Raw genomic sequence first — 112,755 nt, forward strand, 5'->3', positions numbered from 1 at the left:
TTGAGACCTAGACACCTCTCTCAACGGCACGGGAGCCCTGTCCGTTGCCTACGGTCCCGCTGTCACCCGTCCGGGGGCCACTCTGAAAACCCTCAATGACAGGGCCGACGCGATACGCCGCAAGGCTCAGCAAGAGGCGAGCGCACTCAGGCAACGCGCCATCGAGAACGCCAGAGAACACCGTGAAAAGGCGGCCACCACAACGGACCGCATGCTCAAGGAAGTTGATCTGTTGCGTGCCGAGGCCGAACAGGCGGTCCAGCTCGCTCAAGCGCAGCGGCTGAACATGGAGAGGCGGGCGAAGATCGAGATCGAGCGGCTCGTTCGGACGGTTCAGAAACGACTTGAGGGCGTGGGAGCCGGTCAGGAAACGGAACTGCTCGAACTGCTGCTGCTCGACTTCAACATCAACGAAAGCCACGCCGGGGTAACAGGGCGCCACGCACGTAAGCCTCTCGAATCCGGTCCGTCTCCTTCTCCCTCCCCCTCCGCAGATACCGGCACGGTCATCCCCGGGCAGGCGCGAGGGATTGTGGAGGAGGACGACGAACAGCCTTGGCGGCCATGGGGATTCCCGCAGTCAGCTCCGCCGAGCACCGCGTCCAGCGAAGTTGATCTGCCCCATCCGCCCAATCCACCTGATCCGTCCAATCCGTCCGATCCGCCTGATCACCACGGTCGCGGCGAACGCCCCCACCGGCGGCGCGAGCAGATACGCCGGCAGGAGTGAGAGGTCACCGACGAACACCGCCGGCCCGAACTCCCGCCCCGGGTTGGCGACTCCACCGGACAGCGTGCCGAAGGCGATGATCTGCGCGGCGATCATCGTGCCGACCGCCCAGGGCGTGAACGGGCCAAGTCGGCGGCTGGAGATGCCGATTCCAGCGACGACGACGATGACGAACATCGTCGTCGCCTCGATCTCGGCGACGGCGGTCCAGGACCAGCCCGCGGCCGGGCGGATGACGGCGTAATCCACCGCCGGGGAGGCCAAGGCCCGGCCCCAGACCAGTCGTCCGGCCGCGATGCCGACGAGTGACCCGAGGAGTTGGCCGGCGACGAAGGGGGCGACGGCGCGGCCGGGCGTGCGGCCGTAACGCCACATCGCGACGGTGATCGCCGGGTTGACGTGGCCGCCGGTCACCCTGCCCCAGGGCGAGAGCATGACGGCGGTGACGGTGCAGCCGGACAGGGGCGCCACGGCGATCAGCCTGCCCTCGGGGGTGTTCCACCAGCCGCCGGCCGCCGGGTCGAGGGTGCCCATCAGCCAGCGGACCGTGGTGGCCACGGCGAACATCATCAGTGCGGTGAGGGCGAGTTCGAGGAGGGCGGAGTGGAGGGTGCGTCGCCATCCAGGGTGGGCGGGCCGTCCTGCGAGGCCCGCGGAGGCGGGAGCAGACTCTGTCTCCGCCGGCCTCACCGTCGTACCGCGCACGGGGTTCTTCCTCACAACAGCTTCTTCACAGCGGCTTCGTCCACGAGGCATCGGAACGCGTCAGCGTGAACGCCGCGATCGTGGTCGCCACCAGGAGCACCGCGGCGAACAACAACGGCAGGGCCGTACCGCCGTGTTCGACGGCGACGGCACCCGCGAGGCCTCCGGCGAACATCGCTCCCGCCGAGAGCATCCGGCGGCCGACCTTGCTGCCCTTGCCGCCCGCGAGGCGGCTGTCCGCGGCGACTCCGGTGATGGTGAGGGTCAGGACGGTGGTGGTCAGGTCGGGGACGGCGAGGGTGCGGGCGGTGGCGTTCTGGATGCCCAGGGCCAGGCCGAGGAGGGCGATCAGGGTGTATTGGACGGCGCCCGTGTGGGGGGTGGCGGTGGTCTGCGCGATGACGTACGCCGCCAGGACCAGGGTGGTCTCCAGCAGCAGTGCCAGGTGCAGTACCCGGCCCCGGTGGGCCCCGACCCGGTGGGCGAGGCGGCCACCGGCCAGGGCGCCCGCGGCGAACGCGGCGAGTGCCGCGAGCGAGGCGGCCAGGGAGAAACCGGCCGCGCCGGCGATCGCGAAGCCGGAGAAGACGACGTTGCCCGTCATGTTGGCGACGAAGACGTGGCCGAGGACGAGATAGCTGAAGGCGTCCACGAGGCCGGTGACCACCGTCAGCGCGAGCATCAGGGGCGGGAGTGGGCCGTGCCGGTCGTCCATGTCGGGGACGACCGTGGTCCACGCGTCGCGCAGTACGGCGGACATGGCGATACTCCGATTCGCGAGGCGAGGAACTGCGGGCCGGGGCAGGTTTCCCGGGCTCCGTCCCAGCCTCGCGCCGAGGCAGCATTCCGTCCAACATATGGATACGGACGCAGCAATCTCTCATGCCGATCGATCGCAGCCGCCAGGACCCGCGCCACCTATGCAGCCGCCAAGGCCCGTGCCGCCTACCCCCTGATGGCGTGCCGCTCCACCACTTCCAGGAACGCGGCGCCGGCCGGTGCCAGCCGCTTGCTGTCGTGGACCACGCAGATGGTGTGCACCGCCGCCTCGTCCGCGATACGGAGCGCGCGGGCGCCGTAGGGCAGTCCGTCCTGGGGGTTCGTGCCCGGCAGGGCGTCGCCGCCGAAGACCGACGACCGCGGTACGACCGTCACGCCGATCCCCCGCGCCGCCAGCCGGACCATGTCCTGGATCTGGCCCACCTGGAAGTGCTGGCCCGGTTCCACTCCCGCGCGGGCGAACGCGGCCTCGACCTGGCGGCGCAGTCCGCTGCCCCGGGTGAACTGGATGAGCTGGTGGCTGTCCGGCAGGTCCGCGAGATCGACGACGTCACCGCCGTCCGCCAGTGCGTGGTCGGCGGGCACGACGAGGACGAGCGGGTCGCCGTCCAGGACGAAGTGGTCGAGCCCTTCCGGGACTTGGCGCGGGCCGAGGCCGACGACGGCGATGTCGAGGTCGCCGCCCAGGACCGCGGCGGCCATCTCCGCGCTGGGCGCGTTGGTCACGTGGAAGTCGATGCCCGGGTAACGGGCGTGGTAGTCGGCCATCACCTCGACCAGGTCGACCGAGGAGGCACGCGTCTGCAGGAGCCCCAGGCGCAGGCGCCCGCGCCGCAGACCGGACAGGGCGTCGAGGGCGGCCTGGGCGTTGTCGACGTCGGCGAGGATGCGGCGGGCCAGCGGTTCGAGGAGCTCTCCGGCGGCCGTCAGCCGTACGGAACGGCTGGTGCGGCTGAACAGCTGGGCGCCCACGTCCTTCTCCAGGCGGGCGATCTGCTCGCTGAGCGCGGACTGGGCGACGTAGCAACTGGCCGCGGCCTGCGTGAAGTTGCGGGTCTCGGCGACGGCGAGGAAGTACTTCAGGTGCCTCAGGTCCATCCCGCGCTCATCCCTCTTCGGTCTCCGCCTGTCGCCCGACACTCATCGCCCTGAGCGATCGATACGAGCAGAACCATGTGTTGGACCGATTCATTGTCGCAGACCTAGCGTCGAGGTGTCGCCGGACGACCGCAGCCCTCCGCCCCGCCTCCCCCGCTCCGAGGAGCCTCCATGTCCACGTCCAGCAGCACCATGCCCGTGGGCGGCATACGCCCCCACGACGGCGTCCGGCACCCCGCCCATCCGCGCGATGCGTGACACCGGCCTCCTCGTGGCCGCCGGCACCGACGCCACCCGCGTCTCCAGCTACAACCCCTGGCTGTCCCTGTCCTGGCTGGTCACCGGCCGCACCATCGGCGACACCCTCCTCTACCCGGCCACCAACCGCGTCGACCGCGTCACGGCCCTGGAGATGTACACCACCGCGGGCGCCGCCCTCACCGGCGAGTCCGAGCTCAAGGGCACGATCACCGAGGGCAAGTACGGCGACCTGGCCGTCCTCTCCGCCGACTACTTCTCCGTGCCCGACGAGGACATCGACCGCATCGAGTCCCTCGTGACGGTGGCCGGCGGCAAGGTCGTCCACGCGGCCGGAGACTACGAGAACATCGCCGCCCCCCCCTCCCGGAGATCAGCCCCGCCTGGAGCCCGGTCGCCCGCTTCGGGGGCTTCCAGGCCAAGACGGGAGCAGGCCAGGCCCGCGCCCTCACCGAGGCGGCCGCCGACTCCGAGGAACAGCGCGCGTGGCGCGACCGGCGCGGGGACCTCGACCGCATACCGCGGCAGCTCGGCGGGGCGCTCGATCCGTTGGACGGTTGCTTCTGAAGCAAGGGCCTGACGGAACTCCCCCTCCCTTCCCTCCAGTTCTACCGGTGGCCGCCCAGGCGGGCGCGCAGCAGGTTGGGGTCGGTGGCCGTGGTGTAGGCGGCGCTGAGCACGTACACGTCCTTGCCGCGCAGTGCGACGGAGGTCGGGTTCTGCAGTCCGTCGGTGGCGTCCAGAACGGTGGTGCTGGTGCCGTCGGGGCGGATGCGTACGACCGTGTTGGGGCCGTTGAGCGCGGCGAGCACGTCGCCGCTGTCGCCGCGGTCGACGAAGGCGAAGTCGTCGATGCCGACCAGGCCCGATGCCTTCACCTGCGGTGCTCCCGCGCGGTTGCCTGCGCGGATCGGGATGCGCAGGAGGGTGCCGCGGTCGAGGTTGGTCACCCACAGCGCCCCGCCGTGCGCCTTCACGCCGTTGGCTCCGAGGAAGCCCGTCGAGGCGAGTTCGGGGGCGGTGGACCATGCGGTGGGTGTGCCACCGGTGACGGGGACGGTCCATACGGTGCCGAGCACCGAGTCGGTGACGTAGAACCGTCCGCTGCGCCCGTCCAGCGCCAGCCCGTTGGGCAGGCCCCCCGCGGGGAGGGCCGCGATGCGCCGCGGCGCCTGTCCGGGGCGCAGCCGCCACAGTCCCGTCAGGTCGGCCGTGCCGGTCGCGTAGAGCACGTACACGGTGCCGTCCGAGGTGTGAACGATGCCGGTGGCCAGGGGGAAGCCGAGGACCGGCGTGTTGACTCCGCCGTCGGCGGGTGCGGGCAGCGTCGCCAGGATTCGGGTCGTGCCTCGGGGGCTGATCTGAGCCACCTGCCGACTGGCGGCGAAGGTGACGTCCGCCGTGCCGTCGGGGAGCAGAGCGATGTTCTCGGGCATCTGGCCGGCGGAGAGGTCGAAATGGGTGGCGATCCGTATGTCTGTCAGTGGCCGGTCGGCGGTCAGGGCGTTGGCCGGGGCGGTCGCTGTGAGGGCGGACGCGGCTATGGCCGCGGCCACGGATGCGGCGGAGATGACGGTCTTGATGCTGTTGCTTCGCTTGGACATGGTTCCTTCACTGTTTTGAGGCATGCGGCGGCTGGGGGCGGCGCCCTGGCTGGGAGGGGGCCGCCTCTCCTGGAGGGAACAACTCGGTTCAGGTGGTGGGGTTTTCGGCGACGTCGTGGCGTGACGCGGTCGCCTCCCGCGGCGCGGTGGCGTGGGCGAGCAGGGTCAGGGCCGCCGCAGAGGCGGATCCGGGATCGGCGGTGGCCACCACCAGGGCCGGGCCGTCCCTCTGCGGGGTCTGCAGGCTCTGCGGGCTCTGCAAGGTCTGCTGGGTGACGGTCACAGTCCCGACGAGGGGGTGGCGCATCTCGTAGTCGGCGACATCACAGGCCAGAACCCGGTGATCGGCCCACATCGCGGCGAACTCCCGGCTGCGCATGGTCAGTTCACCGATCAGTGAGGCGAGCAGCGGATCGTCCGGATGCCGGCCGGCTGTCAGACGCAGGTTGCCCACCACGGCCCGGGCCTTGGCGGGCCAGTCGGCGTACAGGTCGCGGGTGTGCGCGTCGAGGAACACCAGCTTGGCCATGTTCGGCCGTCGGAACGGGTCGTTGGGGCTGTCCGGATCGAGGTGGCCGGCGAACAGCCCATGCCCGGGCCGGTTCCAGGCCAGGACGTCGGTGCGGCGGCCGACGACGATCGCGGGGGTGCCCTCGATGGCCGCCAGCAACGCGCTGATCGCCGGGGTGATCCGCTCCGTGGGCGGCCGGCCCGCGGGCCTTCCCCGCCCCGACGCACGGGCCAGGGCGTGCAGATGGGCCCGCTCGGACTCGTCCAGCCGCAGGGCGTTGGCGAGGGCGTCGAGCACCTCGCGCGAGGCGTTGCGCGACTGCCCCTGCTCCAGGCGGGTGTAGTACGGCGCGCTGATCCCCGCGAGCATCGCCAACTCCTCGCGCCGCAGCCCCGGCACCCGGCGCCGCTCACCGTACGTCCGCAGCCCGACGTCCTCGGGCCGCAACCGGCCCCGACGTGCCTGGAGGAAGTCGGCGAGTTGCCCCTGCTTGTTCATGAAGTCGAGTATGGGCGGCGGGGGCGATCCGCGCGTGACCCTGTCGGGGTGGGGATCGGCGGGGTCAGGCTCTCACCGGGGCTCGGGTGCTGTTCTGCGGAAATTTTCTCGCTGTCCCGTCACTCCTGGGCGAGGCCGTACCGGTCAGCTGTCAGCCGCCGCTCGTCCACTCGTCCGGGCTCGGCGCCAGTACCTCGGAGACCACCCCACCCCCCGTTGTCATGACGTCGGCCACGAAGCGGAGGCGTCCGACGTGGAGTTGGCGTAGGGCTGGGCCGTGGTCGGCGGCTACCACCAGGGTGACCGCCAGGAGGAGGAGTCGCCAGAGGGACAGGACCGGGCGGCGGGTGAGGCGGGGGAGTTCCGCCAGGGACGCGTGGATGCGGTCGCAGTGGAAGGGGACGTGGCGTTGTTCGTCGGCGAGGATGCGGGACGCCACCGACGAGGTGAGCGGGTCGTCGGTGCCGTCGCGCAGGGCGCGGTAATAGCGCAGCGCCACCACCTCCGCGATCATCAGGACCAGGAGTTCCAGGCGCAGGCCCATGAGGCGGCGTAGGCGGACGAAGACCGTGTCGGTCCAGTGGCCGGTCAGGGTCGGTTTGCCGCCGGCGTGGAGGAGGCGGGCCAGGAGGCGGGCGTGGTTCTGTTCCTCGGCGACGAAGAGGCGGACCGCCCGGGTGTAGTCGGCGTCGCCCGCCTGGTCCGCCTTGGCGACGAGGTTGGCGCCGTCGCCGTCCTCGCCGACCTGGAAGCGTTGGACGCTGGACCATATCGCCGGGTGCAGGGTCGCGCCCTGTTCCCAGTCCGGGTCGCCCTGGGCCTGTCTGCGCTCCCGTTCGTCCTCGAACCGCTGCGTCCACTTGGCGAATCCGTCGGTACGCACGTGGGGTCCCCTCTCCGGGACACGGCCACCGTGTCCTGGAGAGCAACGACGCCCGGCGGGCACCGAACCGTTCCCGCCGCCGGCCTGTTCCACGTCAGCGACCCCGTCGGCGTCAGCGTTTGCGGGCGAAGGTGATGCCGTCGGCCATGGGGAGCATGGAGAGATCGACGCGCTCGTCGTCGCGGAGGGTGGCGTTGACGGAGCGGACGCCCAGCGTGTCCGGGTCCTGCTGGGTCGGATCGGCGACCCGGCCGGACCAGAGGGTGTTGTCCAGGACGATCAGGCCGCCGGGCCGGGTGAGGGCGAGGGACTGCTCGTAGTACTGGGGGTAGTTGGCCTTGTTGGCGTCGATGAAGACCAGGTCGAAGCAGGCGGGGCCGCGTTCGAGGAGCACGGCGTCCAGGGTCTCCACGGCGTCGCCGATGCGCAGCTCGATACGGTCCTCCAGGCCCGCCTGCTGCCATGCGCGGCGCGCCATCGCGGTCCACTCCTCGCTGACGTCGCAGGTGAGCAGCGTTCCGTCGGCGGGGAGGGCGCGGGCCATGCACAGCGAGCTGTAGCCGGTGAAGGTGCCGATCTCCAGGACGTCACGGGCGCCGGTGAGTTGGATCAGCAGCGCCAGGAACTGGGCCTCCTCCGGCAGGATCTGCATGATCCGGTCGGGCAACGCGGCGGTGTCCTCCCGCAGTTGGCGCAGGGCGGGCTCCTCACGGAGGGAGAAGTCGCGGACGTAGTCGAGGAGGTCTGGGGTCATGTCGATCTGGTCACGCATGTCGGCTCCCGGTCAGTGCGTCCGCCCCGGTGTCGCGGCGGCGGTCCTGGTAGACGTGGTTGTCGTGGGCGTTCTCGTCGGTGTCGTGGGTGCCCTGGGTCGTGTTCGCCGCCCAGTCGCAGGCCGGCGCCGGACCGTAGCGGCGAGCCCCCGTATCCCGCTGGTACGGCAAGTCCCGTACCGCCTGCACGAGTTCCATCTGCATCCCCCACGGCGTGCGGAAGTACAGCCAGTGGTTTCCGGCGATGGGCCCGTGCGGGATCGTGCGGGGGCTGCCGAGGAGTTCGACGCCGGGGTGTTCGCCCAGGTAGCGCGCCGCCTGTTCGATGTCGGTCACGTGGATGGCGAGATGGTGACCGCCCCAGTCGCTGTTGGCCGGCAGTTCGCGCCGCTGGTCGGGGGCGTCGTAGGCGAAGAGTTCGAGGTTGGTCACGGGGCCGAGGCGGAGCATCGCGATGTGGGCGCTGGCCCGTGGGTGCACGCCCAGGTGGCGGCGCATGGTGTCGCCGTCGGGGTCGTGGATCGGGCCCTCGCGGTAGATGAGTTCGGCGCCGATGACCTCGGTGAAGAAGGCCACCGCCTGGTCGAGGTCGGGGACCGTGTACGCGATGTGGTCGACGTTCGTGGCACCCGGGATGCCCCGCGGCCTCGCCGTCATGAGGCGACGGGAAGCCGGGGAGGCATGTTCGCGGTCAGGTGGCGAGGCGCTACGGCGACCAGGACCAGCCGCATACCGCCGGTTCCGGCCCGCAGCCGTACCCCGCTGTTGAGCGGACAGGCGGCGAGGCTGCCGGCCGACAGGGCGCCGACTCTCCCGCCGGGCTCCAGCAGTTGACCGTCTCCGTCCACGACGTACCAGATCTCCTCCGTGCCCCGGCGTCCACGCGGGCCGATCTCGGCTCCGGGGGCCAGGTGGAGGTGGTCGACCGCCTCGGTCTCGGAGAAGAAGAAGCCGCGCCGGGCCAGTGAACGGGCCTCCAGCTGCGGGCGGTTGTCCCGCACCGTGCTGGTCGTCTGCTCGACGGTGGTGACGATCACTGGGAGCCCGCTTCCCGGTCGGCCGCGGGCACCGCCAGGCTGGCGTGGAAGTAGCGCAGCGGCTCGGGGCCGGCGGTGAGGGTGAGTTCGCCGCCCTGCGGGATGGTCACGGCGGTGCCGGCGGCCAGCGGTACGACCGTGCTGCCCGACTGCGCGGTTCCGGTGCCCTGCAGGACGAAGACCGTGTGCTCCAGCTCGGCCGCCGACAGGGTCTCCGACCGGGTGCCGTCCAGGGCGACGACCCGGGCCTGACGCAGCGGTCCCGTCAGCAACGTCGACAGGTCCACCTCTCCCACCGCAGCGAGGTCGATGATCGTCGCCGTGCTCGCGTCCGTGTCCGTCTCCGCGTCAACGGCCGCACTGGTAGTCGTGGTTGTGGTCACGAGGTCTCTCCTGAAGTAGTGGTCGCGCCGACCAGCGCGTGGGCGGTGTCCGGGCCGAAGACCTCGATGACCAGCCAATTGAGGTCCTGGTCGCCGAGGTTGCGGAACTGGTGCCGGGTGCCGAGGCCGTTGACGACCAGGTGGCCGGGGCGGATCCGGTGCGGGATGTCGTTCAGGAGGATCTCGCCCTCGCCCGAGATGACGAAGTAGAGCTCCTCGGTACGGGTGTGGTGGTGCTCCCCGCACACCGCGCCCGGCGGCAGGGAGGCCCACTCGACGGCCTCCCAGGTGCCGGCCAGCCCCATCCGGCGGGCCAGGCACTTCCAGCGGGCCGTGTCCGCGCCGCCGTGCATCGCGTGCACGACGGAGGCGCTGCTGGTGTCGGCCACCATGAGTTCGCCGCGGAGTTCAAGCGTGGGCTGGTCTGGCAGCAATGGCATGACTGGCATCAGCGGTTCCTTGAGTCGTGGAAATGGGCGGCGGCCCCCCGCACTTCGTCCACCGTCACGTCGTCGACGAAGTGCGCGGAGCCGATGTCGGTGGCCAGCGGCATGCGTTGGCGGCCGTCCCGGTGGCGGACGGTGTCCGCGAGGGCGTCCGTCAGCAGGTCGGCGCGGCAGACGGCGTGGCTGGTCGGGAGGCCGAGGCTGGTCATGACGGCCAGGACACGGTCGAGTTGGGCGGTGCCGAGCAGCCCGCGCCGCCAGGAGATGACGGTGGTGAGGGCCATGTCGACGGCGACGGCCTCGCCGTGCAGGAGGGCCGGCAGGGCGTGCATCTCCACGGCGGGGCTGAAGGTGTGGCCGTAGTCGACGGCGCGCTCCAACTCGTGTTCCCACAGGTTGGGTTCCAGCTCGGCGAGCATCCCGCCGATCGCGCGGCGCAGCACCTCGTCGGCGGCTCGCTCGCCGTCCGCGGTGTGTCCTTGGAATCGTTCGGCGCGCAGGAGCGGTCCGAACTCCTCCAGGAGGTCGAAGAGGTGGGCGTCCAGGACCAGGGCGATCTTGAGGATCTCGGCGAGTCCGTTGGAGATCTGGCGGTCGGGGAGGGTGTCCAGGAAGGCGGGGTCGAGCAGGGTGGCACGCGGCGGGTGGTAGCAGCCGATGCGGTTCTTGCCGCCGGCGTGGTTGACGCCGGCCTTGGCGCCGATGCCCGCGTCGACCAGGCCCATCAGCGTGGTGGGCACCTTCACATGGGGCAGCCCGCGCCGGAACATCCCGCAGGCGAAGCCGACGATGTCGGTCAGGACCCCGCCGCCGACCGCGATCACTGGCTCCTGCCGGCGCAGGATCCCGAAGGCGTCGAAGGCGGCCACCGCCCGCAGTACCGCCTCCATGCCCTTGTTCTGCTCGCCGGAGTCCAGCACCAGCCAGTGGACGTCGATGCCGTGCGCCTCGAAGTAGGCGCGCAGGCGGTCGCCGTAGAGGTCGTCGATGGTCTGCTCGGTGACGACGCAGCGCCGGGTCGGGGTCGGCGTACCGGCGGGGATCCCGGCGCGGGCCAGGGAGTCGTGGGCGGGGTCCAGGAGGTCGCCGGTCAGGACCACCTCGTACGCGACCGTCTGTCGGGCGCGGACGTCCCAGACGGCGTCCCGGCGCAGCGGGGACAACCGGGACGTGGATGGGTGCGGCATGAGGGCGGCGGTGTCCTTCGCTGAGGGACGGGCGGTTCGGCCGCACGCCGGCTGACGTGCCGGACGCCGACTGAAGTATCGTTACGCTTCGCACTCACATGCAATCAGAGCGTAACGGATCTTGGCCAATCGCCTTTCATCCGTTTGCGTGGGAACTCACCACAGGGATAAGCGTGTTGACCGAGGTCCACAGCAGTGCGGACGCCCGCGAGGGGCCCGACGTCCACCAGCGCGCGGACGCCCGCGAGTACGACGTCGTGATCGTCGGCGGGGGCAGCGCAGGCGCCGTGCTCGCGGCCCGGCTGAGCGAGGCCCCCGACCGTCACGTGCTGCTCATCGAGGCCGGGCCCGCCTACGCGCCCGCCGACTTTCCCCGGCAGGTCCTCAACGGAGCGGTCTACGAAGGTGATCCGGCCCTGTTGTGGGAGGCCCCGCCCCTCGACTCCCAGCGCACCGGCCACGCCTCGACGTTGGTGCGCGCGAAGGTGCTGGGCGGCGGGTCGGCCGTCAACGCCGGGGTGGCGATGCGTACGCCCGCCGCCGATCTGCTCCGCTGGCAGCGCGGGGGGTTGCGGGGCTGGGGTCCCGGGGATGTGCTGCCGTACTTCCGGCGGCTGGAGGGTGCCGACTTCGGCGATCCGGCCCTGCGCGGGCGGCACGGACCGGTGAAGGTGCGCCGGGTGCCCGAGGGGGCGACTTCGCCGGCGCACCGGGCCTTCGCCGAGGCGTGCGGGCTGCTGGGCTTCGACTCGCTCGACGACCTCGACGCCGCCCACGCGGGCGGGGTCGGCAGGTACCCCCTCAACATCGCCGCCGGAGTCCGCCAGAGCACCGGCCTGGTCTACCTGGACGCGGCCACCCGCAGTCGACCGAACCTGCACATCCTGGACCGGACGACGGTCGACAGGGTCGCCTTCGCGACGAACGGGAAGAGCGGGCGGAACGGGAGGACTGGGCAGACCGGGCGGACCGGGCAGGCGATCGGCGTCCGCACCCTCGACGGCACCCTCGTGCGGGCCCGCGAGACCGTGCTGTCGGCGGGGGCCGCCGCGAGCCCGGCCATCCTCCTGCGCTCCGGCATCGGGCCCGCCGACGAGCTCAGGGCGCTGGGCCTCGCGGTCGTCGCCGATCTGCCGGTGGGGCGCCGTCTGCGCGAACACCCCTGCGCCTACCTCCTGTTCAGCGCCCCGCCCGACCTGCTCGGCGCGGCCCTCCCCGCCGTATCGACCCTGCTGTGGACCCGCAGTTCCCTCGCCCGGAACGGCGAACTGGACCTGCATGTCGCCCCCAGCCACCTGGTGCGCCCCGAGGCGTATCCGCAGGGCAGCGGGCTCGCCTTCCTGCTCTCGGTGACCCGCCCCGAACCCGAGGCGTACGGCCGGTTGCGGCTGGCCGGGCTCGATCCGACCACCGCGCCCCGGCTGGACCTCGCGCTGCTGGCGCACCCGCTCGACGTGCGGAAGATGACGGAGGCCGTCGCCCTCGGCCGGCAGCTCGCCGCCACCGCGCCGCTGCGCGCCCTGGGCCTGCGCGAGATCGTGCCGGGACCGGGGCCCGCCTCCGAGCCGGAGCTGGCCGCCTACCTCAAGGCCCACGTCAAGCCGTACCCGCACCTCTGCGGCACGGCGCCGATGGGTACCGCGGGCGACCCGGCGGCCGTCGTCGACGCGTCGGGCCGGGTGCACGGAGTGGCCGGGCTGCGGGTGGTCGACGCGTCGATCCTCCCGGACGCCCCGTCGGTGGCCACCAACGTGACCGTCATGATGGCGGCGGAACTGATCGCGGACCGTTTCGCCGACGGCTGGGAGTCCCTGGCCGGTGGCTAAGGGACCTTGGCCGGTGGCTAAGGGACCCTGGCCGGATCGACCGGCGCCGCCGGCTCCCCCTCGGCCTCCACGATCGCCCGGTTGCGGCGGACCGAGGACCAGAAGGACCAGCCGATGAGGACCACACCGACGAGACCGGTGATGACCTCGTTGATCTGGTACTGGATGGTCACCATGAGGATCACGGCCAGCGCGCCGATCGCGTAGTGCGCGCCGTGCTCCAGGTAGACGTAGTCGTCCAGCGTGCCCTGCCGGACCAGGTACACGGTCAGCGACCGCACGTACATCGCGCCGATACCGAGACCCAGCGCCATCAGCACGATGTCGTTGGTGATGGCGAACGCGCCGATCACGCCGTCGAAGGAGAAGGACGCGTCCAGGACTTCGAGGTAGAGGAACATGAAGAACGCGGCCTGCCCGGCCAGCACGACCGGTGCGCGCTTCTTGCCGCTGCGCTCGGCCGCCTCCTGCTCCTCCTGCTCGCGTTCCTCCTCCGCCTCCAGGCGGTCCTCGAAGAAGCCGGAGAGACCGCCGACGACCATGTACGTGATCAGACCGGCGATGCCGGAGATCAGCACCGTCTGTGCCTTGTCGGCGTGCGCGCCGCCGTGCTGGTGGGCGTGGGCCGCGAAGGTGAACGCGGTGATCAGCAGGACGATCAGGGCGATGCAGACCGACAGCATGTCGACCTTGCCCAGCTTGGCCAGCGGGCGCTCCAGCCAGCCCAGCCACTTGATGTCCCGCTCCTCGAAGATGAAGTCGAGGAAGATCATCAGCAGGAACATGCCACCGAACGCGGCGATCGCCGGGTGCGCGTCGGTGACGAGCTGCTGGTACTGGTCCTTGTCGGTCAGCGCCAGGTTGACCGCGTCGTACGGGTTCTTCTTGGCGGTGATCGCGACGATGGCGACCGGGAAGAGCAGCCGCATGCCGAAGACGGCGATGAGGACGCCGACCGTGAGGAAGATCGTCTGCCAGAAGGGCGACATCTTCTTCAGGATCCCGGCGTTGACCACCGCGTTGTCGAACGACAGCGAGATCTCCAGGACGGTCAGGATCGCGATGACGCCGAACGCCGTCCACCCGCCGTACAGCACCCCTACGGCCAGTCCGAGCGCGGTGGCCACGAACGACCAGCGGAAGGTCTTCAGAAGCACCGGTTGCCCCTTCCCGTTTTCCCGTTGTCGTGCGGTTACCCGCAGGCCGGGCCTCGAACAGCCCTGACCGTCACCGGCGTTGTCTATCATGGGCGCCTGTCGCTCAGGTGTCGCGGCGAGTCCCGGCACGGACGCGCGTCGTCCGCCGGGACAAGGGGTGTGGGTGGTCGCGATACGGCTGCGCCGGAGCGTACGGCGCTGGGAGTACTGGCTCATCGGATGCGCCGTCGGCGTCGCCGCCCTGCTGGCCCTGCACTCCCTCGTACCCAACCACCTCGGGCGGCTCGGCAGCGCCCTGGAGACGTTCCTCCCGTGGCTTGGCGTGGCCGTACCGCTGCTCGCCTGCCTCGCGCTGATCAGGCGGTCGGTGTGGGGGCTGCTCGCCTGTCTGCTGCCGACGGTCGCCTGGCTGTGGCTGTTCGCCGGACTGTGGGTCCCGTCGGGCTCGTACGACCTGAGCGTCGTCCAGCACAACGTGGCCGACGACAACTCCGACCCCGCCGGCACCGCACGGGCGCTGCTCGCCACGCGCGCCGAGCTGGTGGCCGTGGAGGAGCTGACGCCCGCGGCGCGGCCCTCGTACGAGGGTGTCCTGAGCGCCTCCCACCCCTACCGGGCGGTCCACGGCACGGTCGGGCTCTGGTCCGCGTACCCCCTCTCGGACGTGCGGGCCGTCGACATCCGGCCCGCGAGCTTCCCGGACGGCTGGCAGCGCGGTCTGCGGGCCACGGTCGCCGCGCCCGACGGCGAGATCGCGGTGTACGTCGTCCATCTGCCGTCGATCCGGCTCGGCGCGGGCGGGTTCGCGTCGGCGGCGCGGGACGAGAGCGCGGGGTTGCTCGGGGCCCGGATCGCGGACGAACCGGCGGACCGGCTCCTGGTCGTCGGCGACTTCAACGGCACCGTGCAGGACCGCGGGCTGGACCCGGTCACCTCCCAACTCACCGCCCCCGGCTCGGGATTCGCGTTCAGCTGGCCGGCCGCCCTGCCGGTGGCGCGGATCGACCAGGTGCTCGGCAGGGGGGTCGAGGTGACGGAGGTGTCGGCGCTGGACGCGACCGGGAGTGATCATCTTCCGGTGGTGGGTCGCGTACGTCTCGGCTAGGGCCGGTCCGGCGGCAACGCTCGTCGTCGGCTCACCACGGCACCGGTGTCCCGTCCCAGGAGAAGAACCCCCCGGTGGGGCCGTCGTCCGGCAGCAGGGCCAGTCGTACGGCTCCCCGCGCGGCCTCGGCCGGGTCGCCGGCGGCGGCTGCGGCGCGGGCGTTGAGGTCGGTGGCGCGCAGGCCGGGGGCGAGGGCGTTGACCTTGACGCCGGTGTCGGCGAGCGTCAGGGCGTACAGGACGGTGAGGGCGTTCAGGGCGGCCTTGGAGGAGCGGTAGGCGGCGGCGCCACCGCTGCCGTGCGGGAACTGCGGGTTGGGGCCGGTGCTCCAGGCGAGCGAGCCGGTGCCGCTGGAGACGTTGACGACACGGGGGTGCGGGGAGCGGCGCAGGGCGGGCAGGAAGGCGTTGGTGACCGCGAGGACGCCGAACACGTTCGTCTCGTACGTGCGCCGGAACTCCTCGACGCCGGCCTCCGTCGGCACGGTGGACGTCGGGGAGATGCCGGCGTTGTTGACCAGGACGTCGAGGCGGTCCACCTGGGCCGCGGCCCCGGCGATGCTGTCGGCGTCGGTCACGTCGAGGACCAGGAGGCGGGCGTCGCCGTCGATCTCCTCGACGGCCCGGCGCCCGAGGTCGGCGTCGCGGGAACCGACGTGGACCGTGAAGCCCTCGGCGGCCAGCAGGCGGGCGATGTGCTTGCCGATGCCTTTGTTGGCACCGGTCACGAGTGCTGTGCGATCGTTCATGACACCACGGTCCGCCGACCGCGGCCGCCCTGCCAGGGACGAGGTGTACCAGGCAGCCGAAGGGGTCGGGAGAATCGGCGGGGCCGGGAGCAGCAGAGGAGGCGGCGGAATGGCGCGTCAGGAACTGGCCCGCTTCCTGCGGGAACGCCGTGCGGGACTCCGCCCGGACGTTGTCGGTCTGCCGACGAGCGCCCCTCGCCGGACCCCGGGTCTGCGGCGCGAGGAGGTGGCGGAGCTGGCCCATATGTCGGTCGACTACGTCGTACGACTCGAACAGGGCCGCGGTCCTCGCCCTTCGCCCCGGATCCTGGACGGGCTGGCCAGGGCCCTGCGGCTCACGCCGGCCGAGCGCAGTCACCTGTTCCGGCTGGCGGGATCGACCGCGCCTCCGCCCGGCGCCGACGCCGTGCGGCGGGTGAGCCCGCGCGTGGCCCGCATGCTGGAACGGCTGCCGGAGACCGGCGCGATCGTCACCGACGCGGCCTACGGGGTCGTCGCCTGGAACCCCCTCGCGCGGGCGCTGCTCGGCGACGACCTGGGGCGCGGCACGACGAACCTGGCCCGGCGCCGCTTCCTGGGCGCGGGGCGCATGTACGAGACGTCCAGCGCGGAGGAGTTCGGGCACATCGTGGTGGCACGGCTGCGCCGGGCGGCGGACCGCTACCCGCACGACCGCCGCCTCGCCGCCCTGCTGGCCGAACTCCGCACCGGCAGCGAGGAGTTCGGGCAGGTGTGGGAGACCCGCCCGGTCCACGCCCCCGGCCACCGCACCAAGACCCTCGTCCATCCGGTCGTGGGCCAACTGCGCCTGAACTGCGATGTCCTGCTCGTCCCGGAGGACGACCAGGAGGTCGTGCTGATGACGGCGGACCCGGGGTCACCGTCGGCGCGGACCCTGCGGGAGCTGGCGGCGGGGTCGAGCTGAGCCCGGAAGGCACCGACGCCGAGCCTCTACGGCCCCTCGCCGCCCCGCCTGACGACCGGGGGGCGTCCTAGTGACTTCGGCCCCTGGCTCACTCACCACGCGGACCCTACGGGGGGTTCGCGGCGAGGGCGTTCTGACCGCGGGAGAGCGCCGGCGCCGAGCTCTCTGCGGTCTACAGCCCGACGTCCCTGCTGCGGATGTCGTCCAGGGACTCCCGTCGTACCAGGAGGCGGGCGTGGCCGTCGCGGACCGCGGCCACCGGGGGGCGGCCCACGAGGTTGTAGGTGGAGGCCATGGAGAGGTGGTAGGCGCCGGCGACGGGGACGGCGAGGAGGTCTCCGGGGCGTACGTCCGCGGGGAGTTCGACGTCGGTGGCGAGGGTGTCGCCGGCCTCGCAGTGGCGGCCCACGACGGTGACCGGGGTCCGCTCGGTGGTGGTGCGGCGGCCGATCGGGCGAGGGGCGTAGCGGACGCCGTACAGGGCCGGGCGCGGGTTGTCGCTCATGCCGCCGTCCACCGCCACGAAAGTGCGCGCGCCGGTGCGCTTGACGGCGAGCACGTGGTAGAGCGCGATGCCCGCGGGTCCTGCGATGGCCCGGCCCGGTTCGATGGTCAGGCGGGGTACGGGCAGACCGGCCGCGGCGCAGGCCTCGTGCAGTTCGGCGCGGACCCGGCGGGAGAGTTCGGTGAGGTCGAGGGCCGGCTCGCCGGGGCGGTAGGCGATGCCGTGGCCGCCGCCGAGGTCGAGTTCGGGCAGGACCAGACCGTGCTGCCCGTGCAGGCGGGCCATGAGGCCGACGACACGGCGCACGGCGGCCAGGTACGGCTTGACCGTGGTGATCTGCGAGCCCAAGTGGCAGTGCAGGCCGGTCAGTTCGAGCTGCGGCTGGTCGAGGATGCGGGCGATGGCGTGCTGCGCGTGACCGTCGGCGATGGACAGACCGAACTTCTGGTCGTCCGTGCCGGTGCGGATCTTCTCGTGGGCGCCCGCGCTGACCCCCGGCACCACCCTCACCATGACCTTCTGGTGGCCGCCGTGTCCGACGGCCGCGGCCAGCCGAGCGATCTCGGAGGGGCTGTCGATGACGATCCGGCCGACGCCCAGACGCAGGGCGGTCTCCAGGTCGCGCGGCGACTTGGCGTTGCCGTGCCGCACCATCCGCTCGGGCGGGAAGCCGGTGGTGACCGCCAGCTCCAGCTCGCCGGCCGAGCAGACGTCGAGGCCGAGGCCCTCCTCCTCGATCCAGTGGACCATCGCGCGGCACAGGAACGCCTTGGCCGCGTACAGGACTTCGGCGTCCGGGAAGGCGTGCAGATAGGTACGGCAGCGGTCGCGGACCTCGGCCTCGTCGAGGACGTAGACGGGCGTGCCGAAGCGGTCGGCGAGCTCCGCGAGCGGTACGCCGCCTACGGCCAGTTCGCCGGGGTGGGGCTCGGTGGTGGAGGCGGGCCAGACCGACAGGTCGGCGGCGATGCCGGCGACCGAGGGGTCGTGAACGGTGGTCATCGGGACAGCCCTCTCTCAACCGACGCGCAGCGCGAGTGCGGCGGGGACGACGGGGTTCGCCGGCCGCGCGGACCGGGTCGTGGACGCCGGGGCGGGGGCCGTGAACTGGGGATCCACCGTGACGGTGGTGACGCCGAGGGGCGTGGTGAGCGCGCGCAGCGCGGGTTCGGCGAGCCTGATCCACGCCTGGCCCGCGCCGAGGGTCGCGGTCAGTCGCCGCGCCGAGGTGAAACCGACCGCGGTGCGGTCGCCGAGCGGGGTGCGGAAGATGCGTGTCACGCACCCCGACGGTCCCGGCCGGACCGGGACGTACAGGGGTCCGGCCGGGAACCGATCGGAGGGTTCGGGGTCCTCGCCGTAGACGGTCTCCGTCATGGAATGCCTCCAGAGCATGCGGGTCACTTGACGACGGCCCCGACGCGGGGAGGCGAACGGGACCTGCGAATGACGCTACGCCCGCCCTCCCTCGCCCTGTCCCGTCCGCCGACGGCTCATTACGCGATGCTGACGGAGATCGCGCGGACGCTGACGTGCTGCTTACGCGGCCGGGCGGGAGGTGGCGCGGACGGCGTCAGGAGGGCGCCAAAGTGCGGCGTACGGGGTGGTCGTGCCGCGCGGGCGGGGGTGTGATGGAGGCAGTGCCCGCGAGGTGCGCGGGTACGAGGAGCGGTGAGGCCATGTCTGGTTCCGGTGCCTGTGAAGGCCTGCCGGGAGCGGTTCGTGTGGTGGCCGGTGTGAGCGGTTCGCCGGGCAGTCTGACGGCCCTGCGCCGGGCGGCCCGGGAGGCCGCGCGCCGGGGCGGCGAGCTGTGGCCGGTGATCGCGTGGGAGCTGCCCGGCGGCGAGTTCCACGCGGCGCGCTCGTCCGTCCCGCCGCCGCTGCGGGAGCGCTGCGAGCAGCTCGCCCGGGAGGAACTCCTCGACGTCCTCGACACGATGTTCGGCGCGGCCGGCCCGGGTGTCCCCCTGCACGCGCTGATCGCCCGCGGCCGCCCCGGCCAGGCCCTGGTCCAGATCGCCGACCGCGACACCGACGTCCTGGTCCTCGGCGCCGGCCACCGCGGCCGCCTGCACCGGCTCCTCTCCCCCTCGGTGAGCCACTACTGCCTCACCCACGCCACCTGCCCGGTCCTCGCGGTCCCCCCGTCCCCGCTGGAGGCCCACCTCGCGACCGTGTGCCGCCGCAACAGCTGGCATCTGCGCTTGGACGCGGGGCAGTTGACCGAGCGGGAAAAACCGCGGGGGCGAGTGCGGGACGCGTGAGGGCGGGGTCAGTCGGTCGTCTCGCCCTGAGCGATCTCGATGTTCTCGTGCACCTGCAGGGCGACCGTCGCCGCCGTGGCGGAGGAGAGCAGCGCGCAGGTCGTGAGGAGGGCGGCGATCCAGGTCCGGGGGCGGAGGGGTACGGGGCTGAGGAGCGCCGTGACGCGGTGCGGGACCGGGCCCGTCGCGACGCCGGGCGTGACCGACGAGTGGGGTGGGGGCGCGGTGGAGGCCAGGGCCGCGCGGGCGATGGCCCGGGCCGTGAGCCGGCGGTCGCCCACCGTGCGGGCGGCGACCTCGTCGGCGGCCCGTTCCGCGGCCAGGCGGATGGCCGCGCGGACCGGGCGCAGGGCGGGGTGGCAGTGGGCGGTCAGCTCGGCCGCGGCCAGGAAGTAGTGGTGGCGGCCCGCGTTGTGGGCCCGCTCGTGCGCGAACAGCGCCTCGCGCTCCGCCGCGTCCAGGCTGCGGAGCATGCCGGTCGTGACGACGATGCGCTGCGGACGGCCGGGCAGGGCGTACGCGTCCGGGTGCGGTGAGTCGACGACGCACAGGTCACCCGCCGCGGGCCTGCGGTCGGCCTCGGAACGGGCCGCACGGAAGCCGGTGACCTGCCGCAGCACCGAACGCCCCAGCGTGAGGGCCCCGAGGGTGAGCAGGCCGGCGGCCAGGGCCGCCAACGGAAGGATCAGGCGTGCGGACGGAGTGCGCAGGGGGTGGGTCAGCTCACCGAGCGCCGCGAACGCCGGGATCTTCAGCAGACCGGTGAGCGCGAGCGTGCCGAGCGCGGCGACCGTGCCGCCGGCCAGCAGCAGCGCGGAGGCGGTCAGGGACCACAGGGCCGCGACCGGTGGGCAACGGTCCAGGATCCGGCGGGCCAGCGGGGGCGCGGCGAAGGGCAGGAGCAGCGGGACCAGGAGCAACAGGACCTGGAGCAGGGGTACTTGGAGCAACGGGATCAGCAGCGGCGCGGGCGTCACTCGCCGTCCTCCAGCAGCCTGCGCAGCACCTGCTCGTCGTCCGGGTTGAGCTGCGCGACGAAGCGGGCCAGGACCGTCTCGCGGTCGCTGTCGCGGTCCAGTTCGCCGTGCATACGAAGGGCGGTGAGGCCCTGCGGGTCCTGGAGCGGCCGGTACGCGTACCCACGGCCCTGGCGCTCCCGCTCCAGCGTCCCCTTCTCGTGCAGCCGGGACAGGATCGTCGTCACCGTCGTACGCGCCAGCCCGGACGCGAGTTCCGTCTGGACCTGCGACGGGGTGAGCGGCGCACCGGCGGCCCACAGCGCGGCCAGCACCGCGGCCTCCAGCTCGCCCGAGGGCCGCCGCTCGTCCTTTTCGTCGGACATCTCGCCGGGCTTCTCATCGGTCATGGGGGAACGATCCTCACCCTCAGATCGTCTACACTGTCGTAGACCGTCTACAGAATTGTAGTCGACGTGGGGGCAAGAGCGAAGGAGGTCCCCGGATGACAACGATCCCGACGATCCCGCTGCTCCAGGCACCCCCGCCCCTCCCACCCCTCCCGGTGCCCTCATGAACCGCCGGGACGCCGCCGAACTCGCCGGCAGCGTGGGCGTGGGCGCGTGGACCGGGTTCGGCGTGCTGGCGATGGTCGTGGTGGGCGGCGACGGGGCTCCGCTGTGGCTTGACGACAGCTCGCTGAAATGGGCCGTCGGACACCGCCCGGACGTCCTGGTGGCGCTCGCCCGAGGGGTGACCGCGACGGGCACCGGCGTCGTCCCGTACCTGCTCGCCGTGCTGGCCGGCGTGGTCGCGGGCCGGACCGCGCGCAGCCGGCTGACGGCCGCCGCCCTCGCCCTGGCCTGTCTCACCACGGGCCAGGCCCTGCGGTACGGAGTGATGGAGCTGGTCCACCGCGCCCGTCCACCGCAGGCCGACTGGGCGACGACATACGCCACCCACTGGGCGTTCCCCTCCGGCCACACCACCACGTCCGCGCTCACCGCCGGGCTCCTGATGGTCGCCCTGTCCCTGCGCGCCCCGCGCGGCGGCCGGTCCCTCGCGGTGACGGTCGGCTGCTGGGCCGTGCTGGTCGGGGCGAGCCGCGTCTACCTCGGGGTGCACTGGTTCACGGACGTCATCGGGGGCTGGCTGTTCGCCACGGGCTGGCTGGGGATCTGCCTGTGCGTGATGGCCCATCGGCTGCCGGGCTGGTTCATATCGAGTACGACCACGGGGCCGCCCGGCGACGGGACCGCGCGCACGACCGACGGGACGGCCGCACGCACGGCGGGATGAGGTCGCGGCCTCCGTTCCCGAGCTGAGGCCGACACCCCGCCCCACGTGAGTGCGCGCGCCGTCTCGGGATGAGTACGCGTGCTCAGGACCGGCACCGGCGGCCCGGTCACCATGGCCGTATGAGCACACGGGGAGCACTTCTGACCGCCGCCGCCGTCCTGACCGCCGGTGTGCCGGTGGCCGCATGGGGGCTGATGGGCCAGCAGGACGCCGACGGGTTTTCGGCGTCCGAACTGGACTACACGTACGGGCCGTCGCCCGTCACGGACGGTATCGCCGCACTGATCGGCGCGTTCGCGCTGGTGCTGGTGGCGGCGGCCGGGGCGCTGCTCGTGCGGGCCGCCGACCGCGGGGCGCTGGACCGGCGTTGGTGGGGGGTGCTGGCGCCGTTGGTGGTCGCCGGGCTGATCGTCGGGGTGGGGCTGCGGATCCTGACCGCGGGGGTGATCGGGGCGAACATCGGCGCCGGTCTGACGATCGTGCTCGGCGGCCCGGTCGTGGCCGCGCTGGTGCTGTGGGCTCTGGGCCGGGGCTGGTGGCTGGCGACGCGTCACCCGGACGGGGACAACAGGGGCGACGGAGGTGGGCGAAGCATCCGAATCGCCTCCCACGGAGCGTGACTTCCGGGATCCTGATCCCAACGCACAGCTTCTGAAGGCACGATCCCGAGACGCACGGTCTCCATACCGACGACCTCGATACGCACGATCTCGAAACGCAGGAGCACCACCCGCCCGACCACCACGCACCGCCCCACCGTCCCGAAAGGACCCACCCATGGCCACACCTCTCTCCGCCGCGAAGACCCTGTCCGCCTTAAAGACCGAAGGGCTCACCGTCCACGAACACGCCGGCTGGAAGACGCACAACCGTGACTCGGCGACCGGCAAGTCCTTCGGGCCGGTGATCGGCGTGCTGATCCACCACACCGCCGGACACGGTGACAAGGAGCTCTGCTACAAGGGCAGATCGGATCTCCCGGGCCCGCTGTGCCACTCCTGGCTCGGCAAGACCGACGGGCTGTGGATGATCGGCCACGGCCGCGCCAACCACGCCGGTCTCGTCGACCTCGACGTACTGAACGCGCTGCGTGAGGAGAAGCCGCTCCCGCACGACGACCAGGCCAACGCCGACGGCAACGACTGCCTGTACGGCCTGGAGATCGAGAACCTGGGCGACGGCAAGGACCCCTACCCGGACGCGCAGTACCGGAACGCCGTGCTGTGGGCCGCCGCGCTGTGCCGGGCGCACGGCTGGACGGAGAAGTCCGTCGCCGGGCACAAGGAGGTCCAGCCCGGCAAGATCGACCCCAGCTTCGACATGGACGACTTCCGGGCCGACGTGAAGAAGCAACTCGCCACCACGGTCGGCAAGTCCACGCCCGGCAAGCCGCTCCCCGGCACGGCCACCAAGCCCCGCGTCGACCTCTCCCGTCTGGTCAAGGCGGCGAAGACCGACCCCGGCGCCAAGCAGGGTCACGTCAGTTACATGGCGGGCACGAACCTCGCCGAGGCGGCGCTGGTCAAGCTGGGCTACCTGTCCAAGACCTACGCCGGCGACGGCTCCTTCGGCACCACCACGGTCGCCGCCTACGCCAAGTGGCAGCACCACCTCGGCTACTCGGGCGCCGACGCGAACGGCATCCCGGGCAAGATCTCCCTCGGCAAACTCGGCGACAAGACCGGCCTGTTCAGCGTCGTCGCCTGACACCGGCGGCCACCACCGGTATCAGCCGCCTCGCTCGGCCCACGCGTCGCTCACGACCTCTCCCTACCGCCTACATCTTCCGGCTGTATCTTCCGGCTGTATCTTCCGGGCGGTCTCGGGGTCTTGTCCGAAAAGGACCTCCCCGGGACCGCCTCGACGGCTCTGTGGAGTGAGTACAACCCGGAGGAGGCATCTCCATGGCCAAGCATCTGGTCGTCTGCTGCGACGGGACCTGGAACATCGCCGACCAGCAGTGCAAGACCAACGTCACCAAGGTGGCTCTGGCCGTACGGCGACATTCGGCCGTGGGCACCGAGCAACGGGTGTACTACGGCAAGGGAGTCGGCACCCTCCGCGGGGAGCGGCTGCGGGGCGGCGCCTTCGGTGCCGGGCTGTCGCGCAACGTCCTCGACGCGTACCGCTTCCTCGCCCACACCTACGAACCCGGCGACCAGCTGTACCTGTTCGGGTTCAGCCGGGGCGCGTTCACGGCCCGCAGTCTGGCGGGGCTGATCCGGAACTGCGGCATACCGCGCCCGGAGCACGCCGACCGGATCGGAGAGGCGTGGGCGCTGTACCGCAGCCGCGCCAAGGGCCCGACCAGCGTGGCCGCGACGCTCTTCCGCCGGGCGTACGCGTACGAGACCGAGATCCGCTTCATAGGCGTGTGGGACACGGTCGGCGCCCTCGGCATCCCGGCGCTGCCCGGCCCACGCCCCTTCCGGCGGCTGGTCGACCGGTTCAACCGCCGCTGGTCCTTCCACGACACCGAGTTGAGCAGCTGGGTGAACGGCGCTTTCCACGCCCTCGCCATCGACGAGCAGCGCTCGGCGTTCGCGCCGACGCTGTGGCACCAGCAGCCCGGTGCGTTCGCGAAGGGCCAGGAGCTGAAGCAGGTGTGGTTCACCGGGGTGCACACCGACGTCGGCGGCGGCTATCCGGAGTCGGGCCTGTCCGACATCACCCTGCGGTGGATGGTCGACCATGCCCGCGCCTACGGCCTGGAGTTCGAGGCCGATGCCTTCACCCCCGGCGATCCCGACCGGGCGCAGCCGGGCGAGCCGGGGCCGGAGACGATGGATCAGGATCCGGACCCGACGGACGAGGACGACAGCATCGAATTCACCGTGCGCCCCTACCCGTTGGGCCCGGTACACGTGTCCCGAACAGGCCTGTACCGCCTGTTCCCGCCCCTCCACCGTCCCATCGGCCGGGCGACCTACAAGAAGACCAGCCTCCTCGACGGCCGCGAGTACCTGGCCGACACCGCGCTGCGGCGCCACCAGGAGGACAAGGACGCCTACGACCCCCCGGCGCTCGACGCCTACCTCAAGGACCACGGCGAACAGCACATCGAGCGGATTCCTCTTCCACCCGACTGACCGGCCGACGGCGTTCCTCGCGCCTGCCCGCCGCCGAGAGGGCCACGGTCACCGAGATCGACGCGGTGGCCATCACCGCCATCGCCGTGGCGGGCGAGGTGAGTTGGGCCACCGAACCCGCCAGGACCGCCGCCACGCCCTGCATCGTCAGCATCCCCGCGCCGCGCAACCCGAGGGCGTGGCCCGCGAGTTCGTCGGGGGTGAGGGCCATCAGGCGTTCCTGTTGGATGAGGGTCGCGCCGAAGCCGACGGAGGCGACGCAGGCGGCGATGGCCACCCAGGGCATGCCCGGTCGCAGGGCGAAGAGCAGGTACGGGGTGGCCAGGAGGATGCGGAGGGGGACGTCCATGCGGGCGCGCAGGGCGGGCGGGAGGAAGCGGCCGACGGTCAGGTCGCCGACGAACATGCCCAGCGCCGCACAGGAGAACAACGCGCCGGCGGATCCGGAGTCGTAGGAGACGAAGAGGGATTCGCAGCCGACGACCAGGCCGTTGGGGAGCCACATGCCCAGGTAGGTGAGGCGGCGGGGGCGGGAGGACCACAGGAGGGCGTTCGTCTGCCAGGTCGCTCTGACGGACGGGCGGCCCGAGGCGCGCGGCGGCCGGGCGGTCAGGCCCAGGCGGATGCCGAGGGCCGCGATGGCGTACAGCGCCGCCGCCAGCAGCAGACAGACCCGCGGGGACAGGAGTACCAGCAGGGCACCGCCCGTCGCGAAACCGACGACCTGCATCAGCCCGGAGACCATGTTGAACACCGAACGGCCCAGCAGATAGCCGGACTTGGGCAGGATCTCGTTCAGCAGACCACCGCTCACTCCCCCGCCCAGCGAGGCGATCAGGCCCTGGAGAAATACGACGCCGAAGGCCGCGCCGATCGGCAGGCCGGGCAGTGCCAGCAGTGCCGTACAGACGGCGAAGGCGAGGTTGATGCCGGTCAGCGTCACGCGTGGGGGCAGTCGGTCGGCGCCCGAGAGGAAGAAGGTCGCGCCGAGCATCTGCGCGAGCTGCGGCCCGAACATGCTCACCGCCGACAGCAGCGGGGAGTCGGTCGCCCGGTAGACCAGCGTGGCGAGCGAGAGCCCGCCGATCGTCAGGGCCGCGTTCTGGGCGGCGAAGGAGAAGAAGAACGGGGTGTACTCGGGGGTGCGGAAGAGCTCGCGGTAGCTGCGCATGGGCGGAGTCTGCGGGGGTGCGCGCGGGGGTCGTATTCTTTCGCGCGGACGCGAAACACCGGGGGGTGCACATGGGGTGGTGGCAGCTCAACGCGGACACGCTGGCCCGCAGCCGCTTCGTCATCTCCCCGTTCGCCGAGACCTTCGCGGCCCTGAAGCTGCTGCACGCGGGCACCGCCGCGCACCCCGGTGAGCAGGCCTGGCTCCGCGACCACACGCCCGGCTACCGCGCCCGCCTCGCCGCCGACCCCGTGGCCGCGCACCTCGTACGGGCGGGCCTGGGCCGGTCCTGGATCGCCGACTTCCTCTGCCCCACCCAGAAGGACGGCGAGACCTTCGAGGACCTCGTCGCCCGGGTGCGGACGGTCGACCCGGCCGCCGCCCGCGCCCACCTCACCGTCTCCCTCGCCGGCCCGCTGCCCCCCGTACTGGACCGCGACGACCTCCCCGACCGGGCCGCCGCGCTCCTGGAGTACGTGTGGACGGAGACGGTACGGCCGGACTGGCACCGGCGTCGGCGGGTTCTGGAGGCGGACGTGGTCGCCCGGACCGCGCAGGTCGGCCAGGGCGGCTGGGCGGCCGTACTGGACTCCCTGCATCCCGGGCGGATGCGCTGGCTCGGTGAGAACCGGCTCCAGGTGAACCGGCACGAGTACCCGCCCCGCGAGATCTCCGGCGCCGAGCTCGTCTTCATGCCGGTCACCCCGAAGACCGGGTGGGTGTCCTGGGAGGAGCCCGAGATCTACGCGCTCGTCTACGCCTGCACGGGCGCCCTGGCCGACCCCGGCAACCGGCCCGTGCCCACCAGCCTGGCCACGCTGCTCGGCCCCGCCCGCGCCGGCGTCCTCGTCCTCCTCGACTCCCCGATGAGCACGAGCCAGCTGGTCGCGGTGACCGGACAGGGCCTGGGCTCGGTGGGCCGGCATCTGAAGGTGCTGCTGGACGCGGGGCTGGTGGAGCGGCGGCGGGCCGGGCGGTCGGTGCTGTACTCGCGGGCGGCGGCCGGAGAGGTGCTCGTGGAGGCCCAGCACCGGGCCGACACCGAGCGGAGTTAGCATCCGCTTATGACGACTACAGATGGCTCTTCCCCCCTCGACGTCGAGATCGATGCCCTCAAGGGCGGCTCCGCGGACCTCTCCCAGTACGCCGGCCAGGCGGTTCTCATCGTCAACGTGGCCTCCAAGTGCGGCCTGACCCCGCAGTACACGGGCCTGGAGAAGCTCCAGGAGCAGTACGCCGACCAGGGCTTCACCGTCCTCGGCGTGCCCTGCAACCAGTTCATGGGCCAGGAGCCCGGCAGCGCCGAGGAGATCGCCGAGTTCTGCTCGGCGACGTACGGCGTGACCTTCCCGCTGACCGAGAAGGTCGAGGTGAACGGCGAGGGCCGGCACCCGCTCTACCAGCGCCTCACCGGCTTCGCCGACGCCGAGGGCCACACCGGCGACATCCGCTGGAACTTCGAGAAGTTCCTCATCGGCCGCGACGGCGAGGTCGTCGCCCGCTTCTCCCCGAAGACCGAGCCGGACTCGGCGGAGGTCGTGGCGGCGGTGGAGGCGCAGCTCGGCTGACCTGACCCCTCAGTGGGCGGTCACTTCAGCTCGTCCGGACACGGAGTGCCCCGTGGCAGTTGGTACGGGGCACCCAACCGGTACGTCCCCGCCTTCGGCGCGACCAGGATCGTCCACTTGTCGCCCTTGTCGTCCTCTTCCGTCTGCATCAGACAGCCGTTGACGTTGTCGAACGACTTCGGCGTGCCGTCGTCCCGATGCTTGGACGCCTGCGTCTCCTGCGGCGGCTTCACGCCCTTGCCCTTGGCGTCGACCAGGCCGAGCCACGGCGAGTAGGGGACCCGGATGAGGACCCGGCCGGGCGTCTTGACCTCGATGGTCAACTCGCCCTGGTCCGCGCGGTCGACGGTGGCGGGCGCGTCCGCGAGCGGGGTCGGGTCGGTGACCTGGAACAGCTGCCAGTTCGCGTCGCCCCAGATCTGCTTCAGATACGGCATCCCCCGCTGCACCAGCTCCCGCTCGCGCGCGCCGCCGTCCCCGTCGGGCTGGTCCTTGGGCAGCACGACGAAGTGGACGGCCCAGCGCTGCAGCCACTCGTGGTAGTTGGCCGAGTTGAGGGTGTCGTCGTAGAAGAGCGGGTTGCGCTCCATGTCGGCCTGACGGTTCCAGCCGCGGGCGAGGTTGACGTAGGGGGCGAGCGCGGAGGCCTCGCGGTGGGAGGCGGCGGGGACGACCTCGACCCGGCCCTTCTCGGCGCCGACCTCCTGGAGCTCGTTCACCAGGGGCGCCAGCTCGCGCGCCCAGGACGCGGTCGGGGTCGTGATGACAACGTCGTCGACCGACTTGAAGCCGATCCAGAAGGTGAAGCCGACGATGGCCAGCACGGTCACGTACCAGGTGCGCGAGCGCGGCACCATGAACGGCAGCGCCGCGACCAGCGCCACGCCCGCGAAGAGCATCGCGAGGCGGGTGATGTTGGAGCCGATCTGCGAACTGACCAGCCACACACCGAGGATGGAGAGGCCGTAGACCGCGGACGTCAGGCGGACCGTCTTCCACTCCTTGGGGACCAGCGCGAAGACGAGGACGGCCGAGGTGAAGGGCAGGATCACCGAGGCGAACTTCATCGGCTGGGTGCCCGAGAACGGGAACAGCCAGGCCGAGACCGCCACCACCACGGCGGGCGCGATGCCCAGGGCCCAGGCGCCCGGCCGGCGCTTCTGCAGGAACAGGGCCACCGCCACCAGCCCCACGAACAGACCCGCCACCGGCGACGCCATGGTCGCGAGCGCGGCCAGCGGGGCCGCGCACAGGGCCTTCGCCCACCGTTTGTAGCGCCAGCGGTGGGGCCAGCAGAAGACGACGGCGACCGCGCCGAGCGCGAAGACGGTGCCGAGACCGAAGGTCACCCGGCCCGAGGCCGCGTTGCACAGAAAGGCGAAGACGCCGGCGAGCGAGGCCCACAGCGGGTTCTTCACCGACCGGCTGCGCAGCAGGATCAGCGTCAGCAGCCCGGCCGAGACGGTGCCGGCGATCATCATCGTCGTACGGACGCCGAGGACCGACATCAGATACGGCGACACCATGCTGTACGACACCGGGTGCATACCGCCGTACCAGGCGAGGTTGTACGCCGAGTCGGGGTGCCGGCCGACGAACTCGGCCCAGGCGTCCTGAGCGGCGAGGTCGCCGCCACTGTTCGCGAACGTGAAGAACCAGGCGATGTGCAGGACCCCGGACAGGGCCGTGAAGGACAGCACCGGATGCCGCAGGAACCGCTCCCGCAGGGCCTGCACCGCCGCAGCGGCCCTACCCGTCGGCCGAACCGTCGATGGGTCGTCGCCCTCGCGACCTGTATTGCTCGGTGCGGGCTGCGCTACGGGCACGCGTATTCGCGGGCCGGTTACCGGGCCCGGATCGGCGTCGTCGGCGCGTGTCGGCTCCGCAGTGGCCACCTGAAGGCACTCCCCGTGGTGTCCCGTCTTCTGTTCTGGACGCGTCCCGTTGGCCGTCCGTTGCCGGCCACGTCCCGGTGGGTTACCCGCCGCGTCCCGAGCGCGCCGGCCTGCCCCGTTTCGTGACGCTAGCACGCACCCCGCCGGCGAGCGCCCGGGTGGGCCCACCGGCGGGGGGCGTGATGTCCGAGTGGCCCCGGATCAGCCGAGACGCGTCAGCTTGGCGGAAAAGCCGGGCTCCGCGAGGTCCGACTGCAGGGCTACGGGGACCTTGACCGCGCCGTCGGAGCTCTCGCCCACGGTGAGGGTGCCCACCTTGGTGCCGGCCTTCGCGGTGTGCGGTACGTCGTCGGCCGCGAAGGACAGCTTCACCTTGAGGCCGGCCCAGCCGACCGCGGCGACGTCCTTGGTGAGCACGACCGGGGTGTGGCCGCCGAGACCGTCGTCCACGTAGCCGACGACGGTGCCCTTCTTCAGGATCTTCGTCGAGGTCAGCGCGTCCTGGGCGGCCAGCATCGCGGTCTTGCTGACGGCGTTGACCGTGTCGATGATCGGCGCCGTGTGCTGGCCGAGGATCGCGCCGACCACGGTGACCGTCTCGCCGCCGACCTCCTTGGTGGCGGCGAAGAGCAGGTTGCCGCCGGCCTTGGTGGTGGTGCCGGTCTTGATGCCGAGGGCGCCGTTGTACGGGACGAGCCGGTTGTAGTTGTTCCAGGTCTTGCCCGACGGGTCCTTCCAGCTGGGCAGCTTGGTGATCTCCATCAGGGCCGGGATCTTCACCAGTTCGTTGCCGAGCTTCACCTGGTCCGCGGCGGTGGAGACGGTGGTCTCCTTCAGGCCGGAGGCGTCGGTGTACTCGGTGCCCGTCATGCCGAGTTCCTTGGCGGTGTCGTTCATCTTCTTGATGAACGCGGTCTCGGAACCGGCGTCCCAACGGGCGAGCAGGCGCGCGATGTTGTTCGCGGACGGGATCATGATCGCCGACAGGGCCTGCTGCTCGGTGAGTATGTCGCCCTGCTTGACGGTGTTGAGGGTGGACTCCCCGTCCTTGTCGTAGCCGCCCTCCTTCTCCGCCAGCGCGTCCACGGTGATCTTCTCGCCCTCGGTGCCCGCCTTCAGCGGGTGGTCCTTGAGGACGATGTACGCGGTCATGGCCTTGGCGACCGAGCCGATCGCGACCGGCGTCTGCTTGCCGAAGGCGCCCATCGTGCCGATGCCGTTGACGTCCAGGCTGCCCTGGCCCTCCGACGGCCACGGCAGGTCGGCCGCGTTGCCGTCGAACGTGTACGAGTCGTCGGCGGTGAGCTGCAGAGTGGGGCTCGGCAGGGGCCGCATGACCTGCACGATCGCAAACACGACCGCCAGCAGCAGGACCAGCGGGGTCCAGATCTTGACCCTCCGCACGATCGTGCGGACCGGCGTCTGGGGCGGCGGCGGGGTGTTCGTCAGCTCGGCCAGCAGATCCAGCGGCGGCTTCGGCGGCAACGGCTGCTGAGTCGTCCGCTCGGGCCCGAGCTGCGGGACCGGGGCCGTCGCGGCGGCCGGCTTTCTCGTCGGCGGCTGGTCCAGCGGCTTGAGCGCGACGAACCTGCTGGTGCGCTCGGCTTCTCGCTCAGGGGTCTTGGCGGGGGGCTGATCCGCCTTGGGGACGGGGGCCTTCGGAGGCTGATCCGCCTTGGGGGCAGGGGCCTTGGGGGGCGCATCCGCCTTGAGAGCCTGATCCGCCTTGGGCTCGGGCGCCTTCGGAGGCTGGCCGGCCTTGGGCGGCTGATCCGCCTTGGGCTCGGGCGCCTTGGGCTCGGGCGCCTTGGGGGTGCCCAGCTTGAGCATGGTGGTGGGCTGGTCGACCTGGGGCCACTTCAGCATGGTGGTGGCCTGGTCCACGGGGGCATCCGCATCGGACTTGTCGTCAGCCTCGTCAGCCTCGTCAGCCTCGTCGGACTTGTCGGACTTGTCGTCCGGCGCCTCGTCGCCGACGTCGGCGTCAGCGCGCTCGTCCGCGTCCGCGTCTGCCGGGGCATCCTCGGGCTCGCCGTCCGCAGGGGCTGCGTCGGCTTCTGCGGCCGTCTCATCGCCCTCAGCGGTCTCGGAGTCCCCGGTCCGAACCCAGGCCGCCACGGCCGCCTGCAGCCGCGCGTCGTCCGGGCCGGCGTCGGCTCCCTCACCCTCGGTGCCCTCGGTGGCGTCACCGGAGTCCTCGGCATCCGCTGCCACGCCGTCACGGGAAGCCTCGTCGCTGTCGACAGGACCTTCAGAGTCCTCGGAGGTCTCAGGAGCCTCAGAGTCCTCGGCAGCCACCGCGTCCTCCACGGCGTCCTCGGGCTCATCAGCCTCTACCTGATCCTCGGCCGTAGCGTCCTCGGCGTCGGCGGCGTCATCGCCCTCCGCTGCCGCGCCCTCACCGGAAGCCTCGTCGTCACCGACGGCACTTTCGGAGTCGTCGGACGCTTCCGAGTCATCGGAGGTATCAGAGCCCTCCGGGCCGTCGGCGCCCTCCGCAGCCTCTTCGAACCCATCGGCGTCCGCCTGACCCTCGGCGTCCCCAGAACCGGGACCCGCCGAGCCCTCGGCACCCGCCGAGTCACCGGCGCCCGCCTCAGATTCCTCGACTTCCGCCACCTCGTCCCGAACCGACCCCTCGGTCTCGGCCGCCCGATCGTCACTCGCAGGCGCCTCAGCCTCCGCCGGCACCTCGACCTCCGCCGCAGCCGCAGCCTTCGCCGAACCCTCGGCCCGCGCCGGCTCCTCGGCCCGCGCCGGCTCCTCGGCCTCGGCCGAACGCTCGGCGTCCGCCTGGATCTCCACCTCGGCCGATCCCCCGGCCTCCGCCTGAAGGTCGCCCTCCGCCTGAGTCCCGGCCTCCGCCGTCTCCTCGCCCCGAGCCGTCTCGTCGGCCCGCTCCGCGGACCCGGCCGACGCAGACGCCGATTCCCCGTCCTGCGCGGGCCTCCCGGCGGGGCCGCCGGGGGTCTCGTCCGTCACCAGATCCCGTACCGAAAACACCCGCGTCGCCGTGTCCACCCCACCCCGGGCGGCGGCAGCCGTCGGTTCCGGGTCGCGGGCCACCGCCAGGCGGGGGTCGCGTTCCTCCGCCCGCGCCTCGGGAACCGGACCCGCGCTCCCCGACGTCGATTCTGTCGACGACTCGCGCTGCTTCGACCTGTCGGGGGACTCGCCCGCCACCGGTGCCTCCTCCATGCCGCACGCCGTCCGCGCGGCTACCGAACCGTCTGACCGCCCGCTCGGACTACGCCTCCCCGACGCTGTCCGAACCATGTACCAGTGTCCTGTGTGCGGGCTTAACCTCTGCGGTAGACGAGAACGACATACCTACCGGTTCCACTACAAAGAGGTCACGCACCCTCGACAGACCAATGTGAGAGGGGTCACCCTGTCTTTCATCCACGCGGGGAGGCATGGATGGGCAAGAGCCGCAGAACACTTCCGGAAGAGCTTCTGCTGCTGGCATTGGACCCGGCCACGGGTACCACTGCACAGCCGCAGTCGCTCGACCTCGGTCTGGCCGGAGCACAGCTAGTAGAGCTGGCGCTGGCCGGACGGATAGCCCCAGACGGGGATCGTATCGCCGTAGTGGCACCACGGCCGACTGGAGATCCGACACTGGACTGCGCGTTGGAGTTGCTGCGAAGGCGTGGCGCTCCGGTGCGTGCGGTCCACTGGATCGGCGGGCCCCGACTGGGGTTGCGCCAGACCTACCTCTCGCATCTGGAGCGGTGCGGCATGGTGCATGCCGTGGCGGGTCAGATGTGCGGGGTGTTGCCGACGACTCGTTATCAGGCGACGGACAACGCCATCAGCCGGGAGATCCGTGCCCGGCTGGATTCCGCGATCCGTACCGGCGTACCGCCGGACCCACGGACCGCGGCGTTGGCCGCGCTCGCTCACGCGGTCGGTCTCGGCAAGCACCTGTATCCGGGTAATGAGGGACGCTCGTCCCGCTCCCGGCTGCGGGATCTGATCCGGCACGACCCGATGGGCGGCCTCGTGGCACACGCCGTGATGGACGTCCAGAACGGTGTGGCGGCCCAGCCGCGTCGCAGTCCGGCCCCGGCCGGCCGCCAGGCGGTCGGACCACCGGCCAGGCAGGTATCCGAACCCGCTCGCGGTGTTCCGATGCAGCCGCATCGCAGTTCCATGGCACGTGTCGTGGCCCACTGAGCCGCAGTCCCACGACACCGCCGCGCATCATCACCACCGCATGACCGCACCACCGCACCGCCAACGACCGCACCGTCAGTCCCAAGACCCGGTACGGGAGCCGCTGGACCGAGCGGGGTGAAGTAGACGTAACGTCTCTTCACCCCGCTCGGCCGCGTCCGCGAGGGCTTTCGGAAAACCCGAATACGGCTTGGACCTGCCGCATATCCAACGTTTCCCAGCGGTAGTAACCACCTTGGTGGCAATCTGCTCAACAGCAGATACGCAAAGTGGCAAACAGAGGTCCGCAGCCGGAGGTGCACGTCCCGTGGCGTCCAGTGTCAATCCCACCGTCCGGCGACGCCGGCTGGGTCAAGAGTTGCGCCGGCTCCGTGAGCTGAAGGGCATGACGGCCGAAGAAGTCGCCGAGCGGCTGCTGGTGTCGCAGTCGAAGATCAGCCGTCTGGAGAACGGACGGCGCAGCATCAGCCAGCGCGACGTCCGCGACCTGTGCGGGGTCTACGAGGTCGAGGACGTCCGGATCGTCGACTCGCTGATGCAGATGGCCAAGGACTCGCGCCAGCAGGGCTGGTGGCACTCCTTCGGCGACATCCCCTACAGCGTCTACATCGGACTGGAGACGGACGCCGCGAGCCTGCGGGTCTACGATCCCCAGGTCGTCCCGGGCCTGTTGCAGACCCGGCAGTACGCCGAGGCGCTGATCGCGGGCGCGTTGCCGGAGACGGCCGCCGCGGACGTCGAGAAGCGCGTCCAGGTGCGGCTGCGCAGGCAGGAACGCATCACCGCCCCGGAGAACCCGTTGCGCCTGTGGACGGTGATGGACGAGGCCGCGGTGCGCCGCGTGGTGGGAAACCGTTCCCTCATGCGCGACCAGCTGGAGTATCTCGTCGAGCAGTCCCAACTGCCGCACGTCACCGTGCAGGTGATCCCCTTCGAGATGGGCGCGCACCCGGGCGTGAACGGCCAGTACGCGATCCTGGAGTTCCCCGACGCGGCCGACTCCAGCGTGGTCTACATCGAGGGCGTGACCAGCGACCTGTATCTGGAGAAGGCGAACGACGTCCAGAAGTACAGCGTGATGTACGAGCACTTGAGGGCGCAGGCGCTGAACGCGGACCAGTCGCGGCAGTTCATCGCGGACATCGCCAAGGAGTACGCGCGTTGAACAAGGGCCCTCTGGGCCGGTCTTCGACGGAAGCGGCCGCAGAGTACACCGTCGATAGGCCGAATTGGAAGACCCACCTGGAATATGCCATTCAGACGAGTGAATGACAGCTTCGTACGCGGGGGTTGGCGAGTACCGTCGATCACGCCAATCAGACACCAAGGTTGGCGCAAACCAGCAACTCGTCATCTGGCAATACGGAGCAAAAATGGCAATTCGTCAGGGCGTCACGGCCACCTGGACCAAGTCCTCCTACTCCACGGGGAACGGGGCCTGCGTCGAGGTCAAGTCCCCGGTCACCGAGGGCCTGTCCGTCCGTGACTCCAAGGTCACCGAAGGACCGGAACTGGCCTTCCCCTCCGACGCGTGGAACGCCTTCGTGACCTCGGTCAAGGCGTAACGGCACGTCTGTCACACATGCCACAACTTCACAAGCTGCACCACCCAGAGCCCTCTCGACCAGCCCGCCGTCCTTGCCGAGGGGGCTCGGCTTGTGCCCTCGCAGTCCCGTTGTCCCTGATCGTCCCGGTTACCGGAGCCGGTCCACGTACGTGTCCGTCCCCGGCACCGTCGGGATGAACGGCGCCACCAACTCGACCCGCCCCAGGCCCGATTCGGCGACCTGCTCGTCCAGCCCCGTGAAGTACGCCTCCCAGCACTCGCGCGGGTCCGCCTCCAGGAACCACAGCAGGGTCAGCCGCGTATCGACCCCTTCGACCTGCTTCACGTAGGTCATGCGGTCGCCGGGCAGGGGCGTCGGCCGGAAGACGGTCACCAGCGCGGCCGGCGACCCCGCCACCCGCTTCGGCAGATGACGCGAACGCAGCCACTCCGCCAACTCGGCCCGCTGCTCGGCCGATTCGGCGTCGATCACCTCCAACACCAGCCCCGCGTAGGGGTGATCGAGGGCATGGAAGTCCCGCGGCCCGGCCGCACCGTCCCGGTACACGGTCATCTCGTGGTCCTGGAAGGCGGTGAAGACGTGGGTGCGGTCCTGGTAGACCCGGGCGTCACGGTTGAGGCGCTTGTTGATCGCCACGGTCCACTTCATGTGGTCGTCGTAGCGGCCGTCGGTGATCCAGTACGTGGAGAGGTAGCAGCCGGCGGCGACCGGCTGGGCGATCGCCGACTTCTCCGGATAGCGCAGGAGTTGGAGGTCCCGGGTGGCGACCCAGCGGCGCCCGGCGTACATCCAGGGCATCGCCATCGCACCGGCGTAGTAGTGGTCGTCCTCGTACCAGCGGTTGTACGCGTACTCGTGGCCCGGGTGCGGTTCGACCATGGTGATCAGCGCGTGGCCCGGGCGGACTCCGTACGGGCCGACGGCGGCCAGTTCGGCGTACGTCTGACTGCGGGTGTCTGTCTTTTCGGGGCCCTCGGACATGGGCGTTCCCCTTCCTTCGTCCGCCGGTCGCCCATACTCTGACGCCCCGTCAGAAAAAGCGCCAGGGTCAGGGACGCGGCGCCGGGTCGGAGGTCTCTCATGTCACTGCTCGCGGGCAAGACGGTCGTCGTGTCGGGAGTCGGCGCCGGGCTCGGTCATCAGGTCGCGGCGGCCGTCGTGCGCGACGGCGGGAACGCCGTGCTCGGGGCGCGTACGGAGGCGAACCTCGCCAAGAGCGCCTCCGACATCGATCCGGACGGGGCGCACACGGCGTACCGGGCGACCGACATCACGGACGAGGCGCAGTGCGAGGCGCTGGCGGCGCTCGCGCGGGAGCGGTTCGGGCGGATCGACGCGGTCGTCCAGGTGGCCGCCTGGGACAGCTACTTCGGCGGGGTGGAGGACGCCGACTTCGCGACCTGGCAGTCGGTGATCGACGTGAACCTGCTGGGGTCGCTGCGGATGACGCGGGCCTGTCTGCCGGGGCTCAGGGCGGCCGGGGGCGGGTCGGTCGTCCTCATCGGGACGCAGTCGGCGGTCGCGGCCCCCTCGCAGGTGCGACAGGCGGCGTACGCGGCCTCCAAAGGGGCGCTGACGAGCGCGATGTACTCGCTGGCGCGGGAGCTCGGGCCGGACCGGATCCGGGTCAACACCGTGCTGCCGGGCTGGATGTGGGGGCCGCCGGTGCAGGCGTTCGTGCAATTCACCTCGCACACGGAGGGGGTGCCGGAGGCGGACGTACTGAAGCGGCTGACGGATCGGATGGCGCTGCCGGACCTTGCCACGGACGGGGACGTGGCGGACGCGGCCGTATTTCTGGCCTCGGACCGGGCGCGGGCGATCACGGGACAGTCTTTGCTGGTCAACGCGGGCGAGTTGATGCGCTGACGCCCTTTTCTCAGCCGGTCGGCTGTTCAGATACATAAACCCAGGACAGTAAGCGGAACATTTTTACGGTCTCTTGACCTTCCGCTTGCTTGCCGTGGGCACGCCATCCCACCCAGAGTTCACATGCCCGACCCCGGCAGCGGAACCTGGAAGGGGACCCATGAACAGTCTCGACTGGACTGTGCTCATCGCCTATTTCGGCGTGATGATCGCGATCGGCGTCTGGTCGCACAAGCGTGTGGACAACGTCAGCGACTTCTTCACCGCGGGCGGCAAGATGCCCTGGTGGCTGTCCGGCATCTCGCACCACATGTCGGGCTACAGCGCGGTGATGTTCACGGGCTACGCGGGCATCGCCTACACCTACGGCGTCACCTCGTTCATCACCTGGTCCTTCCCGATCGCGCTGGGCATCGCCATCGGCTCCAAGCTGTTCGCGCCGCGCATCAACCGGCTGCGCTCCCGGCTGCACGTCGCCTCCCCGCTCGAATACCTCAAGAACCGCTACGACTTGAAGACGCAGCAGGCCCTCGCCTGGTCCGGCATGCTGCTGAAGATCGTCGACGTCGGCGCCAAGTGGGCGGCGATCGCGACCCTGTTGTCCGTGTTCACCGGGATGTCCCTCAACCAGGGCATCCTCATCACCGGCGCGATCACGGCCGTCTACTGCACGATCGGCGGTCTGTGGGCGGACGCGCTGACCGAACTGGGCCAGTTCATCATCCAGTTGATGGCCGGCGTCGCGATGTTCATCGCCGTCGTCCTGAAGCTGAACGACAAGGGCATCGGCTTCCTCGGCGCCTGGGACGAGCCGGCCCTGCACGGCCACGGCAAACCGCTTGTCGGCCCGTACGGCACGGTCTTCCTGCTCGCCTTCCTGTTCATCAAGCTCTTCGAGTACAACGGCGGCATGCTCAACCAGGCCCAGCGCTACATGGCCACGGGCAGCCCGCGTGAGGCCGAGCGCTCCGCGCGGCTCTCGGCGGCGCTGTGGCTGGTCTGGCCGGTGGTCCTGTTCTTCCCCATGTGGATGTCGCCGCTGCTGGTGACCGCGAAGAAGCCCGACGGCTCCGACTCGTACGCCCTGATGACCGAACAGCTCCTCCCCCACGGTCTGTTGGGTCTCGTCATCGTCGGCTTCTTCTCGCACACCATGGCCATGTGCTCCTCCGACGCCAACGCGATCGCGGCCGTGTTCACCCGGGACGTGGCGCCGGTGGTGTCGAAGCAGGCGCGGGCCTGGAACGAGCGGTCCGGGCTGATCGCGGCACGCGTCACCACCGTCCTCTTCCTCGGCCTGTCCATGGCGGTGGCCACCCAGGTCAACTCCCCCGCGTTCAAGGACATCATCACCGTCGTGATCAAGTGGGTCGCCGGTCTCATGGGCCCGATCGCGATCCCGATGATGCTGGGTCTGCTCCGCCCGTTCCGCCGCTCCGGCCCGACGGCGGCGCTCACCAGCTGGTCCATGGGCCTGTTGGCCTTCTGGCTGGTCAACTACCCGATCAACTGGAGCGTCGACGGCGGCGTCCCGCTCCAGTACCAGGTGTCGATCCCGCTGGTGGTGTCGCTGGTCCTGTACATCCTCATCGGCTTCCTGAAGCCGGAGGACAGCCCGGAGCGCCTCGCGGTCATCGAGACGATCAACACGGACGACGACAGCACAGCGATCGCCGTACCGGCCCCGGCCGGCCCGGTCGAGGACACGGTCGCCACGTCACCGACCAAGGACTGACCGCTCAGGCTCTCGGGTACCGCACCAGCCACCCCGGGGACGATCCCCCGGGACCGTGCAGCGCGGGCCCCTGGGTCATCTCCATCGCGAAGTCGTCCGCCAGTTCCAGCAGTGTGGGGCGGCCCTCCAGCTCGGCCAGCCAGGCCGGCGGGAGGGCCGTTTCGCCGTGCAGGGCGCCCAGCAGACCGCCGGTGAGGGCGCCGGTCGCGCCCGAGGGACCGTCGTGGTTCACCGCGAGGCACAGTCCGTGCCGGACGTCCTCGCCGACCAGGGCGCAGTACACGGCGGCGCCCAGCACCCCGTCCGCCGACCCGTCCGCCGCCAGCTCCTCCACGCGTGCCGCCGTGGGCAGCCCCTGCCGGACGGCGCCCAGGGCGTGCTGCAACGCGCCGGAGACGGGCTCGTGCCCCGGCCGCGCCGCCAGCAGCCCCAGCGCCCGCTGCACGGCCGCGTCGAGGCTCTCGCCGCGCGCGAGCCCGTGCACGATGACGGCGTACGCCCCCGCCGACAGGTACGCCGTGGGATGCCCGTGGGTCTGCGCCGCGCACTCCACGGCGAGCTGTACGACGAGCTGCGGCTCCCAGCCCACGAGCAGCCCGAAGGGCGCCGAGCGGGCGGTGGCCTCCGGGCCGAGCTCGGCCGGGCTCTTGGGGGACTCCAGCGTGCCCATGGTGTCGTCGCCGAACCCGATGAGCAGCGCCCGGGTCGGCTCGCGCCGGGCGTACAGCCACTCCTCGCGGGCCAGCCAGCCGTCGTCCTTACGACGCTCGTCCGGCCCCCAGTCCCGCTGGGTGGAGGCCCATCGCAGATACGCCCGGTGCAGATCGGTCGGCGGATGCCAGGCACCCGTGTCACGGCGTACCTGGGCCCGTATCAGCCCGTCCACGGAGAACAGCGTCAGCTGCGTGAGATGGGTGACGGCACCGCGCCGCCCGTAGGCGAAGACGAGATCGGCGATGCCGTCCGCCCCGTACGCCTCCCGGATCTCCTCCAGGTCCAGCACGTCGACCGGCGCGCCCAGCGCGTCCCCGACGGACACCCCGAGGAGCGTCCCGCGCACCCGGCTGCGGAAGTCCTGCTGCTCGACACGGCCCCAGACGGCCCCGGCTGTCGCACCCACCAAGACCTCCCCGACGGCACCGCCTCTACGCACGACAGCACAGCACTGTAATCGAACGGGGACGGTGGGTTGAGGGGGCGGGACGGTGTGGGGTCTGTGCTGCATGCGGAGCCGAACGGACACGAACGGTCAACTGCCAGCCATATCAGGTCATTTCATGGCCCCGCTCGTACCCGGTGCGTCGCCGGTCACATGTGGACGATCGGTCCGCTCGGTTCACCGCTCGCGGGCCGACCCCTGTGGAACACGAGGGCGGCGATCACGGCGCCCGCGGTGAAGAGGCCGGCCGACCACCAGTAGGCGGCCGAGTAGCTGTGCAGCTGGGCCTGGGCGACGGCGGCCGGAGTGGACGTCCTGCCGACCAGGAAGACGATCTTCCGGCCGAACAGGTCGGCCAGCCTGCCGCCGAGGAGCAGCAGACTGCCGAAGGCCAGGGCGTAGGCCGTGACGATCCACTGCCGACTGCCGTCACTGAAACCCAGGTCGCGCTGCGCGGACGGCATCGCGATGTTCACGATCGTCACATCCAGCACGACCATCAGCTGGGCGATCGCGATCACGATCAGGACCCACCAGCGACGCCGGTCCGGTGCGTCTGTGTCTGTGCCTGCGACCGCGAGAGGAGCCTGGGGCGGGGGCGCGGCCACTTCCTCGGTCAGAGGCTTGGGCGATTTGGACATGGGACTCTCCGGGAGCAACGAACGAAAACGAAACGAAGCCGTTTCGCTGCGCCAGTGCACGCATGTAGTGGCAGCAACTGCCACTAGGCTCAATCTGCCGCACGGCAGTGCTTGTCACACGGGAGTGGGGGTGGGGACATCGCCGGTACGGAGAAGTTCGAGGGCCTGCTCGATGGCCAGGCCCAAGGCGGCGGGCTCCTCACTGCGCGCCCATTCCGCGATCGAGATCTCGACGACGGCGGCGACGTTCGCGGCGGCGAGGGCGGCGACCACTTCAGTGGTACGACCCCCGGTGCGCCGGCGAATCTCCGCCGCGAGGTTCTCGCGCCACGTCCAGTTCACGGCCCGCAACTCCGCATGGAGGGACCTGGTCCGGACGATGATCCGGTAGACGGCCTTGCGCCGTTCCGAATCGCCCTCGATGGTCCGCCGGACACTGTCGACCACCTGGAACAGGGCCTGCGGCAGCGGGAGTTCCTCGGGCAGGCCGCGCAGTTCATCGAGCGCGGTGTGCAGGGTGTCCTCGGTGAAGCGGACGACGAGCGCTTCCTTGGTCGGGTAGTAGCGGTACACCGTCCGGGGACCGACCTCCGCCGCGGCGGCGATCTGCTCGATCGTCGTGGCGTCGAACCCCTGCTCACTGAAGAGCGCGATGGCCGTGTCCGCGATGAGCTGACGGGTCCGCTCCATCTTGATCTCTCGAAGTCCCACTCCACACCTTCCAGCACACCGGCTTGCCGTTCTTGCCATCCTGGCGCCCATGCTGCCATCTGGCGGCCACCGCCATATGACAGTACGAGCGAGTACAGAGCCCTTCAACGGCCCTGCGGCTGGTGGGCCGGCGGTCCGGTCGGCTCAGTCGTCGGCGGAGGGGCGCGCGCCGAGCCGCTGCCGTACGGCCGCCCGCTGCTCCAGGGCCCAGACGTAGGAGGGGTTGAGCTCCAGGGCACGGTCCAGATCGGTCAGGGCCTCCTCGTCGCGGCCCAGGTTCGCCAGGCTCGCGCCCCGGCTGGCGTACGCCGAGGTGTAGACGGGATCGAGGACGAGGGCCCGGTCGTAGTCGACGAGAGCCTCCTCGTCGCGGCCGGTCACGCGGAGGGCGTCGCCGCGTTCGCAGTGGCTCCAGGCCCAGTCGGGTTGCAGCACGACGGCACGGTCGAGGTCGGCCATCCGTCGCTCGGGGTCGCCGAGGTCGCGCCATACGCGGGCCCGGCGGACGAGTGCCCAGGCGTATGCGGGCTTGAGGTCCAGCGCGCGGGTCAAGTCGGCGAGGGCGTCGGCCAGTTCGCCCCGGGAGAAGTGGGCGGTGCCGCGGGAGGCCCAGCCGAAGTCGCTGCTCGGGTCCAGGCGCAGCCCCTCGTCCAGGTCGCGGATCGCCTCGTCCGGGTGGCCCGCCATACGGTGGTGTTCGCCGCGCAGGATGTGGTTGTAGGCGTTGGACGGCTCCAGCGCGACCACCCGGTCGAGCCCCCGTAGCGCCGCCTCGTAGTCCCCCACCCCGCCCCGGGTCACGGCCTTCGCCCGCAGGGCTCGTACGAGGTCCGGCTCAAGGGCGAGCGCACGGTCCCAACTCTCCAGCGCCTGCTCGAACTCACCGCCCCGGGCCAGGGCGTCACCCCGGTGCGCCCAGGCCTCCGCGCGCCACGGTTCGTCGCCGCGCGCACGACTGAGCAGCAACTGGAGCAGCCCGGCCACACCGGCGTCCGCGAACGCGTCCGTCAGGGAGCGCCCATACGTCCGTACGGTCTCCGTGCCCGTGTCGTCGCCGACCTCGGTCACCAGCCGCACCCACCGGCTCACCACGTCGTCCCCGTAGGAGCAGGCGGCGACGATGTCGGCGGGAACCGTGGCGGGTGCGGTGCGGGGCAGTGCGCACAGGGAGTGGTACGACTCGGCGAGCCGCAGTGCGCGCCACTCCTCGTCGGCCCTGAACTCCTCAGCCTCCCGGCCCAGTTCGGCCTCCGCCCGCCACCGGCCGAAGACCTCGGCGAGCCGTGTCTGGCGCTCGGCCCAGCCGCGTGGGGAGCGGTGGCGTTGCAGGCGGAGCATCGGTTCGCGTACGAGGTCGTGGTAGCGGACCTGGTCGCCGCGATCGTCCACGAAGGGCAGCCCGCGCAGCCAAGCGAACAGTGCGTCCGCCTCCTCCTCCGGACACTGGACGGCGGCCCGGAACACGTCCATGTCCAGGCTCCGGGGCAACGCGCCCGCGAGCGCCACCGCGCGGCGCACCGGATCCTGCTCCCACTTCAGGAAGCGCTCGACCGCCGTGGCACTGGGATCGCCCACGTCGTCCGGATCGAGAGGGTGCTGCTCGGCAAGGGTCGAGACCAACACCGGAAGCCCACCGGTGAGCCGCAGCACCTCCTCCACCACGGGCTCGTCCACAACCCCCTTGCCCGCCAACAGCCCCCGGGCCTCCGCCTCCGTGAACGGCCCCAACGGCACGTCCGTCATGAAGTCGGCGAAAGCGCCCCAACGGGCGGTGTCGAAGGGCCGTTGCCCGGCGGTCACGACGACGACGTTGGCGGGCAGGGTGCCGTACCGATCACTGGTCATCACGTCGTGCAGCCACGCGTCGAGAAACGGCCCGGTCCGCTCGTACGTATCAAAGAACAGAGCGACCCAAGGAACTGCCGACGCCACGTCGCTCAACTCACTCAGCAACACCGGCGTGAGCACGCGCTCGGGCGCCAGCACCAACTGCACGTCCTCCTGATTCCGAAACCGCGCACTGAGCCCGGCCCTCAACCGCTCGGCCCCCTGGGCAAGTTGGCCGGCATCAAGAACCCCGGCAAGGGCCCCCACCCCCGGCACCATCCCGAGCCCGACCAACCCGGCCCGCGCCACCACGACACTCCCCACGGACGGCCCATCCGCCTCCGCGTCGATCGCGACCAACGCCTCCGCCTCATGCCGCCGCTCCCGATACGAGGCGAGCAGCCGATCAAGCTCCTTGAACCGCCGCCCCTGAGCGCCGAATTGCCGACCGACAACCCCCATGGCCTCCGGCACACTGCCAACACCCTCATCGACATACGCGGTGAGCGCTCCCTTCTCCCGAGCGAGCTGCTCCAACTCCCTTACGAGAAAGGTCTTCCCGACGCCGGCGTTGCCGTGAATGTGAAAGAGGAACCGGTGCCGCTCGTCCTCGGGCGCGAGGTCGAAGTTCGCGCGGAACAGGGCCCGTTCGACACCCCGCCCCACGAACCCGGCCCGCCTGCGCTGCCGGATCAACTCCTGCATCGACGGCCGCGACTGCGCCACCCTTACGCTCCCTTGTCCGGCGGTTGCCTCTGAGTGTGGGCGGGGTCATTGTCGCCGAAGGGGTGTGCGGCAGGGAGCATCGATACGGCGCCCGGTTCCAGGGATATCGGCCGCTCCTCCTGGGCACGCCGATGGGCCGCCTCTCTTCGAGGCGGGGGCTCACCGATTGACTTCGGAATACGTTCCGAAGTGCCGTCGGATCATGCCCACTCCCACGGTCGCCTTCTCCGAGCTCTCGAAGAACTCGAAGCGTGTCGCGGACATGCTCGACCGGGCCCAGCGCGTGCACATCACGCGACGGGACGGCGAGGATCTGCACCTGCCGACGGCACGCCATGACCAGCAGCGCGAGGAGACGGCGGACAGCACGGCCCGTCTGCTCGCCGCACTACGAGGTGACCGGCGTTCCCGAGGGCGCCGAGTAGCTTCCGCCCCCGCTGCCGAATCAGTCATCCCACTCTGGCTCAATGCCGACGCAGCGAAACCGGTCACAAGGGGAAGGACTCCCCCATGACCACGTCCACCTCACGCGCACCACGTGCGCTGCCCCTTGCCGCGACCCTGCTCACGGCGACCGTCGCGCTCTACATCGCCCTTGTCGCGTTCGGGAACATCACCGACTTCGACAGTAATCAGCAGTTCGTGCGGCATGTGCTGGCGATGGATACGACGTTCAAGGACGACGACCTGATGTGGCGGGCGGTCACCAGTCATGGGCTGCAGGATGCCGCGTATGTCGTGATCATCGCGTGGGAGACGGTCGCCGCGCTGGTGTTGATCGGCGGGACCTGGTTCTGGGGGCGCAGGGAGTACGCGCGGGCTCGGCAGGTGTCCACGTACGGGCTGTTGATGTTGATGGTGTTGTTCGGGGCCGGGTTCATCGGGGTCGGTGGGGAGTGGTTCGCAATGTGGCAGTCGGAGGACTGGAACGGGCTGGAGGCGGCTACCCGGGTGTTTCTGTTGAGCGGGGTAGTGTTGCTGGTGATCCAGCTGCCCGGCGCCGCGCCCGACGCTAGTTGACGACCGCGACCTTCGTGCCCGCCGCACCGAACGTCCATACCGCCGCGCCGTCCGCCGTACCCATCCGGATGCCGCCGGTCTGTACGCCGGAGGCGGGCGGTGGGGAGGAGCCGTCGACCGCGTTAGAGAAGGCGACGTTGACGCCGGACTTGGCGGTGAAGTACACGATGTGCTCGATCTTCACGCCGTCGGAGCCGGTGAGGGGACCCTCCGCGCGCGAACCGACCGCGTAGGTCCCGGCGTCCGGGGCGACCGTTCCCGGCCAGACGGCGAAGGTGCGGCTCGCGTTGTCGCTCGCGCCGACCAGCCAGACCCGTTTCTGGCCGAGGGAGTACACGATCCGGCGTCCGGTGCCCGAGCCGTCCGGCACGGCGGCCGGCGCCGCCGTCTTCGTGGGCTTGGCCGACGCCGACGCGGACGTGCTGGGGCGGGCGGTGGCCGCCTCCGGCTTCGTTCCCTTGTCGGCCTGCACGGCCAGGACGACGACAGCGGCGATCGCTCCCACCGTCAGACCGGTCACCCAGACCTTCGGGGCTGGCACGGCACGCATCTCCTCGGCTAAGGATCCCCGTCAAACGGAGAACGGGCGTCGGATCATCGTACCGGGCCCGACCTCGACGCCCGCCCCCTCACAGCCGGCCCAGCGGCAGGCTCTCAGTCCAGCACCGGCAGCAGCTCCGGCAAGTGCCCGTCCGACACCGCCGCCGCCCGCTGCCGCTCCTGCGACACCTCCCCGTACAACGTCGTACGCGCCTTCGCCGGACGCCCCGCCGCCTCCGCCACCGCGATCAGGTCCTTCACCGACTTGTACGAGCCGTAGGAGGAGCCCGCCATGCGGGAGATCGTCTCCTCCATCAGCGTGCCGCCGAGGTCGTTCGCTCCGGAGCGGAGCATCTCCGCCGCGCCCTCCGTGCCCAGCTTCACCCAGCTCGTCTGGATGTTGGGGATGTACGGGTGGAGGAGGAGACGGGCCATCGCCGTCACCGCCCGGTTGTCGCGCATCGTCGGGCCCGGCCGCGCGATCCCCGCCAGGTACACCGGCGCGTTCGTGTGGATGAAGGGGAGCGTCACGAACTCCGTGAAGCCGCCCGTCCGTTGCTGGATGCCCGCGAGGGTGCGGAGATGGCCCAGCCAGTGCCTCGGCTGGTCCACGTGGCCGTACATCATCGTCGAGCTCGACCGGATGCCCAACTCGTGGGCCGTCGTGACGACTTCGATCCACGTCGCCGTCGGCAGCTTGCCCTTGGTCAGGATCCAGCGGACCTCGTCGTCGAGGATCTCGGCGGCCGTGCCGGGGATGGAGTCCAGGCCCGCCTCCTTCGCCGCGCTCAGCCACTCCCGGATCGAAAGGCCCGTCCTCGTCGCGCCGTTGACGACCTCCATCGGCGAGAAGGCGTGGACGTGCATCCCGGGGACGCGCTCCTTGACCGCCTTCGCGATGTCGAAGTACGCCGTCCCGGGCAGGTCGGGGTGGATCCCGCCCTGCATGCAGACCTCGACCGCCCCGACCTCCCAGGCCTGTTGGGCGCGGTCCGCCACCTGGTCCAACGACAACGTGTACGCGTCCGCGTCCGTACGGCGTTGGGCGAAGGCGCAGAAACGGCAGCCCGTGTAGCAGACGTTGGTGAAGTTGATGTTCCGAGTGACGATGTATGTCACCTCGTCACCGGCCACCGACTTGCGCACGTCGTCCGCGATCCGCGTCAGCGCGTCCAGCGCCGGACCGTCCGCGTGCAGCAGCGCCAGCGCCTCCGCGTCGGTCAGCTTCGTCGGGTCGTCCGCCGCCGTCGCCAGTGCCTGGCGTACGTCCGTGTCGATGCGCTCCGGGACCATGCCGGGGACCGCGGCCTCGCGCAGGGCGCCCCAGTCGCCGTACACCTCGTCGAAGTCGTCACGTCGGTCGGACGTACGGCCCTCGGTGTCGATGGTGGTGTGCAGATCCGTACGGCCGGACGAGACGAACGCCTCCTCCGGTTCCTGCCAGGGGTGGCCCTCGACCACCGCGTCCGGGCGGGCGAGGCCCGTCTCCGGGTCGGCCAGTGCGGCCACGTGCGGGCGCAGGCGCGGGTCCAGCCAGGGTTCGCCGCGCCGGACGAACTCGGGGTATACGCAGAGACGTTCCCTCAGCTCGAAACCGGCCGCCGCGGAGCGGGCCGTGAGCTCCTCGATCTGCGGCCAGGGGCGTTCCGGGTTGACGTGGTCGATGGTCAGCGGGGAGACCCCGCCCCAGTCGTCGATACCGGCGCCGATCAGCCGCTCGTACTCGCTGTCGACCAGGTTCGGCGGGGCCTGGATGTTGGCGCCGGGGCCCATGATGTGCCGGGCCACGGCCACCGTGGCGATCAGTTCGTCGAGTTCCGCGTCCGGCATGCCGCGCATCGCGGTGTCCGGCTTGGCGCGGAAGTTCTGGATGATCAGTTCCTGGACGGAGTGGTAGGCCCTCGACACCTTCCGCAACGCGAACAGGGACTCCGCGCGCTCCTCGTACGTCTCGCCGATGCCGACCAGGAGGCCGGAGGTGAAGGGGACCGACGAGCGGCCCGCGTCCTCCAACACCCGTAGGCGTACGGCGGGTTCCTTGTCCGGGGAGCCGTAGTGGGGACCGCCCGGCTCGGACCAGAGGCGTTCAGCGGTCGTCTCCAGCATCATGCCCATGCTCGGCGCGACCGGCTTCAGGCGCTGGAAGTCCGTCCACGTCAGTACGCCCGGGTTGAGGTGGGGCAGCAGGCCCGTCTCCTCCAGGATGCGGATGGAGATGGCGCGGACGTAGGCGATCGTGTCGTCGTAGCCGTGTGCGTCCAGCCACTCGCGCGCCTCGGGCCAGCGGTCCTCGGGCTTGTCGCCCAGGGTGATCAGGGCTTCCTTGCAGCCCAGGGCTGCGCCCTTGCGGGCGATGTCGAGGACCTCGTCCGGGGACATGAACATGCCGTGGCCGGCTCGGCGGAGTTTGCCGGGAACGGTGACGAAGGTGCAGTAGTGGCACTTGTCACGGCACAGGCGGGTGAGGGGGATGAAGACGCTCTTCGAGTACGTGATGACGCCGGGGCGGCCGGCCGCCTCCAGACCTGCGTCGCGTACGCGGGCGGCGGATGCGGTGAGGTCGGTGAGGGCCTCGCCGCGGGCTTGCAGCAGGACGGCGGCCTCGGTGACGTCTAGGGCGACGCCGTCACGGGCGCGTTTGAGGGCGCGACGCATGGAGTTGTCGGTGGGGCCCGTTCCGGAGGTCGCGGAAGTCGTCATTCATTGAGCATACGTTCGGGGTCGGGAGGTTCGGAGAGGGTCCGGGGTGGTGCAGTGCGCTGCCGGGTGCGGGTCTGTTGTGGCTGGTCGCGCAGTTCCCCGCGCCCCCGGGAGGTTGAGCTGGCCGCCCTACAAGTATTCGGCGTATCCGTCCAGCACTCGCAGGACCTCCGCCTCCCCCGCCGGTGGCAGTTGGACGACCACCTCCTCGATGCCCAAGCTCGCGTAGTGGGCGAGCTTGCCCGGTGTGGGGTAGATCGCGTACGGGATTACCTGAAGGGCTGCCGGGTCGCGGCCCGCGTCCGCCCAAGTCGCCCGGAGTACCGGCAGTGTCTCCGTCAGGCCCCGGCCCCCGATCGGGAGCCAGCCGTCGGCGTATTCGCAGATGTGGGTGAAGAGCTTGGGGCCGGCCGCTCCGCCGATGAGGGTGCGGGGGCCGACCACCGGGCCGCGGGGTTTGCGGACCGGCTTGGGGTACGCCGAGGAGGCCCGTACGCTGCCGAACTCCCCCTCGTACGCGGTCGGTTCCTCCGACCACAGGGCGCGCATCAGGGCCGTCCGGTCGCGGACCAGCTCGCGTCGCCTGCGCCATTCGACACCGTGATCCGCGGCCTCCTCGACGTTCCAGCCGAAGCCGAGGCCGAGGGTGAAGCGGCCGCCGGAGAGGTGGTCCAGGGTGGCGATCTGCTTGGCGAGGTCGATCGGGTCGTGCTGGGCGACCAGGGTGATGCCGGTGCCGACGTCGAGCCGCTCGGTCACCGCGGCGGCCTGGCCGAGGGCGACGAAGGGGTCGAGGGTACGGCCGTACTCGGGCGGCAGCTCGCCGCCCATCGGGTACGGGGTCGCCCGCTCGACGGGGATGTGCGTGTGCTCGGGCAGGTACAGGCCGGCGAAACCGCGCTGCTCCAGCTCACGAGCGAGCCGGGTCGGGGCGATCGTCTCGTCGGTGAGGAAGATCGTTACGGCGATGCGCATGCCCCATCTGTACCGGCAGCGCCCTCAGATGTCCATACCGACCGGTCGGCATTGTTCGCGCCCGTGACGAAGACCACCCCGCGCCCTACCGTGGAAGGCGTGACCTCCGGCCGGGACCAGGAGAACCAGCGGAACCCGCAGAACCAACAGACGAGGACCGTCAGCGGCACCCTTCCCCCAGGGGCGCCCGACTATGTCTACGTTCCCGTCGAAGTCCCGGACGGTGTCCGGGAGTTGTGGGTCTCCTACTCCTACGACCGGCCGTCCGTTCCGGCCGGCACTCCCGGCAACGCCCTGGACATCGGGCTCTTCGACGAGCGCGGCATCGAAGTGGGCGGGGCGGGCTTCCGGGGGTGCGGGTGGGGCTCGGAGTGAGTTCTTCGTGCGGGCGGATGCGGCCACGCCCGGTTATCTGCCGGGGCCGGTCCGGGCCGGTACCTGGCATATCGCGCTGGGTCCGTACACGGTCGCTCCGCAGGGGCTGTCGTACGAGATCACCGTCACGTTCACTTACGGGGAGCCCGGGGAGACGGCCGAGCCCGTCTACCCGCCGGACCGGGCCGCCGGGCGTGGGCGGAACTGGTACCGGGGCGACTGTCACCTGCACTCCTGGTACTCGGACGGGCGCCGCACCCCGGCCGAGATCGCGGCGCGGGCGCGGGCGGCCGGGCTGGACTTCATCACCTCCTCCGACCACAACACGACGTCCGCGCACGCCCATTGGGCCGCCGAGGCGGGAGACGACCTGCTGGTCCTGCTCGGCGAGGAGGTGACGACCCGGAACGGGCACGTCCTCGCCCTCGGGACCGAGCCCGGCACCTTCGTCGACTGGCGTTATCGGGCCCGGGACGACCGGCGTTGGGAGGGGTTCGCGCGGCTGATCCGTGAGGCGGGTGGGCTCGTCGTGCCGGCCCATCCGCATGCGCCCTGTATCGGCTGCGCCTGGAAGTTCGGGTACGGCGAGGCGGATGCCGTGGAGGTGTGGAACGGGCCCTGGACGCCGGACGACGAGGTGGCGCTGGCGGAGTGGGACGGGGGGCTGGTCGCGTCCGTGCGCGACAGCGAGGAGGGGCGGGGCTGGCTGCCGGCCATGGGCAACAGTGACGCGCACCGCGATCCGGATGTGGTCGGGCTGCCGCAGACGGTCGTCCGTGCCGCCGATCTGACCCGGGAGGCGATCCTGGAGGGGCTGCGGGCGGGGCGGTCGTACGTCGCCGAGTCGCGGTCCGTGTCCCTGGCCTTCAGCGCCTTCACCGACGACCGGGGCGCGGGGATCGGCGAACGGCTGGCGGCCGACCCCGGCACCCCGGTCACCGTGCGCCTGACGGCCGAGGGCGTCCCGCGCTGCACGGTCCGGTTCGTGACCGACCAGGGCGTGCTGTTCACCGGCGACCCGCTGCCGGTCTCCGGCTCCGGCACGGTGGAGTGGCGTACGACCGCCGGGCACGCGGCCTACGTACGGGCCGAACTGCGGCACGAGACGGCGGTCGGGCCGCTGCCCGGGGTGATGGCGGCCTTCACGAACCCGGTGTTCCTGGGTCGCCGGTGACGGCCGCCTTCACGCACCCGACGATTCCGGGGCGTCGCTGACCGACTGCAGGTCGGCGACGACCGCCGCGTGGTCGGAGGGCCAGACGCCGTCGACCGGACCGAACCCGGTCCGCCGTACGCCCCGCACGGTGCCGATTCCGCCGGGGCCGGCCGGGCCGCCCACGTGGATGTAGTCGACGCGGGTGCTGGGGCCGAGGCCGGGGTGGACGTACGGGTTGGCGGTGTCCCAGGTGGTGGCGGGGGCGGCCGGGTCGGCGTAGCCCCAGGCGTCGAAGAAGACCTGGCCGGGGACGACGGGGGCGGTGCGCGTCCCGCTGAAGCGGCGGATCTCGTCCGCGTCGGGCGGGGCGTTGAAGTCGCCGGTGACGACGGGCGGGAAGTCGGTGCCGGAGCGGTGGGCGGCGACGAACTCGGCGAGGGCGGTGACCTGTTCGCAGCGCTGGGCGGAGAAGTGGAGCTGCGAGGTCAGGTGGACGGTGAAGAAGGGCAGTTGGTGGCCGGGGGCGTCCACGCGCGCGTAGAGGGCGAGCCGGCCGTCGTCGGCCTCCTCGGGGGCGGGCAGTCGCAGCACGTCCCGCTCGACGACGGGCCAACGGCTCAGTACCGCGTTGCCGACCTCGACGCCCGGCTGCCCGATCCGGCGCTGCCAGCGGTCGGAGGCGGGTGAGGCGGCCCAGGTCCAGTGCAGACCGAGTTCGCCGGCCAGCCACTCGGCGAGGTTCTCGCCGTCGGCGGCCCACACCTCCTGCAGCCCGACGACATCCGCGTCGGTCTCCCGCAACACCGCGAGGATCGCCTTCTGCCGCTCCGCCCAGGGGCCGAACCGCCACCACAGGTTCCAGGTCATCACGCGCATCGCCGACACCCCTTCGCCCGCCCGCCGCGGACGCTGGGACCATTGAACCCGCTGCCACCGGCGCCTGCCGGGAATCGGACGACAAAAGAGACGACAAGAGACAGGAGTCTCAGCGGTCATGTCCAGCGACGCCGAGAACAAGTACCGGAAGGCGCGCTCCTTCCAGCGCCTCCTCAACCCGATCATGCGCCGACTCCCCCTCCAGACCGTCCTGGAGACCACGGGCCGCACCTCCGGCCTGCCCCGCCCGACCCCGGTGGGCGGCCGCCTCATCGGCGACACCTTCTGGCTGGTCTCCGAGTTCGGCGACCGCTCCAACTACATCCGCAACATCAAGGCCGAGCCGCGGGTGAGGGTCCGGATCCGGGGGCGGTGGCACACCGGCACGGCCCACCTCATGCCGGAGGACGACACGACGGCACGACTGCGCACGCTGCCGCGGATGAACAGCACGTCGGTGCGGGCCATCGGGGCGGGGTTGTTGACGGTGCGGGTGGATCTGGACGGGTGAAAGCCCTTCACCCGTCACCCCTCACCCGTCACCCCTCACCCCTCACCCCGGCCAGACGATCGACTGCACCTCGCTGTACGCGTGCAGCGCGTACGAGCCGACGTCCCGGCCCACCCCGCTTTTCTTGAAGCCGCCGAACGGGGCCTCCATGTTGCGGCCCACGGTGTTGACGCCGACGCCGCCCGCGCGGAGGCGGCGGGCCACGCGGAAGGCCTTGGCCACGTCGGAGGACCAGACGTAGTCGATGAGGCCGTAGTCGGTGTCGTTGGCGAGGGCGATGCCTTCTTCCTCGTCGTCGAAGGGGATGACGACGACCACGGGGCCGAAGATCTCCTCGCGGGTGACCCGCATGTCGTTGGTGCACTCGGCGAGGAGGGTCGGGGTGACGTAGAAGCCGCGGTCCAGCGGCGGGCGTTCGCCTCCCGCGACCACCACCGCGCCTTCCTTGCGGCCGAGTTCGACGTAGGACTCGACGCGGTCGCGGTGGGCGGCGGAGATCACCGGGCCGACTACCGTGTCGGGCTCTCGCGGGTCGCCGACCTTCAACCGGCCCGCGTATACAGCCAGTTGCTCGACCAGGCGGCCGTACACGCCCCGCTGGGCCAGCACGCGCGTCGGTGCCGTGCAGATCTGGCCGCTGTAGAAGGAGAAGGTCGTGCCGATGCCGGCCACCGCGGAGCCCACGTCCGCGTCGTCGAGGACGACCGCCGCGCCCTTGCCGCCCAGCTCCATCAACTGGCGTTTCATGTCCCGGCCGCACGCCTCGGCGATACGTTGCCCGACCGCCGTGGAGCCGGTGAAGCTGACCATGTCGACGTCGGGTGAGGAGACGGCCGCCTCGCCGACCCCGACCGAGCCGCCGGAGACGACGTTCACCACGCCCGGCGGCGCACCGGCGGCCTCCAGCGCCTCCGCCATGCGGTAGACCGACAGCGGGTCCTGCGGGGCCGGCTTCACGACGACCGTGTTGCCCATGGCGAGGGCGGGGGCGACCTTGCCGGCCGGGTTGGCCCACGGGTTGTTGTACGAGGTGATGCAGGTGACCACGCCGACCGGCTGGCGTACGGCGAGCGCGCCCATGACGCCCGCCCGCCCCATCGGCCCGGCCTCGTTGATCTGCGGCGGGATCGCCCACTCGGCGCTCTCCACGCGCGCGTACCGCCGGAAGCGGGCGACGCCCACCCCGACCTGCATCGCACGCGCCGTGCCCGTCGTGGCGCCGGTCTCCGCCCGGGCCAGTTCGGCGTACGGCACGAACCGGCTCGCGATGACGTCCGCCGCCCGTCCGAGCACCGCCGCCCGCTCCTGGGGCGAGGTCCGCGACCACGGCCCGGAGGCCTCGCGGGCCGCGGCGCAGGCCGCGTGCACCTGATCCCGCGAGGCCTCCGGAGCCCAGCCGACGGTCTCCTCGGTCGCCGGGTCGACGACCTCGTAGTGCCCGCCGTCCGGCTCGACCCAAGCGCCGCCGACGAACAGCCGCTGCCCGTCCGGCACTTGACTCACCTCGTGCTCACCGTCCTCGTGTCCCGCCCGGACCGCAGCACTTTCCCCGGCACCGCCCCGCTCACCACGTCGTCCCGGATCGACTCGACCCCGTTGACCCACACGGCCCGTATCCCGATCGCCTTGGCGTCCAGCCGCGGACTGTCACCCGGCAGGTCGTGCACCAGGGTGGCCTTGTCGGCGTCGATCCGTTCCGGGTCGAAGAGCACCAGGTCCGCATGGAAGCCCTCCTCCACCCGCCCCCGCTCCCGCAGCCCGAACAACCGCGCCGGATCATCGGTCAGCATCTTCACGGCCTGCTCAAGCCCGACCAACTTCCGCCCACGCAAGCAGTCGCCGATGAACCGCGTGGTGTACGGCGCCCCGCACATCCGGTCCAGATGCGCGCCCGCGTCGGAGCCGCCGAGCATGACGTCCTCGTGCTGCCAGGTCTCGGCACGCAGCGCCCAGGACGCCGGGTCGTTGTCGGTGGGCATGGGCCACAGGACCGTACGCAGCTCGTCGGCGGCGCAGATCTCGACCAGCGTGTGGAAGGGGTCCTGCCCCCGTTCCGCCGCGATGTCCTTGACGACCCGCCCGGTGAGCCCCTGGTTCGCCTCGCTGTACGTGTCCCCGATGACGTACCGGCCGAAGTTCGCGAGCCGCCGAAAGACGCCCGCCTCCTTCGACTCGGCCCGCCGCAGCATCTCCGCCCGCACCTCCGCGTCCCGCAACCGCGCGATCCGCTCCGGCACCGGGAGCCCCAGAATCGGCCCCCACCCCGGTATCAGATTCAGCGCGCAGAACGTCCCCAACGACATGTTCATCGGCGTGAGGATGGGCATGGTGAGCGCGACCACGCGCCCGCCGGCCTTCCGCGCCTGCTCGCTGGCGAACAACTGCCGGGGCACCCGCTCTGGCACGGACGCGTCGATGGTGAGCACATTCCAGTTCAGGGGCCGGCCGGCCGCCGCACTCATCTCCGCGAACAACTCGATCTCGGCATCACTGAACTGGTCGAGGCAACCGGCCACGATCGCCTCGATCTGCGTCCCCTCATGCTCACCGACAGCCTTGGAGAGAGCGAGAAGTTCGGCGGGCTTGGCATGCCGGGAGGCGACGGGTTGCCCGTCCCCGTCGGAGTGGGTCGAGGACTGCGTAGTGGAGAACCCCCAGGCCCCGGCCTCCATGGCCGCGTGCAACAGCCCCACGATCTCGGCCAGTTGCTCGTCACTGGGCTGCCCACCGACGGCATCCGGCCCCATCACGTGCCGGCGGAGAGCGCAATGTCCCACCATGAACCCGGCGTTGACGGCGATCCGCCCCTCAAGGGAATCCAGATACTCCCCGAAGGAATTCCAACTCCAGGGCGCCCCCTCCTCCAGGGCCACCAGGGACATCCCCTCGACCTTGGACATCATGCGGCGGGTGTAATCGGCGTCGGCGGGCCGGGCAGGGTTCAGGGGCGCAAGGGTGAACCCACAATTCCCGGCCGCGACCGTGGTCACCCCGTGGTTGAGGGACGGGGTGGCATACGGATCCCAGAACAACTGGGCGTCGTAGTGGGTATGGGGATCGACGAACCCGGGCGCGAGAACGAGCCCGGAGGCGTCCTCGGAGGTCCTGGATTCCTCTGCGACCTGACCGACGACGGCGATCCGACCGTCCCGAATCCCCACGTCGGCGGTGTAGGCGGGCGCACCCGTGCCGTCCACGACGGTGGCGCCTTTGATGACGTGATCGAGCATGGACCGGACCCCCTTACACAGACTGACGGAACCGCGAGGTCCGGTGGACCGGATCCGTGTCGATCTTCGGAATCACGTGCTCCCCGATCAACCGGATCGTCCGCAACGTCTCCTCCTTCGGCACCCCCACCGGCAGCCCGAAGCTCAACTGATCCGCCCCGGCCTGCTCCCACCGCTTGCACTGCGTGAGCACCTCGTCCGGATCGCCGCAGATCAGCAACTCCTCCTCGATCAACAGCTCCACGAACTCCGCGTTGTACTCGGGCAGGGTCTCCGGCCACACCGGGAACCCCTCGGGCCGAGGAAACGTGTCGTGGTACCGGAACACGAGCGAGGGCAGATAGTGCAGCCCTCCGTTCACGGCGACCTCGATGGCCTCGGCATGAGTCGGCGCGCAGATCGCCGTCGTCGTCACCATCACGTTGTCGTTGACGAAGTCACCGATCGGCTCCGCGTTCACGACCGCCGTCTTGTACTGCTCCAGCACCCACTCCATGTCGGAGACCTTCTGGATGCTGAAGCCGAGCACGCCGAGCCCCTTGCGGGCGGCCATGGCGTACGACGGAGGGGAGCCCGCCGCGTACCACATCGCCGGGTGCGACTTCCCGTACGGCTTCGGCAGGATCTTCCGCGGCGGCAGCTGCCAGTGCTTGCCCTGGAAGCCGACGTACTCGTCCTGGAGCCACATCTTGGGGAACTCGGCGATCGTCTCCTCCCAGATCTCCTTGGTGTAGTTCATGTCGGTGATGCCGGGGAGGAAGCCGAGGATCTCGTGCGAGCCGGCGCCGCGGCCGGAGCCGAACTCGAAGCGGTTGCCGGTGAGATGGTCGAGCATGGCGACCTTCTCGGCCACCTTCACCGGGTGGTTGACCTGGGCCAGCGGGTTGAAGATGCCCGAGCCGAGGTGGATGCGGTCGGTCGCGTGCGCGAGGTAGCCGAGGAAGACGTCGTTGGCTGAGAGGTGCGAGTACTCCTCCAGGAAGTGGTGCTCGGACGCCCAGGCGTACTTGAAGCCGGACTTGTCCGCCTGGATGACGTACTCGGTCTCCTCCATCAGCGCCTTGTGCTCGGCCAGCGGATCGGTCTCGGCGCGCTTGCCCACATATCCCTGTACAAAGAGCCCGAATTCCAAGGAGGTTCACCGTCCCCGGTTCTGGTGTGTCCACGGTTTCTGACGATCCGTCAGCTCAGTTGGCCCGACTGTTGCACCACGCGCATGGAGGGTCAATACCTGACGTTGAGTCAGATGACGGAGACCCCCGCGAGCCATCCCCCGTCGATCACGAAGGGCTGCCCGGTGATGTAGGAGGAGTCCTCCGAGGTCAGGAAGAGCGCCAGTCGGGCCACTTCCTCCGGCCGGCCGATCCGGCCGAGCGGCACGAGCTTGCGGTACAGCTCGTCGAGGGCCCTGGACATCCCCTCGACGTCCGCGTTCGGGTCCAGCTGGGCCGGGTTGGACATCGCGGTGTCGATGGCGCCGGGGCAGATGGCGTTGACCCGGATGTGCCGGTGCGCCAGTTCGAGGGCGGCGACGCGGGTGAGTCCGAGGATGGCGTGCTTGGTGGCGGCGTACGTGCCGACGGCCGCCATGCCCGTCACCGCCGTGTACGAGGCCGTGTTGACGATCGTGCCGCCGTCCTCCATCGCCGGTGCCACGGTCTTGATGCCGAGGAAGCAGCCGACCTGGTTCACCCGCACGACCTGCATGAACTCGTCGAGGGGCGTGTCGACGAGGGCGTTGAAGCGCAGGATCCCGGCGTTGTTGATCAGCCCGTCGATCCGCCCGTGGGCCTCCTTGGCCGCAGCCACGGCCGCACCCCAGTTCTCCTCCTCGCCGACATCGAGATGGACGTACAGCGCGCCCAACTCCTCTGCCAGCGCCTTCCCCTGCTCGTCCAGCACATCCGCCACGACCACGCTCGCGCCCTCGGCCGCGAACAGCCGCGCCTCCTGCTCCCCCTGCCCGCGCGCCGCCCCGGTGACGAGGACGACGCGTCCGTCGAGCTTGCCCATGGCGCACTCCTTCGCATCGGTGGATACCGGCATCGTAGCGCCGCATCTGACGGATCGTCAGACAGTCATCCGACCCTTGCACAAGCACACATCAAGTGACTTGCAGGTAGGGACATTTGACTCTGGCCACACCTCTGCCCGGCTCCAACAATGCCGGGTATGGCAAAGCGGAGATCACGCAACAGGAAAGTCAGGTATGTGGCGATCGGTGCGGCGCTCGCCACCGGTGGCGCCGTCGTCGCCCTGCTGCCGCAGGCGAACGCGGCCGACGCGAAGACGCCGGACCAGATCATGACCATGTGCGAGAGATCCGCGGTGATCAATGGCGAACAGCGGTCGGTGGAGGATTTCGGCGGCGCCTTCGCGGACGGTTTCCAGGCCGACAACTGCGATTTCGTCGAGACGAATTTCGAGACCTTCGACGGGCCCACCGAAAAGGCGTCCATCGACTTCCCCAACTGCGAGCCGAACGCCACCCAACCGGCCAAGGTCTCCCTCACCTGGTCGTCGACCTCGGCCCAGGGGCAGGGCAAGTACGTCTCCACCCAACAGGGCGGCGGCGGAGGCCTCTTCGGGTTTCTGAGCGGGTCCTGGGTCAAGCACACGGGCACCCTCGACATGACCGTGAAGTCGGCGACGGCCGGGGACACCGAAGCGCGGGACGTGCCGGTGGGCAAGGTGCTGCACATGGAGTTCACGCCGAAGCTGCAGCGCATGACCGGCGAATGGCGGGTGCGCATCGACGCCGACCCCGGCAGCTTCGCCGTGAACCCTTCCCCCGAGCAGAACTTCGTGGCGCCGGACGTCGTCGAGGGTCCCGTCATCCTGCCCGGCGCCGCCGGCGCCCCCGGTGTCGTGGACGGCACCTCCAAGGCGGTCCTGGAGGACTGCTGAACGTCCGGCCAGGCATCAAGTAACCGCAGCTCGCACCCTCTTCACCCCCACAGGAGACATTCATGACCCGGACCGGCCGCACCAGAAGCCACCGGAGCAGGAAGAAGCGCATCACCCTGGCCCTGGCCCCCGTGGCGGCGCTCGCGGTGATCGTCCCGCTGATGAACCAGGCGGGGGCCGCCACCCCCTCCGAAGTGACCGCCGACTGCGCCTCGGACTCCGACAGGCTGGCGGACTGCGAGTTCGTCGACGTCCAGTTCAAGGCGAACAGTCTCGGGCCCAATGAACGCGTCTCGGCGGTGACCGACAACTGCGGTGCCACGGGCACCGCGTCGAAGACCTTCAATGTGAGCGCGTCGGTGACGCGGACCATTCAGCTGGAGAACGGGTCCACCACCGAGGCCGGCACGAAACTCGGGAACTCGTTCTTCGAGGTCGGCCTGGAGTTCAGCACGTCGACCATCAACATCACGCGTGACGACAAGACGACCACCCTGGCGTTCAGCCGGACGGACACCGTGCAGACGGACAGCATCGCCTTCTTCATGTGGTCCGCCAAGCGCACCGATGTGAGCGGATTCCTCAAGGCCACGTACAAGGAGGCGCAGGACGGTCGGACGGTGTTCTTCTCGCCGAGCGAGGGCGCCGCGACCGTGCACGTCTTCTATCCGCAGATCCTCAACAACGGAACGCCCGACGGGCGGCTTTGGCTGCGGAACGTGAAATGCGGAACCGCCGAGGCGAGCGGTGTCCAGAACTCGACGAAGGCCGTCCGCTCGGAACCCGGATTCGGTGAGGGCGGCGCCAATGTCACCGACGTGGACATACCGTTGACGGAGGTCCCGGCACCCTGATCCTCGGAAGATCCGGTTCTCAGGTGCGAAGCACGGGTGTGGTCCCCAGCCAGCGCAGGACCGCGTCCGTGCCGCTCCGGGCATCCAGCTTGGCGTAGATGTTGCTGAGGTTGTTGCGGACGGTCTTCTCGCTCAGCCGCAGCCGCAGGCCGATCTGCCGGGCGCCCAGGCCGGTCGACAGCAGCTCCATGATCTGCTGCTCGCGCGGCGACAGCAGGCCGCGCAGCCGCTGCATCGCGCCGTCGGCCGCGGCCATCCGCCGGGCTCCTTCCCGCAGGGCGGCGGACGCGGACGGCGAGAGGTAGGTGTGCCCGACGGAGGCGGCCATGGCCGCCGAGGACAGCACCTGGTCGCAGTAGTCGCCCTCGACCAGATAGCCCGCCCCGGCCCGGAACACCTCGACCACCGTCTCGGTGTCCTGGCGCGGGCTGATGACGACCACGGGAACACCCCGGGCGCCGAGGTGCTCCAGCAGTCCCGGAAAGGACTCCGCCGGATCCTCGCAGCGCAGCAGGACGACGTCCGCCGTGGTCTCGCTCAGCCCGGGGTAGGGCGGGAGGACACGCCGCACACCGCTGACGAACGGGTCGTCCGGGGCCGGCCAGTCGTCATACGGCCAGGAGTCCCCGGTGGAGGCCAGTACGACGGAGAGCCGCTGGAGGGATCGCACTTCGGGGGTCCTTCCGCCGGAGCCATCACGTCCGTACGTCCGTACATACGCGGCTCGGCGTGAACCTGTTCAAACAGGACGTGGTCAGAGCAGGGGCGCCACCTCGGTGCCGAAGTCGGTGATCTGGTCGGTGAGTTCGGTGCGGTCGCGGCAGCGGAAGCGCACCTGGATCTGGTGCACGCCCATCTCCCCGTACGCCCGCAGGGACTCGGCGAGCGCGTCCGGTGGGCCGGTCAGGGTGCGGCGGCCGACGTCCCAGGTGGCGGTGCCGACGTAGAGCGGTTCGGTGATCGCGCCGATGGTGAACGGGCCCTCGATGCCCGCCCGTTCGCGCAGTTCGCGGATGCGGGCGAGCTGGGCGGGGAGGCGGTCGCGCGGGTCGCCCTGGGGCAGCCAGCCGTCGCCCTTGAGCGCGGCGCGGCGGACGGCGGCGGGTGAGGAGCCGCCGACCCAGAGGGGGACGCGTGGCTGGGCGGGGCGGGGGCGCTGGCCCAGGCCCTCGAAGTCGTAGAGCTTGCCGTGGTGTTCGGGGAACTCGTCCGGGCCGAGCGCCTGGCGCAGGGCGTCCACGCACTCGTCGAGGACCGGTCCGCGCCGGTCGAAGTCGACGCCCAGCGCCTCGAACTCCTCCCGTACGTGCCCGGCGCCGACCCCGAGGATCAGCCGGCCGCCGCTGAGGTGGTCGAGGGTGGCGTACTGCTTGGCGGTCGCCAGGGGGTGGCGCAGGCCGACCACCGCCACGTGGCTCAGCAGGCGGACGCGTTCGGTCACGCCGGCCAGGAAGGAGAGGGTGGCCACGGGGTCGTACCAGGTCGTGCCCATGGCGGCGGCCAGGCGGCGCGGGACGCCGACGTGGTCGCAGCCCGCGATGTAGTCGAAGCCCGCGCGGTCGGCGGCGCGGGCGATCTCGACGAGGTCGGCCACGCCCGCCGCGGCCTCCCAGGGCTCGGCGTAGATCGTGCTCTGGGACTGTACGGGCAGTTGGATGCCGTACGCCGGGGCGGTCACCGCCACAGTCCCTCGGGGGTGAGGCCGAGCAGGTCGATGGCGTTGGTGCGCACGATCCGTTCCACCACGTCCGGGGCCAGGTGGCCCATCTGGGCCTCGCCGACCTCGCGGGACTTGGGCCAGGTGGAGTCGGAGTGGGGGTAGTCGGTCTCGTAGAGGACGTTGGCGACGCCGATGGAGTCGAGGTTCTTCAGGCCGAAGGCGTCGTCGAAGAAGCAGCCGTAGACGTGCTCGGCGAACAGCTCGGACGGCGGGCGGTGGACCTTGTCGGCGACCCCGCCCCAGGCGCGGTTCTCCTCCCAGACCACGTCGGCGCGCTCCAGGATGTACGGGATCCAGCCGATCTGGCCCTCCGCGTACATGACCTTGAGGTTCGGGAAGCGCTCGAACTTGCCGCTCATCAGCCAGTCGACCATCGAGAAGCAGCAGTTGGCAAAGGTGATGGTCGAACCGACCGCGGGCGGTGCGTCCTTGGAGGTGGAGGGCATCCGGCTGCTGGAGCCGATGTGCATCGCGACGACCGTGCCGGTCTCGTCGCACGCGGCGAGGAAGGGGTCCCAGTCGTCGGTGTGGACGGAGGGCAGGCCCAGGTGCGGGGGTATCTCGGAGAAGGCGACGGCACGCACTCCGCGGGCGGCGTTGCGGCGGACCTCGGCGGCGGCCAACTCCGGGTCCCAGAGCGGGATCAGGGTGAGCGGGATCAGGCGGCCCTGCGCGGCGGGGCCGCACCACTCCTCCACCATCCAGTCGTTGTAGGCCCGGACGCAGAGCAGGCCCAGTTCGTGGTCGGCGGCCTCGGTGAAGGTCTGGCCGCAGAAGCGCGGGAAGGTCGGGAAGCAGACGGCGGACTGGACGTGGTTGACGTCCATGTCGGTCAGGCGCTGGGGGACGTCGAAGGAGCCGGGGCGCATCTGCTCGTAGGTGATGACCTCCAGCTTGATCTCGTCCCTGCTGTACCCGACGGCGGTGTCGAGGCGGGTCAGGGGGCGGTGCAGGTCCTCGTACACCCACCAGTCGCCGATGGGTCCGTCGTCCCCCGGTTCGCCCATGACGGGGGCGAACCGGCCGCCGAGGAACGTCATTTCCTTCAGCGGGGCGCGGACTATGCGGGGGCCGGTGTCGAGGTACTTCTTCGGGAGCCGGTCCTGCCAGACGTTCGCCGGCTCCACGGTGTGGTCGTCGACGGAGATGATCAGGGGAAAGTCGCCCTGGGCGGTGTCGTGGGTGTCCATGGCGGCCACGGTAGCGCCGATCTGACGGGTCGTCAGCTATGCGGGTGGCGGCTTCTTGGTGGTCGGCTCTGTGCGGATGTGTGCGAAGAGCGCGTGAGGGCTTTGTGATATCCCGCGCGGCTGTCTGTGACCGTGCCCTCCACAGCTGACGCATCCGCCATGAACAAGGCAAACTGACGGGGTTGAAGACAGGCTCTAGGGGGACGGCCATGGACGTACCGCGAGTACCGGAGCAGAGGCGCCGCGATGTCGCGGACCCGGAGGCGCTGGACTTCGGTGTGCTCGGCCCGGTGCGCGCCCGGCGCGGCGAGGAACAGCTGGCCACCGGCTCCCCGCAGCAACGCGCCCTGCTGGCGGCCCTTTTGCTGCGCGAGGGCCGGATGGCCACCGCGGCCGAGCTGATCGACGCCCTGTGGGGCGAGGAGCCGCCGTCGCAGGCGCTGGCCGCGCTGCGCACGTACGCCTCCCGGCTGCGGAAGGTGCTGGGCGCCGGGGTCCTGGTCAGCGAGTCCGGCGGCTACGCGGTGCGCGGGCTCGGCGAGGGCGCGCTGGACCTCGCGGTGGCGCAGGAGTTGGCGGCGGAGGCGGAGAAGGCGAAGAACGCCGGGGACCTGTGCCATGCCCGGGACGTGCTGGGGCGGGCCCTTGCGCAGTGGGACGGGGAGGCGCTGGCGGGGGTGCCGGGGCCGTACGCGGAGGCGCAGCGGGTCAGGTTGGAGGAGTGGCGGCTGCAACTCATCGAGTCCCGGCTGGACATGGACCTGGAGCAGGGCTGCCACGCGGAGGCGGTCTCGGAGTTGACCGCGCTGACCGCGGCGCACCCCCTGCGGGAGCGGCTGCGCGAGCTGCTGATGCTGGCCCTGTACCGCAGCGGACGGCAGGCGGAGGCCCTCGCGGTGTACGCGGACACGCGCCGCCTGCTGGCCGAGGAACTCGGCGTCGACCCCCGCCCCGGCCTGCGCGAGCTGCAGCACCGGATCCTCCAGGCCGACCCGGGCCTCGCCGAACCGTCGGCACCGCAGCCGGAGCCCGCCACAGCGTCGGTACGGCCCGCCCAACTCCCCGCCACGGTGCCGGACTTCACCGGCCGCTCGGCCTTCGTCGCCGAACTCGGCCAAGTGCTGGCCTCGGCGGAGGGCCGGGTGATGGCGGTGTCGGCGCTCGCGGGCATCGGCGGTGTCGGCAAGACGACCCTCGCCGTGCACGTGGCCCACGAGGCGCGGACCGCCTTCCCGGACGGACAGCTCTACGTCGACCTCCAGGGCGCCGGACCGCGGCCCGCGGAACCGGAGACGGTGCTCGGCTCCTTCCTGCGCGCCCTGGGCACCCAGGACTCGGCGATACCGGCCACCCTGGAGGAACGCTCGGCGCTGTACCGGTCCGTCCTGGACGGGCGCCGGGTGCTGGTCCTGCTGGACAACGCGCGGGACGCGGCCCAGGTTCGTCCGCTGCTGCCGGGCACGGCGGGCTGCGCGGCGCTGGTCACGGCCCGGGTGCGGATGGTCGATCTCGCCGGGGCCCATCTCGTCGACCTGGACGTGATGTCCCCGGACGAGGCACTGTCCCTGTTCACGAAGATCGTGGGCGAGGAGCGGGTGGCCGCGGAGCGGGAGGCGGCCCTGGACGTGGTCGCGGCCTGCGGGTTCCTGCCGCTGGCCCTGCGCATCGCGGCCTCGCGGCTGGCGGCTCGCCGGACCTGGACGGTGTCGGTGCTGGCGGCCAAGCTCGCGGACGAGCGGCGCCGCCTCGACGAACTCCAGGCCGGTGACCTGGCGGTGAAGGCGACCTTCGAACTCGGCTACGGCCAGCTGGAGCCGGCCCAGGCCCGCGCCTTCCGCCTGCTGGGCCTGGCCGACGGCCCGGACATCTCGCTGGCCGCCGCCGCGGCCGTACTGAACCTCCCGGTGGAGGAGACGGAGGACCTGCTGGAGTCCCTCGTCGACACCTCCCTGCTGGAGTCGGCGGCTCCGGGCCGCTACCGCTACCACGATCTCGTACGGCTCTACGCGCGTGCGTGCGCCGAGCGGGACGAACTGCCGCCGAGCGTGGGGGCACCTCCCGCGCCTTTCGGGCAGTGGGGGAGGGATGCGGCGCTGTCGCGGCTGCTGGACTTCTACCTGGCGACGGCGGCCGGGGTGTACGCGATCGAGCGGCCGGGCGACCGGCTGGTGGCGCATCTGGAGGCGACCCGGTATCCGGGCCTGGTCTTCGACGACCGGCATCAGGCGCTGGACTGGCTGTTCGCGGAGGCGCACTCGCTGCTCGCGTTCGTCCGGCAGTGTGCGAAGGGCGCCACGCTGCGGCGCGCGGTGGATCTCCTGTGGGCGGCGAAGGACCTGGCCGAGTCGGGGGCCAACGCCCGGCAGTACGAGGCCGCGGCGGTCGTCCTGCGGGACGCGGCCGAGCGGGTGGACGACCCGCGGGCCTGGAGCCGGGCGCTGACCACCCTCACCAACGTCCATCTGGTGGCGGGCCGTTTCGACCAGGCCGACGAACAGGCGCGCCGGGCCATGGAGTTGGCCCAGCGCGCGGACGACCTGGCGCCCAGCAGCTGGGCCGCGAACGACCGGGGCGTCATCGCGGTGTACCAGGGCCGCCATGCCGACGGTGAGGCATTTCTGCGTCAGGCCATCGAGAGCTTCCGGCTGGACCAGAACCTCGCCGGCGAGGCGAGCGCCCTGTGCAACCTCTCCCGTATCCATCTGGCCATGGGCCAGGTGACCAGCGCGGTGGAGCTCGCGCAGCAGGGCATCGTCATCTACGACCGTCTGGGGCACACCCTGCGCGGCGCCAACGGCCGTTACGCGCTGGGGCTCGCGCTCACCGGGCAGCGGCAGCTCGACGCCGCCGTCGACAGTCTCACCGAGGCCCTGGAGGTCTTCCGGGACAGCAGGCAACGCCTCTGGGAGGGCATGACCCTCTTCCGGCTCTCGGAGGCCCGCCTCGCCGACCACCGCTCGGCCGACGCGGCGGCCCTGGCCGAACAGGCCCTCGCCGTCCTGCGCGGCATCGGCGGCGAGTGGCGCCGCGGCAACGTCCTCACCGTCCTGGGCCGCGCGCTGAGCACCCTGGGCCAGACCGGCCGGGCCCGCGCCTGCTGGCAGGAGTCCCTCGCCATCTTCGACCAGCTGAACTCCCCGGAGGCAGCGGATGTGCGGGCGCTGCTGAGTTCGGCGACCACCGTGTAGGCCCCCCAGGGGTCCTGCTCGGGGCCGCCGGGCAGGGCCTGTTCGGGATTTCGGAGGGCCGTTCATCGTTCGTTTATCGCGGCGGTGCACTGTTGCCTCATCGATCCGTCGCGTCGGGGGGCAGACGGGTCAGCGGTGATCGACGCCGCTAGGGTGAATGACCCTGATATGCCCGCCCGGCGAGCCTCGGGGGAGTCGCTGGGCGGGCATCGCCCATCACTTAACGGGAGTTGCAAGTCCATGAGCGATGCCAAGAAGGACCCTGTGGTGAAGCCGCTCGACAACCACGCCACGGATGTCGAGAACGTCGTCGTCACCACGCTCGACAACCACGCGACCGACGAGGAGCTCACCGTCCTCGACAACCACGCGACGGGCGGCACCGTGACCCCGCTCGACAACCACGCGACGGACGAGAAGGCCTGAACCGGGCCCACCGACACGGGGGACGGCCGCGGCGGCACCGAGGGGGAGTCGCCGCGGCCAAGGCATGTCCGGGCGCCTTGGCCAGGGCCTGGCCGACGCAAAGGCTCTAGCGCGCCCGCAACTCCCTCTTGAGTACCTTCCCGCTCGCGTTCCGCGGCAGCCCGGCCACGAACTCCACCGACCGCGGCACCTTGTAGTTCGCCATCTCCCGGCGGGCCCATGCGATCAGGTCCTCGCCCGTGGTGACGGCTCCCGCGCGGCGCACGACATACGCCCTGCCGACCTCGCCGAGCCGCGCGTCCGGGGTGCCGATCACCGCCACGTCGGCCACATCCGGGTGCAGGCCGAGGAGTTGCTCTATCTCCGCCGGGTACGCGTTGAAGCCGCCGACGATGAACATGTCCTTGATCCGGTCGGTGATACGGAGGTTGCCGGCACCGTCGAGGACGCCGACGTCGCCCGTTCGCAGCCAGCCGTCCGGCGTCACGGCCTCGGCGGTCGCCGCCTCGTCCTCGTAGTAGCCGCGCATGACGTTGAAGCCGCGGACCAGGATCTCGCCGGGTTCGCCGGGGGGCGCGTCCACCTTCACCTCCGTGCCGGGGATCGCGCGGCCCGAGGTCGAGGCGATCACCTCGGGCGGGTCGCCGCGGCGGCACATCGTGACGATGCCGCTCGCCTCGGACAGGCCGTAGGCGGTGAGGACGGTGCCGACGCCGAGTTCGCCGCGCAGGCGCTCCACCAGGCGCAGCGGGACCACCGCCGCGCCGGTCACCACCAGGCGCAGGGCCGACAGGTCGTGGGTGTCGCGGGCCGGGTGGTCCAGCAACGACTGGTGCAACGTGGGCGGGCCCGGGAGGACCGACACCCGCTCCGAGGCGATGTTCGCCAGCACCGTGTCGATGTCGAAGACCGGCTGCGGGATCATCGTGGCGCCCCGCATGAGGCAGGCGATCACCCCGGCCTTGTAGCCGAAGGTGTGGAAGAACGGGTTCACGATCAGATAGCGGTCGCCGTGCCGCAGGCCCGCCAGTTCGCTCCAGATCTCGTAGCCCCGCAGCGTCTGCGCGTGCGTGATGACCGCGCCCTTGGGACGGCCCGTGGTGCCGGACGTGAAGACGATGTCCGACGGCGTCGAGCCGTCCAACGCCGAGGCGCGGGCGGCGACTTCGGCCTCCGGCACCGCGTCCCCGCTCGCCAGGAAGTCCTTCCAGGACCGGAAGTCGGCGGGCGCGTCGTCCGAGAGGACCACCACCTGCTCCAGCGCCGGCAGCCCCGGCAGCGGCCCGTCCCCCGCGCCGTCCCCCGCCGCCCGCCGCAGCGCCGCCACGTACGAGGTGCCGAGGAACGTGCCGGTCACGAACAGCAGCCGCGTCCCGCTGCGGCGCAGCACGTCCGTCGCCTCCGTGCCCTTGAAGCGGGTGTTGAGCGGGACCAGCACCCCACCGGCCGAGACCGCGCCGAGCGCCGCGACCATCCAGTCGAGGGAGTTGGGCGCCCAGATGCCGACCCGGTCGCCCGGCGCCACTCCGTTCGCCACGCAGGCGGCCGCCGCCCGCTCCACCCGCGCGCCCAACTCGGCGTACGAGACGCGGGTCCGCCCGTCCACCACCGCCTCGGTGTCCGCGTACCGCTCCGCCGCCGCACGGACCAGCTCCGGGATGCTGCGCCACTCCACAATCGGCCTCCCCGAACATCGATCGCCGGACATCGATCGCTGAACATCAATCACCGGACGCATTAGCTGACTACCCGTCAGATTAGCTGTAGCCTGACGGGCTGTCAGCAGGCCTCACAAGGTGCGGAGGTGCGTGCAGCGTGACCATCAAGGACGCCACGGCGATCGTCGGCATCGGCCAGACCCCGTTCGCGAAACACCTCGCCGAGGACGAACGGGCCCTGGCCTGCCGGGCCGTGCTCGCCGCGCTCGACGACGCGGGCATCGCCCCCGGCGAGGTGGACGCGCTCGCCTCGTACACGATGGAGGAGACCGACGAGGTCGAGCTGGCCAAGGCCGTCGGCTTCGGCGACCTCACCTTCTTCAGCAAGGTCGGCTACGGCGGCGGGGGTTCGTGCGCCACGGTCGCGCACCTCGCCGGCGCGATCGCCACCGGGCAGGCCACCGTGGGCGTCGCCTGGCGGTCCCGCAAGCGGGGCAGCGGACCGCGCCCCTGGTCCAACACCACCCGCCAACTCCCCACCCCCGCCCAGTGGACCCGTCCCTTCGGCCTGCTCCGCCCCGCCGACGAGATCGCCATGCTCACCCGCCGCTACCTGCACGAGTACGGCGCCACCCGCGACCACCTCTTCAACGTCGCCCTCGCCTGCCGCAACCGGGCCAACCAGAACCCGGCCGCGATCATGTACGAGCGCCCCCTGACCCGCGAGATGTACATGACCTCCCGCTGGATCAGCGAGCCCCTGTGCCTCTTCGACAACTGCCTTGAGACGGACGGCGCGTTGGCCTGCGTGATCGTCAGCCGGGACCGGGCGCGGGACTGCAGACAGGCCCCCGTCCTCGTCCACTCCGCCGCACAGGGCCTGCCCGCCCAGCACCACGGGATGGTCAACTACTGGAACGACGACCCGCTCACCGGCCCCGCCTGGTCCGCCGCCCGACACCTGTGGAAACACTCCGACTTCACGCCCCAGGACGTCGATGTCGCCCAGATCTACGACGCGTTCAGCGCGCTCGTCCCGCTCTCCCTGGAGGGCTACGGCTTCTGCGGGCGCGGCGAGGGCGGGGCGTTCACCGAGCAGGGCGCCCTGGAGATCGGCGGCCGGCTGCCGCTCAACACCGGCGGCGGCGGCCTCAGCGAGGCCTATGTGCACGGCTTCAACCTCATCAACGAGGGCGTCAAACAGCTCCGCGGCACCAGCACCGCCCAGGTCCCGGGCGCCGCCACCTGTCTCGTCACCGCCGGCGAGGGCGTCCCGACCTCCGCGCTGCTGCTCACCAACAGGAGCTGACCCATGCTGAGTCCGGTCACCGACGCCGACGGCGCCCCCTTCTGGCAGTACGCGGCCCAGGGCGAACTCCGCGTCCAGACCTGCGCCGACTGCGCCGAACCGCGCTTCCCGCCCCGCCCCTGCTGCCCGCACTGCCGGTCCTTCGCGAGCGAGTGGCGCCAGGTCTCGGGCCACGGCCGCATCTGGTCCTACGTCGTCCCCCACCCCCCGCTGCTGCCGGACTACGCCGAGCAGGCGCCGTACAACGTGATCGTCGTCGAACTCGTCGAGCACCCGCGGATCCGGCTGGTCGGCAACCTGGTCGCGGAGGCGGGGGCGCGGCTCGACTCGGTGCCGCCGGAGCGGATCCGGATCGGGGCGCGGGTGCAGGTCGTGTTCGACGCGGCCGGGCTGCCGCAGTGGGTTCTGGAGCGGGCATGAGCAGCACTGTGCGGGTCAGTGCCGACAAGGACACCGGGGTCGCCGTCGTCACGCTCGACCGGCCCGAGCGGCTCAACGCCATCGACCTGGCCATGCGGGACGAACTCCAGCGGGTCTGGGGGGAGTTGCGGTTCGACGACTCGGTGCGTGCGGTGGTCCTCACCGGCAGCGGCGAGCGGGCCTTCTGCACCGGGCTGGACCGGGACGCCGTCGTGCCGCAGCCGAACTCGCCGTACATGGCGGACGATCCGCTGCTGCGCGTCGGCCCGAAGGCCAACGACCTGTGGAAGCCGGTCGTCGCCGCCGTGCGGGGCATGGCCTGCGGGGGCGCGTTCTACCTGCTCGGGGAGTCGGAGTTCCTGGTCGCCGAGCCGAGCGCGAGCTTCTTCGATCCGCACACCACGTACGGCATGGTCAGCGCGTACGAGTCGGTGCTGATGGCGCAGCGGATGCCGTACGGGGAGGTCGCGCGGATGATGCTGATGGGGACGGCCGAGCGGATCGGGGCGCAGCGGGCGTACGACATCGGTCTGGTCTCCGAACTGACCGAGCCCGGCGGGGCGTTGGCGGCGGCGACGGCGTGCGCGACCGTGCTCGCCGGGTATCCGCCCGAGGGCGTCCAGGGGACCGTGCGGGCGCTATGGGCGGCGCGGGAGAGTGCCGTCGCGGCCGGGTTCGCGCAGGCGCCGCATCTGGTCTCGCTCGGGAACCTGCCGGACGAACGCCAGGCGGAGCTGTTCGCCCACCGCGCCAGGGAGTTCCGCACCCGCTGACACCGACTACGACGTTCGCGCGGTCCCCGTGCCCTTCTCCGCGTCCAGTGCGTACACGCAGCGGTCCTTGCTGCACGCGTACACGACCCCGTCCTTCACCACCGGGGAACCGGTGATCTCGCCGCCGGTGGCGAGCTTCCAGCGCAGACGGCCGTCGTCGGCCTTGAGGGTGTAGAGGAGGTGGTCGGTGGAGCCGAAGTGGATCCGGCCCTCGGCGACCGCGGGGGCGCCCACGATGTCGCCGCCCGCCTGGAACCGCCATTTGGGTGTCCCGGTGACCGCGTCCAGGGTGTAGAGGCCCTTGCCGCTGCCCACGTGGACATGGCCCGCGGCCACCAGCACCGGCTCGATGGAGGCCCGGGACTCGGTGGCGATGCGCCAGCGGTCGCGGCCGTCGGTGGCGTCGAGGGCGTAGACCGTGCCGAGGTAGTCGGCGAGGTAGATGCCGCCGCCGGTGACGGCCGGTCCCGGCGCGAAGGTGGGCGCGCACAGGAAGGCCGCGGGGGCCTCGAAGTGCCACTTCACCCGGCCGCTCGCCACGTCGATGGCCAGCACCCGGGTGCCGGCGCAGGCGTACAGGTAGCCGTCGGGCGCGTACGTCAGCCGGACCGGCACCCCGCCGCAGGAGGCCGCGTCGCCGATCGGGTAGGACCAGCGCTCGTCGCCCGTGCGGGCGTCCAGGGCGCGCAGCCGGGCGTCCTGCCAGACGAACACCGTGCCCTCGTGGACGGCGGGGCCGGCCTCCGGGGACTCGAAGTCCGTCTGACAGCCGCTGAGCTCCCAGAGTTTCTGTCCGTTCGAGGCCTCCCAGGTCTGGACGCCGCCGCCGCGGGTGCCGGTGACGACCGTGCCCCGGTCGGCCTTGAGGGAGTACACCCAGGCGTCCAGGGACAGCCGCCACAGGTCGGCGCCCTCGCGGGCGTCCAGGGCGAAGAGGGTGGGCCCGTCGGAGGCGTGGATCCGGCCGTCGGCGACCGCCATCGACCAGGCCACGTCCCGCGTCTTGAAGCTGCGCCGGCCGGTGGCCACGTCCAGGGCGTGCACCTCGAAGGAGGTGACGTAGACGAGCGCGTCGGAGACCGAGGGGGTACCCCAGACGTCGTTCGACATACGGAACCGCCAGGGTCGCCAGCCGCTCGCGGTCTCCGGCGGCACGGGCGGCGGGGCGGGTACGCCCACGCCGGGGTCGGCGCCGTTGAGGCCGGGGCGGGCCTTGGCCCAGGAGGCGGCCAGAGCGGTCTCGGGGCGCGGGGCCTGTACGGCGGCGGCGCGGACGTCGGAGACGCGGGGCCCGGGGCCGATGGGCACCTGGGCGCCGGCCAGCCGGACCGGACCGGCGTCGGGGGCGCCGACCGGCGCCGGGATCACCGGGTCGTGCGGGGGCGGGGGAGGCAGGGCGCCGCGTCCGCCACTGCGGCCGCCGCCGGGACCGCCGGGTCCCGGCTTGGCCGGCGGGCGTCCGTTGCGGCGGGCCTCGATCAGGCCGACGGCACGCTCGGGCAGCCAGGCGGAGGCCGTGCCGCTGTCGTCGGAGCCGGAGCCGAAGAGGTGCGGGGCGAGCTGGGACTGGAGGTCGGCCGGGTTGGGCCGGCCGGTGGCCTCCATCTGCATGCAGGACTCGATGAGCGGGCGCAGCTCGGCGGGCAGCCCCTCCAGGTCCGGGCCCTCGCGCAGCAGCATGAAGACCGTCTCGACCGGATTGGCCCCGTGGAAGGGCGGATGCCCGGTGGCGGCGAAGACCAGCATCGAGCCGAGCGAGAAGACGTCACTCGCGCCGGTGACGCTGCGCGAGTCCTTCGCCTGCTCGGGAGACATGTAGGCCGGCGTGCCCACCGCCACGTTCGTCATCGTCAAACGGGTGTTCGATACGCCGGAGGCGATACCGAAGTCGATCACCCGGGGGCCGTCCTCGACGACGAGGACGTTGGAGGGTTTCAGGTCCCGGTGCACGAGCCCGGCGCCGTGGATGGACTGCAGCGCCTCCGCGACACCCGCCGCGAGCCAGCGCACCGCCTGGGCCGGCATCGGCCCGCACTCGTTCACTATCTCTTCGAGCGAGGGCGCGGGAACGTACGCGGTGGCCAGCCAGGGCACGGCGGCGCGGGGATCGGCGTCGACCACGGCCGCCGTGTAGAAGCCGGAGACCGCCCGGGCCGCCTCCACCTCACGCGTGAAGCGGACGCGGAAGAGCTGGTCCTCCGCGAGCTCCGTGCGGACCGTCTTGATCGCCACGCGCCGGCCGGACGCCGAGCGCGCGAGATAGACCAGCCCCATGCCGCCCGCGCCCAGCCGTCCCAGCACCTCGAACGGCCCGATCCGCCGCGGATCGTGCTGCGTCAGCTGATCCACCACTTGCCTGCCACCTCCCCGTACGGGCCGCGCCACCCACATATGTACGCGACCCCGTGCAGCGTCTCACCACCGCACCGCCATGGCGGCACGCACCCTGATTCTTCCTGTCTCGGCCACAGGTTGCGAACCCGGGAACATATCGGGATGTCTCGCGCCAAAACGGCATGATCCATTCCCGATCCACCCCTGATCTGTCCCCCGCCTACCCCCGAAGCCGCTCCAGGAGCGCGAACGACGCCCCTTGATTGTCGGTGACGACCGCCACCTTTCCGTACGACGTCTCGAATGGCGGAGCCTGCACCCGCCCGCCGAGCCGCTGCACGCTCCCGACCGCCGCCACGCAGGCCTCGACGGCGAAGTGGACCAGGAAATGGGGCGGCATCTCGGCCGGGAAGACGTCGGAGACGGCCGCGCGGCCGAAGTCGGGCTCGGCGTCCGGCCCGAAGAGGGCGTCGTGGAAGAGGCCGCCGTAGAAGTCGTTCGCGTGCTCGGTGTCCCGGGCGTACAGCTCGGCCCAGGCGAAGGTGCCCGGCTCGTACCGGCGCCCGAAGCCGGGGTGGCCGGCCGGCTCCCAGAGCCCGAAGACGGCCCCCTCCGGGTCGGTGACCAGCGCCGTCGTGCCCAGTTCGGCGACCGGCAGGGGCGCGGTGACGACCTGGCCGCCGGCCGCCCAGACCCGGTCGGCCAGGGCCTCCGCGTCCGGGGTGGCGAAGTACACCGTCCAGACGGTGGGCATCCGGCCGTCCGTCTTGTGCGCGAGCGCGGCGACGGGCTCCCCGTCCTGGCGGGCCCACACGGATCCGCCGTACGCCGCCTCGAAGGTCCACCCGAAGAGCCCACCGTAGAACCGCTTGCCCGCCTCGACGTCGGGAAGCTGCGCGTCCACCCAGCAGGGGACGCCCTCTCCGTACGCGGATGCCCTGTTTTCGGCCATACCGCCAAGCTAACGGCGACTCACGCACCCCGCAGACCAGGCACACCCGTCTCTGAGCACCCGCGCACCCCATTTGCAGTCGGCCGAATCGCGCTCCGATCACCCCTCGGTAAGCTGACGGCATGACAGGACAAGTGCGTACCGTCGACGGCCGTGTGGCCGGTCGGCGTGGGCAGGCGACCCGGCAGAAGCTGCTCGACTGCCTAAGCGAGATGCTCAGCTCCTCCCCTTACCGGGACGTCAAAGTCATCGATGTCGCCCGGAAGGCGGGTACTTCGCCCGCGACCTTCTACCAGTACTTCCCGGACGTCGAAGGCGCCGTCCTGGAGATCGCCGAGCAAATGGCCACCGAGGGCGGCCAGTTGACCGAGCTGCTCGCCGGCCGGTCATGGGTCGGCAAGGCAGGTTGGCAGACCTCGCAGGAACTCGTGGACGGCTTCCTGGAGTTCTGGCGCAGGAACGACGCGATCCTCAGGGTCGTCGACCTCGGTGCCGCCGAGGGCGACAAACGGTTCTACAAGATCCGGATGAAGATCCTGAACTCCGTGAACAACTCCCTCTCGGACGCGGTGGCCGAGTTGCAGTCCAAGGGCAAGGTCGACAAGGACGTGAACCCGGCGGCGATCGCCGGTTCACTGGTCGCGATGCTCGCGGCCGTCGCCTCGCACCAGAAGGGCTTTCAGACCTGGGGCGTCAAGCAGGCCGAACTCAAGCCGAACCTGGCGCTCTTGGTGCACCTCGGCGTGACCGGCAAGAAGCCGACCAAGTAGTACTCGGTAACCAGTACTCCGGCTCAAGTCCTGTCTGACAGGCGGTGGTCCACCCCGGTGGACCACCGCCTGCCGCGCGTGCGGACGCCTTTGGCGCGGACGATCACTTTCGTACGATCCTGAAGAGCCGGATCTCCCGCGCCAGCCGTTTCTGATACGTGGCGTAGGGCGGCCAGAAGGCGAGTGCCGTCTTCCACACGGCCGCCCGTTCCTCCCCCGCGAGGAGCCGGGCCGTGACCGGGATGTCCGTACCCTTCCAGCTGATCTCGGCGTCGGGGTGGGCGAGCAGGTTGTGGGTCCAGGCGGGGTGGCCGGTACGGCCGAAGTTGGAGCCGACCAGGATCCAGCTCCGGCCGCCGTCCTCCGGCATACAGGCCAGCGGCGTACGCCGGACCTGCCCGCTCCTGGCGCCCGTCGAGGTCAGGATCACGCCCGGCAGCATCTGCGCGCTGAGCAGCACCTTTCCCCTGGTCAGCCGGTGCACGGCACGGTCGAGGGCGGGAATCACATGCGGGGCGACCTTCGCGAACCCCCGCGTCGACGAGACCTTCTGGACCACTCGTTCGCCGATCACACCGTGACCTCCGCATCCAGGAAGAGCCGCGCCGCGTCCGCCGCGTGCGCCCGCAGCCGGTGCACCGGCCCGAACAGCAGCTCGTCGCCGCAGGCCCGCTTGAAGTACAGGTGGGCCTCGTGCTCCCAGGTGAACCCGATGCCGCCGTGCAGCTGGATCCCCTCGGCGGCCGAGTCCCGCAGCGCCTCCAGGGCCTGCGCGAGGGCGACCCCACCGACCCGCTCCCCGTGCACGGTCGCCCAGGCCGCGTAGTACGCCGCCGAACGGGCGGCCTGGACCTGCACATACACGTCGGCCAGCCGATGCTTGACCGCCTGGAAGGACCCGATCGCCCGCCCGAACTGCTCCCGCTGCTTCACGTATTCGACCGTCCGCTCCAACGCCCGGTCGGCGGCTCCGACGGCCTCGCAGGCGAGCGCGGCGGCGGCCAGGTCACCGACGGTGGAGAGCGCGCCGAGGACACCGTGCCCGTCCTCCTCCCCCAACAATTCGGCGTCCACATCCCGCAGTTGGACGCGGGCCTGCGGCCGGGTGGCGTCCAGGGTGGTCTGCCTGGCCCGCACCAGCCCGTCGGCCTCCCCCTCCACCAGGAAGAACAGCGTCCGGGACCGGGCGAACCCCCCGGCGTGCGCGGCGACCACAAGCAGCCGCGCACTGTGCCCGTCCAACACCTGATCGGCCTGCCCGTACAACCTCCACCCCTCCCCCACCCGCCGCGCCTGCACCCCGCCCGCCCTACCGCCGCCGGCCCACTCGCCGCCGTTGTCGCCGGTCAGGGCGAGGGCGGTGGCCAGGGCGGTGCCGGGGACGGCGAGGGCGGCGGTGAGGTCACCGGTGGCGAGGCGGGGCAGCAGATCGGCACGCTGGGCGTCGGTACCGAGGGCGAGGACGAGGGGCGCGGCGAGCACGGCACTGGCGAGCAACGGCGAGGGGGCAAGAGACCGACCCGTCTCCTCGCAGGCGAGGACGAGTTCGGTGGCGGAGCAGCCGACACCGCCGTACGCCTCGGGAAGGGCGAGCCCGGGCAGCCCGAGCTGCCGCGCCAGGGCGGTCCACAGGGCGGGGTCGTGGCCGAGGGGCAGGTCGACGGCGGCCCGCAACTCCTCGTATCCACAGCGCTTGTTGAGTAGTTCGCGCAGGGTACGGCGGATCTCGTCCTGTTCGGCGGTGAAGCTCGCGTCCATGGCACTTCCCTCCGGATCTGACGGTCCGTCATATTAGGAGTCCGGGAACGATATGCACAGAGGAAGGCGGCGCCTCATGACACCGGTCGGGACATCAGTCGGGACATCGGGGAGCCGGAAGGTCGCCGTGGTGGGCGTGGCCCTGTCCGACTGCGGCCGGGTCGACGAGGCGACGCCGTACGCGCTGCACGCCCAGGCGGCCCGCCGCGCGCTGGCGGACGCGGGCCTGGACCGCCGGCACGTCGACGGCTTCGCCTCGGCGGGCCTGGGCACTCTCCCGCCGGTCGAGGTGGCCGAGTACCTGGGCCTGCGCCCCACCTGGGTCGACTCGACGGCGGTCGGCGGCTCCACCTGGGAGGTCATGACGGCCCACGCGGTCGACGCGATCACCGCCGGACACGCGAACGCCGTCCTCCTCGTCTACGGCTCGACGGCCCGAGCGGACATCAAGGCGGGCCGCCGCACCGGGAACCTCTCCTTCGGCGCGCGCGGCCCGCTCCAGTTCGAAGTCCCCTACGGCCACACGCTGATCGCCAAGTACGCGATGGCGGCCCGTCGCCACATGATCGAATTCGGTACGACGATCGAGCAGTTGGCGGAGGTGGCGGTCCAGGCCCGGGCGAACGCGGCGCTGAACCCCGACGCCATGTTCCGCACCCCCATCACGGTGGACGACGTCCTCGACGGCCCGATGATCGCCGACCCCTTCACCAAGCTGCACTGCTGCATCCGCTCCGACGGCGGCGCGGCGGTGCTGCTGGCGGCCGAGGAGTACGTACGGGACTGCCGTACCGCGCCCGTGTGGGTGCTCGGCACCGGGGAGCACGTCTCGCACTCCGCGATGTCCGAGTGGCCCGACTTCACGGTGTCGCCGGCGGCGGTGAGCGGCCGGCTGGCCTTCGAGCGGGCCGGGGTCGGACCGGCGGAGATGGACTTCGCCCAGCTCTACGACGCCTTCACCTACATGACCCTGGTGACGCTGGAGGATCTCGGCTTCTGCGCGAAGGGCGAGGGCGGGGCGTTCGTGGAGAAGGGGCGACTGCGGGTGGAGGGTGGGGAGTTGCCGGTGAACACGGACGGGGGTGGGCTGTCGGCCCAACACCCGGGGATGCGGGGGCTGTTCCTGCTGGTGGAGGCGGTGCGGCAGTTGCGGGGGGAGGCGGGGGCGCGGCAGGTGCGGGGGCGGGACGGGGAGGTGGCTCGGCTGGGGGTGGCGAGTGGGACCGGGGGGTGGTTCTGTTCGGCGGGGACGGTGGTGTTGGGCAGGTGAGGTGGCCCAAATGAGCCGGAGGGCGGGTCAGTCGAGGGCGGTGACGGTGACGGCGGCCCGGTCGTCGGTCGGGTCGGGGTCCTGGCGGCCGAGGTGGTCCAACTGGTCGGGCGGGTCGGAGAGGTTGGGCTTGTTGTCCGTTATGCGTACGCTGCCGCCCGTGCCCGGTACGCCGAGGCGCAGGGTGAACTCGAAGGTGCGGGTCGAGCCGGGGGCCAGCTCGCCGATCAGGCAGGTGTAGGCGCCGCCCTCGTACTCGCAGTAGGGCTCGTAGGAGTCCTCGTCGATCTCCTCCATGGGCTGCTTCAGCACCTTGACGCCCGGGGGCGGGGTGAAGACCAGGCCGGCCGCGTTGCCGGGGTCGCCGGGGCCGTCGTTGCGGACGGTCAGTCGGAGGGGCTGTTCGGTGCCTGGGGCGCCGCGCAGGGCACCGGCGGAGACCGCGTAGTCGGAGCGGATGCCGAGGCCGACGGAGGTGCGCAACTCGCCCTGGGCGAAGGCGCGGACGCCCTGGGCGGGGCCGAACTCGGGGGTGAGGGCCGGCCCGTCGCCGTGGTCGCCGCTGTTCAGCCAGTCGCCGCCCTCGCCCGGGCCGACGTCCAGGGGCCAGGCGGCCTGCGTGACGACGTCGTACATCTGCGTCTTGGCGGCGCGCATCGTGAACCCCGGTCGGGTCCCCGGGACCAGGACGACGGTCTCGCCGGGCCCGATCCGCAGGTCGGGGAAGCGGCAGACGGCGGTGTGGTGAGAGGTACCGGGGTAACGGCAGTTGGCGTACCGCTCGGTGAACTCCATCTGCCCCGAGCCGAGTCGGATGCCGAGCCCCTGGACCGTACGCTCCCCGCTGTTGCGCACGACGAACGGCGTGGTCACGACCGCTCCCGGCCGTACCGCCCGCACGGGCCCGGTCTTCCCGATCTCGACGACCGGCTCCCCGACGACGACCTTGGTGCGCGCGGTGAGCTTCCTGCCGTCCACCTTCGTGAACGTGAAGCGGACGTACCCCACGTCACCGACGTGACTGCCCTGCGCGGCGAGGGCGAAGACGCGGGCGTCGGCCACGTGGTTGAGGGAGCCGCCGGTGACCTGGCAGGTGACGTGGGTGCGAGCGCGGGTGCGGGTGCAGTCGGGCCCGTGCTTGTTGAGTTGGACGACGTCCGCGGAGCCCGGCTCCACATCCGCGGTCATCCGGTGCCGGCCCCTGGTCTCCACGGACCCGCCCTTCGCCTCCACCAGCAGGGCCCGCTGGTCGGCGGCACCGGCCGAATCGCCGTGTGGCCGCAGGTAGTAGACGTCGGGCGCGTCGAGCGTCCGCGCGTCGGCGCTGCCGAACGGGTCGCCGGTGCTCCACCAGTTGAGGCCGACCAGCAGGAGCGACAAGGCCAGGACGCCACCGGTCCAGCCACATATCTTCCTCACGGGCGCCGTCATCGGTGCAGCGTACGCGGCTGGTGCGGTCCTGTTCTCCGAAGCCCTGGCCGGTCTAAGCTCCCCGGATGACCTTGGAATGGGAACAGGTAATCGTTCACTCGCTCGACCCGGCGGCCCTGGGACAGTGGTGGGCCGACGCTCTCGGTTGGGTTGTCGTCCACTCCTCCGACGACGAGTTCGAGATCCGCCCGGCGCCGGATCGCCTGCCGGGGTTGGAGTTCGTCCGGATCGACGAGATCAAGAAGGCCAAGAGCCGGCTGCATCTCGACTTCCGGCCCGACGACCAGGACGCCGAGGTGGCCCGTCTGGAGGCGCACGGCGCACAGCGCGTGGACATCGGCCAGGGCGATCAGTCGTGGGTCGTCCTGGCGGACCCCGAGGGCAACGAGTTCTGCATCCTCGGCCGGCGCCGCCAGTAAGGCGACACGGAGAGGGACGTAGAAGGGGACACGGCGGAGGGAACACGGGCCTGCTCGGCCCTCGTTGTACGGATGTACTTCGACGACGCCGAGCCGCTGGAGGAATACCGCATGGCACTCAACCGCGAAGAGCGCGAACAGTTCCTGGCCGAGCCGCACGTCGCCGCGTTCGCGGTGGACGCCGGGGCGGGGCGGGCCCCGCTCACCGTGCCGATCTGGTACCAGTACGAGTCCGACGGCACCGTCTGGATCATGACCGCGCTGAACTCCCGTAAGAACGAGCTGATCCAGGCGGCGGGGCGTTTCTCCCTGATGATCGACCGCCTTGAGCCCACGATCCGGTACGTGTCGGTGGAGGGCCCGGTGATCGCGACCGAGCCCTCCACGATCGACCATCTGCGGGAGATGAGCGCGCGCTATCTGCCCGCCGAGAAGGTCGAGGGCTACGTCGAGTTCGCCTCGAAGAACCACGGCGAGCAGGTGCTGGTCCGGATGCGCCCGGAGCGATGGCTGTCGTCGGACCTGGGGTCGGTCTGACACCGGGTTCGGTCTGACGCTGAGATCGGCCTGCCCCCGGGATCGGTCTGACACGGTGATCCGCGGGACAATCCCCGCATGGGAACGGAAACGGATCTTCACGAGCTGCTGAGGTCACTGCGGGTGTGGGACCCGGAGGTCACCTCGCTGCCGCCCCTCGACCCGGCGACGACCCCCGCGACCCCGCTCGCCCTCTTCACGGAGTGGTTCGCGGAGGCGGTCGCGGCGGGTCAGCCGGAGCCGCACACCATGTCCCTGGCCACCTCGGACGCCGCCGGCCACCCGGACGTCCGCATCGTCATGCTGCACGGAGCGGACGAGGACGGCTGGTCCTTCGCCACCCACGCGACCAGCCGCAAGGGCACCCACCTGACCGCCCACCCACACGCCGCCCTCGCCTTCTACTGGCCGCTGCTGGGCCGCCAGGTCCGGATCCGCGGCCCGGTGACCGCGGCCCCGTCCGGCGACGCCCAGGCCGACCTCCACGCCCGCTCCACCGGCGCCCTGGCAGCCGCCCTGACCGGCCACCAGAGCGAAGTCCTGGGCTCCCTGGAGGAGTTGGCAACGGAGTCGCGGGCCGCGTGGGAACGGGCCCAGCGGGAGCCGGACGCCCCGGTGACGTCCTGGACGCTGTACCGACTGCGGCCGGACGCGGTGGAGTTCTTCCAGGGGGACGAGCGTCGGCGGCATGTGCGGGTGAACTACCGCTGGGAGGACGGGGGTTGGGTGCGCGAGCTGCTGTGGCCGTAGCTCGCCCTCATGCCATGGCGTCCGCATCCGTGAAGTCGTAGATCGCGAAGTCGGCCACCGGCCGGTACCCGATCCGCTGGTACAGCGCGTTGCTGGTCGGGTTGGCCAGGTCCGTGAAGAGCAGTACCTCGTCGGCGCCGCCTTCCCGCGCGGTCCGGCTGATCTCCGCGGTGACGGCACCGGCGTAGCCCCGGCCGCGCAGGTGGGCCGGGGTGTACACGTGCGCCACCCGGATCTGGCCGGCGACCAGGGGCGTACGGCCCGCCATGGCGACGGGGGTGCCGTCGGGGGCCTCCCAGAGCGTGACGCCACCGTAGGCGAGGCGCCCGTCGGCCCAGGAGCCGCCACCTTCGCCACCGGGCTGACTGACGGCCTCGGTGAACTCGCCGTACCAGCGCGCCAGCAGCTCCCGGTCCCGCTCGCCGGCGACCCTCGGCCGCCCCTCCGGCAGCGGCTCCGGCGCTGTCAGCGTGCCGAGCCGGTACAGCTGGTGCCGATCGTGCAGTACGGCCGTCGCGCCCGTGTACCGCTGCCAGGCCTCGGCGAAGGCGGCGGCGCTGTCGCGTTCCGCGCCCACACCGGGGACCGGCCGGCCGAGTCCGACGAGGTGCACGGCGAGGGAGTCGGCCTCCTCGGCGGTGACCGGGGTGACGCGCAGCCCGTACGGCGGGGTCTGGAAGCAGGCCGCACGCACGGTCCCGTCCCGCTCCAGCGCGCCGAAGTACGGGGCGTCCGGGCCGTGGACCCGCGGTCCGCCGGTGCGCAGGCCGTCTGTCGCGGTCAGGTCGAGGGTGTGCAGGTCGGGGCGCGAGCGCAGGAAGTCTCCGGCGTGGGAGAGGAAGACGTCGAGGTCGTCCGTGGGGTACCAGTCATCGGGCCGCATGCCCTTCATGGTCCTGCGGGTGGGCGATCGGCGCCTCCCGTCCACGGGGTTTCCGGGTCCGTAGCCAGCCGCCCGTGCAGGTGGTTGTCGCGGAACGCGTCGTGTCGGCCCGCCTCGAACATCGCGCCGCGCAGGGTGCCTTCGTAGCGGAAGCCGCACTGTTCGGCGATGTGGCAGGAGGCGTCGTGGCCCAGCGCGTGGCCCAGGTCGAGGCGGTGCAGGCCGAGGTCGGTGAGCGCCCAGTGGGCGACCAGGCGCAGGGCGCGGGTGGCGACGCCCTGGCCGCGCGCCTCGGGCAGGACCCAGTAGCCGACGTGGGCGTTGCTGAAGACATGGCTGATGGCGTTGACGCTGATGTGCCCCAGCGTCGTACCGCTCGACTCGTCCGTGATGCGGTACGACGCCATCGCGCCCTCCGCCGCCTGCCGGACCCGCTCGCGCAGCACCGCGCGGGCGCCGTCCAGGTCGGTGATCAGCGTGAGCGGAGTGTTCCAGCGCTGGAACTCCGGGTCCGTGACCCCGCGCAGCCAGTCCTCGGCGTCGGCGTCCGAGTCCGCGTCCCACTGGCGCAGGCGGAGGCCTTGGCCTTGCAGGTCGGGGAAGGGCGAGGCAGCGGGGGACGGGGAGGTGGAGGGGTCTGTCACGTGCTTGGCGTCTGCGTGGGACATCGGGCCATTCAAGCCGTTGGGGCTGTGCCGTGCGGCCTGAATTTCGGGACGCCGTCCGGGAAGACCGCCTCCAGGGCCATCCCCGCCCGCAGCTCCCCCTCCCCGCACTCCACGATCTCCGTCATCATCCGCGGGCCCTCCGCCAGGTCGACCACGGCGGCGATGTACGGGGTGCGGGTGGAGAAGGGCGGTAGGTCGTTCCGGTGGACGGTCGACCAGGTGTAGAGGGTGGCTCGGCCGGTCGCCGGCTCCCACGTCACGGCCTCGCTCCAGCAGTGCGGGCAGAACTCGCGCGGGTAGTGGTGGGCGCGGGTGCAGGTCGTGCAGCGGCGGACGAGGAGGCGGCCCTGGGCTGCCGCGTCCCAGTAGGTGCGGGTGAAGGCGTCGGGCTCCGGGACGTCGTGGCCGCGCGGGGACGCGGTCGTCGTCATCCGAACCATCCCAGCGCGCTGTCCACCGACCACGTCTGCCAGGCCATCGCGAACAGGGCGATCAGCGAGATCAGGGCCATCATCGCGTTCTGCCCCTGCTCGGCCCAGTCGTGGATCATGAGGGTGAAGTAGAGGACGTTGAGGAGCAGTCCGCCGATCAGGGCGATCGGGGTGAGGAAGCCGGCCACCAGGCCGAGCCCCAGGGCCAGTTCGGCGTAGACGACGACGTACGCCATCGTGCGGGGGCGTGGGCGGACGACGACGTCGAAGCCCGAACGTACGGCGTTCCAGCGGTGTTTGGCCGCCACGCCCGCCGCCCACTCGATCCCGGTCCCGCGCTCGAACCAGCCCTTCTTGTCCTTGTGCCGCCAGCTCTCCAGCCACCACAGGCCGAGCCCTATGCGGAGGACCGCGAGCCATTCCGCTCCGCTGAGCCAGATCGCATCCATGAATCTGACGGTACGTCAGAAGGCGAGGAAAGCCGAGGGGCGGCCATGAAAATCCTGTGCACAGGCCGTGCCGCTGTGGGTCCGCCATGAATCCCGGCAGATTGTTGACGATTTTGTTCGCACCCGATTACGTTCGCAAGCGCAAGCCATGAAGTCAGGTCATGAAGTCGAAGCGGCGAGAGGCAGCAAGGTGAAGCACAGGGCAGTGAAGCGCAGGACAGTGGTCATGGGTCTCGGTGCCACCGCCGGTGTCGCGGCGGTCGGCGGGATCGCGCTGAGCGCGAACGCGAGCGACTCGAAGTCCGCGTCGTCCGCGTCGGCCTCCTCCTCGGACGCCCTGGTCTTCGACCCGGACGCCTACACGAAGCTGACCAAGACCGTCACGGACACCGACGGCGACGACCACACGGTCGTCTACCACTTCTGGAAGGCGATCACGTACGTCGCCAGCCCGGTGGACGCCACCTACCAGTCGCTCATCGTCAGCGCCCCGGTCGAGATCGACGGCGAGACGGTCGACCCCGCAAACGCCCCGATTCTGCTCGCGAACTCCATCGGCGGCTACCTGCCCGCCTCCGTGGCGGACGCGACCGAGGTCGGCGGCGGCGGTTCGGCCATGGGCGGCGGGGGCGCGGCGCCCAGCGGCGCGCCCAGTTCCTCCGCCTCCGCGAGCGCCTCGGCGCCCGGCGCCAACGGCAACACCAACGCCACCGGCGGCGCGACCTCCAGCAACCAACTCCTCGCCCTGGCCGCCGGTTACGTCGTCATCGAGCCCGGCGCCCGCGGTCGTACGCTCAAGAACTCCGGCGGCGAGTACTACGGCACCGCCCCCGCCGCGATCGTCGACCTCAAGGCGGCGGTCCGGTACGTGAAGTCCAACAAGGGCCGTATCCCCGGCAACGTCGAGCGGATCGTCTCCGCCGGTACGAGTGCCGGTGGCGCCCTGTCCTCGCTGCTCGGCGCGTCCGGCGACAGCCCGGTCTACGACAAGTACCTCAAGAAGATCGGCGCGGCCGACGCCTCCGACGCGATCTTCGCGACCGGTGCCTGGTGCCCGATCACCGACCTGGAGCACGCCGACGGCTCCTACGAGTGGAACTGGGGCGGCAACGACCTCAGCACCGGCAAGCAGGTCGACCAGACCGTCTCCAAGGCACTGCAGGCCCAATTCGCCGAGTACCAGGCCTCGTTGAAGCTGCGCGGCCTGGGCGGCTTCGGGCCGCTGAACGCCCGTAACCTCGACGAGTACATGGTCGAGCAGTACCTGGAGCCGTCGGCGACCACGTACCTCGCCGGCCTGTCGGACTCGGCGCGCGAGACCTACCTCGCCGCCAACACCTTCATCACCTGGTCCGGCGGCAGGGCCACCTTCACCTGGCCCGACTTCCTCACCCACGTCGGCGCCCGCAAGAAGGACACCCCCGCCTTCGACGCCTTCGACCTGTCGGCCGGCGAGAACAACGAGTTCGGCGCGGGCACGACCCTCGCCCGGCACTTCACCGCGTACGGCGCGAAGAACGACTCAACGGGCCTGAGCAGCAAGCGGGTCGCGAGCGACATCCCCGAGCTGCTGAACCTCATGAACCCGATGTACCACCTGGTGGAGAAGGTCAACTCCAAGCGCTCCAAGCACTGGTGGATCCGCCTCGGCACCAAGGACTCGGACACCTCGCTGACGGTCGCCGCGAACCTGGCGGCCCGCCTGGACAACCTCGGCGACGACGTGAACCACATCTACTACTGGGACGAGGGCCACGGTTCCAACATCGACCCGGGCGACTTCATCGAGTGGATCGCCCAGGTGACGGGGCATCGGGGCGCGAAGAAGTAGCACCGTCCACTCAGGCGAGGGCGGCGGCCAGCAGGGCGAAGGCGGCGATGATGACGGCGACGCGGACGTAGTGGAAGCGGTCCCAGCGGTTCATCTGCTCCTTCCAGTCCTCGGGCCGGTTCTCGGGGGTCCACGTCTTGCCCCGGTTGTTGATCGGGACGAGCAGCAGGACCGACATGACCACGCTGACGATCAGCAGCGCGCCGGCGGTGACGACGAGTCCCGCGCCGTCGTGGTGCCGTCCGGCGATGGCCCAGATCGCGACGAGGACGAGCGAGCCGATGTACCAGACCGGCATGACGGCGCCGAGCATCCGGCCCCCGTGGGCGCGGCCGAGTTGATTGCTGTCGTCGGGGAGGGCGTTGAGGATCCGGTTGATGACGAAGGCGACGGAGAACTCCACTCCCACCATCAGGCCGACGATCACGGTGGTGATGATCTCAAGCGCGTTCAGCATGGCTGCCCCTCTGGGAATCTAGTGTTGCTAGATGATGAGGCAACGCTAGACCTACTGCCGCTTGATTGTCTAGCGGTGCTAGGATCGAATCATGTCGGTACAGGAACGCAAGGAGCGCGAACGGGCGGTCCGCGAGCGCCTCATCGTGGCGACGGCCCGCGAACTCGCGGAGCAGCAGGGCTGGGACGCGGTCACCACCCGCCGGCTCGCCGAGCGCATCGAGTACAGCCAGCCCGTCCTCTACAGCCACTTCCGCGGCAAGCGCGAGATCATCGGCGCCGTCGCCCTGGAGGGCGCTGCCGAGATGGCCGCGGCGCTGCGGGCCGGCGCCTCCGCCGCGGACGGCCCGCGCGCCCGGGTCACCGCCCTCGCCCGCGCCTACCTCGACTTCGCCGAGCGCAACCCGGCGGTCTACGACGCCATGTTCCAGCTCGACGGCGGCCTGGCGTTCGCGGCCGAGGAGACCCCGGAGCCGTTGAAGGACGCCTTCGCCGCCCTGCTGGAGACTCTCGGTGAGGTCGCCGGGGAAGGCGTCCACCCGGGACTGTTCACCGAGGTGTTCTGGGCGGCCCTCCACGGGCTGGCGACCCTGACCCGGGCGGGACGGCTGCCCGCGGGGGACGCCGAGCGGAGAGCGGAGCTGGTGGTGGACCGGCTCGCCGTGCTCTGACCCGCCGTACGGCCGTGCCCTAGTACGCTCCCGATGGGGGTGGTGCCCAAGTGCGGGAACTGCGGGTGTCGGTCACGGCGACGAGCGATCGCTTCGATGCCGATGACGACAGATGGTTGTCCCAAGTACGGCTGCTGCACGAGGACTTGGGGCGGGAGACTCCGTTGGTGACCTCGCCGGGGGCCGCGAGCCGGAGGTCGGCCGCGATCCGGCCCGGCACGAAGGGCGGCTGGCTGCCGGACGTGGCCGTGCTGCTCAGCCCGGCCGTGGTCGCGGGTGTGGTGGCGGTGGTGAAGGGCTGGCTGGTGCGCGACCGGGACCGCGTGGTCCACCTCGCCTGGGAAGTGGACGGCAAGAAGGGCCAGTTCACGGCCACGACCTCCACTGTGGACAACGCCACGTTGCAGGCCGCGCTGGAGCACGGGTTGCGGGCGGCGACGGGGGCCGGGTCGGGGGCGGATGCGGGGGCGCAGGCCGAGTTGGCGGAGCCCGACGAGTCAGGGGGCTCGGAGCCGGACGGCAACTCCGTTGTCTGAAGCCCCCGTTGCGTACCGCGCCCTGCTGATCGGCAACGCCGAGTTCCCCGACGAACCGGCGCTGGCACGGCTGCACGGCCCGGCGAACGACCTCTCGGAACTGCGCGCCGCGCTCACCGACCCCGAGGCCGGACTGCCCTGGGAGGTGACCTCGGTACTGAACGGGACGGGCCAGCAGGTCCAGGAAGCACTGTTCACCTTCTTCCACCGGGCCACCGCACGCGAGCAGTTGCTCCTCTACTACAGCGGCCACGGCCGACTCGACCTGCACAACCGACTGCACCTGTGCACCCACGACACCACCCTCGACTGGCTGCGCACCCGCGCGGTCCGCCAGTCGTACGTCAACGAGCTGATGGACGACTGCGCCGCCCGCGCGATCGTCGTCGTCCTGGACTGCTGTTTCAGCGGGCGCGCGGCGGCGGCCAAGGGGGGTGAGGCGGCGGCCCGGTTCGCCGGCCGGGGGCGGTTCGTCATGACCGGGTGCGGGCTGCTGGAGACGGCGGCGGACGCGGCCGGGGAGGACGAACCGAGCCCGTTCACCGCCGCGTTGGTGGCGGGGTTGCGGCACGGAGCGGTGGACGAGGACGGCTATGTGACGGTGGAGGACGTCTATCGGTACGTGGACGACCGTATGCGCGGGTCGGGTCAGCACCCGGAGATGAAGACGGAGGGGCGGGCGGGGCATGTGGCGCTCGCGCGGCGGGCGGGGTCGGTCGAACGGACGCCGGAGCCGGCCGCCGTCCCTGAATCGCCGGACCTGCGGCCCCTGTTCACGAGCGGGCACGGGGTGAGTGAACGCCCGCTGGTCGAGAGTCACTTCAGCGGAGTGCTGCACGTCCTGCTGACGGAGCCGGCGGGGACTCTGACGGTCCACCGGGACGAACTGGTCGCCGCCGGGGGCGGGAACGAGGTCCGGGGTCGGTGGTTCACCGAGGGTCGGTTCGAGGTCCGGCGGATGCGGGACCGGCCGGTCGCCATGGCGACGGCGAGCGGGGACGTGCAGTTCACCCTTCCCGACGGCGCGGGAACAGTGACCTGGTCGGCGCGGCAACTGGCCGGATTCGAACAGGCGCGGCTCACCGGCAGTTGGCCCACCGCGGTGCGGCCCACCCGGACCGAGGGCACCCACGCCGTCCTGAAGTCCCGTGACCGGGTCTACCGCAGGATCACGCGCGAGGCGTGGTGGGTGCTGGCGTCACTGGTCGGCTGCTCGGTGTCGGTGAGCCTGATCGCGTGGCTGCTGGCCCGGAGCGGGGGCGGTGCGTGGCGTGCCACCGCGCTGATCGCCCTGTTCGCCTTCGCGTTCATCAACGTGCCGCTCCTGATCGCCTCCGTCAACGTCGCCTGGATCTTCCTCCGCCTGCGCCAGTTGCTGCAGATCCCCTCCCTGCCGGTCACCCCCATGCTGCTGAAGGTCCATGCCCCGCCCCCGATCACGGGCGAGGACGACCACGGACCAGTGACCGTCCATGTGAAGCCGAGCATCGTGCTGTGGTCCGAGGACCTCAGCCTGACACTCCCCCACTCCTTCTACGCCCACCGCGTCAACAGGGGCGACCCACCCTTCAGCACGAAGAACCCGGTACCCGTCGAGGTCATCGGCCTGCCCGCCCCGGGCCAGTGGGTGGTCGTCCGCACCCCTGACGGCCTCCTCTGGCCGAGCGGTCGCGCCAAACCCGTCTCGGCCCCGATCCTCACCGCGGTGACCGGCCGCCCCTAGCCGAGTGTCCTACGCCACAAATCCCCCCCACTCCTCCTACACCCGTGATCAATCCGCAACCAATTCCCCTCTTGACCGAGACCCATCAACGGGGCGCGTGATTACGCTCGCGCTCATGGCCGACTCCACAGCGTCCGCACCAGCCGCCGCGCACCAGCACACGAACCGCCCCGTATACGTCATCGGGGGCGGCCCCGGCGGCCTCGCCGTCGCGTACGCGCTGCGCGCGCGGGGCATGCGCGCGGTCGTGCTGGAGAAGTCCGACCGGGTCGGCGCGTCCTGGCGGCGGCACTACGACCGGCTGCACCTGCACACCACCCGGCGCCTGTCGTCCCTGCCGGGACTGACGATGCCGCGCCGGTTCGGGCGGTGGGTGTCGCGGGACGACGTCGTGCGGTACCTGGAGAAGTACGCCGAGCACCACGAGCTGGAGATCGTCACCGGTGTGGAGGTGTCCCGCGTCGAGCGTTCCGCGGACGGCGACGGCTGGCTGCTGCACGCCACCGGCGGCCGCGAACTGACCGGCGCCGCCGTGGTCGTCGCCACCGGCTACAACCACACCCCGAACGTCCCGGACTGGCCCGGCCTCGACACGTACAAGGGCGAATTCCTGCACGCCGGCGACTACCGCAACGCCGAGCCGTACGCCGGCCGTGACGTCCTCGTCGTCGGTGTCGGCAACACCGGTGCCGAGATCGCCGTGGACCTGGTCGAGGGCGGGGCCTCGCGGGTGCGGCTCGCCGTGCGCACCACCCCGCACATCGTGCGCCGCTCGACGGCCGGCTGGGCCGCCCAGTACACGAGCGTGCTGGTACGGCGGCTGCCGGTCGGCCTCGTCGACCGGATGGCCCGCCCGATGGCGAAGCTGAGCGTCCCGGACCTGTCGGCGCAGGGGTTGCCCAGACCGGACACCGGGCTCTACACCCGGGTCAAGGCGGGCTCCGTGCCGATCCTGGACGTCGGTCTGATCAACGCCGTACGCAAGGGCAAGGTCGAGGTCGTGGCCGCCGTCGCCGGTTTCGAGGACGGCAAGGTCGTGCTCGCGGACGGGAGCCTTCTCTCGCCGGACGCGGTCGTCGCGGCCACCGGTTACGCCCGCGGACTCGAAGGTCTCGTCGGTGATCTCGACGTACTCGACGAGCGCGGCAAGCCCGTCGTGCACGGCGCGCGCACCCCGGACCAGGCACCCGGCCTGTACTTCACCGGCTTCACCAACCCCATCAGCGGCATGCTCCGCGAGATGGCCATCGACGCGGAGAAGATCGCGAAGGCGGTCGTGAAGGACCGCCAGCGCAAGCGCCGTTAGCGTTCCCCGACTCCTCCGACCCCCTCGGCTCCCCCCTCCCGAGGTCTCTCAACTCCCCCACCTGCGACGCCCGTTACGGGCGAGACGGATGTGGCTAAGGAGCTGTACCGCGCCCCGTCATGGGTCCAGAATGTGAGCGCTGCTCAGCTTTCAGCGCTCGCGCTCGGCACTCACCTCGGCGCGAGCGTCTTTCAACTCCGCCCCACCTCTCGCTCATTGACGGAGGACGCACGTGGCACGTGAAAGACAGCTCTCCCGACGCTCCCTGATCGGTGGCGCAGCCGCCACCGCCGGAGCCGTCGCCCTGACCGGCACCGCCGCGGGAACGGCCGCCGCGGCCACCCGTGACGTGGACGTCGCCATCGTCGGCGGCGGACTCGCGGGACTGACGACGGCCCGCGACCTGGTGGCCGCAGGCAAGACCGTGGCCGTTCTGGAGGCCCGGAACCGCGTCGGCGGCCGGGTGGTGAACCTTGCGCTGGCGAACGGCGGGGTCACCGAAGGCGGTGGCGAGTTCATCGGCCCCACCCAGGACCGCATCAAGGCGCTGGCCGACTCGCTCGGGGTCGCGACCTTCACGACGTACAACACCGGCAAGAACCTGCTCTACAAGGACGGCAAGAAGACCCCGTACGCCACCGACGGCCTCCTCGGCTCGGTGCCGCCGATCGACGTGGCGGGCCTCGCCAACGCCGCGATCGTGCAGTCCGCGCTCGACGACATGGCCAAACAGGTGCCGGTCGGCGCCCCTTGGACCGCGGCGAAGGCCGCCGAGTGGGACAAGCAGACCTTCGAGAGCTGGCTGAACGCCAACGCGATCGTCCCGTCGGCCAAGTTCCTGCTGGACGTGGCCACCACGTCCATCTTCTCGGCCCAGCCCCGCGAACTCTCCCTGCTCTTCGTGCTGTTCTACATCGCCGCCGCCGGCAACGAGTCCACCGCCGGCACCCTGGAACGTCTCACCGACACCGCGAACGGCGCCCAGGAGTCCCGCTTCGTCGGCGGCTCCCAACAGGTACCGATCAAACTGGCGGCCACCCTCGGCGACCGGGTGGTGCTGAGCGCGCCGGTGCGCTCGATCACGAAGTCCGGCGGCAAGTACGTCGTGACGGCGGACGGCGTGACGGTGACCGCGAAGAAGGTCGTCGTCGCGGTACCGCCCCCACTGGCCGGCCGCATCCAGTTCGACCCACTCCTGCCGGCCGCCCGCGACCAACTGAGCCAACGCCTCCCGATGGGCTCCATCGGCAAGGCCATCGCCGTGTACGACACCCCGTTCTGGCGCACCGACGGCCTCAACGGCCAGGTCGTCAGCGACACCGGCGCCGTCCGCTCCACCTTCGACAACTCCCCGCCGGACGCCTCCTACGGCGCCCTGATGGGTTTCATCGAGGCCGACGAGATGCGCGAGTACGACGCCGCCGCGGTCGCCGACGTGAAGGCGGCCGTCCTCAAGGACTTCGCCACCTACTTCGGCGACAAGGCCAAGACCCCGACCTCCTTCGTCCTCCAACGCTGGGACAACGAGGGCTTCTCCCGAGGCGGCCCGGTCGCCTACGCCCCACCGGGCGTCCTCACCGAGTACGGCACCGCCCTGCGCACGCCGGTCGACGGCATCCACTGGGCCGGCACGGAGACGTCGACGTACTGGAACGGGTTCATGGACGGAGCGGTGCGTTCCGGGGAGCGGGCGGCCAGGGAGGTGCTCGCGGCGCTGTGAGGCGCCATGCCTGCCCCGGCGAGAGCTTTCGGGGGCGTTGACCCACACTTCGTTCAACTTTGCACGCACGCCCGTTCCTGACACCGCGTCAGTTCAGTAATCTGACAGTGCGTCAGTTAATGGCTGTCTCACAGGAGCGGGCGGACGATGCTTGGATCAACCCACGGCACTCTCACCACCGACTCCCGCCGGGCCCGGGTCATCGCCTGCGGCGAGCAACCCGCGGCTGCTGTGCACGGCAGGCCCGCCGAGGTGGACGATCTCGATGTCGGCGGGCGGCCGCTGTACGCGGGCGTACCCGATCTGGACCGGTTCTTCCGCCCCGAGTCCGTCGCCGTGATCGGCGCCTCGGACGCGGAGGGGCGGCCGAACACCGGTATCACCCGGCAGTTGGTGGCCTGGGCGGAGCGGGTCGGGGCTCGGCTGCACCCCGTGCATCCCACCCGTACGTCCGTCTTCGGCATCCCCTGCGTGCCGGCCGTCGCCGACCTGCCCGAACAGGTCGACCTCGCCGTCCTGTTGGTCGCCGACCCGCTGCCCGTGATCGAGGAACTCGCCGAGGCCAAGGTGAAGTTCGCGGTCGTCTTCGCCTCCGGGTTCGCGGAGACCGGCGCCGAGGGGGCCACCGCGCAGGCGCAACTCGCCGCCGCCGTACGGCGGTCGGGGATGCGGCTGCTCGGGCCCAACACCAACCTCAACGCCTTCGAGCGGTTCCGGGACGACCTCGACGGGCCGGCGATCGCGCTGATCACCCAGTCCGGGCACCAGGGGCGGCCCGTGTTCGCGCTCCAGGAGCTCGGCATCCGCCTCTCGCACTGGGCGCCCACCGGCAACGAGGCCGACCTGGAGACCGCCGACTTCCTCTCCTACTTCGCGGAGCGGCCCGAGGTCGGTGCCATCGCCTGTTACGTCGAGGGCCTCAAGGACGGGCGTTCCTTCCTGCTAGCCGCCGACCGGGCGGCCCGGCGCGGGGTCCCGGTCGTCGCCGTCAAGGTCGGCCGCACCGAGACCGGCGCCCGCACGGCCGCCTCCCACACCGGCAAGCTGACCGGCGCGGACACCGTGGTGGACGCGGCGATGCGGCAGTTCGGGGTGATCCGGGTCGACGGTCTCGACGAACTCCAGGACACCGCCACCCTGTTGGCCCGCGCCCGGCCGCCCCAGGCCGACGGCGTGGCCGTCTACTCCATCTCCGGTGGCACGGGCGCCCACTTCGCCGACCTGGCGACGGAGGCGGGCCTCGACCTGCCGGTGCTGTCCGAGGCCAAGCAGGCCGAACTGCACCAGTGGATACCCGAGTTCCTGAACGTGGCCAATCCCGTCGACAACGGCGGCCACCCGGTCGGCGACCACCGCGGCCGGAAAATCATCGACGCGATCCTCGACGACCCGGCGGTCGGGATCCTCATCTGCCCGATCACCGGCCCGTTCCCGCCGCTCAGCGACAAGCTCGTGCAGGACCTGGTGGACGCGGCCGAGCAGACCGACAAGCTGGTCTGCGTGGTCTGGGGCTCCCCCGTCGGCACCGAACCGGCCTACCGCGAGGTGCTCCTGGGCTCCTCCCGGGTCGCCACCTTCCGCACCGTCGGCAACTGCGTCACCGCCGTCCGCGCCTACCTCGACCACCACCGCTTCACCGCCCGCTACCGCTCACCCTTCGACGAGGCCCCCCGCACCCCCTCCCCCTCCTTCCGCAAGGCCCAGGCCCTGATGCGCCCGGGCCAGCAACTGAGCGAACACGCGGCCAAACAACTGCTCCGCGCATACGGCATCCGCGTACCGCGCGAGCAGCTCGTGACCAGCGCTGCGGCGGCCGTCCGCGCGGCCGGCCTGGTCGGCTACCCGGTGGTGATGAAGGCCTCCGGCGCGCAGATCGCCCACAAGACCGAGCTGGGCCTGGTGAAGATCGGCCTCACCTCGGCCAGCCAGGTCCGCGACGCCTACCGCGAGTTGACCGACATCGCCCGCTACGAAGGGGTCACGCTGGACGGCGTTCTGGTCTGCCAGATGGTCGAGCGCGGCGTCGAGATGTTCGTCGGCGTGACCCACGACGAGCTGTTCGGACCGACGGTCACGGCCGGGCTCGGCGGAGTACTGGTCGAGGTCCTGCACGACGCGGCCGTACGCGTGCCGCCCTTCGGCGAGGAACAGGCCCGGGACATGCTCGCGGAGTTGCGCGGACGGGCCCTCCTCGACGGGGTACGGGGACGACCGCCGGCCGACATCGACGCCCTCGTCGAGGTGATCTTGCGGGTCCAGCGCATGGCACTCGAACTCGGGGACGACCTCGCGGAGTTGGACATCAACCCGCTGATGGTGCTGCCCCGGGGACAGGGCGCGGTGGCGCTGGACGCGCTGGCGGTGTGCCGATGACGGAGGCCACGCGACCGGTGACCGACCAGATCACCCACGCCGTCACCGACCAGGTCGCGTACCTCACCCTCAACCGACCCGAAGCCCTCAACGCCCTCGCCCCAGCCCAACGGGACCGCCTGATCGACCTGTTGGGCGAGGCATCGGCCGATCCGGGCATCCGGGCCGTGGTCCTCACCGGCACCGGCCGTGGCTTCTGCGCGGGCGCGGACCTGCGAGGCGGCGCGGCCACCGCCGGGGAACGGCTACCCGGAGACGTGGCCCGCACCCTCCGCCGCGGCGCCCAACGCCTGATCGCCGCCGTCCTGGACTGCGAGAAGCCGGTGATCGCGGCGGTCAACGGCACGGCGGCGGGCCTGGGCGCGCACCTCGCCCTCGCCTGCGACCTGGTCCTGGCCGCGGAGTCGGCGAGGTTCATCGAGGTGTTCGTGCGCAGGGGCCTGGTCCCGGACGGCGGCGGCGCGTATCTGCTGCCGCGGCTGGTGGGGCTGCAGCGGGCGAAGGAACTGATGTTCTTCGGAGACGCGGTCAGCGCCACGGACGCGGAACGGCTGGGGTTGATCAACCGGGTCGTCCCGGACGGGGAGTTGGAGAAGACGGCCCGCGAGTGGGCCACCCGCCTCGCCACCGGCCCCACCCGCGCCCTCGCCCTCACCAAACAGCTGGTCAACGCCTCCCTGGACAGCGACCGAGCCACCGCGTTCGCCGCGGAGGCGGCCGCGCAGGAGATCAACATGACGACGGAGGACGCGCAGGAGGGGGTACGGAGCTTCGTGGAACGCAGGACACCGGACTACAAGGGCCGTTGACCCTTCCCATCTGACATACCGTCAGCTCTAATGGAACGGTGATGGGACACGCAGGCGCAGCCGCGGCAGCCGTCCGCTACCTCAGGTCGGCCGGGACACCGGCCGGCGTGGAGGCGCTGCCACGACCGGAGTTGCGGTGCGTCGGCGAGGACGAGCGAGCACCCCTCGACCCGACGGAGTTCCGCCGCGTCCTCGGCACCTTCGCGACCGGCGTCACGGTCATCACCGCCACGGGCACCGAACCCGACCTCTCCACCCCCACCGGCCCCGCCACCTCGGCCGCCCCCGCCGCCCCAGCCGGCTTCGCCTGCCAGTCCTTCTCCTCCCTCTCCCTGGACCCGCCCCTGATCGCCTTCATGGTCGGCCGTACGTCCACCACCTGGCCTCACATCGCCCGTGCCGGCGCCTTCTGCGTCAACGTACTGGGCGCCGACCAGGGCGAGTTGTGCCGCGGCTTCGCGGTGAGCGGCGCGGACAAGTTCAGGGACGTGGTCTACGACGCGGCCCCGATCTCCGGCGCACCGCGCCTCGCGGGCACCGTCGCCTGGATCGACTGCACGATCCACGCGGTGCACACCGGCGGCGACCATCTGATCGTGGTGGGACGGGTGGACGCGCTGGGCACGGGCCACGAGACCGACGTAGCACCGCTGTTGTTCCACCGGGGTCGGTTCGTCTGACCGACGGCGCCCGGAGTGCCGTCAGGGACGAAAGTCGTCGGCGTGCTCCCGCGCCCACTCCGGAAACGTCTGCGCGGGCTTCCCGGTCAGTTTCCCGACGAGGGCTGTGGTCTCAGGGACACCCTCCGTCCCCGCCTCCCACGCGCGCATGATCGCCTCCACCCCCATCGCGGGCATCGTGCTGCCCAGATCGGCCCGTGCCTGTTCGGGGGTGACCGTCTCGACGGGGATCTTGCTGCCGATGGCCGTGCCGATGTGCTCGACCTGTTCGCGCAGGGTGAGCGCCTCGGGCCCGTACAGCGTGTACGCCTGGTGGCCGTGGCCCCGCTCGGTCAGCGCCGTCACCGCGAGGGCGGCCATGTCCCGTTCGCCGACGGGAGCCGTCAGTGCCTCCGGGTACGGCAGCCGTACGGCTTCTCCGGCCTTGATCACCCGTGTCCACCACCAACGGGTGTTGGTCGCGAACATCCCCGGCCGGACGAAGGTCCAGGACAGCCCGGACTCCTCCAGGGCCGACTCCACGACCCGATGGGCCCGGGCGATCGGGTTGCCGTCGGCGCCGGGCTGTACGACCGCGGCGGACGACAGCAGCACCACGTGCCGTACCCCGGCCGAGCGGGCGGCCGTCACGAACTCGTCGACGCCCGCGGGCTTGGCGTAGAGGAACACCTGTGACGCGCCCTCCAGCGCGGCGGGCAGCGCCTCCGGCACCTCCAGATCCGCCGCCACGTGATCGGCGTCCGGCGTCCTGCTCGTCAACCGGGCCGGCACCCCCAACTCCGCCAGCCCTCCGGCGACATGGCGGCCGACGTTCCCCCGAGCACCGAAAACAACCGTGACCATCGTGCGGGCCTCCCTCACGCCAACGCCACGGCCCCTACCCCCGTCGGTCGCCGCCGAATCACCAGCGCCATCAGCGCCGCCACCGCGCACAGCGCCCCGGACGCGTACCAGACCACGTTGTACGAGCCGAAGGCGTCCCGCGCGACGCCGCCCAGGAAGGCCACGAGTGCCGCGCCGACCTGGTGGGAGGCGAGGACCCAGCCGAAGACGATCGCGCTGTCCTCGCCGTACTGCTCGCGGCACAGGGCGACGGTGGGCGGGACGGTGGCGACCCAGTCGAGGCCGTAGAAGACGATGAAGAAGAGCATCGGCGGGCGGACCGAGGGGGCCAGCAGCATCGGCAGGAACAGGAGCGAGATGCCGCGCAGGGCGTAGTAGACGGCGAGCAGGCGGCGCGCCTCGAAGCGGTCGGTGAACCAGCCGGAGGCGATCGTGCCGACCACGTCGAAGACGCCGATCACCGCGAGCAGCGAGGCCGCCGCCGTGACGGGCATGCCGTGGTCGTGGGCGGCCGGCACGAAGTGGGTCTGGATCAGGCCGTTGGTGGAGGCGCCGCAGATCGCGAAGGTGCCGGCCAGCAGCCAGAAGGTACCGGTGCGGGCCGCCGAGTTCAGGACGCCGATCGTGCGCCGGGCGGCGCCCTGCACCGGCGCCGGCTTCGGTACGAACTCCGTTGCGCCGTACGGCTTCTGGCCCACGTCGGCCGGGTGGTCGCGCAGCAGCAGCCAGACGAAGGGGACGACCGCGAGGGCGGCGAGGGAGACCGTGACGGCCGCCGGGCGCCAGTCGTGCTTCTCGACGATCCAGGACAGCACCGGCAGGAAGATCAGTTGCCCGGAGGCGGACGCGGCGGTGAGGATGCCGGTGACCAAGCCCCGGCGCTCGGTGAACCAGCGGTTGGTGACGGTCGCCGCGAAGGCGAGCGCCATCGAGCCGGAGCCGAGGCCCACCAACAGGCCCCAGCACAGCATGAGTTGCCAGGCCGCCGTCATCCACACGGTCAGCCCGGCGCCGAGCGCGATCACGGTCAGGGCCACGGCGACGACCCGGCGGATGCCGAAGCGGTCCATCAGCGCCGCAGCGAACGGCGCGGTGAGGCCGTACAGCGCGAGGTTCACGGAGACCGCCGCACCGATCGTGCCGCGCGACCAGCCGAACTCCTCGTGCAGCGGGTCGATGAGCAGTCCGGGCAGCGAACGGAAGGCGGCGGCACCGATGATCGTCACGAAGGTGACGGCGGCGACGAACCACGCCCGGTGGATGCGGTGCTTCTTGATCGGCCGGGTGTCCTCTGGGGCGGCGGCGCCCGCCTCGGTTGTCTGGGTCACGACATAAGGATCCAGGCCGCACCCCCGCCCCATCGAGTGGCCCGAAGGACAGCATTCGCTAGAATCGGGCCATGGACTCGGCCACAGGCTCCCCGAACGGCTCCTCCGACGACTTCCGCGCGCACCGCGTCGTCGTGCTCGCCCTCGACGGCCTGCTCCCCTTCGAGCTGGGCATCCCGCACCGCATCTTCGGCCGCCCCAGGGACGCCGAGGGGCGACTGCTGTACGAGGTCGTCACCTGCTCGATCCGGCCGCCGGGCCCGGTCGACACCGACGCCGACTTCGCGATCCACGTCCCGAACGGCCCGGAGGCCCTGGCCACCGCCGACACCGTGATCGTCCCGGCGTCGTACGAGCTCGGCCCGGTCTTCGAGGAGGGCGTCCTCACCCCGGAACTGGCCGCCGCCCTCGCCCACATCCGCCCCGGCACCCGCCTCGCCTCCATCTGCACCGGCGTCTACGTCCTCGCCGCCGCGGGCCGCCTCGACGGCCGCCCCGCCACCACGCACTGGGCCGACGCCGAGCGCTTCCAGCGGCTGTTCCCGCAGATCGAGGTCGACGCGGACGTCCTGTTCATCGACGACGGCGACGTCCTGACCTCGGCGGGCGTCGCGGCCGGCATCGACCTGTGCCTGCACATGGTCCGCCGCGACCACGGCACGGCGGTCGCCAACGACGTCGCCCGCCGCACCGTCGTACCGCCGCACCGCGACGGCGGTCAGGCGCAGTACATCCACCGCCCGGTCCCCGACCCGCAGTTGGCGACCACGACGGCCGCCCGGGCCTGGGCGCTGGGCCGCCTGCACGAGCCGATCCAGCTGCGCGACATGGCCGAGCAGGAGGCGATGTCCGTCCGCACCTTCACCCGCCGCTTCCGCGAGGAGGTCGGCGTCAGCCCCGGCCAGTGGCTCACCCAACAACGCGTCGAACGCGCCCGCCACCTCCTCGAATCCAGCGACCTCTCCATCGACCAGGTCGCCACGGACGCGGGTTTCGGCACGGCCCAGTCCATGCGGCAGCACCTACAGGCGGCGCTGGGCGTCACGCCGACGACATATCGCCGCACGTTCCGCACGGGAGCCGCCACCGGCTCCGCGCTCTGAACCCGCCCCTCTGCCCACGTCCCCCGCCCACGTCCCCTCCGGGTCAGCCGGCGACGATGCCCTCGCCGCCGACGGCACCCGGCACCACGACCGACCCGATCGCGGTGAGCGACCCGTTCTTGTCGACCCGGAACTCGTCGACGATGCCCTTGGCGCCGGTCTGGACGTAGAGGTACCGCCCGTCCGACGAGGCCGCCGCGTCCACCGTGCCCGCGTCGGTGGCCGTGTTGCCCAGTGCGGTCAACTCGCCCTGGGGGCCCACCCGGTAGCCGGACAGCGTGCCGCTGGCGGCGTTGGAGACGTAGACGTTGCCGCCGGCGGTCACCGCCCAGCAGGTGGCGGTCTGGCCCGTCGGGACCGTGCCCTTCGCCGTCAGCTTCCCATCACGGCCGACGACGAAGGTACCGACCGAGTTCGTCCCGGCCTCCGTCACCTGGATCCGCCCGGCGGAGTCGAAGGCGAAGCCGAACGGTACGGCTCCCGGGAGCGAGGTCACCACGGGCCGCGCGGACGGCCCGCCGTGACTGCCCCGGCCACCGACCGGGAAGACGTCGATGCTCTGCCCCGAAGCCTTGGTGGTGACCACGAGCTTCGAACCGTCCGGGGTGAAGGAGACCTGCCCGACGGCCGAAGTCGCCGCGTCCAGACCGAGCGCGCGGTGCCGGGCGGAGACCTTCACCAGCCGCTCGCCGGTCCGCACGAAGCCCTGGACGGAGCCGCCGCCGAGCGCGTTGGCGACGTAGACCTGGTTGCCGTGGAAGGTGACGCTGACCGGGAACTTCCCGCCGCTGGAGATCTCCTGGACTCGCCGCAGGTGGGTGCCGTGCACGGCGAAGACGGTCACGGTGTCGCTGCCCGCGTTGACGGCGTAGAGCAACTGGTTGTGCCGGTCGTAGGCGAGCGACCCCTGCGAGGCCAGGTGGTCCACGACGGTGCCGGCCAGCACACCGCCCTTGCCCCCGGTGCGATGGGTGCCCTTCTGGCGGAGGGTGCCGTCGGCGGCGCGCTCGTAGGCGACGACGGTGTTCGCGGCCGTGTCGTCGGTCTGCACGAACACCGTCGAACCACCGCGGTGCGCACGGGAGTCGGCACCGTCATGCCCACCGGCGGCACTGGCCGTGGGAGCGGCGAGGACGGCCGCGGCAGCGACCGCGACGGCGCCTGTACCCGTCGTACGGGCGATGCGGGCGATGCGAGCCTTGGCGAGAGTCATGTGCGAGTACTCCTTCATGCGAAATGCGAAAGCAGAAACCGGCATGCTCATGGCCGGACGACTGCAACGCTAGGCCGCACCGAAGGAACATAGACGGGCAAATAGCGCATGAAGGGCCCGACGTCCGCGCTTCGTAAGAATCACCGCCAACTCCGCACCGGAGCACCCGACTTCACAGTTCGGAGGGCCGGTGCCCGGGTATCGCCGCAAGAGATACGTCGGTGTCGACACCCGGGCCTGAACGGCCAGCCCGCCGCGCCTCCCCCCACCACCCGACCCCCGCGAGCGTCAGGGTCAACCCCACCCCGGCCAACACAGCCGTAGACGGCGCCACCACCCGAAGCAGCGCCCCGGCGAGGGACCCGGTCGCCGCATAACCCGCCCCCGCAGCCGCGTACATGACCGAGTACCCGGCAGCCAGGGCGTTCGGCGGAAGGGCCTCACGGAGGGACAGATTCCGGGTGAGCATCGCGGCCGACTGCAGCGTGCCGCCCACCACCAGCGCCACCGCTATCCCCGCCGTACCGGTGGACAGAGCGGCGATGGTCACGCAGGCCGAGGTGCCGGCCACCAACACCGCGCTACGAGTACGCAGTTCACCCGGCCATCTCCGAAGGCCGTACGCGAACGCCCCGAGCCCCCCACCCACCGCCATCCCGGTCAGCAGCGGCCCGGACCAACCGACCGCGATGCCGCGCTGTTCGAGCAGGGCCGGCAGCACGAGTTCGGACAACCCGAGCAGAGTCAGGCTGGCCGCACCGGTGACGTACACCGGCCAGGCCCCGGCCAGCACCCGCAGCGGAGACGCACCCGGCCGACGCCCGCCAGCATCCACGTCACCCGCGCCGCCGTCCTCGCCCCAGGCGGCCGGAAGAAACCACAGCCCGACGATCGAAAGGGCCATGAGAACAGCGGCCAGCCCCAACGGAACCCGCGGAGCAACACCAAGAGCCAACCCGGCGACCGCGGCCGGGGAAACGGCCCACACCCCCGCCGTCACCACCGACTCGACGGACAACGCCTGCGCCACCGCCCGCTCCGGAACCAGGCTGGTGAGCAACGTCCGCAGCCCACCGGTGGCAGCCGCCGGCGCGGCCCCGGCCATGACCGCGAACCCGCTGAGAACAACCGGATGCGCAGCCGGAAGCACCCACAGCCCCGCAAACCCAACAGCACCCACCGCAAGCCCGACAGCCAGATGCACCCGCCCCCGCTCAGGACGCAACCGCATCCCGAGCACCGGCGCCCCCACGATCTCGCCGATCACATAGGCCGCCGCGAGAACCGCCCCCAGCGAATACCCACCGGCCCGCTCCCGCACCAGAAACACCAGCGCCAACGGAGCCATGGCGACCGGCATCCGGGCCCCGACCGCAGTGCAGGCCCAGACCAGCACCTTCTTCGAGGCGACGTCGCGATAGGTCATGAGAAAACGGTACGAGGCACCACTGACAACGCCCATCCCCGCGCACTCACGACTCCCGGGTACGAGAGCCCCTCCCGTTCCCGCCTAGAACGTAAGCACCCCCCGAGCCACCCGCCCCGCCTCCGCATCGGCCCGCGCCTTCTCGAAGTCCTCGACCGGATACGTCTCCGTCACCAGCTCGTCCAGCAGCAACCGCCCCGCCCGGTACAACTCGGCGTACAGCGCGATGTCCCGCTGGGGCCGCGAAGACCCGTACCGGCACCCGAGGATCGACTTGTCCAGGTACATCGAGGAGACGAGGAAGGACGCCTCCGCAGTCGCCGGCGGCACCCCCAGCAGCACCGCCTGCCCATGCCGGTCCAGCAGGTCGATCGCCTGGCGGATCAGCTCCACCCGCCCGACGCACTCGAAGGCGTGGTCGGCCCCCGTCGGCAGAAGATCCTTCACCCCGTCCGTCGACGTGAGGAAGTCCGTCGCCCCGAACTGCCGTGCCACCGCCTCCTTCGCCGGATTCGCGTCCACGGCGACGATCCGCAACGCCCCCGCGATCCGCGCGCCCTGGATGACGTTGAGCCCGATCCCACCGGTACCGATGACGAGCACCGACTCGCCCCGGTCGACCTTGGCCCGATTGAGCACGGCCCCCACGCCCGTCAGCACACCGCACCCGATCAGCGCGGCGGACGGCAGCGGAATGTCCTTGGGGATACGGACCACCTGTACGGCCTTCACCACGGTCCATTCCGCGAAGGCCGAGTTGGACGCGAACTGGTACACCGGCCGCCCGCCCTGCGCGAACGGCTGCCCCGGCCGCCCGATCGCCTGCCGGCACATGGTCGGCCGCCCCCGGTCGCACTGGGCACAGGTCCCGCAGTTGGCCAGCGTGGACAGGGAGACGTGATCCCCGGGCCTCACATGCGTGACCCCGGCCCCCACGACCTCCACCACCCCCGCCCCCTCATGTCCCAGCACCACCGGCACCGGAAAGGGAATGGTCCCGTCCACCACGGACAGATCGCTGTGGCACAACCCCGCCGCCGAGATCGCGACCAGCACCTCGCCCGGCCCCGGATCCCGTACGACGAGGTCGTCCACGACCTCCACCTGCTTGCCGTCGAACACCACACCGCGCATCACACGACCCCCTTGGGCTCTCTCGGCAGACCGAGCACCCGCTCGGCGATGATGGTGCGCTGGATCTGATCCGAGCCGCCGTAGATCGTGTCGGCCCGCGAGAACAGGAACTGCCGCTGCCAGACGTCGAGTTCGTACGGCGCCGAGGCCGACCAGTCCCCCGGCCCGACCGTCGCCCCGGCCCCCCGCACGAGCATCGCCAGCTCCCCGAGCCGCTGATGCCACCCCGCCCACAACAGCTTGGCCACGCTGGGCGCCCCGGCGTCCCCCGAACTCCCCAGCGTCCGCAGGGCGTTCCACCGCATCACCCGCAACTCCCCCCACAGCCGCAGCAACCGCTCCCGCACCACGGCGTCCCCCACCGCCCCGCTCTCCACGGCCGCCCGCACCACCCGCCCCAACTCCTCGGCGAACCCGACCTGTTGGGCAAGCGTCGAAACCCCTCGCTCAAACCCGAGCAGACTCATCGCGACCTTCCAACCGCCCCCCTCACCCCCCACAACATGCTCCGCCCGCGCCACCGCCCCATCGAAGAAGACCTCGTTGAACTCACTGGTCCCGGTCATCTGCCGAATGGGCCGCACCTCGATCCGCCCCGGCTGATCCATGGGTACGAGGAGAAAAGTGAGCCCCCGATGCCGCGTGGAACCCGCCTCAGTCCGCGCCAACACAAAACACCAGTCGGCCTCATGCGCAAGCGAGGTCCATATCTTCTGCCCGGAAACTCGATACCCCCCATCCCGATCCCGCTCCCCCCGAGTCCGCACCCCCGCCAGATCCGACCCGGCCCCCGGCTCGCTGTACCCCTGACACCACAACTCGTCCCCAGCCGCCACCGCCGGCAGAAACCGCGCCTTCTGCTCCTCACTCCCATGAGCGAGAAGCGTAGGCCCCAACAAATTCTCCCCAATATGCCCAGACCGAGGCGCCGCCCCCGACCGCACATACTCCTCAGCCCAGGCCACTTGCTGAGTCAGACTGGCAACCCGATTCCCATATCCCGACTCAGCCCAACCAAGCCCGATCCACCCGGCTTTACCGAGTTCACGTTCCCAGTCACGACGCTCCTGCCCGGACTCGACATGCTCAGCAAGCCAAGCCCTGGCCTCCACACGAAACGCCTCATCCTCACCGCTAAACCCAAACTCCACGAAGGTCCCCTCCAAACGCCGGTTGCCTATGCCCACCCAGGGGCGCGGGGAACTGCGCGACCAGCCACACCCAACCCGCACCCGCGAACCCACAACGCCCCGCGAGCTCTTAGGCGTTGGGCCGAGAACCTTCCCGCGCGGCCCTCTCCATCTCCTCCAACCGCACAAGCATCGGCATCGGATCCACCCCAACAGACCCAGGCAGAAACTCCGCAATCTTTTCCGGCGTCCAGGACCCACCCTCGGCATACGCGGCGCGCAGCTCCCGCGGCTGGGCCCACACCGCAATCTTCGCCCCCGCCACCGTATAAACCTGCCCCGTCACTTCCCGAGCCCGCTCGGACAGCAGATATACAACAAGCGCCGCCACATCCTCCGGCTCGCCCATCTCCGCCAACTCCATAGGAACGTTGGCCGACATCCGCGTACGAGCCACGGGCGCCACCGCATTTGCGGTGACTCCATACTTGTTCAGGCCCAGCGCAGCGCTCCGCACCAGCGAGATAATCCCGCCCTTGGCCGCGCTGTAATTCGCCTGCGAAACCGACCCCTGATGATTCCCGCTGGTGAACCCGATCAACACCCCCGCCCGCTGCTTCCGCATCACCGCGGAAGCCGCCCGAAAAACAGTGAACGTGCCCTTCAGATGGGTGGCGATCACCGGATCCCACTCCTCCTCGGACATGTTGAAAAGCATCCGTTCACGCAGAATCCCGGCGACGCACACCACCCCGTCGATCCGCCCGTACGACGACAGCGCGACGTCCACGACCCGCTGCCCGCCCGCCATCGTGGAGATGTCGTCGGCGACCGCGACCGCCTCCCCGCCCGCCGCCTCGATCTCCTTCACCACCGCCGAGGCGATCTCGCTCGCCGGGGACGCGCCGTCCACGGAGACGCCGTAGTCGTTGACGACGACCTTCGCGCCCTCGGCCGCCGCGGCCAGCGCGACCGCTCGTCCGATGCCCCGCCCGGCACCGGTGACGGCGACGACCTTGCCTGCCAAGAAGTTCCCCACGCCGGCCCCTTCCCGCGGTTTCTGACGGACCGTTAGATTTTATGACCCGTCAGATACCTGGAGACAACCCCCGGGAAGGCCAGATGTCAGACCCGACGCCACACCCGACGTCAGACCCACAGCCCGCCCCCTCGCCCCCGCCCCCGCTCCCTCCCGAGTTCCACGACATCGCCAAGCGCGTGAACAACTGGGGCCGTTGGGGATCCGACGACGAGATCGGCACCCTCAACCTGATCACCGACGAGGTGGTGCGGGAGGCCGCCGCGACCGTCCGCACCGGCCGCCGCGTCCCGCTCGCCCTCCCTCTGAAACAGGACGGCGTGCAGACCGGCATGATCCCGGGCCGCGTGAACCCGCTGCACGCGATGGTGCAGATCAACCAGGAGCTGTTCGGCCCCGGCACGATCGCGTGCAGCGACGACGCCGTGACGATGGGCCTGCAGGCGGGCACCCACTGGGACGCGCTGACCCACGTCTCGCACTCGGGCCGGCTCTACAACGGCCGCCCCGCCGGCACCATCACCCCGCACGGCGGCGCCGAGTTCAGCGGTATCGACAAGGCGCGGCACATCGTCTCGCGGGGCGTGCTGCTGGACGTGGCACGGGCGCGGGGCGTGCGACGGCTGGAGGGCGGGCACGCGGTCACGCCGGAGGATCTGGAGGCCGCCGAGGAACTCGCCGGTACGCGCGTACGATCCGGCGACATCGTGCTCGTACGGACCGGGCAGGTGCAGGTCTATCTCGCCGGGAACAAGGAGGCGTACGGCTATCCCTCGCCCGGTCTGTCGGTCCGTACGCCGGAGTGGTTCCATGCGCGCGATGTCGCCGCTGTCGCCAATGACACGCTGACGTTCGAGATCTTTCCGCCCGAGATCGAGAATCTGTGGCTGCCGGTGCACGCGCTGGACCTGGTGGAGATGGGCATGCTGCAGGGCCAGAACTGGAATCTCGAAGAGTTGTCCACAGCCTGTGGAGAAACTGGCCGGTACGCGTTCTTGCTGTCCGCGATGCCGGAGCCCTTCGTCGGCGCGACGGGCACTCCGGTGGCACCGGTCGCCGTCCTGTGAGCGACTCGGGAAGAGCCACGGCAGGTCCGCGGGGGAGCCATCGGCCGGCGGCGCGTCTTCCCCCACCCCTCGATCGCGCCGCCGGCCGACTCCGGCGCTCCCGCCCGACGCCGACCACACGACCCACACTCGCCGAGGGCTCCCCGTCCGAAACCCTCGTCGTCCCCTCGTGGCGAATCGCTGACCACCAGCGTGATCAGACGGTCACGACGCGTCAACAGCCCTGCGGAGATTTGCCACTTGTGCCCCTCTTTGCGTTGGGCGCGCACAGAAGCACGTCCCGGCGCACCGCCTCACCCCGGGGGATCACACGACGTCGAAGGCCAGCACCTCGTACGCCGATACGCCGCCCCCGTACGCCGTCGCGGCGTCCCGGGGCTCGTCGCAGCGGTCGAGTTCGCACCAGATACGCTTGCCGCCACCCTCGGGGCTCCAGCCCCAGCGGTCGGCGAGTCCGTCGACGAGGGCCAGGCCCCGGCCGCCGGTCGCGTCGCCGTCCACGCAGCGGGGCACCGGGGCCCGGTCGCTGGCGTCGGCCACCTCCAGGCGGACGGTGGCCGAGTCGGCCGCGGCCAGGGGCAGCGACAGCCGCAGGACGGCCGGACAGCCGGTGTGCACCACGGCGTTGGTGACCAGCTCGGAGACGAGCAGGACCAACGTCTCGGCGAGCGACTCGTCGGCCGCTATGCCCGACCCCGCCAGGCGGGAGCGGGCCCAGCGCCGGGCGCGCCCCACCTCGGCGGGGTCGGGTCGGATCTCCAGCTGCACTTGAAGCACCTGCACCGCTCACACCATCCGAACCGGCGGACACATGACCCCGCGCCACGCACGCGCCGCGACGAGGGCCACGATCGTAGCCATTTTCTGCATGGCCAGAACAATGGCCAGAACAGTGGCCAGAGCAAGGGTCACGGAACGTGAATCCCTTGCGAGACAGCATGGTTGACGTTCAGTCACCCCAACAAGCGCTTCGGGCATATTCCAGCGCGAAGGAGTACCCGTGCGGCATACTGTGCGACGCTCGTCCTGGGGAGTCGAACAGGCGGGGGTGTCGGCCTCTCCCGCCTCGCGAGCAGCGGCGCGCACCGCCCGGTCCGGAGTCGCCCCAGAGGCAACACCGGCATGGCTCATGCTCGGAACCACTCGCATCCCACACAAGGTACCGGAGCGGACACCCGACTCCGGGCCGTGACGAGTCACACATAGGACACAACCCGATATCAACGCTCTGTGATTCGCCGCGTGATTCCCGTGTGCCACGATCCGCGACACGAGCGGGAGCCGTCCCGCCGACTTCCCAGGCCGACCCCGGGCCGCGGTCGCTCAGGCCACCAGCTCCGCCGCGAGCAGTTCCTCACTCTCCGTGCCTCCACCACCACGCTGCGCCCGCACCCAGGCCCGCTTCAGATGCAGGTGCACCTCGGACTCCCAGGTGAAGCCCATGCCGCCGTGCACCTGGAGGCAGTCGCGGGCGCCCTGCACGGCGGCCTCGTCGGCGAGCAGTCGGGCCGCGGCGATGTCGGTCCGGTCGGCGGTCACGGCGGCCGCGTAGACGGCGGCCCTGGCCACCTCGGCCCGCACCAGCAGGCCCGCGCACAGGTGCTTGATCGCCTGGAAGGCACCGATGGGCTGGCCGAACTGCTCGCGGGTCCGGGCGTGTTGCACCGCCAGCTCGCACGCGCGCGTGGCGGTGCCGAGCTGCTCGGCGGCGGTGAGGAGCACGGCGACGGGATCGGGGCGGGCCGGGGCCGGTACCCGGTGCAGGGGCGTCAGCGGGTCCGCGGACCGCAGCGGTACGGCGCCCTCGGCTCCCCGGCGTACGACGTCCGCTTCCGCCAGCCACTCCACCAGCCGTCCGTCGGGGGCGGCCACGACCCTCTCGCCGGTGGCCGCGCCCGGCACGTCCGCCGCCGCGAGATGCGTGGCCACGAGCGGGCCCGGCAGCAACGCACGGCCGGCCTCCTCGAACACCAACACCGCCTCGGGCAGCCCGAGTCCGACCCCGCCGTCCGCCTCCGGCAGCCGAAGCGCGAAGAACCCCGCCGCGCCCAACTCCCGCCACAGGGACCGATCCAGCCGTCCGGGCGCGGCCACGGCCGCCCGCAGCGCCTCCCCGTCGAACCGCCGGGCGAGCAGCTCCCGCATCCCGTCCCGCACCGCCCGCTGTTCGTCGGTCAGTTGAAACCGCACGTCATCGCCTCCTCACCGGCCCTTCGGCAACCCGAGAATCCGCTCGGCCACGATGTTCCGCTGGATCTGCGACGTGCCGGCCGCGATGGTGTACGAGAGGGAGGACAGGCGGTCCAGGACCCAGGGCCGGTCCAGGTCGAGCCCGTCCGGGCCGAGGACGTCGGCCGCCGCGTCGTACAACTCCTGACGGGCGTGCGAGTACCGCAACTTGAAGACCGAGCCGCCCACGCCCGGCACTCCCCCGCTCGCCTCCGCCTCGCTCACGTTCCACTGGGTCAGTCGCCACAGCGCCCGGAACTCGGCGTTCAGCCGCCCCAGTCGGCGCCTCAGGGCCGGGTCGTCCCAGCGGCCGTTCTCCCGTGCCGCGCACGCCAGTTCGCCCAGCACGCGCCGACAGGCCACCACCTCGCCGACGAAGGCCGTGCCGCGCTCGAAGGAGAGCGTCACCATCGTCACGCGCCAGCCGTCGTTCTCGTCCCCGACCCGGTTGGCGACCGGCACCCGCACCTCGTCGAGGAACACCTCGGCGAACTCGGCGGATCCGGCGAGGGTCCGCAACGGCCGTACGGTGACGCCCGGCGCGTCCATGGGCATCGCCAGCCAGCTGATACCCCGATGCTTGGGCGCCGAGGAGTCGGTCCGCACCAACAGCTCGCACCAGTCGGCGACTTCGGCGTGCGAGGTCCAGATCTTGGAGCCGGTCACCACGTAGTCGTCGCCGTCCCGGCGGGCGCGGGTGCGCAGGGAGGCGAGGTCGGAGCCGGCGTCCGGTTCGCTGAACCCCTGGCACCAGACCTCCTCGCCGCGCAGGACCGCCGGCAGCCAGCGCTCCCGCTGTTCCGGCGTGCCCTCGGCGGCGATCGTCGGCCCGGCGTGCAGCAGACCGACGAAGTTCGCCCCCACATAGGGCGCGCCCGCCTGCTCGGTCTCCTCCAGGAAGATCAGGCGGGTGGTCGGGGACGCGTCCCAGTGGACGTCCGCGTACCCGGCGTCGTACAACATCCGCTGCCAGCCCAGGTCGTAGGCGCGGCGGCCCGGCCAGTCGTCCGGGGACGGCTTGGGCCCCAGCGTCGGCAGCACCTTCGCCAGCCACTCGCGCAGCCGCGCCCGGAAGTCCTCCTCCTCCGGCGTGTACGAGAGGTCCATCAGCGGTCGAGGTCCAGGCCCAGCATGCGGATCGCGTTCCCCCGCATCAGCTTGTAGACCGTCTCGTCGTCGAGGCCCTTGACGTGGTCGAGGGCGACCTCCCTGGTGTTCGGGAAGGTCGAGTCGACGTGCGGGTAGTCGGTCTCGAAGGTGGCGTTGTCCCGGCCTACGACGTCCAGCGAGGCCACGCCGTGCTTGTCGCGGAAGAAGCAGCAGAACATCTGGCGGTAGTAGTACGTCGACGGCGGCTCGGGGATCGTGTCACGCACCCCGCCCCAGGCGCGGTGCTCCTCCCAGACGTCGTCGGCGCGCTCCAGGGCGTACGGGATCCAGCCCATCTGCCCTTCGGAGTAGGCGAGTTTGAGGGTCGGGAACTTCACCAGGACGCCGCTGAAGAGGAAGTCCATCATCGAGGCCATCGCGTTGTTGAAGGAGAGCGAGGCCTGGACGGCGGGCGGGGCGTCCGGTGATGCGGCCGGCATCTGGGAGCTGCTGCCGATGTGCATGTTGACGACCGTCTCGGTCTCCTGGCAGACCGCGAAGAACGGGTCCCAGTAGCCGGAGTGGATGGACGGCAGCCCGAGGTAGGTGGGGATCTCGGAGAACGTCATCGCCCGCACGCCACGCGCCGCGTTGCGCCTGATCTCCGCGACCGCCAACTCGACGTCCCACAAAGGGATCAGGCAGAGCGGGATGAGCCGGCCGCCGCTGTCGCCGCACCACTCCTCGACCATCCAGTCGTTGTAGGCGCGCACACAGGCGAGCGCGACCTCCTTGTCGTGCGCCTCGGCGAAGGTCTGGCCGCAGAAGCGGGGGAAGGTCGGGAAGCAGAGGGAGCCCTCGACATGGTTGAGGTCCATGTCCGCGAGGCGTGCCTTGGGGTCCCAGCAGCCGCGTCGCATCTCCTCGCGGGTGATGCCCTCCAGGGTCATCTCGTCGCGGTCGAAGCCGACGGCGGCGATGTTGCGCTTGTACGGGAACTTCAGATCCTCGTAGATCCACCAGTCGGTCGGCGGGCCGTCCGGATCCATCGTGATCTGGTACTTGCCGGCGACGTAGGCGAGTTCACCGATGCCGGCGGTCAGCGGTTGCGGGCCGCGCTCGCGGTACTTCTGCGGCAGCCAGGTCTCGAAGAGGTGCGCGGGCTCGATCACGTGGTCGTCGACGCTGATGATGCGGGGCAGTTCGGTCATGGGTCCCCCCACTCACGTATCTGATGGACCGTCAGATTTGCCAGTCACCAGCAGGCTAGTCCCGCACCCCTGGACCGACAAGGCGCCGAGCCCTACGCTCTGGCCACGATCTGACTACCCGTCAGCTCCACGAGGGGGCCGCCGTGAACGACACCGCGTACGCACTCAGCACCTCCCGCACCCTCTGGGACCTGGTCGCCCGCCGTGCCGAACTCACCCCCGACCACCCGGTCCTGCTCCAGGACGACCGCTCGCTGAGCTTCGGCGAACTGCGCACGCGCTCCGAGCGGGTGGCGGCCGGCCTGTACGACATGGGCGTACGCCCCGGCACGGTGGTCGCCTGGCAGCTGCCCACCCGGATCGAGACGGCCCTGCTCTCCTTCGCGCTGGCCCGCCTGGGCGCCGTGCAGACGCCGGTCATCCCGTTCTACCGGGACCGCGAAGTCGCCTTCGCGCTACGGGAGTCGAAGGCGGAGTTCTTCGCCGTGCCGGGCACCTGGCGCGGCTTCGACCACACGGCGATGGCACGGCGGCTCGGCGCCAAGGGGATCTTCGAGGCGTACGACACCCTCCCGGACGGCGACCCGGACGTGCTCCCCTCCCCGCCCGCCGACGGCACCTCCGTCCGCTGGATCTACTGGACCTCGGGCACCACCTCCGACCCCAAGGGCGTGCTGCACACGGACCGTTCACTGATCGCGGGCGGCTCGTGTCTCGCGCACGCGCTGCGCCTTTCGGCGGACGACGTGGGCTCGATGGCCTTCCCGTACGCGCACATCGCGGGGCCCGACTACACGGTGATGCTGCTGCTGTACGGCTTCCCGGCCGTCATGTTCGAGCAGTTCGCGCTGCCGGACGCGCTGGAGGGGTATCGCAAGCACGGGGTGACGGTGGCCGGCGGGTCAACCGCCTTCTACTCCATGTTCCTTGCCGAGCAGCGCAAACAGCCGGGGACGAAGGTCATTCCCTCGCTACGGCTGCTCGCGGGCGGTGGCGCGCCCAAGCCGCCGGAGGTCTACCACTCCGTCGTGCGGGAGATGGGGGTGCAGCTCACGCACGGGTACGGGATGACCGAGGTGCCGATGATCACGATGGGGGCGCCGGACGACACGACCGAGAACCTGGCGACGACCGAGGGACGGCCGCCGGAGGGCATGGAGATCCGGATCGCGGAGGGCGGGGAGGTGCGGCTGCGCGGGGAGGCCGTGTGCCAGGGGTATCTCGATCCGGCGCAGACCGCCGAGGCCTTCGACGAGGACGGGTTCCTGCGCACCGGTGACCTCGGACGGCTGACGGAGAGCGGGCATCTCGTGCTCACCGGGCGGCTCAAGGACGTGATCATCCGCAAGGGCGAGAACATCTCGGCCAAGGAGATCGAGGACCTGCTGGCCGCGCACCCGGCGGTCGGGGACGCGGCGGTGATCGGGCTGCCGGACGCCGAGCGCGGGGAGTTGGTGTGCGCGGTGGTGGAACGGCGGGCGCAGGACGGGGAGTTGACGCTGGACGCGGTCACCTCGTACCTGCGGGCGGAAGGGCTGTCGGTCCACAAGCTGCCGGAGCGGCTGGAGGTGGTGGACGCCCTTCCGCGCAACGAGACCCTGCGCAAGGTGCTCAAGTACAAGCTGCGGGAACGCTATTCAGCCCCGCCCGGTCACTCGGGGACCGTGAAGTAGCGGGCGAAGGCGGGCACGATCTCGCCCTCCCCCACCTTGCCGTCGCTGTCGGTGTCGAGCGCGTCGGCGGCGAACCGGGCGATCTCCTCGCTCACGCCGAGACTCCGCAGGACGCGCGCGGTGTCGGCGACCGTGACAGCGCCGTCGCCGTCCGTGTCGGCGACGGCGAGGGCGGCGTGCAGGAAGGGGCGGGCGATCTCGGCGAAGCGGTCGGGGGTGTCGCGCAGGCGCTTGACCGCGCCGTTCACGAACTCCTCGCGCGTGATGCGCTGGTCGCCGTCCCGGTCCGCTATGCCGGCCATGCCCTGCCAGAACGCCTCCGCGCCGGCGTACAGCTCCTGGCCCTTGTCGGACCGGGCCGCCGTGCCGAACTCGGCGAGCAGCGCCTTGGCCGCCGTACTGAAGTCCGCCCGGTCGATGTAGTCGTTGCCGTCCTGGTCGAAGACCGCGAACCGGGCGGCGATCCTGCGCTCGTACTCGCTGCTGACCATGTCTTTCGTGCCGCCTCACGTCACGTCGGGTGCATCTGCACGGAGCGTACGACGGCAAGGTGTCCCGGGGAGCGGGAAAGCGGCGCTTGTGCCAAGACCGGGGGAATTTTGGGACAACGATGTGGCAAAGCGCGGGCCGCCGAGGCCGGACAGAACAGATGGGCGGGCTCACGCCGACAGCGGGTCCGCCTCCGCCACCACCGCCGCCTCCACATCGGGGTACACGTCGAAGAGGCGCCGGACGCCGAGGGCGCCCAGGACCCGGTTGACGTGCGAGCCGTCGTCCGCGCCGCGGGCCGGCAGTATCAGGCGCAGACTGCCCTGACAGGAGCGGATGAGACGGCGGGAGGCGATCAGCACGCCGACGCCGCTGGAGTCGCAGAAGAACACGTCGGAGAGGTCCAGGACCAGACTGTGCCGGCCCTCGGCCACCGCGTCGTGCACCCGCTGGCGCAGCGCGGGGGAGGTCACCAGGTCCAGTTCGCCGGACACCTGGAGCACGGTCCAGTCGCCCTGCTCGCCGTCGATCACGTAGAACGCCACCACCACGCCTTTCGCTCGCCGTCACCCCCGCAAACGGAAGCCATACCTTCGCTTCCTTGCAGCGCGGCTGCCCACCGGCCGTTCCCTGAAACACGACGAGAGAAACGGGAAGCGGACGGAAGAGGCTTGTTTCAGTCGACTTCGATCCTGTTCGATCAGGTGTGGGCCGCGAACGCGAAGGTCCACTACCACCCGCGGCCCGTCAGGGGGCGCGCATTGCAACAAAGGGGCGTGCGCTGTCGGACGTGCCGACTACATTCGAGGTGACGGTGGACGCAGGCTGGGCACAGGCACGGTCAGGTGAGGGGGCCGCATGACGAAGAAGGACGCACCGCCCCGCTGGGACCGCAAGATGCAGCAGCGGCTCGCACGCGGTGAGGCGGCGGCCCTCGGCGAGCTCTACGACCGGTTCGCCTCCCTCGTGCACGGCCTGGCCCACCGCGTCCTCGGCGACGAGGTCGCGGCCGACGGCATCACCCGCGAGGTCTTCGCCCACGTCTGGGAGCACCCCGAGTCCTACGACCCCAAGCAGGGCCCCCTGCGCTCCTGGGTCGCCGCCCTGACCCACCGCCTCGCCGTGCAGCGCCTGCGCGCCACCGAGACCGCCGCGCTGGCCGAGGGCGGCGGGGGCTCCACCGAGGAACTGGAGCGCAAGGTGCGCCGCGCCGCCGTGGCCGCCCGCGCCGACTACATCGTCACGTCCATGCCCGCGCCGCTGCGCGCCGCCCTGGACCTCGCCTACTTCCAGCGCCGGGACTACCGCCAGACCGCCACCGACCTCGGCGTCACCGAGGACGAGGCCCGCCGCCGGCTCCGCCTGGGCCTGCAGCTCCTG

General features: G+C 71.2%; 105 protein-coding genes and 2 pseudogenes (1 of these 107 only partly in view). 45 read left to right on the forward strand and 62 right to left on the reverse strand.

The window, feature by feature from the left end; genetic code table 11:
- Positions 1-7: 7 nt before the first annotated feature.
- The 4 genes from M2283_RS27535 to M2283_RS27550 all read right to left on the reverse strand — a co-directional run bounded on the left by M2283_RS27535 (position 8) and on the right by M2283_RS27550 (position 3,313).
- On the reverse strand, positions 8-421 hold the full coding sequence (locus M2283_RS27535) for a hypothetical protein (RefSeq protein WP_280879098.1): 414 nt from the start codon (positions 419-421) through the stop codon (positions 8-10).
- A gap of 159 nt (positions 422-580) precedes the next feature.
- Positions 581-1,450 (reverse strand): MIP/aquaporin family protein, encoded by an 870-nt coding sequence (locus M2283_RS27540; RefSeq protein WP_280879099.1) that lies wholly within the window; start codon positions 1,448-1,450, stop codon positions 581-583.
- A 10-nt stretch (positions 1,451-1,460) separates the two neighbouring features.
- The gene (locus M2283_RS27545; protein WP_280879100.1) at positions 1,461-2,195 is read right to left on the reverse strand and encodes a YoaK family protein; all 735 of its coding nucleotides are present in this window, start codon (positions 2,193-2,195) and stop codon (positions 1,461-1,463) included.
- A gap of 185 nt (positions 2,196-2,380) precedes the next feature.
- Positions 2,381-3,313: a LysR family transcriptional regulator gene (locus M2283_RS27550; RefSeq protein WP_280879101.1), complete on the reverse strand. Its 933-nt coding sequence runs from the start codon at positions 3,311-3,313 to the stop codon at positions 2,381-2,383.
- Between the two features lie 250 nt (positions 3,314-3,563).
- On the opposite strand from M2283_RS27550, the gene M2283_RS27555 reads away from it, so the two are divergent.
- Positions 3,564-4,151 (forward strand): amidohydrolase family protein, encoded by a 588-nt coding sequence (locus M2283_RS27555; RefSeq protein ID WP_432423132.1) that lies wholly within the window; start codon positions 3,564-3,566, stop codon positions 4,149-4,151.
- 28 nt (positions 4,152-4,179) lie between these two features.
- On the opposite strand, the gene M2283_RS27560 is transcribed toward M2283_RS27555, so the two are convergent.
- The 9 genes from M2283_RS27560 to M2283_RS27600 form a co-directional block, all read right to left on the reverse strand.
- Positions 4,180-5,175, reverse strand: a complete 996-nt coding sequence (locus M2283_RS27560; protein ID WP_280879102.1) for an SMP-30/gluconolactonase/LRE family protein — start codon at positions 5,173-5,175, stop codon at positions 4,180-4,182.
- 88 nt (positions 5,176-5,263) lie between these two features.
- Entirely contained in the window at positions 5,264-6,184 is a 921-nt protein-coding gene (locus tag M2283_RS27565) for a helix-turn-helix domain-containing protein (protein ID WP_280879103.1), read from the reverse strand.
- Positions 6,185-6,335: 151 nt separating this feature from the next.
- Complete coding sequence (locus M2283_RS27570; RefSeq protein ID WP_280879104.1) at positions 6,336-7,067, reverse strand: ferritin-like domain-containing protein; 732 nt, start codon at positions 7,065-7,067, stop codon at positions 6,336-6,338.
- 112 nt (positions 7,068-7,179) lie between these two features.
- Positions 7,180-7,839, reverse strand: a complete 660-nt coding sequence (locus M2283_RS27575; protein ID WP_280879105.1) for an O-methyltransferase — start codon at positions 7,837-7,839, stop codon at positions 7,180-7,182.
- The gene (locus M2283_RS27580; RefSeq protein WP_280879106.1) at positions 7,832-8,497 is read right to left on the reverse strand and encodes a VOC family protein; all 666 of its coding nucleotides are present in this window, start codon (positions 8,495-8,497) and stop codon (positions 7,832-7,834) included. The genes M2283_RS27575 and M2283_RS27580 overlap by 8 nt, the downstream gene beginning before the upstream one ends.
- Positions 8,494-8,877 carry a cupin domain-containing protein gene (locus tag M2283_RS27585; RefSeq protein WP_280879107.1) on the reverse strand — a complete coding sequence of 128 codons (384 nt, stop codon included), beginning with the start codon at positions 8,875-8,877 and terminating at the stop codon, positions 8,494-8,496. Before M2283_RS27585 ends, M2283_RS27580 begins: the two co-directional genes overlap by 4 nt.
- A complete protein-coding gene (locus M2283_RS27590; RefSeq protein ID WP_280879108.1) occupies positions 8,874-9,260 on the reverse strand; it encodes a hypothetical protein in 387 nt (128 codons plus the stop codon). Before M2283_RS27590 ends, M2283_RS27585 begins: the two co-directional genes overlap by 4 nt.
- Positions 9,257-9,709, reverse strand: coding sequence for a cupin domain-containing protein (locus M2283_RS27595; protein WP_280879109.1), 453 nt, complete (start codon positions 9,707-9,709; stop codon positions 9,257-9,259). Before M2283_RS27595 ends, M2283_RS27590 begins: the two co-directional genes overlap by 4 nt.
- The gene (locus tag M2283_RS27600; protein WP_280879110.1) at positions 9,709-10,893 is read right to left on the reverse strand and encodes a sedoheptulose 7-phosphate cyclase; all 1,185 of its coding nucleotides are present in this window, start codon (positions 10,891-10,893) and stop codon (positions 9,709-9,711) included. Before M2283_RS27600 ends, M2283_RS27595 begins: the two co-directional genes overlap by 1 nt.
- Before the next feature lie 176 nt (positions 10,894-11,069).
- Between M2283_RS27600 and M2283_RS27605 the strand changes: the two genes are divergently transcribed.
- A complete protein-coding gene (locus tag M2283_RS27605) occupies positions 11,070-12,719 on the forward strand; it encodes a GMC family oxidoreductase (RefSeq protein WP_280879111.1) in 1,650 nt (549 codons plus the stop codon).
- A gap of 17 nt (positions 12,720-12,736) precedes the next feature.
- Here the strand turns inward: M2283_RS27605 and M2283_RS27610 are convergent, their stop codons facing one another.
- On the reverse strand, positions 12,737-13,876 hold the full coding sequence (locus M2283_RS27610) for a DUF475 domain-containing protein (RefSeq protein WP_280879112.1): 1,140 nt from the start codon (positions 13,874-13,876) through the stop codon (positions 12,737-12,739).
- A 163-nt stretch (positions 13,877-14,039) separates the two neighbouring features.
- On the opposite strand from M2283_RS27610, the gene M2283_RS27615 reads away from it, so the two are divergent.
- A complete protein-coding gene (locus M2283_RS27615) occupies positions 14,040-14,981 on the forward strand; it encodes an endonuclease/exonuclease/phosphatase family protein (RefSeq protein WP_280879113.1) in 942 nt (313 codons plus the stop codon).
- A 31-nt stretch (positions 14,982-15,012) separates the two neighbouring features.
- On the opposite strand, the gene M2283_RS27620 is transcribed toward M2283_RS27615, so the two are convergent.
- Complete coding sequence (locus tag M2283_RS27620; protein ID WP_280879114.1) at positions 15,013-15,729, reverse strand: SDR family oxidoreductase; 717 nt, start codon at positions 15,727-15,729, stop codon at positions 15,013-15,015.
- A gap of 109 nt (positions 15,730-15,838) precedes the next feature.
- Between M2283_RS27620 and M2283_RS27625 the strand changes: the two genes are divergently transcribed.
- Positions 15,839-16,654: a helix-turn-helix transcriptional regulator gene (locus tag M2283_RS27625; RefSeq protein WP_280879115.1), complete on the forward strand. Its 816-nt coding sequence runs from the start codon at positions 15,839-15,841 to the stop codon at positions 16,652-16,654.
- A gap of 172 nt (positions 16,655-16,826) precedes the next feature.
- Here M2283_RS27625 and lysA read toward each other — a convergent pair whose 3' ends face one another.
- Together lysA and M2283_RS27635 are read right to left on the reverse strand one after the other, a co-directional pair.
- The gene (gene lysA / locus M2283_RS27630) at positions 16,827-18,161 is read right to left on the reverse strand and encodes a diaminopimelate decarboxylase (protein WP_280879116.1); all 1,335 of its coding nucleotides are present in this window, start codon (positions 18,159-18,161) and stop codon (positions 16,827-16,829) included.
- Positions 18,162-18,176: 15 nt separating this feature from the next.
- Positions 18,177-18,536: an SAV_915 family protein gene (locus tag M2283_RS27635; protein WP_280879117.1), complete on the reverse strand. Its 360-nt coding sequence runs from the start codon at positions 18,534-18,536 to the stop codon at positions 18,177-18,179.
- 302 nt (positions 18,537-18,838) lie between these two features.
- On the opposite strand from M2283_RS27635, the gene M2283_RS27640 reads away from it, so the two are divergent.
- Positions 18,839-19,423, forward strand: a complete 585-nt coding sequence (locus M2283_RS27640; protein ID WP_280879118.1) for a universal stress protein — start codon at positions 18,839-18,841, stop codon at positions 19,421-19,423.
- 8 nt (positions 19,424-19,431) lie between these two features.
- Here M2283_RS27640 and M2283_RS27645 read toward each other — a convergent pair whose 3' ends face one another.
- Both M2283_RS27645 and M2283_RS27650 read right to left on the reverse strand, forming a co-directional pair.
- Positions 19,432-20,400 (reverse strand): M56 family metallopeptidase, encoded by a 969-nt coding sequence (locus tag M2283_RS27645; RefSeq protein ID WP_280879119.1) that lies wholly within the window; start codon positions 20,398-20,400, stop codon positions 19,432-19,434.
- On the reverse strand, positions 20,397-20,765 hold the full coding sequence (locus M2283_RS27650) for a BlaI/MecI/CopY family transcriptional regulator (protein ID WP_280879448.1): 369 nt from the start codon (positions 20,763-20,765) through the stop codon (positions 20,397-20,399). The genes M2283_RS27645 and M2283_RS27650 overlap by 4 nt, the downstream gene beginning before the upstream one ends.
- Positions 20,766-20,952: 187 nt before the next feature.
- Here M2283_RS27650 and M2283_RS27655 point away from each other — a divergent pair, with 187 nt between their 5' ends.
- The 4 genes from M2283_RS27655 (at position 20,953) to M2283_RS27670 (ending at position 24,767) form a co-directional block, all read left to right on the forward strand.
- The gene (locus tag M2283_RS27655) at positions 20,953-21,678 is read left to right on the forward strand and encodes a phosphatase PAP2 family protein (RefSeq protein WP_280879120.1); all 726 of its coding nucleotides are present in this window, start codon (positions 20,953-20,955) and stop codon (positions 21,676-21,678) included.
- Positions 21,679-21,797: 119 nt separating this feature from the next.
- A complete protein-coding gene (locus M2283_RS27660; RefSeq protein WP_280879121.1) occupies positions 21,798-22,298 on the forward strand; it encodes a hypothetical protein in 501 nt (166 codons plus the stop codon).
- 157 nt (positions 22,299-22,455) lie between these two features.
- Positions 22,456-23,385, forward strand: coding sequence for an N-acetylmuramoyl-L-alanine amidase (locus M2283_RS27665; protein ID WP_280879122.1), 930 nt, complete (start codon positions 22,456-22,458; stop codon positions 23,383-23,385).
- Between the two features lie 197 nt (positions 23,386-23,582).
- Complete coding sequence (locus tag M2283_RS27670) at positions 23,583-24,767, forward strand: DUF2235 domain-containing protein (RefSeq protein ID WP_280879123.1); 1,185 nt, start codon at positions 23,583-23,585, stop codon at positions 24,765-24,767.
- Here M2283_RS27670 and M2283_RS27675 read toward each other — a convergent pair.
- Positions 24,715-25,938 (reverse strand): MFS transporter, encoded by a 1,224-nt coding sequence (locus M2283_RS27675; RefSeq protein WP_280879124.1) that lies wholly within the window; start codon positions 25,936-25,938, stop codon positions 24,715-24,717. The genes M2283_RS27670 and M2283_RS27675 overlap by 53 nt on opposite strands.
- A gap of 71 nt (positions 25,939-26,009) precedes the next feature.
- Here M2283_RS27675 and M2283_RS27680 point away from each other — a divergent pair, with 71 nt between their 5' ends.
- Both M2283_RS27680 and M2283_RS27685 read left to right on the forward strand, forming a co-directional pair.
- Positions 26,010-26,993 carry an ArsR/SmtB family transcription factor gene (locus tag M2283_RS27680; RefSeq protein WP_280879125.1) on the forward strand — a complete coding sequence of 328 codons (984 nt, stop codon included), beginning with the start codon at positions 26,010-26,012 and terminating at the stop codon, positions 26,991-26,993.
- Between the two features lie 9 nt (positions 26,994-27,002).
- On the forward strand, positions 27,003-27,506 hold the full coding sequence (locus M2283_RS27685) for a glutathione peroxidase (protein ID WP_280879126.1): 504 nt from the start codon (positions 27,003-27,005) through the stop codon (positions 27,504-27,506).
- 20 nt (positions 27,507-27,526) lie between these two features.
- Here M2283_RS27685 and M2283_RS27690 read toward each other — a convergent pair whose 3' ends face one another.
- Together M2283_RS27690 and M2283_RS27695 are read right to left on the reverse strand one after the other, a co-directional pair.
- Positions 27,527-29,401 carry an MFS transporter gene (locus M2283_RS27690; protein WP_280879127.1) on the reverse strand — a complete coding sequence of 625 codons (1,875 nt, stop codon included), beginning with the start codon at positions 29,399-29,401 and terminating at the stop codon, positions 27,527-27,529.
- Between the two features lie 201 nt (positions 29,402-29,602).
- Positions 29,603-32,599: a D-alanyl-D-alanine carboxypeptidase gene (locus M2283_RS27695; protein WP_280879128.1), complete on the reverse strand. Its 2,997-nt coding sequence runs from the start codon at positions 32,597-32,599 to the stop codon at positions 29,603-29,605.
- A gap of 222 nt (positions 32,600-32,821) precedes the next feature.
- Here M2283_RS27695 and M2283_RS27700 point away from each other — a divergent pair, with 222 nt between their 5' ends.
- The 3 genes from M2283_RS27700 to M2283_RS27710 all read left to right on the forward strand — a co-directional run bounded on the left by M2283_RS27700 (position 32,822) and on the right by M2283_RS27710 (position 35,145).
- A complete protein-coding gene (locus tag M2283_RS27700) occupies positions 32,822-33,580 on the forward strand; it encodes a GOLPH3/VPS74 family protein (protein ID WP_280879129.1) in 759 nt (252 codons plus the stop codon).
- 307 nt (positions 33,581-33,887) lie between these two features.
- Positions 33,888-34,745 carry a helix-turn-helix domain-containing protein gene (locus tag M2283_RS27705; protein ID WP_280879130.1) on the forward strand — a complete coding sequence of 286 codons (858 nt, stop codon included), beginning with the start codon at positions 33,888-33,890 and terminating at the stop codon, positions 34,743-34,745.
- A gap of 208 nt (positions 34,746-34,953) precedes the next feature.
- The gene (locus tag M2283_RS27710) at positions 34,954-35,145 is read left to right on the forward strand and encodes a DUF397 domain-containing protein (RefSeq protein WP_280879131.1); all 192 of its coding nucleotides are present in this window, start codon (positions 34,954-34,956) and stop codon (positions 35,143-35,145) included.
- A gap of 129 nt (positions 35,146-35,274) precedes the next feature.
- Here the strand turns inward: M2283_RS27710 and M2283_RS27715 are convergent, their stop codons facing one another.
- Positions 35,275-36,129, reverse strand: a complete 855-nt coding sequence (locus M2283_RS27715; RefSeq protein WP_280879132.1) for a hypothetical protein — start codon at positions 36,127-36,129, stop codon at positions 35,275-35,277.
- Positions 36,130-36,228: 99 nt separating this feature from the next.
- Between M2283_RS27715 and M2283_RS27720 the strand changes: the two genes are divergently transcribed.
- Positions 36,229-37,017: an SDR family oxidoreductase gene (locus M2283_RS27720; protein WP_280879133.1), complete on the forward strand. Its 789-nt coding sequence runs from the start codon at positions 36,229-36,231 to the stop codon at positions 37,015-37,017.
- A 160-nt stretch (positions 37,018-37,177) separates the two neighbouring features.
- A complete protein-coding gene (locus M2283_RS27725; RefSeq protein ID WP_280879134.1) occupies positions 37,178-38,752 on the forward strand; it encodes a sodium:solute symporter family protein in 1,575 nt (524 codons plus the stop codon).
- A 4-nt stretch (positions 38,753-38,756) separates the two neighbouring features.
- Here M2283_RS27725 and M2283_RS27730 read toward each other — a convergent pair whose 3' ends face one another.
- The 4 genes and pseudogenes from M2283_RS27730 to M2283_RS27745 form a co-directional block, all read right to left on the reverse strand.
- Positions 38,757-39,872, reverse strand: a complete 1,116-nt coding sequence (locus M2283_RS27730; protein WP_280879135.1) for an ADP-ribosylglycohydrolase family protein — start codon at positions 39,870-39,872, stop codon at positions 38,757-38,759.
- A 329-nt stretch (positions 39,873-40,201) separates the two neighbouring features.
- A pseudogene (locus tag M2283_RS27735) lies at positions 40,202-40,552 on the reverse strand (MFS transporter); the annotation flags it as partial.
- A 114-nt stretch (positions 40,553-40,666) separates the two neighbouring features.
- Positions 40,667-41,263: a TetR/AcrR family transcriptional regulator gene (locus tag M2283_RS27740; RefSeq protein WP_280879137.1), complete on the reverse strand. Its 597-nt coding sequence runs from the start codon at positions 41,261-41,263 to the stop codon at positions 40,667-40,669.
- Between the two features lie 144 nt (positions 41,264-41,407).
- Positions 41,408-43,816 carry a tetratricopeptide repeat protein gene (locus tag M2283_RS27745; protein WP_280879138.1) on the reverse strand — a complete coding sequence of 803 codons (2,409 nt, stop codon included), beginning with the start codon at positions 43,814-43,816 and terminating at the stop codon, positions 41,408-41,410.
- A 202-nt stretch (positions 43,817-44,018) separates the two neighbouring features.
- On the opposite strand from M2283_RS27745, the gene M2283_RS27750 reads away from it, so the two are divergent.
- Both M2283_RS27750 and M2283_RS27755 read left to right on the forward strand, forming a co-directional pair.
- Positions 44,019-44,330 (forward strand): hypothetical protein, encoded by a 312-nt coding sequence (locus M2283_RS27750; protein WP_280879139.1) that lies wholly within the window; start codon positions 44,019-44,021, stop codon positions 44,328-44,330.
- Positions 44,327-44,836 carry a DUF2165 domain-containing protein gene (locus M2283_RS27755; protein ID WP_280879140.1) on the forward strand — a complete coding sequence of 170 codons (510 nt, stop codon included), beginning with the start codon at positions 44,327-44,329 and terminating at the stop codon, positions 44,834-44,836. Before M2283_RS27750 ends, M2283_RS27755 begins: the two co-directional genes overlap by 4 nt.
- Here the strand turns inward: M2283_RS27755 and M2283_RS27760 are convergent.
- From M2283_RS27760 to M2283_RS27770, 3 genes are all read right to left on the reverse strand, one after another.
- A complete protein-coding gene (locus M2283_RS27760) occupies positions 44,829-45,386 on the reverse strand; it encodes a hypothetical protein (RefSeq protein ID WP_280879141.1) in 558 nt (185 codons plus the stop codon). The genes M2283_RS27755 and M2283_RS27760 overlap by 8 nt on opposite strands.
- A 104-nt stretch (positions 45,387-45,490) precedes the next feature.
- A complete protein-coding gene (locus tag M2283_RS27765) occupies positions 45,491-48,076 on the reverse strand; it encodes a bifunctional FO biosynthesis protein CofGH (protein ID WP_280879142.1) in 2,586 nt (861 codons plus the stop codon).
- A gap of 129 nt (positions 48,077-48,205) precedes the next feature.
- A complete protein-coding gene (locus tag M2283_RS27770; protein ID WP_280879143.1) occupies positions 48,206-49,051 on the reverse strand; it encodes a TIGR03619 family F420-dependent LLM class oxidoreductase in 846 nt (281 codons plus the stop codon).
- A gap of 99 nt (positions 49,052-49,150) precedes the next feature.
- Here M2283_RS27770 and M2283_RS27775 point away from each other — a divergent pair.
- A pseudogene (locus tag M2283_RS27775) lies at positions 49,151-50,600 on the forward strand (CehA/McbA family metallohydrolase).
- Positions 50,601-50,609: 9 nt separating this feature from the next.
- On the opposite strand, the gene M2283_RS27780 reads toward M2283_RS27775, so the two are convergent.
- Positions 50,610-51,458, reverse strand: a complete 849-nt coding sequence (locus M2283_RS27780) for an endonuclease/exonuclease/phosphatase family protein (RefSeq protein WP_280879144.1) — start codon at positions 51,456-51,458, stop codon at positions 50,610-50,612.
- Positions 51,459-51,576: 118 nt separating this feature from the next.
- On the opposite strand from M2283_RS27780, the gene M2283_RS27785 reads away from it, so the two are divergent.
- Entirely contained in the window at positions 51,577-51,969 is a 393-nt protein-coding gene (locus tag M2283_RS27785; protein ID WP_280879145.1) for a nitroreductase/quinone reductase family protein, read from the forward strand.
- Between the two features lie 42 nt (positions 51,970-52,011).
- Here the strand turns inward: M2283_RS27785 and M2283_RS27790 are convergent, their stop codons facing one another.
- From M2283_RS27790 to M2283_RS27805, 4 genes are all read right to left on the reverse strand, one after another.
- Positions 52,012-53,463, reverse strand: a complete 1,452-nt coding sequence (locus M2283_RS27790) for an aldehyde dehydrogenase family protein (protein WP_432423133.1) — start codon at positions 53,461-53,463, stop codon at positions 52,012-52,014.
- A 5-nt stretch (positions 53,464-53,468) separates the two neighbouring features.
- Positions 53,469-55,199, reverse strand: a complete 1,731-nt coding sequence (locus M2283_RS27795; RefSeq protein WP_280879147.1) for an N-acyl-D-amino-acid deacylase family protein — start codon at positions 55,197-55,199, stop codon at positions 53,469-53,471.
- Between the two features lie 13 nt (positions 55,200-55,212).
- Positions 55,213-56,331, reverse strand: a complete 1,119-nt coding sequence (locus M2283_RS27800; protein ID WP_348538931.1) for an LLM class flavin-dependent oxidoreductase — start codon at positions 56,329-56,331, stop codon at positions 55,213-55,215.
- A gap of 110 nt (positions 56,332-56,441) precedes the next feature.
- Positions 56,442-57,212 (reverse strand): SDR family NAD(P)-dependent oxidoreductase, encoded by a 771-nt coding sequence (locus M2283_RS27805; RefSeq protein WP_280879149.1) that lies wholly within the window; start codon positions 57,210-57,212, stop codon positions 56,442-56,444.
- A 159-nt stretch (positions 57,213-57,371) separates the two neighbouring features.
- Between M2283_RS27805 and M2283_RS27810 the strand changes: the two genes are divergently transcribed.
- Both M2283_RS27810 and M2283_RS27815 read left to right on the forward strand, forming a co-directional pair.
- Entirely contained in the window at positions 57,372-58,106 is a 735-nt protein-coding gene (locus tag M2283_RS27810; protein ID WP_280879150.1) for a hypothetical protein, read from the forward strand.
- 62 nt (positions 58,107-58,168) lie between these two features.
- Positions 58,169-58,960 (forward strand): hypothetical protein, encoded by a 792-nt coding sequence (locus tag M2283_RS27815; protein ID WP_280879151.1) that lies wholly within the window; start codon positions 58,169-58,171, stop codon positions 58,958-58,960.
- Between the two features lie 19 nt (positions 58,961-58,979).
- On the opposite strand, the gene M2283_RS27820 is transcribed toward M2283_RS27815, so the two are convergent.
- From M2283_RS27820 to M2283_RS27830, 3 genes are all read right to left on the reverse strand, one after another.
- Complete coding sequence (locus tag M2283_RS27820; RefSeq protein WP_280879152.1) at positions 58,980-59,630, reverse strand: response regulator transcription factor; 651 nt, start codon at positions 59,628-59,630, stop codon at positions 58,980-58,982.
- An 84-nt stretch (positions 59,631-59,714) separates the two neighbouring features.
- Positions 59,715-60,638: an LLM class F420-dependent oxidoreductase gene (locus tag M2283_RS27825; protein WP_280879153.1), complete on the reverse strand. Its 924-nt coding sequence runs from the start codon at positions 60,636-60,638 to the stop codon at positions 59,715-59,717.
- Positions 60,635-61,870, reverse strand: a complete 1,236-nt coding sequence (locus M2283_RS27830) for an amidohydrolase family protein (protein WP_280879154.1) — start codon at positions 61,868-61,870, stop codon at positions 60,635-60,637. The genes M2283_RS27825 and M2283_RS27830 overlap by 4 nt, the downstream gene beginning before the upstream one ends.
- A 209-nt stretch (positions 61,871-62,079) precedes the next feature.
- On the opposite strand from M2283_RS27830, the gene M2283_RS27835 reads away from it, so the two are divergent.
- Both M2283_RS27835 and M2283_RS27840 read left to right on the forward strand, forming a co-directional pair.
- Positions 62,080-65,058: an AfsR/SARP family transcriptional regulator gene (locus tag M2283_RS27835; protein WP_280879155.1), complete on the forward strand. Its 2,979-nt coding sequence runs from the start codon at positions 62,080-62,082 to the stop codon at positions 65,056-65,058.
- A 240-nt stretch (positions 65,059-65,298) separates the two neighbouring features.
- Positions 65,299-65,484: a hypothetical protein gene (locus M2283_RS27840; RefSeq protein WP_280879156.1), complete on the forward strand. Its 186-nt coding sequence runs from the start codon at positions 65,299-65,301 to the stop codon at positions 65,482-65,484.
- A 106-nt stretch (positions 65,485-65,590) separates the two neighbouring features.
- Here M2283_RS27840 and M2283_RS27845 read toward each other — a convergent pair whose 3' ends face one another.
- Positions 65,591-67,159, reverse strand: a complete 1,569-nt coding sequence (locus M2283_RS27845; protein ID WP_280879157.1) for a FadD3 family acyl-CoA ligase — start codon at positions 67,157-67,159, stop codon at positions 65,591-65,593.
- Between the two features lie 140 nt (positions 67,160-67,299).
- Here M2283_RS27845 and M2283_RS27850 point away from each other — a divergent pair, with 140 nt between their 5' ends.
- Genes M2283_RS27850 through M2283_RS27860 form a run of 3 tightly spaced genes read left to right on the forward strand, consistent with a single transcriptional unit; the run spans position 67,300 to position 69,644 of the window.
- Positions 67,300-68,451 carry a lipid-transfer protein gene (locus tag M2283_RS27850; protein ID WP_280879158.1) on the forward strand — a complete coding sequence of 384 codons (1,152 nt, stop codon included), beginning with the start codon at positions 67,300-67,302 and terminating at the stop codon, positions 68,449-68,451.
- Between the two features lie 3 nt (positions 68,452-68,454).
- A complete protein-coding gene (locus M2283_RS27855; protein WP_280879159.1) occupies positions 68,455-68,871 on the forward strand; it encodes a Zn-ribbon domain-containing OB-fold protein in 417 nt (138 codons plus the stop codon).
- Positions 68,868-69,644: an enoyl-CoA hydratase/isomerase family protein gene (locus M2283_RS27860; RefSeq protein ID WP_280879160.1), complete on the forward strand. Its 777-nt coding sequence runs from the start codon at positions 68,868-68,870 to the stop codon at positions 69,642-69,644. The genes M2283_RS27855 and M2283_RS27860 overlap by 4 nt, the downstream gene beginning before the upstream one ends.
- 6 nt (positions 69,645-69,650) lie before the next feature.
- Here the strand turns inward: M2283_RS27860 and M2283_RS27865 are convergent, their stop codons facing one another.
- Entirely contained in the window at positions 69,651-71,996 is a 2,346-nt protein-coding gene (locus tag M2283_RS27865; protein WP_280879161.1) for a serine/threonine-protein kinase, read from the reverse strand.
- 202 nt (positions 71,997-72,198) lie between these two features.
- On the reverse strand, positions 72,199-72,930 hold the full coding sequence (locus M2283_RS27870; RefSeq protein WP_280879162.1) for a VOC family protein: 732 nt from the start codon (positions 72,928-72,930) through the stop codon (positions 72,199-72,201).
- Between the two features lie 134 nt (positions 72,931-73,064).
- Here M2283_RS27870 and M2283_RS27875 point away from each other — a divergent pair, with 134 nt between their 5' ends.
- Entirely contained in the window at positions 73,065-73,700 is a 636-nt protein-coding gene (locus M2283_RS27875; RefSeq protein WP_280879449.1) for a TetR family transcriptional regulator, read from the forward strand.
- A 103-nt stretch (positions 73,701-73,803) separates the two neighbouring features.
- On the opposite strand, the gene M2283_RS27880 is transcribed toward M2283_RS27875, so the two are convergent.
- The gene (locus tag M2283_RS27880) at positions 73,804-74,274 is read right to left on the reverse strand and encodes a nitroreductase family deazaflavin-dependent oxidoreductase (protein WP_280879163.1); all 471 of its coding nucleotides are present in this window, start codon (positions 74,272-74,274) and stop codon (positions 73,804-73,806) included.
- The gene (locus M2283_RS27885; protein ID WP_280879164.1) at positions 74,271-75,458 is read right to left on the reverse strand and encodes an acyl-CoA dehydrogenase family protein; all 1,188 of its coding nucleotides are present in this window, start codon (positions 75,456-75,458) and stop codon (positions 74,271-74,273) included. Before M2283_RS27885 ends, M2283_RS27880 begins: the two co-directional genes overlap by 4 nt.
- 76 nt (positions 75,459-75,534) lie before the next feature.
- Between M2283_RS27885 and M2283_RS27890 the strand changes: the two genes are divergently transcribed.
- Positions 75,535-76,728: a thiolase C-terminal domain-containing protein gene (locus M2283_RS27890; protein WP_280879165.1), complete on the forward strand. Its 1,194-nt coding sequence runs from the start codon at positions 75,535-75,537 to the stop codon at positions 76,726-76,728.
- Positions 76,729-76,755: 27 nt separating this feature from the next.
- On the opposite strand, the gene M2283_RS27895 is transcribed toward M2283_RS27890, so the two are convergent.
- On the reverse strand, positions 76,756-78,159 hold the full coding sequence (locus M2283_RS27895) for a hypothetical protein (protein WP_280879166.1): 1,404 nt from the start codon (positions 78,157-78,159) through the stop codon (positions 76,756-76,758).
- Positions 78,160-78,224: 65 nt separating this feature from the next.
- On the opposite strand from M2283_RS27895, the gene M2283_RS27900 reads away from it, so the two are divergent.
- The 3 genes from M2283_RS27900 to M2283_RS27910 all read left to right on the forward strand — a co-directional run bounded on the left by M2283_RS27900 (position 78,225) and on the right by M2283_RS27910 (position 79,865).
- Complete coding sequence (locus tag M2283_RS27900) at positions 78,225-78,578, forward strand: VOC family protein (protein WP_280879167.1); 354 nt, start codon at positions 78,225-78,227, stop codon at positions 78,576-78,578.
- A 111-nt stretch (positions 78,579-78,689) separates the two neighbouring features.
- Positions 78,690-79,115, forward strand: a complete 426-nt coding sequence (locus M2283_RS27905; protein WP_280879450.1) for a pyridoxamine 5'-phosphate oxidase family protein — start codon at positions 78,690-78,692, stop codon at positions 79,113-79,115.
- Positions 79,116-79,193: 78 nt separating this feature from the next.
- On the forward strand, positions 79,194-79,865 hold the full coding sequence (locus M2283_RS27910) for a pyridoxine/pyridoxamine 5'-phosphate oxidase (protein WP_280879168.1): 672 nt from the start codon (positions 79,194-79,196) through the stop codon (positions 79,863-79,865).
- A gap of 7 nt (positions 79,866-79,872) precedes the next feature.
- Here M2283_RS27910 and M2283_RS27915 read toward each other — a convergent pair whose 3' ends face one another.
- Genes M2283_RS27915 through M2283_RS27930 form a run of 4 tightly spaced genes read right to left on the reverse strand, consistent with a single transcriptional unit; the run spans position 79,873 to position 82,296 of the window.
- Complete coding sequence (locus M2283_RS27915) at positions 79,873-80,748, reverse strand: GNAT family N-acetyltransferase (RefSeq protein WP_280879169.1); 876 nt, start codon at positions 80,746-80,748, stop codon at positions 79,873-79,875.
- A 5-nt stretch (positions 80,749-80,753) separates the two neighbouring features.
- Complete coding sequence (locus M2283_RS27920; RefSeq protein ID WP_280879170.1) at positions 80,754-81,416, reverse strand: GNAT family N-acetyltransferase; 663 nt, start codon at positions 81,414-81,416, stop codon at positions 80,754-80,756.
- 8 nt (positions 81,417-81,424) lie between these two features.
- Complete coding sequence (locus M2283_RS27925) at positions 81,425-81,847, reverse strand: Zn-ribbon domain-containing OB-fold protein (RefSeq protein WP_280879171.1); 423 nt, start codon at positions 81,845-81,847, stop codon at positions 81,425-81,427.
- Complete coding sequence (locus M2283_RS27930; RefSeq protein WP_280879172.1) at positions 81,844-82,296, reverse strand: DoxX family protein; 453 nt, start codon at positions 82,294-82,296, stop codon at positions 81,844-81,846. Before M2283_RS27930 ends, M2283_RS27925 begins: the two co-directional genes overlap by 4 nt.
- A gap of 226 nt (positions 82,297-82,522) precedes the next feature.
- On the opposite strand from M2283_RS27930, the gene M2283_RS27935 reads away from it, so the two are divergent.
- On the forward strand, positions 82,523-84,127 hold the full coding sequence (locus M2283_RS27935; RefSeq protein ID WP_280879173.1) for a subtype B tannase: 1,605 nt from the start codon (positions 82,523-82,525) through the stop codon (positions 84,125-84,127).
- Between the two features lie 10 nt (positions 84,128-84,137).
- Here M2283_RS27935 and M2283_RS27940 read toward each other — a convergent pair whose 3' ends face one another.
- Positions 84,138-84,584 carry a DUF1772 domain-containing protein gene (locus M2283_RS27940; protein WP_280879174.1) on the reverse strand — a complete coding sequence of 149 codons (447 nt, stop codon included), beginning with the start codon at positions 84,582-84,584 and terminating at the stop codon, positions 84,138-84,140.
- Positions 84,585-84,675: 91 nt separating this feature from the next.
- Between M2283_RS27940 and M2283_RS27945 the strand changes: the two genes are divergently transcribed.
- The 8 genes from M2283_RS27945 to M2283_RS27980 all read left to right on the forward strand — a co-directional run bounded on the left by M2283_RS27945 (position 84,676) and on the right by M2283_RS27980 (position 94,401).
- The gene (locus M2283_RS27945; RefSeq protein WP_280879175.1) at positions 84,676-85,254 is read left to right on the forward strand and encodes a TetR/AcrR family transcriptional regulator; all 579 of its coding nucleotides are present in this window, start codon (positions 84,676-84,678) and stop codon (positions 85,252-85,254) included.
- 116 nt (positions 85,255-85,370) lie between these two features.
- Positions 85,371-85,790, forward strand: coding sequence for a hypothetical protein (locus tag M2283_RS27950; protein WP_280879176.1), 420 nt, complete (start codon positions 85,371-85,373; stop codon positions 85,788-85,790).
- A complete protein-coding gene (locus M2283_RS27955; protein ID WP_280879177.1) occupies positions 85,783-87,513 on the forward strand; it encodes a caspase family protein in 1,731 nt (576 codons plus the stop codon). Before M2283_RS27950 ends, M2283_RS27955 begins: the two co-directional genes overlap by 8 nt.
- Positions 87,514-87,628: 115 nt before the next feature.
- Positions 87,629-88,819, forward strand: coding sequence for a flavin-containing monooxygenase (locus M2283_RS27960; protein WP_280879178.1), 1,191 nt, complete (start codon positions 87,629-87,631; stop codon positions 88,817-88,819).
- A 232-nt stretch (positions 88,820-89,051) separates the two neighbouring features.
- Positions 89,052-90,539: a flavin monoamine oxidase family protein gene (locus tag M2283_RS27965; protein ID WP_280879179.1), complete on the forward strand. Its 1,488-nt coding sequence runs from the start codon at positions 89,052-89,054 to the stop codon at positions 90,537-90,539.
- A 147-nt stretch (positions 90,540-90,686) separates the two neighbouring features.
- Complete coding sequence (locus M2283_RS27970) at positions 90,687-92,912, forward strand: acetate--CoA ligase family protein (RefSeq protein WP_280879180.1); 2,226 nt, start codon at positions 90,687-90,689, stop codon at positions 92,910-92,912.
- The gene (locus tag M2283_RS27975; protein WP_280879181.1) at positions 92,909-93,721 is read left to right on the forward strand and encodes an enoyl-CoA hydratase/isomerase family protein; all 813 of its coding nucleotides are present in this window, start codon (positions 92,909-92,911) and stop codon (positions 93,719-93,721) included. The genes M2283_RS27970 and M2283_RS27975 overlap by 4 nt, the downstream gene beginning before the upstream one ends.
- Before the next feature lie 41 nt (positions 93,722-93,762).
- Positions 93,763-94,401 (forward strand): flavin reductase family protein, encoded by a 639-nt coding sequence (locus M2283_RS27980; RefSeq protein WP_280879182.1) that lies wholly within the window; start codon positions 93,763-93,765, stop codon positions 94,399-94,401.
- Between the two features lie 21 nt (positions 94,402-94,422).
- On the opposite strand, the gene M2283_RS27985 is transcribed toward M2283_RS27980, so the two are convergent.
- Together M2283_RS27985 and M2283_RS27990 are read right to left on the reverse strand one after the other, a co-directional pair.
- A complete protein-coding gene (locus M2283_RS27985) occupies positions 94,423-95,244 on the reverse strand; it encodes an NAD(P)H-binding protein (protein ID WP_280879183.1) in 822 nt (273 codons plus the stop codon).
- Positions 95,245-95,258: 14 nt separating this feature from the next.
- A complete protein-coding gene (locus tag M2283_RS27990; protein ID WP_280879184.1) occupies positions 95,259-96,572 on the reverse strand; it encodes an MFS transporter in 1,314 nt (437 codons plus the stop codon).
- A 71-nt stretch (positions 96,573-96,643) separates the two neighbouring features.
- Between M2283_RS27990 and M2283_RS27995 the strand changes: the two genes are divergently transcribed.
- Positions 96,644-97,675: a GlxA family transcriptional regulator gene (locus M2283_RS27995; RefSeq protein WP_280879185.1), complete on the forward strand. Its 1,032-nt coding sequence runs from the start codon at positions 96,644-96,646 to the stop codon at positions 97,673-97,675.
- Positions 97,676-97,718: 43 nt separating this feature from the next.
- Here M2283_RS27995 and M2283_RS28000 read toward each other — a convergent pair whose 3' ends face one another.
- From M2283_RS28000 to M2283_RS28020, 5 genes are all read right to left on the reverse strand, one after another.
- On the reverse strand, positions 97,719-98,888 hold the full coding sequence (locus M2283_RS28000) for a lactonase family protein (RefSeq protein WP_280879186.1): 1,170 nt from the start codon (positions 98,886-98,888) through the stop codon (positions 97,719-97,721).
- A 172-nt stretch (positions 98,889-99,060) separates the two neighbouring features.
- Positions 99,061-100,314 (reverse strand): MFS transporter, encoded by a 1,254-nt coding sequence (locus M2283_RS28005; protein ID WP_280879187.1) that lies wholly within the window; start codon positions 100,312-100,314, stop codon positions 99,061-99,063.
- 84 nt (positions 100,315-100,398) lie between these two features.
- Positions 100,399-101,448 (reverse strand): Zn-dependent alcohol dehydrogenase, encoded by a 1,050-nt coding sequence (locus M2283_RS28010; RefSeq protein WP_280879188.1) that lies wholly within the window; start codon positions 101,446-101,448, stop codon positions 100,399-100,401.
- A complete protein-coding gene (locus tag M2283_RS28015; RefSeq protein ID WP_280879451.1) occupies positions 101,448-102,599 on the reverse strand; it encodes an acyl-CoA dehydrogenase family protein in 1,152 nt (383 codons plus the stop codon). The genes M2283_RS28010 and M2283_RS28015 overlap by 1 nt, the downstream gene beginning before the upstream one ends.
- A gap of 109 nt (positions 102,600-102,708) precedes the next feature.
- The gene (locus tag M2283_RS28020; protein ID WP_280879189.1) at positions 102,709-103,617 is read right to left on the reverse strand and encodes an SDR family oxidoreductase; all 909 of its coding nucleotides are present in this window, start codon (positions 103,615-103,617) and stop codon (positions 102,709-102,711) included.
- Positions 103,618-103,700: 83 nt separating this feature from the next.
- Between M2283_RS28020 and M2283_RS28025 the strand changes: the two genes are divergently transcribed.
- Entirely contained in the window at positions 103,701-104,684 is a 984-nt protein-coding gene (locus M2283_RS28025) for a cyclase family protein (protein ID WP_280879190.1), read from the forward strand.
- Between the two features lie 306 nt (positions 104,685-104,990).
- Here the strand turns inward: M2283_RS28025 and M2283_RS28030 are convergent, their stop codons facing one another.
- The 4 genes from M2283_RS28030 to M2283_RS28045 all read right to left on the reverse strand — a co-directional run bounded on the left by M2283_RS28030 (position 104,991) and on the right by M2283_RS28045 (position 109,213).
- On the reverse strand, positions 104,991-105,452 hold the full coding sequence (locus M2283_RS28030; RefSeq protein WP_280879452.1) for an ATP-binding protein: 462 nt from the start codon (positions 105,450-105,452) through the stop codon (positions 104,991-104,993).
- Positions 105,453-106,007: 555 nt separating this feature from the next.
- Positions 106,008-106,874, reverse strand: coding sequence for an acyl-CoA dehydrogenase family protein (locus tag M2283_RS28035; protein ID WP_280879191.1), 867 nt, complete (start codon positions 106,872-106,874; stop codon positions 106,008-106,010).
- 12 nt (positions 106,875-106,886) lie between these two features.
- A complete protein-coding gene (locus tag M2283_RS28040) occupies positions 106,887-108,020 on the reverse strand; it encodes an acyl-CoA dehydrogenase family protein (protein ID WP_280879192.1) in 1,134 nt (377 codons plus the stop codon).
- Positions 108,020-109,213, reverse strand: coding sequence for an amidohydrolase family protein (locus tag M2283_RS28045; protein WP_280879193.1), 1,194 nt, complete (start codon positions 109,211-109,213; stop codon positions 108,020-108,022). The genes M2283_RS28040 and M2283_RS28045 overlap by 1 nt, the downstream gene beginning before the upstream one ends.
- A 143-nt stretch (positions 109,214-109,356) precedes the next feature.
- On the opposite strand from M2283_RS28045, the gene M2283_RS28050 reads away from it, so the two are divergent.
- Positions 109,357-110,886, forward strand: coding sequence for a class I adenylate-forming enzyme family protein (locus tag M2283_RS28050; RefSeq protein ID WP_280879194.1), 1,530 nt, complete (start codon positions 109,357-109,359; stop codon positions 110,884-110,886).
- Here M2283_RS28050 and M2283_RS28055 read toward each other — a convergent pair.
- The gene (locus M2283_RS28055; protein ID WP_280879195.1) at positions 110,865-111,377 is read right to left on the reverse strand and encodes an EF-hand domain-containing protein; all 513 of its coding nucleotides are present in this window, start codon (positions 111,375-111,377) and stop codon (positions 110,865-110,867) included. The two genes, M2283_RS28050 and M2283_RS28055, sit on opposite strands and share 22 nt — an antisense overlap.
- 168 nt (positions 111,378-111,545) lie before the next feature.
- Positions 111,546-111,926, reverse strand: coding sequence for an STAS domain-containing protein (locus M2283_RS28060; protein ID WP_280879196.1), 381 nt, complete (start codon positions 111,924-111,926; stop codon positions 111,546-111,548).
- A gap of 307 nt (positions 111,927-112,233) precedes the next feature.
- On the opposite strand from M2283_RS28060, the gene M2283_RS28065 reads away from it, so the two are divergent.
- Positions 112,234-112,755 carry the 5' portion of a sigma-70 family RNA polymerase sigma factor gene (locus M2283_RS28065; protein ID WP_280879197.1) on the forward strand. It continues 60 nt past the right edge of the window, so 522 of the gene's 582 nt are visible here — the first part of the coding sequence; the start codon lies at positions 112,234-112,236; the stop codon falls past the right edge of the window.

Source organism: Streptomyces pseudovenezuelae (assembly GCF_029892565.1).
Classification (GTDB): domain Bacteria; phylum Actinomycetota; class Actinomycetes; order Streptomycetales; family Streptomycetaceae; genus Streptomyces; species Streptomyces pseudovenezuelae_A.

What these genes read in the sequence shown, in the direction of transcription:
- M2283_RS27545 (WP_280879100.1), bottom strand. Translation starts at nt 2,195, where the DNA reads ATGTCCGCCGTACTGCGCGACGCGTGGACCACGGTCGTCCCCGACATG.
- M2283_RS27550 (WP_280879101.1), bottom strand. Translation starts at nt 3,313, where the DNA reads ATGGACCTGAGGCACCTGAAGTACTTCCTCGCCGTCGCCGAGACCCGC.
- M2283_RS27555 (WP_432423132.1), top strand. Translation starts at nt 3,564, where the DNA reads ATGCGTGACACCGGCCTCCTCGTGGCCGCCGGCACCGACGCCACCCGC.
- M2283_RS27560 (WP_280879102.1), bottom strand. Translation starts at nt 5,175, where the DNA reads ATGTCCAAGCGAAGCAACAGCATCAAGACCGTCATCTCCGCCGCATCC.
- M2283_RS27565 (WP_280879103.1), bottom strand. Translation starts at nt 6,184, where the DNA reads ATGAACAAGCAGGGGCAACTCGCCGACTTCCTCCAGGCACGTCGGGGC.
- M2283_RS27575 (WP_280879105.1), bottom strand. Translation starts at nt 7,839, where the DNA reads ATGCGTGACCAGATCGACATGACCCCAGACCTCCTCGACTACGTCCGC.
- M2283_RS27580 (WP_280879106.1), bottom strand. Translation starts at nt 8,497, where the DNA reads ATGACGGCGAGGCCGCGGGGCATCCCGGGTGCCACGAACGTCGACCAC.
- M2283_RS27595 (WP_280879109.1), bottom strand. Translation starts at nt 9,709, where the DNA reads ATGCCAGTCATGCCATTGCTGCCAGACCAGCCCACGCTTGAACTCCGC.
- M2283_RS27600 (WP_280879110.1), bottom strand. Translation starts at nt 10,893, where the DNA reads ATGCCGCACCCATCCACGTCCCGGTTGTCCCCGCTGCGCCGGGACGCC.
- M2283_RS27620 (WP_280879114.1), bottom strand. Translation starts at nt 15,729, where the DNA reads ATGAACGATCGCACAGCACTCGTGACCGGTGCCAACAAAGGCATCGGC.
- M2283_RS27625 (WP_280879115.1), top strand. Translation starts at nt 15,839, where the DNA reads ATGGCGCGTCAGGAACTGGCCCGCTTCCTGCGGGAACGCCGTGCGGGA.
- lysA (WP_280879116.1), bottom strand. Translation starts at nt 18,161, where the DNA reads ATGACCACCGTTCACGACCCCTCGGTCGCCGGCATCGCCGCCGACCTG.
- M2283_RS27635 (WP_280879117.1), bottom strand. Translation starts at nt 18,536, where the DNA reads ATGACGGAGACCGTCTACGGCGAGGACCCCGAACCCTCCGATCGGTTC.
- M2283_RS27640 (WP_280879118.1), top strand. Translation starts at nt 18,839, where the DNA reads ATGTCTGGTTCCGGTGCCTGTGAAGGCCTGCCGGGAGCGGTTCGTGTG.
- M2283_RS27650 (WP_280879448.1), bottom strand. Translation starts at nt 20,765, where the DNA reads ATGTCCGACGAAAAGGACGAGCGGCGGCCCTCGGGCGAGCTGGAGGCC.
- M2283_RS27655 (WP_280879120.1), top strand. Translation starts at nt 20,953, where the DNA reads ATGAACCGCCGGGACGCCGCCGAACTCGCCGGCAGCGTGGGCGTGGGC.
- M2283_RS27660 (WP_280879121.1), top strand. Translation starts at nt 21,798, where the DNA reads ATGAGCACACGGGGAGCACTTCTGACCGCCGCCGCCGTCCTGACCGCC.
- M2283_RS27665 (WP_280879122.1), top strand. Translation starts at nt 22,456, where the DNA reads ATGGCCACACCTCTCTCCGCCGCGAAGACCCTGTCCGCCTTAAAGACC.
- M2283_RS27670 (WP_280879123.1), top strand. Translation starts at nt 23,583, where the DNA reads ATGGCCAAGCATCTGGTCGTCTGCTGCGACGGGACCTGGAACATCGCC.
- M2283_RS27675 (WP_280879124.1), bottom strand. Translation starts at nt 25,938, where the DNA reads ATGCGCAGCTACCGCGAGCTCTTCCGCACCCCCGAGTACACCCCGTTC.
- M2283_RS27680 (WP_280879125.1), top strand. Translation starts at nt 26,010, where the DNA reads ATGGGGTGGTGGCAGCTCAACGCGGACACGCTGGCCCGCAGCCGCTTC.
- M2283_RS27685 (WP_280879126.1), top strand. Translation starts at nt 27,003, where the DNA reads ATGACGACTACAGATGGCTCTTCCCCCCTCGACGTCGAGATCGATGCC.
- M2283_RS27695 (WP_280879128.1), bottom strand. Translation starts at nt 32,599, where the DNA reads ATGGAGGAGGCACCGGTGGCGGGCGAGTCCCCCGACAGGTCGAAGCAG.
- M2283_RS27700 (WP_280879129.1), top strand. Translation starts at nt 32,822, where the DNA reads ATGGGCAAGAGCCGCAGAACACTTCCGGAAGAGCTTCTGCTGCTGGCA.
- M2283_RS27710 (WP_280879131.1), top strand. Translation starts at nt 34,954, where the DNA reads ATGGCAATTCGTCAGGGCGTCACGGCCACCTGGACCAAGTCCTCCTAC.
- M2283_RS27715 (WP_280879132.1), bottom strand. Translation starts at nt 36,129, where the DNA reads ATGTCCGAGGGCCCCGAAAAGACAGACACCCGCAGTCAGACGTACGCC.
- M2283_RS27720 (WP_280879133.1), top strand. Translation starts at nt 36,229, where the DNA reads ATGTCACTGCTCGCGGGCAAGACGGTCGTCGTGTCGGGAGTCGGCGCC.
- M2283_RS27725 (WP_280879134.1), top strand. Translation starts at nt 37,178, where the DNA reads ATGAACAGTCTCGACTGGACTGTGCTCATCGCCTATTTCGGCGTGATG.
- M2283_RS27750 (WP_280879139.1), top strand. Translation starts at nt 44,019, where the DNA reads ATGCCCACTCCCACGGTCGCCTTCTCCGAGCTCTCGAAGAACTCGAAG.
- M2283_RS27755 (WP_280879140.1), top strand. Translation starts at nt 44,327, where the DNA reads ATGACCACGTCCACCTCACGCGCACCACGTGCGCTGCCCCTTGCCGCG.
- M2283_RS27760 (WP_280879141.1), bottom strand. Translation starts at nt 45,386, where the DNA reads ATGCGTGCCGTGCCAGCCCCGAAGGTCTGGGTGACCGGTCTGACGGTG.
- M2283_RS27765 (WP_280879142.1), bottom strand. Translation starts at nt 48,076, where the DNA reads ATGACGACTTCCGCGACCTCCGGAACGGGCCCCACCGACAACTCCATG.
- M2283_RS27770 (WP_280879143.1), bottom strand. Translation starts at nt 49,051, where the DNA reads ATGCGCATCGCCGTAACGATCTTCCTCACCGACGAGACGATCGCCCCG.
- M2283_RS27780 (WP_280879144.1), bottom strand. Translation starts at nt 51,458, where the DNA reads ATGCGCGTGATGACCTGGAACCTGTGGTGGCGGTTCGGCCCCTGGGCG.
- M2283_RS27785 (WP_280879145.1), top strand. Translation starts at nt 51,577, where the DNA reads ATGTCCAGCGACGCCGAGAACAAGTACCGGAAGGCGCGCTCCTTCCAG.
- M2283_RS27795 (WP_280879147.1), bottom strand. Translation starts at nt 55,199, where the DNA reads ATGCTCGATCACGTCATCAAAGGCGCCACCGTCGTGGACGGCACGGGT.
- M2283_RS27805 (WP_280879149.1), bottom strand. Translation starts at nt 57,212, where the DNA reads ATGGGCAAGCTCGACGGACGCGTCGTCCTCGTCACCGGGGCGGCGCGC.
- M2283_RS27810 (WP_280879150.1), top strand. Translation starts at nt 57,372, where the DNA reads ATGGCAAAGCGGAGATCACGCAACAGGAAAGTCAGGTATGTGGCGATC.
- M2283_RS27815 (WP_280879151.1), top strand. Translation starts at nt 58,169, where the DNA reads ATGACCCGGACCGGCCGCACCAGAAGCCACCGGAGCAGGAAGAAGCGC.
- M2283_RS27830 (WP_280879154.1), bottom strand. Translation starts at nt 61,870, where the DNA reads ATGGACACCCACGACACCGCCCAGGGCGACTTTCCCCTGATCATCTCC.
- M2283_RS27835 (WP_280879155.1), top strand. Translation starts at nt 62,080, where the DNA reads ATGGACGTACCGCGAGTACCGGAGCAGAGGCGCCGCGATGTCGCGGAC.
- M2283_RS27840 (WP_280879156.1), top strand. Translation starts at nt 65,299, where the DNA reads ATGAGCGATGCCAAGAAGGACCCTGTGGTGAAGCCGCTCGACAACCAC.
- M2283_RS27855 (WP_280879159.1), top strand. Translation starts at nt 68,455, where the DNA reads ATGCTGAGTCCGGTCACCGACGCCGACGGCGCCCCCTTCTGGCAGTAC.
- M2283_RS27860 (WP_280879160.1), top strand. Translation starts at nt 68,868, where the DNA reads ATGAGCAGCACTGTGCGGGTCAGTGCCGACAAGGACACCGGGGTCGCC.
- M2283_RS27870 (WP_280879162.1), bottom strand. Translation starts at nt 72,930, where the DNA reads ATGGCCGAAAACAGGGCATCCGCGTACGGAGAGGGCGTCCCCTGCTGG.
- M2283_RS27885 (WP_280879164.1), bottom strand. Translation starts at nt 75,458, where the DNA reads ATGGACGCGAGCTTCACCGCCGAACAGGACGAGATCCGCCGTACCCTG.
- M2283_RS27890 (WP_280879165.1), top strand. Translation starts at nt 75,535, where the DNA reads ATGACACCGGTCGGGACATCAGTCGGGACATCGGGGAGCCGGAAGGTC.
- M2283_RS27895 (WP_280879166.1), bottom strand. Translation starts at nt 78,159, where the DNA reads ATGACGGCGCCCGTGAGGAAGATATGTGGCTGGACCGGTGGCGTCCTG.
- M2283_RS27900 (WP_280879167.1), top strand. Translation starts at nt 78,225, where the DNA reads ATGACCTTGGAATGGGAACAGGTAATCGTTCACTCGCTCGACCCGGCG.
- M2283_RS27905 (WP_280879450.1), top strand. Translation starts at nt 78,690, where the DNA reads ATGGCACTCAACCGCGAAGAGCGCGAACAGTTCCTGGCCGAGCCGCAC.
- M2283_RS27910 (WP_280879168.1), top strand. Translation starts at nt 79,194, where the DNA reads ATGGGAACGGAAACGGATCTTCACGAGCTGCTGAGGTCACTGCGGGTG.
- M2283_RS27915 (WP_280879169.1), bottom strand. Translation starts at nt 80,748, where the DNA reads ATGCGGCCCGATGACTGGTACCCCACGGACGACCTCGACGTCTTCCTC.
- M2283_RS27920 (WP_280879170.1), bottom strand. Translation starts at nt 81,416, where the DNA reads ATGTCCCACGCAGACGCCAAGCACGTGACAGACCCCTCCACCTCCCCG.
- M2283_RS27925 (WP_280879171.1), bottom strand. Translation starts at nt 81,847, where the DNA reads ATGACGACGACCGCGTCCCCGCGCGGCCACGACGTCCCGGAGCCCGAC.
- M2283_RS27930 (WP_280879172.1), bottom strand. Translation starts at nt 82,296, where the DNA reads ATGGATGCGATCTGGCTCAGCGGAGCGGAATGGCTCGCGGTCCTCCGC.
- M2283_RS27935 (WP_280879173.1), top strand. Translation starts at nt 82,523, where the DNA reads ATGGGTCTCGGTGCCACCGCCGGTGTCGCGGCGGTCGGCGGGATCGCG.
- M2283_RS27940 (WP_280879174.1), bottom strand. Translation starts at nt 84,584, where the DNA reads ATGCTGAACGCGCTTGAGATCATCACCACCGTGATCGTCGGCCTGATG.
- M2283_RS27945 (WP_280879175.1), top strand. Translation starts at nt 84,676, where the DNA reads ATGTCGGTACAGGAACGCAAGGAGCGCGAACGGGCGGTCCGCGAGCGC.
- M2283_RS27960 (WP_280879178.1), top strand. Translation starts at nt 87,629, where the DNA reads ATGGCCGACTCCACAGCGTCCGCACCAGCCGCCGCGCACCAGCACACG.
- M2283_RS27970 (WP_280879180.1), top strand. Translation starts at nt 90,687, where the DNA reads ATGCTTGGATCAACCCACGGCACTCTCACCACCGACTCCCGCCGGGCC.
- M2283_RS27975 (WP_280879181.1), top strand. Translation starts at nt 92,909, where the DNA reads ATGACGGAGGCCACGCGACCGGTGACCGACCAGATCACCCACGCCGTC.
- M2283_RS27980 (WP_280879182.1), top strand. Translation starts at nt 93,763, where the DNA reads ATGGGACACGCAGGCGCAGCCGCGGCAGCCGTCCGCTACCTCAGGTCG.
- M2283_RS27985 (WP_280879183.1), bottom strand. Translation starts at nt 95,244, where the DNA reads ATGGTCACGGTTGTTTTCGGTGCTCGGGGGAACGTCGGCCGCCATGTC.
- M2283_RS27995 (WP_280879185.1), top strand. Translation starts at nt 96,644, where the DNA reads ATGGACTCGGCCACAGGCTCCCCGAACGGCTCCTCCGACGACTTCCGC.
- M2283_RS28000 (WP_280879186.1), bottom strand. Translation starts at nt 98,888, where the DNA reads ATGACTCTCGCCAAGGCTCGCATCGCCCGCATCGCCCGTACGACGGGT.
- M2283_RS28005 (WP_280879187.1), bottom strand. Translation starts at nt 100,314, where the DNA reads ATGACCTATCGCGACGTCGCCTCGAAGAAGGTGCTGGTCTGGGCCTGC.
- M2283_RS28010 (WP_280879188.1), bottom strand. Translation starts at nt 101,448, where the DNA reads ATGCGCGGTGTGGTGTTCGACGGCAAGCAGGTGGAGGTCGTGGACGAC.
- M2283_RS28025 (WP_280879190.1), top strand. Translation starts at nt 103,701, where the DNA reads ATGTCAGACCCGACGCCACACCCGACGTCAGACCCACAGCCCGCCCCC.
- M2283_RS28040 (WP_280879192.1), bottom strand. Translation starts at nt 108,020, where the DNA reads ATGGACCTCTCGTACACGCCGGAGGAGGAGGACTTCCGGGCGCGGCTG.
- M2283_RS28045 (WP_280879193.1), bottom strand. Translation starts at nt 109,213, where the DNA reads ATGACCGAACTGCCCCGCATCATCAGCGTCGACGACCACGTGATCGAG.
- M2283_RS28055 (WP_280879195.1), bottom strand. Translation starts at nt 111,377, where the DNA reads ATGGTCAGCAGCGAGTACGAGCGCAGGATCGCCGCCCGGTTCGCGGTC.